This window comes from Amycolatopsis sp. NPDC101161 (genome assembly GCF_044768185.1).
In the GTDB taxonomy this organism is placed as follows: Bacteria; Actinomycetota; Actinomycetes; order Mycobacteriales; family Pseudonocardiaceae; genus Amycolatopsis.
This window is the reverse complement of the sequence record NZ_JBIWPI010000004.1, coordinates 410222-523052: the sequence shown is the minus strand read 5'-3', so window position 1 is coordinate 523052 and position 112831 is coordinate 410222. Positions and strand designations below refer to the sequence as shown.

At 72.2% G+C, this 112831-nt stretch carries 112 protein-coding genes and 1 pseudogene (1 of these 113 only partly in view); 66 read left to right on the top strand and 47 right to left on the bottom strand.

What is annotated here, in order from left to right:
• The 5 genes from ACIRSS_RS30005 to ACIRSS_RS29985 all read left to right on the top strand — a co-directional run.
• On the top strand, positions 1-1086 hold the 3' portion of the coding sequence (locus ACIRSS_RS30005) for a fatty acyl-AMP ligase (RefSeq protein ID WP_400900686.1). Its footprint begins 564 nt before the window's first position; only the last 1086 of its 1650 coding nucleotides appear in the window; its start codon lies off the left edge, out of view; its stop codon occupies positions 1084-1086.
• A 26-nt stretch (positions 1087-1112) separates the two neighbouring features.
• Positions 1113-1391, top strand: a complete 279-nt coding sequence (locus ACIRSS_RS30000; protein ID WP_400900684.1) for an acyl carrier protein — start codon at positions 1113-1115, stop codon at positions 1389-1391.
• 91 nt (positions 1392-1482) lie between these two features.
• Positions 1483-1839, top strand: a complete 357-nt coding sequence (locus tag ACIRSS_RS29995) for a hypothetical protein (RefSeq protein ID WP_400900682.1) — start codon at positions 1483-1485, stop codon at positions 1837-1839.
• Positions 1839-4271, top strand: coding sequence for a hypothetical protein (locus ACIRSS_RS29990; protein ID WP_400900680.1), 2433 nt, complete (start codon positions 1839-1841; stop codon positions 4269-4271). Before ACIRSS_RS29995 ends, ACIRSS_RS29990 begins: the two co-directional genes overlap by 1 nt.
• 13 nt (positions 4272-4284) lie before the next feature.
• Positions 4285-4800, top strand: coding sequence for a hypothetical protein (locus tag ACIRSS_RS29985; RefSeq protein ID WP_400900679.1), 516 nt, complete (start codon positions 4285-4287; stop codon positions 4798-4800).
• Positions 4801-4809: 9 nt separating this feature from the next.
• On the opposite strand, the gene ACIRSS_RS29980 is transcribed toward ACIRSS_RS29985, so the two are convergent.
• Complete coding sequence (locus ACIRSS_RS29980) at positions 4810-5634, bottom strand: dienelactone hydrolase family protein (protein WP_400900677.1); 825 nt, start codon at positions 5632-5634, stop codon at positions 4810-4812.
• A 633-nt stretch (positions 5635-6267) separates the two neighbouring features.
• On the opposite strand from ACIRSS_RS29980, the gene glmS reads away from it, so the two are divergent.
• From glmS to tsaE, 8 genes are read left to right on the top strand one after another with little or no spacing between them, the layout of a single operon-like run.
• Complete coding sequence (gene glmS / locus ACIRSS_RS29975; RefSeq protein ID WP_400900675.1) at positions 6268-8127, top strand: glutamine--fructose-6-phosphate transaminase (isomerizing); 1860 nt, start codon at positions 6268-6270, stop codon at positions 8125-8127.
• Positions 8128-8142: 15 nt separating this feature from the next.
• Positions 8143-9582 (top strand): NAD(P)H-hydrate dehydratase, encoded by a 1440-nt coding sequence (locus ACIRSS_RS29970; RefSeq protein WP_400900673.1) that lies wholly within the window; start codon positions 8143-8145, stop codon positions 9580-9582.
• 56 nt (positions 9583-9638) lie between these two features.
• Positions 9639-10475 (top strand): DeoR/GlpR family DNA-binding transcription regulator, encoded by an 837-nt coding sequence (locus tag ACIRSS_RS29965; RefSeq protein WP_400900671.1) that lies wholly within the window; start codon positions 9639-9641, stop codon positions 10473-10475.
• Positions 10465-11895 carry a xylulokinase gene (gene xylB / locus ACIRSS_RS29960; protein ID WP_400900669.1) on the top strand — a complete coding sequence of 477 codons (1431 nt, stop codon included), beginning with the start codon at positions 10465-10467 and terminating at the stop codon, positions 11893-11895. Before ACIRSS_RS29965 ends, xylB begins: the two co-directional genes overlap by 11 nt.
• 3 nt (positions 11896-11898) lie before the next feature.
• Positions 11899-12987 carry an ABC transporter ATP-binding protein gene (locus tag ACIRSS_RS29955; protein ID WP_400900667.1) on the top strand — a complete coding sequence of 363 codons (1089 nt, stop codon included), beginning with the start codon at positions 11899-11901 and terminating at the stop codon, positions 12985-12987.
• Between the two features lie 29 nt (positions 12988-13016).
• Positions 13017-14132, top strand: coding sequence for an alanine racemase (gene alr / locus ACIRSS_RS29950; RefSeq protein WP_400900665.1), 1116 nt, complete (start codon positions 13017-13019; stop codon positions 14130-14132).
• Positions 14129-15226, top strand: coding sequence for an alpha/beta fold hydrolase (locus ACIRSS_RS29945; protein ID WP_400900663.1), 1098 nt, complete (start codon positions 14129-14131; stop codon positions 15224-15226). Before alr ends, ACIRSS_RS29945 begins: the two co-directional genes overlap by 4 nt.
• The gene (tsaE, locus tag ACIRSS_RS29940; protein ID WP_400900661.1) at positions 15223-15687 is read left to right on the top strand and encodes a tRNA (adenosine(37)-N6)-threonylcarbamoyltransferase complex ATPase subunit type 1 TsaE; all 465 of its coding nucleotides are present in this window, start codon (positions 15223-15225) and stop codon (positions 15685-15687) included. Before ACIRSS_RS29945 ends, tsaE begins: the two co-directional genes overlap by 4 nt.
• A 49-nt stretch (positions 15688-15736) precedes the next feature.
• Here the strand turns inward: tsaE and ACIRSS_RS29935 are convergent, their stop codons facing one another.
• The 3 genes from ACIRSS_RS29935 to ACIRSS_RS29925 form a co-directional block, all read right to left on the bottom strand.
• A complete protein-coding gene (locus tag ACIRSS_RS29935; RefSeq protein ID WP_400901919.1) occupies positions 15737-16699 on the bottom strand; it encodes a serine hydrolase in 963 nt (320 codons plus the stop codon).
• Between the two features lie 87 nt (positions 16700-16786).
• Complete coding sequence (locus ACIRSS_RS29930; protein WP_400900659.1) at positions 16787-18118, bottom strand: carboxyl transferase domain-containing protein; 1332 nt, start codon at positions 18116-18118, stop codon at positions 16787-16789.
• Positions 18111-19535 carry an acyl-CoA synthetase gene (locus ACIRSS_RS29925; protein ID WP_400900657.1) on the bottom strand — a complete coding sequence of 475 codons (1425 nt, stop codon included), beginning with the start codon at positions 19533-19535 and terminating at the stop codon, positions 18111-18113. Before ACIRSS_RS29925 ends, ACIRSS_RS29930 begins: the two co-directional genes overlap by 8 nt.
• A gap of 99 nt (positions 19536-19634) precedes the next feature.
• Here ACIRSS_RS29925 and tsaB point away from each other — a divergent pair, with 99 nt between their 5' ends.
• Genes tsaB through tsaD form a run of 3 tightly spaced genes read left to right on the top strand, consistent with a single transcriptional unit; the run spans position 19635 to position 21822 of the window.
• Positions 19635-20300, top strand: coding sequence for a tRNA (adenosine(37)-N6)-threonylcarbamoyltransferase complex dimerization subunit type 1 TsaB (tsaB, locus tag ACIRSS_RS29920; RefSeq protein ID WP_400900655.1), 666 nt, complete (start codon positions 19635-19637; stop codon positions 20298-20300).
• Positions 20297-20776: a ribosomal protein S18-alanine N-acetyltransferase gene (gene rimI, locus ACIRSS_RS29915; RefSeq protein WP_400900653.1), complete on the top strand. Its 480-nt coding sequence runs from the start codon at positions 20297-20299 to the stop codon at positions 20774-20776. The genes tsaB and rimI overlap by 4 nt, the downstream gene beginning before the upstream one ends.
• Complete coding sequence (tsaD, locus tag ACIRSS_RS29910) at positions 20776-21822, top strand: tRNA (adenosine(37)-N6)-threonylcarbamoyltransferase complex transferase subunit TsaD (protein ID WP_400900651.1); 1047 nt, start codon at positions 20776-20778, stop codon at positions 21820-21822. Before rimI ends, tsaD begins: the two co-directional genes overlap by 1 nt.
• 10 nt (positions 21823-21832) lie before the next feature.
• On the opposite strand, the gene wecB is transcribed toward tsaD, so the two are convergent.
• The 3 genes from wecB to ACIRSS_RS29895 all read right to left on the bottom strand — a co-directional run bounded on the left by wecB (position 21833) and on the right by ACIRSS_RS29895 (position 24039).
• Entirely contained in the window at positions 21833-22984 is a 1152-nt protein-coding gene (gene wecB / locus ACIRSS_RS29905) for a non-hydrolyzing UDP-N-acetylglucosamine 2-epimerase (protein ID WP_400900649.1), read from the bottom strand.
• A 96-nt stretch (positions 22985-23080) separates the two neighbouring features.
• On the bottom strand, positions 23081-23260 hold the full coding sequence (locus ACIRSS_RS29900) for an LPXTG cell wall anchor domain-containing protein (RefSeq protein ID WP_400900647.1): 180 nt from the start codon (positions 23258-23260) through the stop codon (positions 23081-23083).
• Positions 23261-23271: 11 nt separating this feature from the next.
• Positions 23272-24039, bottom strand: a complete 768-nt coding sequence (locus ACIRSS_RS29895; protein WP_400900645.1) for a choice-of-anchor P family protein — start codon at positions 24037-24039, stop codon at positions 23272-23274.
• Positions 24040-24401: 362 nt separating this feature from the next.
• Between ACIRSS_RS29895 and xrtP the strand changes: the two genes are divergently transcribed.
• The 3 genes from xrtP to ACIRSS_RS29880 all read left to right on the top strand — a co-directional run bounded on the left by xrtP (position 24402) and on the right by ACIRSS_RS29880 (position 28216).
• Entirely contained in the window at positions 24402-24902 is a 501-nt protein-coding gene (xrtP, locus tag ACIRSS_RS29890) for an exosortase P (RefSeq protein ID WP_400901917.1), read from the top strand.
• A complete protein-coding gene (locus ACIRSS_RS29885; RefSeq protein ID WP_400900643.1) occupies positions 24899-26275 on the top strand; it encodes a glycosyltransferase in 1377 nt (458 codons plus the stop codon). Before xrtP ends, ACIRSS_RS29885 begins: the two co-directional genes overlap by 4 nt.
• A 66-nt stretch (positions 26276-26341) precedes the next feature.
• Entirely contained in the window at positions 26342-28216 is a 1875-nt protein-coding gene (locus tag ACIRSS_RS29880) for an N-acetylmuramoyl-L-alanine amidase (protein WP_400900641.1), read from the top strand.
• Positions 28217-28238: 22 nt separating this feature from the next.
• On the opposite strand, the gene ACIRSS_RS29875 is transcribed toward ACIRSS_RS29880, so the two are convergent.
• From ACIRSS_RS29875 to ACIRSS_RS29855, 5 genes are read right to left on the bottom strand one after another with little or no spacing between them, the layout of a single operon-like run.
• Complete coding sequence (locus tag ACIRSS_RS29875) at positions 28239-29432, bottom strand: GNAT family N-acetyltransferase (RefSeq protein ID WP_400900639.1); 1194 nt, start codon at positions 29430-29432, stop codon at positions 28239-28241.
• Positions 29429-29749: an ArsR/SmtB family transcription factor gene (locus tag ACIRSS_RS29870; protein ID WP_400900637.1), complete on the bottom strand. Its 321-nt coding sequence runs from the start codon at positions 29747-29749 to the stop codon at positions 29429-29431. Before ACIRSS_RS29870 ends, ACIRSS_RS29875 begins: the two co-directional genes overlap by 4 nt.
• Before the next feature lie 42 nt (positions 29750-29791).
• The gene (locus ACIRSS_RS29865) at positions 29792-30193 is read right to left on the bottom strand and encodes an arsenate reductase ArsC (protein WP_400900635.1); all 402 of its coding nucleotides are present in this window, start codon (positions 30191-30193) and stop codon (positions 29792-29794) included.
• Positions 30190-31245: an ACR3 family arsenite efflux transporter gene (gene arsB / locus ACIRSS_RS29860; protein ID WP_400900633.1), complete on the bottom strand. Its 1056-nt coding sequence runs from the start codon at positions 31243-31245 to the stop codon at positions 30190-30192. The genes ACIRSS_RS29865 and arsB overlap by 4 nt, the downstream gene beginning before the upstream one ends.
• Complete coding sequence (locus tag ACIRSS_RS29855; protein ID WP_400900631.1) at positions 31242-31604, bottom strand: metalloregulator ArsR/SmtB family transcription factor; 363 nt, start codon at positions 31602-31604, stop codon at positions 31242-31244. The genes arsB and ACIRSS_RS29855 overlap by 4 nt, the downstream gene beginning before the upstream one ends.
• Positions 31605-31682: 78 nt before the next feature.
• Here ACIRSS_RS29855 and ACIRSS_RS29850 point away from each other — a divergent pair, with 78 nt between their 5' ends.
• Positions 31683-32132: an ArsI/CadI family heavy metal resistance metalloenzyme gene (locus tag ACIRSS_RS29850; RefSeq protein ID WP_400900629.1), complete on the top strand. Its 450-nt coding sequence runs from the start codon at positions 31683-31685 to the stop codon at positions 32130-32132.
• Here ACIRSS_RS29850 and ACIRSS_RS29845 read toward each other — a convergent pair.
• Complete coding sequence (locus ACIRSS_RS29845) at positions 32129-32641, bottom strand: DinB family protein (protein WP_400900627.1); 513 nt, start codon at positions 32639-32641, stop codon at positions 32129-32131. The two genes, ACIRSS_RS29850 and ACIRSS_RS29845, sit on opposite strands and share 4 nt — an antisense overlap.
• A gap of 355 nt (positions 32642-32996) precedes the next feature.
• Between ACIRSS_RS29845 and groES the strand changes: the two genes are divergently transcribed.
• Positions 32997-33290 (top strand): co-chaperone GroES, encoded by a 294-nt coding sequence (groES, locus tag ACIRSS_RS29840; RefSeq protein WP_004559922.1) that lies wholly within the window; start codon positions 32997-32999, stop codon positions 33288-33290.
• 99 nt (positions 33291-33389) lie between these two features.
• A complete protein-coding gene (gene groL, locus ACIRSS_RS29835; protein WP_400900625.1) occupies positions 33390-35003 on the top strand; it encodes a chaperonin GroEL in 1614 nt (537 codons plus the stop codon).
• Positions 35004-35115: 112 nt separating this feature from the next.
• Here the strand turns inward: groL and ACIRSS_RS29830 are convergent, their stop codons facing one another.
• Complete coding sequence (locus ACIRSS_RS29830; protein ID WP_043792619.1) at positions 35116-35418, bottom strand: WhiB family transcriptional regulator; 303 nt, start codon at positions 35416-35418, stop codon at positions 35116-35118.
• Between the two features lie 248 nt (positions 35419-35666).
• Here ACIRSS_RS29830 and ACIRSS_RS29825 point away from each other — a divergent pair, with 248 nt between their 5' ends.
• The 5 genes from ACIRSS_RS29825 to ACIRSS_RS29805 all read left to right on the top strand — a co-directional run bounded on the left by ACIRSS_RS29825 (position 35667) and on the right by ACIRSS_RS29805 (position 40103).
• Positions 35667-36572 carry a MerR family transcriptional regulator gene (locus ACIRSS_RS29825; RefSeq protein WP_400901915.1) on the top strand — a complete coding sequence of 302 codons (906 nt, stop codon included), beginning with the start codon at positions 35667-35669 and terminating at the stop codon, positions 36570-36572.
• 50 nt (positions 36573-36622) lie between these two features.
• On the top strand, positions 36623-37477 hold the full coding sequence (locus ACIRSS_RS29820) for a hypothetical protein (protein WP_400900623.1): 855 nt from the start codon (positions 36623-36625) through the stop codon (positions 37475-37477).
• Positions 37478-37608: 131 nt separating this feature from the next.
• A complete protein-coding gene (locus ACIRSS_RS29815; RefSeq protein WP_003073605.1) occupies positions 37609-38205 on the top strand; it encodes a response regulator transcription factor in 597 nt (198 codons plus the stop codon).
• 386 nt (positions 38206-38591) lie between these two features.
• A complete protein-coding gene (locus ACIRSS_RS29810) occupies positions 38592-39164 on the top strand; it encodes a sigma-70 family RNA polymerase sigma factor (protein ID WP_026468912.1) in 573 nt (190 codons plus the stop codon).
• Entirely contained in the window at positions 39165-40103 is a 939-nt protein-coding gene (locus tag ACIRSS_RS29805; RefSeq protein WP_400900621.1) for an anti-sigma-D factor RsdA, read from the top strand.
• 58 nt (positions 40104-40161) lie between these two features.
• On the opposite strand, the gene ACIRSS_RS29800 is transcribed toward ACIRSS_RS29805, so the two are convergent.
• Entirely contained in the window at positions 40162-40557 is a 396-nt protein-coding gene (locus ACIRSS_RS29800) for a DUF5319 domain-containing protein (protein ID WP_003073549.1), read from the bottom strand.
• Positions 40558-40686: 129 nt separating this feature from the next.
• Here ACIRSS_RS29800 and guaB point away from each other — a divergent pair, with 129 nt between their 5' ends.
• The 4 genes from guaB to ACIRSS_RS29780 all read left to right on the top strand — a co-directional run bounded on the left by guaB (position 40687) and on the right by ACIRSS_RS29780 (position 44523).
• A complete protein-coding gene (guaB, locus tag ACIRSS_RS29795) occupies positions 40687-42198 on the top strand; it encodes an IMP dehydrogenase (protein ID WP_400900619.1) in 1512 nt (503 codons plus the stop codon).
• Between the two features lie 51 nt (positions 42199-42249).
• Positions 42250-42696 (top strand): DUF3574 domain-containing protein, encoded by a 447-nt coding sequence (locus ACIRSS_RS29790; protein ID WP_400900617.1) that lies wholly within the window; start codon positions 42250-42252, stop codon positions 42694-42696.
• Positions 42697-42770: 74 nt separating this feature from the next.
• On the top strand, positions 42771-43298 hold the full coding sequence (locus ACIRSS_RS29785) for a hypothetical protein (protein WP_400900615.1): 528 nt from the start codon (positions 42771-42773) through the stop codon (positions 43296-43298).
• A 91-nt stretch (positions 43299-43389) separates the two neighbouring features.
• On the top strand, positions 43390-44523 hold the full coding sequence (locus ACIRSS_RS29780; RefSeq protein ID WP_013222686.1) for a GuaB3 family IMP dehydrogenase-related protein: 1134 nt from the start codon (positions 43390-43392) through the stop codon (positions 44521-44523).
• Here ACIRSS_RS29780 and ACIRSS_RS29775 read toward each other — a convergent pair.
• Positions 44507-44701 carry a DUF397 domain-containing protein gene (locus tag ACIRSS_RS29775; RefSeq protein ID WP_400900613.1) on the bottom strand — a complete coding sequence of 65 codons (195 nt, stop codon included), beginning with the start codon at positions 44699-44701 and terminating at the stop codon, positions 44507-44509. The two genes, ACIRSS_RS29780 and ACIRSS_RS29775, sit on opposite strands and share 17 nt — an antisense overlap.
• Before the next feature lie 164 nt (positions 44702-44865).
• Between ACIRSS_RS29775 and ACIRSS_RS29770 the strand changes: the two genes are divergently transcribed.
• The 3 genes from ACIRSS_RS29770 to ACIRSS_RS29760 all read left to right on the top strand — a co-directional run bounded on the left by ACIRSS_RS29770 (position 44866) and on the right by ACIRSS_RS29760 (position 48915).
• The gene (locus tag ACIRSS_RS29770; protein ID WP_400900611.1) at positions 44866-46575 is read left to right on the top strand and encodes an FAD-dependent oxidoreductase; all 1710 of its coding nucleotides are present in this window, start codon (positions 44866-44868) and stop codon (positions 46573-46575) included.
• 10 nt (positions 46576-46585) lie between these two features.
• On the top strand, positions 46586-47293 hold the full coding sequence (locus ACIRSS_RS29765) for a maleylpyruvate isomerase N-terminal domain-containing protein (protein ID WP_400900609.1): 708 nt from the start codon (positions 46586-46588) through the stop codon (positions 47291-47293).
• A 119-nt stretch (positions 47294-47412) separates the two neighbouring features.
• Positions 47413-48915 carry an FAD-binding oxidoreductase gene (locus ACIRSS_RS29760; protein WP_400900607.1) on the top strand — a complete coding sequence of 501 codons (1503 nt, stop codon included), beginning with the start codon at positions 47413-47415 and terminating at the stop codon, positions 48913-48915.
• Here ACIRSS_RS29760 and ACIRSS_RS29755 read toward each other — a convergent pair.
• Entirely contained in the window at positions 48912-50357 is a 1446-nt protein-coding gene (locus ACIRSS_RS29755; protein ID WP_400900605.1) for an aldehyde dehydrogenase family protein, read from the bottom strand. The genes ACIRSS_RS29760 and ACIRSS_RS29755 overlap by 4 nt on opposite strands.
• A 55-nt stretch (positions 50358-50412) precedes the next feature.
• A complete protein-coding gene (locus ACIRSS_RS29750; protein ID WP_400900603.1) occupies positions 50413-51447 on the bottom strand; it encodes a zinc-dependent alcohol dehydrogenase family protein in 1035 nt (344 codons plus the stop codon).
• A 73-nt stretch (positions 51448-51520) separates the two neighbouring features.
• On the opposite strand from ACIRSS_RS29750, the gene ACIRSS_RS29745 reads away from it, so the two are divergent.
• Positions 51521-52120, top strand: coding sequence for a rhomboid family intramembrane serine protease (locus ACIRSS_RS29745; RefSeq protein ID WP_400900601.1), 600 nt, complete (start codon positions 51521-51523; stop codon positions 52118-52120).
• Here ACIRSS_RS29745 and ACIRSS_RS29740 read toward each other — a convergent pair.
• Together ACIRSS_RS29740 and ACIRSS_RS29735 are read right to left on the bottom strand one after the other, a co-directional pair.
• Positions 52108-52524: a hypothetical protein gene (locus ACIRSS_RS29740; protein ID WP_400900599.1), complete on the bottom strand. Its 417-nt coding sequence runs from the start codon at positions 52522-52524 to the stop codon at positions 52108-52110. The two genes, ACIRSS_RS29745 and ACIRSS_RS29740, sit on opposite strands and share 13 nt — an antisense overlap.
• Before the next feature lie 69 nt (positions 52525-52593).
• Positions 52594-53139, bottom strand: coding sequence for a DinB family protein (locus ACIRSS_RS29735; protein WP_400900597.1), 546 nt, complete (start codon positions 53137-53139; stop codon positions 52594-52596).
• A gap of 109 nt (positions 53140-53248) precedes the next feature.
• Between ACIRSS_RS29735 and guaA the strand changes: the two genes are divergently transcribed.
• Positions 53249-54805: a glutamine-hydrolyzing GMP synthase gene (gene guaA, locus ACIRSS_RS29730; RefSeq protein WP_400900595.1), complete on the top strand. Its 1557-nt coding sequence runs from the start codon at positions 53249-53251 to the stop codon at positions 54803-54805.
• 63 nt (positions 54806-54868) lie between these two features.
• Here the strand turns inward: guaA and ACIRSS_RS29725 are convergent, their stop codons facing one another.
• Positions 54869-55108, bottom strand: a complete 240-nt coding sequence (locus ACIRSS_RS29725) for a hypothetical protein (protein WP_400900593.1) — start codon at positions 55106-55108, stop codon at positions 54869-54871.
• Positions 55101-56390, bottom strand: a complete 1290-nt coding sequence (locus ACIRSS_RS29720; protein WP_400900592.1) for a PspC domain-containing protein — start codon at positions 56388-56390, stop codon at positions 55101-55103. Before ACIRSS_RS29720 ends, ACIRSS_RS29725 begins: the two co-directional genes overlap by 8 nt.
• A gap of 336 nt (positions 56391-56726) precedes the next feature.
• Here ACIRSS_RS29720 and ACIRSS_RS29715 point away from each other — a divergent pair, with 336 nt between their 5' ends.
• Genes ACIRSS_RS29715 through ACIRSS_RS29705 form a run of 3 tightly spaced genes read left to right on the top strand, consistent with a single transcriptional unit; the run spans position 56727 to position 59368 of the window.
• The gene (locus ACIRSS_RS29715; RefSeq protein WP_400900591.1) at positions 56727-57341 is read left to right on the top strand and encodes a glycoside hydrolase family 6 protein; all 615 of its coding nucleotides are present in this window, start codon (positions 56727-56729) and stop codon (positions 57339-57341) included.
• Between the two features lie 43 nt (positions 57342-57384).
• Positions 57385-58680, top strand: a complete 1296-nt coding sequence (locus tag ACIRSS_RS29710) for a PspC domain-containing protein (protein ID WP_400900589.1) — start codon at positions 57385-57387, stop codon at positions 58678-58680.
• Between the two features lie 7 nt (positions 58681-58687).
• Positions 58688-59368: a response regulator transcription factor gene (locus ACIRSS_RS29705; protein WP_176173206.1), complete on the top strand. Its 681-nt coding sequence runs from the start codon at positions 58688-58690 to the stop codon at positions 59366-59368.
• A 1-nt stretch (position 59369) separates the two neighbouring features.
• On the opposite strand, the gene ACIRSS_RS29700 is transcribed toward ACIRSS_RS29705, so the two are convergent.
• The gene (locus ACIRSS_RS29700; protein WP_400900587.1) at positions 59370-60338 is read right to left on the bottom strand and encodes a DMT family transporter; all 969 of its coding nucleotides are present in this window, start codon (positions 60336-60338) and stop codon (positions 59370-59372) included.
• 104 nt (positions 60339-60442) lie between these two features.
• Between ACIRSS_RS29700 and ACIRSS_RS29695 the strand changes: the two genes are divergently transcribed.
• Positions 60443-61345: a LysR family transcriptional regulator gene (locus ACIRSS_RS29695; RefSeq protein ID WP_400900585.1), complete on the top strand. Its 903-nt coding sequence runs from the start codon at positions 60443-60445 to the stop codon at positions 61343-61345.
• Here ACIRSS_RS29695 and ACIRSS_RS29690 read toward each other — a convergent pair.
• The 7 genes from ACIRSS_RS29690 to ACIRSS_RS29660 form a co-directional block, all read right to left on the bottom strand.
• Complete coding sequence (locus ACIRSS_RS29690; protein WP_400900583.1) at positions 61342-62436, bottom strand: serine/threonine-protein kinase; 1095 nt, start codon at positions 62434-62436, stop codon at positions 61342-61344. The two genes, ACIRSS_RS29695 and ACIRSS_RS29690, sit on opposite strands and share 4 nt — an antisense overlap.
• A 13-nt stretch (positions 62437-62449) precedes the next feature.
• Positions 62450-64078 carry a serine/threonine-protein kinase gene (locus ACIRSS_RS29685; RefSeq protein ID WP_400900581.1) on the bottom strand — a complete coding sequence of 543 codons (1629 nt, stop codon included), beginning with the start codon at positions 64076-64078 and terminating at the stop codon, positions 62450-62452.
• A 215-nt stretch (positions 64079-64293) separates the two neighbouring features.
• Positions 64294-65154 (bottom strand): hypothetical protein, encoded by an 861-nt coding sequence (locus ACIRSS_RS29680; protein ID WP_400900579.1) that lies wholly within the window; start codon positions 65152-65154, stop codon positions 64294-64296.
• 260 nt (positions 65155-65414) lie between these two features.
• Positions 65415-67076, bottom strand: coding sequence for a hypothetical protein (locus ACIRSS_RS29675; protein ID WP_400900577.1), 1662 nt, complete (start codon positions 67074-67076; stop codon positions 65415-65417).
• 334 nt (positions 67077-67410) lie between these two features.
• The gene (locus tag ACIRSS_RS29670) at positions 67411-67728 is read right to left on the bottom strand and encodes a hypothetical protein (protein WP_400900575.1); all 318 of its coding nucleotides are present in this window, start codon (positions 67726-67728) and stop codon (positions 67411-67413) included.
• Between the two features lie 64 nt (positions 67729-67792).
• Positions 67793-68089 carry a chorismate mutase gene (locus ACIRSS_RS29665; protein WP_086862755.1) on the bottom strand — a complete coding sequence of 99 codons (297 nt, stop codon included), beginning with the start codon at positions 68087-68089 and terminating at the stop codon, positions 67793-67795.
• Between the two features lie 165 nt (positions 68090-68254).
• Entirely contained in the window at positions 68255-68680 is a 426-nt protein-coding gene (locus ACIRSS_RS29660) for a DUF1707 domain-containing protein (protein WP_400900573.1), read from the bottom strand.
• Positions 68681-68846: 166 nt separating this feature from the next.
• Here ACIRSS_RS29660 and pcrA point away from each other — a divergent pair, with 166 nt between their 5' ends.
• Entirely contained in the window at positions 68847-71267 is a 2421-nt protein-coding gene (gene pcrA / locus ACIRSS_RS29655) for a DNA helicase PcrA (protein WP_400900571.1), read from the top strand.
• 806 nt (positions 71268-72073) lie between these two features.
• On the opposite strand, the gene ACIRSS_RS29650 is transcribed toward pcrA, so the two are convergent.
• Both ACIRSS_RS29650 and ACIRSS_RS29645 read right to left on the bottom strand, forming a co-directional pair.
• Positions 72074-72754 (bottom strand): M23 family metallopeptidase, encoded by a 681-nt coding sequence (locus tag ACIRSS_RS29650; RefSeq protein ID WP_400900570.1) that lies wholly within the window; start codon positions 72752-72754, stop codon positions 72074-72076.
• A 2018-nt stretch (positions 72755-74772) separates the two neighbouring features.
• Positions 74773-75273 (bottom strand): hypothetical protein, encoded by a 501-nt coding sequence (locus tag ACIRSS_RS29645; protein WP_400900568.1) that lies wholly within the window; start codon positions 75271-75273, stop codon positions 74773-74775.
• Here ACIRSS_RS29645 and ACIRSS_RS29640 point away from each other — a divergent pair.
• The 9 genes from ACIRSS_RS29640 (at position 75256) to ACIRSS_RS29600 (ending at position 84412) form a co-directional block, all read left to right on the top strand.
• Complete coding sequence (locus ACIRSS_RS29640; protein ID WP_400900566.1) at positions 75256-76254, top strand: hypothetical protein; 999 nt, start codon at positions 75256-75258, stop codon at positions 76252-76254. The two genes, ACIRSS_RS29645 and ACIRSS_RS29640, sit on opposite strands and share 18 nt — an antisense overlap.
• Complete coding sequence (locus ACIRSS_RS29635; protein ID WP_400900564.1) at positions 76244-76567, top strand: hypothetical protein; 324 nt, start codon at positions 76244-76246, stop codon at positions 76565-76567. The genes ACIRSS_RS29640 and ACIRSS_RS29635 overlap by 11 nt, the downstream gene beginning before the upstream one ends.
• A gap of 119 nt (positions 76568-76686) precedes the next feature.
• Positions 76687-77856, top strand: coding sequence for an ADP-forming succinate--CoA ligase subunit beta (gene sucC, locus ACIRSS_RS29630; protein ID WP_400900562.1), 1170 nt, complete (start codon positions 76687-76689; stop codon positions 77854-77856).
• A gap of 1 nt (position 77857) precedes the next feature.
• Positions 77858-78748 (top strand): succinate--CoA ligase subunit alpha, encoded by an 891-nt coding sequence (gene sucD, locus ACIRSS_RS29625; protein ID WP_364462415.1) that lies wholly within the window; start codon positions 77858-77860, stop codon positions 78746-78748.
• Between the two features lie 207 nt (positions 78749-78955).
• On the top strand, positions 78956-79753 hold the full coding sequence (locus tag ACIRSS_RS29620; protein WP_400900560.1) for a DUF5336 domain-containing protein: 798 nt from the start codon (positions 78956-78958) through the stop codon (positions 79751-79753).
• A gap of 145 nt (positions 79754-79898) precedes the next feature.
• The gene (locus ACIRSS_RS29615) at positions 79899-81374 is read left to right on the top strand and encodes a DUF6350 family protein (protein WP_400900558.1); all 1476 of its coding nucleotides are present in this window, start codon (positions 79899-79901) and stop codon (positions 81372-81374) included.
• A 78-nt stretch (positions 81375-81452) separates the two neighbouring features.
• Positions 81453-82070 (top strand): phosphoribosylglycinamide formyltransferase, encoded by a 618-nt coding sequence (purN, locus tag ACIRSS_RS29610; protein WP_400901913.1) that lies wholly within the window; start codon positions 81453-81455, stop codon positions 82068-82070.
• Positions 82060-83622, top strand: a complete 1563-nt coding sequence (purH, locus tag ACIRSS_RS29605) for a bifunctional phosphoribosylaminoimidazolecarboxamide formyltransferase/IMP cyclohydrolase (RefSeq protein ID WP_400900556.1) — start codon at positions 82060-82062, stop codon at positions 83620-83622. The genes purN and purH overlap by 11 nt, the downstream gene beginning before the upstream one ends.
• 28 nt (positions 83623-83650) lie before the next feature.
• The gene (locus ACIRSS_RS29600; protein WP_400900554.1) at positions 83651-84412 is read left to right on the top strand and encodes a hypothetical protein; all 762 of its coding nucleotides are present in this window, start codon (positions 83651-83653) and stop codon (positions 84410-84412) included.
• A gap of 244 nt (positions 84413-84656) precedes the next feature.
• Here the strand turns inward: ACIRSS_RS29600 and ACIRSS_RS29595 are convergent, their stop codons facing one another.
• Positions 84657-85406, bottom strand: a complete 750-nt coding sequence (locus tag ACIRSS_RS29595) for a hypothetical protein (RefSeq protein ID WP_400900552.1) — start codon at positions 85404-85406, stop codon at positions 84657-84659.
• 68 nt (positions 85407-85474) lie between these two features.
• A complete protein-coding gene (locus ACIRSS_RS29590) occupies positions 85475-85942 on the bottom strand; it encodes a GNAT family N-acetyltransferase (RefSeq protein ID WP_400900550.1) in 468 nt (155 codons plus the stop codon).
• 623 nt (positions 85943-86565) lie between these two features.
• Here ACIRSS_RS29590 and ACIRSS_RS29585 point away from each other — a divergent pair.
• The 4 genes and pseudogenes from ACIRSS_RS29585 to ACIRSS_RS29570 all read left to right on the top strand — a co-directional run.
• Positions 86566-87225, top strand: a pseudogene (locus tag ACIRSS_RS29585) (hypothetical protein); the annotation flags it as partial.
• A 469-nt stretch (positions 87226-87694) separates the two neighbouring features.
• A complete protein-coding gene (locus ACIRSS_RS29580) occupies positions 87695-89257 on the top strand; it encodes a DNA polymerase Y family protein (RefSeq protein WP_400901912.1) in 1563 nt (520 codons plus the stop codon).
• Between the two features lie 2 nt (positions 89258-89259).
• Positions 89260-89844 carry a hypothetical protein gene (locus ACIRSS_RS29575; RefSeq protein WP_400900548.1) on the top strand — a complete coding sequence of 195 codons (585 nt, stop codon included), beginning with the start codon at positions 89260-89262 and terminating at the stop codon, positions 89842-89844.
• Positions 89845-93150 (top strand): error-prone DNA polymerase, encoded by a 3306-nt coding sequence (locus ACIRSS_RS29570; RefSeq protein ID WP_400900546.1) that lies wholly within the window; start codon positions 89845-89847, stop codon positions 93148-93150.
• On the opposite strand, the gene ACIRSS_RS29565 is transcribed toward ACIRSS_RS29570, so the two are convergent.
• Together ACIRSS_RS29565 and ACIRSS_RS29560 are read right to left on the bottom strand one after the other, a co-directional pair.
• Positions 93143-93871 carry a class I SAM-dependent methyltransferase gene (locus ACIRSS_RS29565; protein WP_400900544.1) on the bottom strand — a complete coding sequence of 243 codons (729 nt, stop codon included), beginning with the start codon at positions 93869-93871 and terminating at the stop codon, positions 93143-93145. The two genes, ACIRSS_RS29570 and ACIRSS_RS29565, sit on opposite strands and share 8 nt — an antisense overlap.
• A 31-nt stretch (positions 93872-93902) precedes the next feature.
• A complete protein-coding gene (locus tag ACIRSS_RS29560) occupies positions 93903-94301 on the bottom strand; it encodes a hypothetical protein (protein ID WP_400900542.1) in 399 nt (132 codons plus the stop codon).
• Positions 94302-94377: 76 nt separating this feature from the next.
• Here ACIRSS_RS29560 and ACIRSS_RS29555 point away from each other — a divergent pair, with 76 nt between their 5' ends.
• Both ACIRSS_RS29555 and ACIRSS_RS29550 read left to right on the top strand, forming a co-directional pair.
• On the top strand, positions 94378-94836 hold the full coding sequence (locus tag ACIRSS_RS29555; protein ID WP_400900540.1) for a VOC family protein: 459 nt from the start codon (positions 94378-94380) through the stop codon (positions 94834-94836).
• A gap of 24 nt (positions 94837-94860) precedes the next feature.
• Positions 94861-95448 carry a pentapeptide repeat-containing protein gene (locus ACIRSS_RS29550; protein WP_400900538.1) on the top strand — a complete coding sequence of 196 codons (588 nt, stop codon included), beginning with the start codon at positions 94861-94863 and terminating at the stop codon, positions 95446-95448.
• Between the two features lie 43 nt (positions 95449-95491).
• Here the strand turns inward: ACIRSS_RS29550 and ACIRSS_RS29545 are convergent, their stop codons facing one another.
• On the bottom strand, positions 95492-98215 hold the full coding sequence (locus tag ACIRSS_RS29545; protein ID WP_400900536.1) for a glycohydrolase toxin TNT-related protein: 2724 nt from the start codon (positions 98213-98215) through the stop codon (positions 95492-95494).
• A 223-nt stretch (positions 98216-98438) separates the two neighbouring features.
• On the opposite strand from ACIRSS_RS29545, the gene ACIRSS_RS29540 reads away from it, so the two are divergent.
• Together ACIRSS_RS29540 and ACIRSS_RS29535 are read left to right on the top strand one after the other, a co-directional pair.
• Positions 98439-99293, top strand: a complete 855-nt coding sequence (locus ACIRSS_RS29540; RefSeq protein WP_400900534.1) for a bifunctional methylenetetrahydrofolate dehydrogenase/methenyltetrahydrofolate cyclohydrolase — start codon at positions 98439-98441, stop codon at positions 99291-99293.
• Positions 99293-99613 (top strand): DUF3017 domain-containing protein, encoded by a 321-nt coding sequence (locus tag ACIRSS_RS29535; RefSeq protein WP_400900532.1) that lies wholly within the window; start codon positions 99293-99295, stop codon positions 99611-99613. The genes ACIRSS_RS29540 and ACIRSS_RS29535 overlap by 1 nt, the downstream gene beginning before the upstream one ends.
• Before the next feature lie 183 nt (positions 99614-99796).
• Here the strand turns inward: ACIRSS_RS29535 and ACIRSS_RS29530 are convergent, their stop codons facing one another.
• Together ACIRSS_RS29530 and ACIRSS_RS29525 are read right to left on the bottom strand one after the other, a co-directional pair.
• Positions 99797-100978: an MFS transporter gene (locus tag ACIRSS_RS29530; RefSeq protein WP_400900530.1), complete on the bottom strand. Its 1182-nt coding sequence runs from the start codon at positions 100976-100978 to the stop codon at positions 99797-99799.
• Positions 100979-101176: 198 nt separating this feature from the next.
• The gene (locus tag ACIRSS_RS29525; RefSeq protein ID WP_400900528.1) at positions 101177-101500 is read right to left on the bottom strand and encodes an ArsR/SmtB family transcription factor; all 324 of its coding nucleotides are present in this window, start codon (positions 101498-101500) and stop codon (positions 101177-101179) included.
• A 109-nt stretch (positions 101501-101609) separates the two neighbouring features.
• Between ACIRSS_RS29525 and ACIRSS_RS29520 the strand changes: the two genes are divergently transcribed.
• Positions 101610-102776, top strand: a complete 1167-nt coding sequence (locus ACIRSS_RS29520) for an MFS transporter (RefSeq protein WP_400900526.1) — start codon at positions 101610-101612, stop codon at positions 102774-102776.
• Here ACIRSS_RS29520 and ACIRSS_RS29515 read toward each other — a convergent pair.
• The gene (locus ACIRSS_RS29515) at positions 102773-102961 is read right to left on the bottom strand and encodes a DUF1918 domain-containing protein (protein ID WP_284745509.1); all 189 of its coding nucleotides are present in this window, start codon (positions 102959-102961) and stop codon (positions 102773-102775) included. The genes ACIRSS_RS29520 and ACIRSS_RS29515 overlap by 4 nt on opposite strands.
• A 111-nt stretch (positions 102962-103072) precedes the next feature.
• On the opposite strand from ACIRSS_RS29515, the gene ACIRSS_RS29510 reads away from it, so the two are divergent.
• The 3 genes from ACIRSS_RS29510 (at position 103073) to ACIRSS_RS29500 (ending at position 104769) form a co-directional block, all read left to right on the top strand.
• A complete protein-coding gene (locus ACIRSS_RS29510; protein ID WP_400900524.1) occupies positions 103073-103591 on the top strand; it encodes a TrmH family RNA methyltransferase in 519 nt (172 codons plus the stop codon).
• A gap of 12 nt (positions 103592-103603) precedes the next feature.
• On the top strand, positions 103604-104236 hold the full coding sequence (locus ACIRSS_RS29505; protein ID WP_400900522.1) for a spermidine synthase: 633 nt from the start codon (positions 103604-103606) through the stop codon (positions 104234-104236).
• A gap of 104 nt (positions 104237-104340) precedes the next feature.
• Complete coding sequence (locus tag ACIRSS_RS29500; RefSeq protein WP_400900520.1) at positions 104341-104769, top strand: hypothetical protein; 429 nt, start codon at positions 104341-104343, stop codon at positions 104767-104769.
• Here the strand turns inward: ACIRSS_RS29500 and ACIRSS_RS29495 are convergent.
• Together ACIRSS_RS29495 and ACIRSS_RS29490 are read right to left on the bottom strand one after the other, a co-directional pair.
• Positions 104766-105347 (bottom strand): HhH-GPD-type base excision DNA repair protein, encoded by a 582-nt coding sequence (locus tag ACIRSS_RS29495; protein ID WP_400900518.1) that lies wholly within the window; start codon positions 105345-105347, stop codon positions 104766-104768. The genes ACIRSS_RS29500 and ACIRSS_RS29495 overlap by 4 nt on opposite strands.
• Positions 105348-105371: 24 nt before the next feature.
• Positions 105372-106148 (bottom strand): helix-turn-helix domain-containing protein, encoded by a 777-nt coding sequence (locus ACIRSS_RS29490; RefSeq protein WP_400900516.1) that lies wholly within the window; start codon positions 106146-106148, stop codon positions 105372-105374.
• A 50-nt stretch (positions 106149-106198) separates the two neighbouring features.
• On the opposite strand from ACIRSS_RS29490, the gene ACIRSS_RS29485 reads away from it, so the two are divergent.
• Positions 106199-106612, top strand: coding sequence for a DUF2000 family protein (locus tag ACIRSS_RS29485; RefSeq protein ID WP_400900514.1), 414 nt, complete (start codon positions 106199-106201; stop codon positions 106610-106612).
• Positions 106613-106696: 84 nt separating this feature from the next.
• Positions 106697-107203 (top strand): hypothetical protein, encoded by a 507-nt coding sequence (locus tag ACIRSS_RS29480; protein ID WP_400900512.1) that lies wholly within the window; start codon positions 106697-106699, stop codon positions 107201-107203.
• A 391-nt stretch (positions 107204-107594) separates the two neighbouring features.
• On the opposite strand, the gene ACIRSS_RS29475 is transcribed toward ACIRSS_RS29480, so the two are convergent.
• Genes ACIRSS_RS29475 through ACIRSS_RS29465 form a run of 3 tightly spaced genes read right to left on the bottom strand, consistent with a single transcriptional unit; the run spans position 107595 to position 109137 of the window.
• Positions 107595-108212: a class I SAM-dependent methyltransferase gene (locus tag ACIRSS_RS29475; RefSeq protein ID WP_400900510.1), complete on the bottom strand. Its 618-nt coding sequence runs from the start codon at positions 108210-108212 to the stop codon at positions 107595-107597.
• Between the two features lie 9 nt (positions 108213-108221).
• On the bottom strand, positions 108222-108602 hold the full coding sequence (locus tag ACIRSS_RS29470; RefSeq protein WP_400900508.1) for a DUF2203 domain-containing protein: 381 nt from the start codon (positions 108600-108602) through the stop codon (positions 108222-108224).
• Between the two features lie 25 nt (positions 108603-108627).
• Positions 108628-109137: a hypothetical protein gene (locus ACIRSS_RS29465; protein WP_400900506.1), complete on the bottom strand. Its 510-nt coding sequence runs from the start codon at positions 109135-109137 to the stop codon at positions 108628-108630.
• 257 nt (positions 109138-109394) lie between these two features.
• On the opposite strand from ACIRSS_RS29465, the gene ACIRSS_RS29460 reads away from it, so the two are divergent.
• Together ACIRSS_RS29460 and ACIRSS_RS29455 are read left to right on the top strand one after the other, a co-directional pair.
• Entirely contained in the window at positions 109395-110618 is a 1224-nt protein-coding gene (locus ACIRSS_RS29460) for an NADP-dependent isocitrate dehydrogenase (RefSeq protein ID WP_400900504.1), read from the top strand.
• 181 nt (positions 110619-110799) lie between these two features.
• Positions 110800-111096, top strand: coding sequence for a hypothetical protein (locus ACIRSS_RS29455; RefSeq protein WP_086682383.1), 297 nt, complete (start codon positions 110800-110802; stop codon positions 111094-111096).
• Here the strand turns inward: ACIRSS_RS29455 and ACIRSS_RS29450 are convergent, their stop codons facing one another.
• A complete protein-coding gene (locus ACIRSS_RS29450) occupies positions 111097-111645 on the bottom strand; it encodes a permease (protein ID WP_400900502.1) in 549 nt (182 codons plus the stop codon).
• A 79-nt stretch (positions 111646-111724) separates the two neighbouring features.
• Positions 111725-112306, bottom strand: coding sequence for a TetR/AcrR family transcriptional regulator (locus ACIRSS_RS29445; RefSeq protein WP_400900500.1), 582 nt, complete (start codon positions 112304-112306; stop codon positions 111725-111727).
• Positions 112307-112831 lie beyond the last annotated feature (525 nt).

Below are 112831 nucleotides of genomic sequence, written 5' to 3'. Positions count from 1 at the left end.
GCGCTGGCCGCCGCCTGCTGGCAGGTGTGCGCCGCCTACGCCGTCGATTCCGCGGTCACCTGCGTCGGCTGGATCCCCTTCTTCCACGACATGGGACTGATCCAGCTGCTCTGCGGGCCGGTGCACAGCGGCGGGCGGTCGGTGTTCCTGGCGCCGCTGGAGTTCGTCCGCCGCCCGGCCCGCTGGCTGACGATGATGTCGGCGTACCCGAAGACGCTCACCGCCGCCCCGAACTTCGCCTACGACCTGCTGGTGGAAGCCGTCCCCGAGGCCCGCCGCCGTGAGTTCGACCTCTCCGGTGTGCACGTCGCGCTGAACGGCAGCGAACCCGTGCGCGCGGCGACCGTGGAAGCTTTCCTCGCCGCGTACGAGCCCCACGGGTTTCCCCGCGGGGCGTACCGGCCCTCGTACGGCTTGGCCGAAGGGACCGTCTTCGTCGCCGGCGGCGACGGGCACGGGCCGGTCACGACGGAGGTGGCCGGCCGCGAGCTGGTCTCCGCGGGCCGGCCGTGCGGTCAGCGGGTGCGCGTCGTCGACCCCGGACGCGGCGTCGCCGTGCCGGACGGCGAGACCGGCGAGATCTGGGTGCACGGGCCCAACGTCGCCGACGGCTACTGGCGGCGTCCCGAACTGACCGCCGAGGTGTTCGGCGGACGGCTCGACGGCGAGGACGGCTGGCTGCGCACCGGCGACCTGGGGCGCTGGGACGGCGAGCGGCTCTACGTCACCGGGCGGATCCGCGACCTGATCATCGTGGACGGACGCAACCACACCCCGCAGGACATCGAAGAGACGGTCGCCGCGGCCCACCCCACGCTGGGACCGGACCGGATCGCCGCGTTCGGCGTCGACGACCCGGCGGGGGAGAAGCTGGTGGTCGTCGCCGAACGCGCCCGGGGTGCCGTGGGCGCCGGGGTGGCCGAGGACGACGTGGCGCGGGCGGCGAGGCGGGCCGTCGCCACCGGTCACGACCTCCGCCTGCACGAGTTCCTGCTGGTCAAGCCGGGTGCGTTGCCGCGGACCTCCAGCGGGAAGGTGTCCCGGTCGGCGGCCCGGACCCGCTTTTGGGCCAAACGGCCCCGCTGAGTGCGCGCATGCGTCACAATCGGTGGATGCCCGCCGCGGAGTACTTCGACCGGATCACCGCCCTCGTGTGCCGGGTGTTCGACGTCGACCCCGCGACCATCGACCCGGACACGCCGTTCGCCGAGTTGGGCGTCGATTCGCGGCAGCGGGTCCGGCTGCTGGTGGAGGTCGAGGTCGAATTCGGGCTGGAAATCGACCTCGACGAGCTGGACCGGCTGCTCGACGTCCGCAACGCCGCCGAGGTGCTCGCGGACACCGTCGAGGGTGACCGGCCCGTGGTGCGGCTGGGGCAGCGGACCGGGTGAAAGGCCCGGGCGGCCCGGATGGCCGCTCGGTACATTTTGTGTGCATGTGCGACGGCACCGCGGGGCGCCGGCGTGCGTCGTACTGGGGACAGTGCGGGCGAAGGGTTTCACCTACGAGGAGGGGGCGCTGGTCATGCCGGACGGCGGCTACCAGGCGAGTTCAGACGCGATGCTCACGGCGCAGACCGCGCTCGAACGCGCCGCGGAGAAGACCACCGGCCAGGCGGGCAAGGTGGCGCCCACCCCGTTGACCCAGCAGTCCTTCGGCCGCGTCCACGGCCAGTACTTCAACGACTACAAGGCCGGGATCGACAGCATCGGCGCGGCGATGAAGGGGTACGCGGGCCAGCTGACCCAGCTCGGCGGCGGCGTCGGCACGGCCGCGACGTCGTACACCTCGAACGAAGAGCAGCAGGCGGCGGCCGCGAAGAAGGCGGGGGCGAACTGATGGCCAAGCCCACCCAGGCCGAGATCCAGGCCATGCTCGACGACCCGTACGTCACCGCGGGCACCAAGAACGCCCTCCTGAGCTCGTTCATGTTCGGGAACACCGAGCAGGCCTACGCCAAGGCCAAGGCCGAACACGACTCGAACGCGCAGGCCGACAAGACGCAGAGCGATGCCACCGCGAAGGCGGAGAAGGACCTGCAGGCCCAGACGCCTCCCGCGGCCGGCGGTGTCGGCGTCACGAAGTCCGACGAGGTGCTCGACCTCGGCAACCCGGCGCTCGACTTCTTCGCGCAGTGGGCCGACCAGATCTGGAACAAGATGCCCGACTGCCCGGGCCCCATCGACGTCCAGAAGGACATCCGGGACAAGTTCCACGAGAACCGGGAAATCGACTTCCAGAAGTTCCTCGACGAGGTCGACGACATGACCAAGGCGCACGGGGTCGTCGACCAGACCCGCACCGACGCCACGAACTCGCTGAGCACGCTGTTCCACGACTGGAAGGGCCAGGGCGCCACGGCGGCCAAGGTCAAGTACGAGCAGCGCATCCAGCCCGACGCCCAGGAACTGCTGACGCAGATGGAGGGCATCGGGAAGCTCGTGCCCGAAACCATGACGCACATCTACACCGCGGTGAAGACCAAGGTCGACGAGGTGCTGAAGCTGCGTTCGGACACGGTTGCCACCGCACCCCTGTACATCGCGCGGCAGGTCGTCGAGGTCGCGAACGGCAAGGTCGACTCGAAGGACAAGCTGAAGGACATCGCGGGCTGGCTGGACTCGGTGTGCCCGGGCAACAACCTCCAGCAGCGGCTGGAGGACGACGACAAGGGCCTCAACGACGAAAACAAGGAATACGCGATCGGCGCGGCGAAGCAGTGGCTCAAAGGCAGCTTCGCGGCCGATTTCGGGGGGCGTCACGACGCTTTCAACGCGCTGTGCAAGAACGCCACCGACACGATCAACCAGCACTTCCACACCCTGACGCGGTTCATGGCCGACTACACGAACCCGTTCCCCGACCCGGCGGCCGCGCCGAAACCCAGCACCGGAACCGGGACGGGCACCGGAACCGGCACGGGTACCGGGACGGGCACGGGGACCGGGACCGGGACGGGCACCGGTGGCGGCAGCGGCACCGGTGGGGGCGGCACCGGCGGCGGCGGTACGACGACGCCGTCGGCTTCCGTGCCACCGGCCACCCAGCCGGAGCACAAGCCCGGTGACGGCACCAACCCCATCACCGGCAAGCCGCTGGAAGTCAACCCGGACACCGGGCAGCCCTACCCGATCGACCCCAAGACCGGGGCGACGATCAAGGACGTCGACCACGACAGCGTCACGGTCCAGAAGGGCGACAACAAGATCTCGATGACCGAGCCCGACCAGGACGGCAAGATGGACGTCAAGGTCGACGACGGCAAGGGGCATCCGAAGGACTACAAGCTCGACTTCGACGACCCGAAGGGCGGCGAGGCCAAGGACGGCGCCGCCGGGGCCGACGGCAAGGACGGCAAGCACGGCGACTTCGGCCCGCAGGGCGCGAAGGACGGCAAGCCGGGGCCGGACGGCGCGTACCACCCGGGCCCGGACGGCAAGATCCACATCCAGGACGGCAACCTCAAGATCACCGCCGAGCAGCCGGACGGCCCCAACGGGCCCACTGTGGTGACGGTCGACGACGGCAAGGGTGAGCCCACCAAGTACACCCTCGACGACGAGAAGAGCGGCGACCCCAAGGCCGGCGGCCACGACCCGGCCGGCGGTCACGACAAGACCGATGGCCACGACCCGGCCGGCAGCCACGACCCGGCCGGCGGTCACGACAAGACCGACGGTCACGACAAGGGCGGCGACAAGGCCGGTCCGGTCGGCCCGGACGGCAAGCCGGAGAAGGTCACCACGATGCCGGCGACCGCCGACGGTCAGCCGGCTCCGGCGACCGCCGCCGCGACCGGCGGGTTCACCGCGCCTGGCGGCGTGGACACCGGCGCCGTGACCGCCGAGGCGACCGCGGGCGACGGCGGCGGTACTGCGGCGGCCGGCGGTGGCGGCAGCGCCGCGGACGCGACCACGACGGCGGGGTTCGGGAACGCCATCACGGGCGAGAGCACCGCACTCGAACCGGGTGCCGCCACGGGGGCCACCGCGCCGGTGGCTTCGGCGGACGTCGGGCTCGGCGTCGCGCCCACCGGGATGGACCACGCGATGGCGTCGGCGGGCGGCGCCTCGGCGGGCGGCTCGATGCCCGGCATGGGCATGATGGGCGGCATGATGGGCGGGACACCCGGCGGCGGTGGGGGCGACCAGCAGCGCGGCCCGAGCCAGTACCGCGTCGAAGGCGCGGTCTTCGAGACCCGCGGGTCCGGCGGGCGGATCAGCGGATCGCTGGACGACGACGGCGACCGTTCGATCAGCTACGAGCGATGAGGGGTAGGCGCCGATGAGTGCTGCGGACAGGTTGGCGGCCGCGATGAACGCGCTGGCCATGGCCACCCGGGAACAGCAGGAACAGCGGGGGCTGCGCGAACGGCACGTCGAAGAGGGCAAGGCCGCGGCGATGGAGACGCTGAAGCGCGACGCGGCGGTGCACGCGCGCTACATCGAACGCATGCAGGAGCTGAACAAGCGGCAGCAGAAGTCCGGCGGCTGGCTGACCGAGAAGGCACTCGCCGACCGCGACCACCGGATGTCGTTCGGCCCCGAAGACGACGAAACGGCCCCGGCCGACGAGTTCGCGAGCTACGCGCGGCCGGAGCCGCGGCACGAGGCGGCCCCGCCGCCTCCGCCGATCGCGCCGTCGGTGCCCGGGCCGCCCGAGCCGGCGCACGGCGCGGTGCCGGAGCCGCCGCCGTCGGCGGAACCCGCGCCGCCGGCACCCCGCCGCACGGGCCGCCACGCCCGCGTCGAGTCCTTCGACGACGACGACTTCTCGAACAACTCCTGGCTGGTCGACTGACCGTCCGCGTCAGTGCGCGGGTTCTTCCTCGCGCTCGATGGGGGCGCGCTTGACGTCCGCTTCGAGGAGGGCCCGGTACTTGTCGGTGCCGGTCAGGTGGGTGAGGAAGAACGCGGTGAACAGGGCCCGCGTGAGCTGCTGGGTCTTGCGGTGCGGCTTGCCGTGCATGATCAGCTGCGACCAGTGCTTGCCCTCGGTGACGCCCAGGTGGGTCGCCTTGCCGAGGGTGCGCAGCTGGACGTCTTCGCCGCCCCAGGCGTCGGTGATGGCCTCGGCGTGCCCGACCTTGGGGGCGACGAGGTCTTCTTCGGCGGCGAGGTGCAGCCCGGGGACGGTGATGGCCTTGGCCGCCTCGGTGGCGGGCGGCATCGTCTGGGCGGCGGTGATGGTCGCGACGGCCTTGATCCGGGGGTTTTCGGACTGGGCGTCCTGAGCCGCGGCGAGGACGGCGGAGCCGCCCCCGGTGGAGTGCCCGGCGAGGCCGAGCTTGCCGGGATCGACGCTGATGCCGTCCGGCCCGAGCCGCACGGTGGTGACGACGTCGAGGGTGGTCAGCAGATCGGCGGCGAGCAACCGGTGCGAGGGAAGTGGCCCCCGCTGGGTGGCGGGCGCGGCGGCGACGATGCCCCAGCTGGCGAGGTGGTGCAGCAGCTGCCGGTACCGATCGGGCGGCTGCAGCCACCCGTGCCCGAAGGCCAGGGCGGGCAACCCGAGCCCGGCGCGTGGTGTGTAGACGACGCCGGGCAGCCCGACCAGGGCAAGGTTGCCCCGCAGGACCTCGTGCGGACCCGGGTGCGTCAACTCCGCGAGCAGCTGCTTGGGCTTGCTGGCCATGCCCGGAACCCTAGCGCCCGGCCGCAGGTGAGGCGCGCCCGCCGCCCGGCGCGCCGCCGCGGTGAGGACCTTTTCGCGGGCCGGTGGGCTCGACCGCCCGGAGCGCCGCCGACGCGAGCCGCCCGCTGCAGCGCTTGCCGCCCGGCGCGACGCGAGCCGCCCGCTGCGGCGCTTGCCGCGGCGCTTGCCGCCCGCTGCGGCGCCCGCTGCGGCGCTTGCCGCCCGCTGCGGCGCTTGCCGTCCGGCGCGACGCGAGCCGCCCGCGATGCTCGCCGGCTGCGGCCCTCGCCGCCCGCGGTGCTCACCGGCTGGGCGGCCGTCGCCAGCCCGGCCGGGCACGGAGTCAGAAGACCGGCAGCCGGAGAGCAGAACCGGCACTCCACCCAGCCCCCTCCCCCCACCCCGATCCGAAGCCAGAACACGGACGGCAACACCGGGTCAAGGCATCTTTCCCGCCTTGACGCGGTGCTGCCGTCCGTAGTCACAATCAGGCTTCGGGGTGGCGGGAGCAACGAGAGCCACGTGTGGGTGACCCAGCATTGGTCCGGACCACCACCTCCGATGAAAGCCCAGGTCATCCCCGGTACCCGGACCCCGTCAACCCGCCAACCATCCCTCGTTAGGCTGGAGTGCGTGTGTGGAATCGTGGGATATGTCGGGCACCGCCCGGCTCTGGACGTCGTCCTCGGTGGGCTCCGGCGCATGGAGTACCGCGGGTACGACTCGGCCGGGATCGCCGTGCTGGACGGCGGCGAACTGACCGTCGAGCGGAAGGCCGGCCGGCTGGCCAACCTGGAAGCCGAGCTCGACAAGGTCGGCCGGGAAAGCTTCACCGGCACCGCCGGCATGGGCCACACCCGCTGGGCCACCCACGGCGCGCCGATCGACCGCAACTCGCACCCGCACCGGGACGCCTCGCAGCGCGTCGCCGTCGTGCACAACGGCATCATCGAAAACTTCGCCACCCTCCGCGCCGAGCTGGAAGCCGACGGCGTCGAGATGGCCAGTGACACCGACAGCGAGACCGCCGCGCACCTCGTCGCCCGCGCCTACACCGAAGGCGACACCAAGGGTGACCTCCCCGCGAGCGTCGCCGCCGTCTGCCGCCGCCTCGAAGGCGCCTTCACCCTGGTCGTGACGCACGCCGACCAGCCGGACACCATCGTCGCCGCGCGGCGGTCGTCGCCGCTGGTCGTGGGGGTCGGGGAAGGCGAGCACTTCGTCGCCTCCGACGTCGCCGCCTTCATCGAGCACACCCGCGAGGCCGTCGAACTGGGCCAGGACCAGCTCGTCGTCATCACCCGCGAGGGCTACGAGGTCACCGACTTCCACGGCGACGCCGCCCAGGCCAAGCCGTTCACCGTCGACTGGGACCTGTCCGCCGCCGAAAAGGGCGGCCACGAGTACTTCATGCTCAAGGAGATCGAGGAGCAGCCCGAAGCGCTGGCCAACACGCTGCGCGGCCACTTCGAGTCCGGCCGGATCATCCTCGACGAGCAGCGCATCTCCGACCAGGACCTGCGCGACGTCGACAAGGTCTTCGTCGTCGCCTGCGGCTCGGCCTACCACTCCGGCCTGGTCGCGAAGTACGCCATCGAGCACTGGACGCGGCTGCCGGTCGAGGTCGAGCTGGCCTCGGAGTTCCGCTACCGCGACCCGGTCCTCGACCGCGACACGCTGGTCGTCGCCGTCTCCCAGTCCGGCGAGACGGCGGACACGCTCGAAGCCGTCCGGCACGCGCGCGAGCAGAAGGCGCGCGTCCTGGCGGTCTGCAACACCAACGGCGCGCAGATCCCGCGGGAGTCCGACGCCGTCCTCTACACCCACGCCGGCCCCGAGATCGGCGTCGCCTCGACCAAGGCGTTCCTCGCCCAGATCGCGGCGAACTACCTGGTCGGCCTGGCGCTGGCGCAGGCCCGCGGCACGAAGTACCCGGACGAGGTCGCCCGCGAGTTCGCCGAGCTGGAGGCCATGCCCGCGGCCGTCCAGAAGGTACTGTCCACTGTGGACCAGGTGCGGGACCTCGGCCGTCGGATCGCGGACTCGAAGGCGGTGCTGTTCCTCGGCCGCCACGTCGGCTTCCCGGTCGCCCTCGAAGGCGCGCTGAAGCTCAAGGAACTCGCGTACATGCACGCCGAGGGCTTCGCGGCCGGCGAGCTCAAGCACGGCCCGATCGCGCTGATCGAGGACGGCCTGCCGGTCGTCGTCGTGATGCCGTCGCCCAAGGGCCGCGCGGTGCTGCACTCCAAGCTCGTGTCGAACATCAGCGAGATCCAGGCGCGCGGCGCCCGCACGATCGTGATCGCCGAAGAGGGCGACGAGACCGTCCGGCCGTTCGCCGACGAGCTCATCGAGGTCCCCGCGGTGCCGACGCTGCTGCAGCCGCTGGTGTCCACGGTGCCGCTGCAGGTGCTGGCCGCGGAGATCGCCCGCGCCCGCGGGTACGACGTCGACAAGCCGCGTAACCTGGCGAAGTCCGTCACCGTCGAGTAGCGGGAGGCCTTCGCCGTGCAGGGAATCTGGACCACGGAACGGATTCGCGAGGCGGAGGCCAGGGCGTTCGCCGTCACGCCGGAAGGCGAGCTGATGCGCCGGGCGTCGTTCGGGCTCGCCGTGCAGATCGCCGACCTGCTCGAAGACCACACCGGCGGCGTGTCCGGCCGCCGGGTCGTGCTCCTGGTCGGCTCCGGGGACAACGGCGGCGACGCCCTGTGGGCGGGAGCCTTCCTCCGGAAGCGCGGGGTCGCCGTCGCGGCGGTCCTGCTCAAGCCCGAGAAGGCGCACGCCAAGGGGCTGGCAGCGCTGAAGCGGGCGGGTGGCCGCGTGGTGTCCGCCGAGGACAGTCCACAGTGGATCAAACGGGCCGACGTCGTGGTCGACGGGATCGTCGGGATCTCCGGCAAGGGTGGCCTGCGGCCGGACGCGGCGAGGCTCGTCGAACTGGTCGAGGCGCCGATCGTCGCGGTCGACCTGCCCAGCGGCGTCGACCCGGACACGGGCGCGGTCGACGGCCCCGCGGTGAAGGCGACCAAAACGGTCACGTTCGGCGCGCTCAAGCCGGTGCACGCGCTCGCGCCCGCCCACTGCGGTGAAGTCGTGCTGGTCGACATCGGCCTCGAGCTGGCCGAGCCGGACCTGCGCAGGCTCGACATCGTCGACGTCGCGGCGGCCTGGCCGATCCCAGGACCCGAGGACGACAAGTACAGCCAGGGTGTCGTGGGCATCGCGGCGGGCTCGGCGACGTACCCGGGCGCGGCGGTGCTGGCGGCGGGCTCGGCGGTCCGCGCGACGGCGGGCATGGTCCGCTACGCCGGCCACGCGGCCGACGTCGTCCGGGCGCAGTGGCCGGAGATCATCGCGACGGGCACGGTCGCGGACGCCGGGCGCGTCCAGGCGTGGGCGGTCGGCCCGGGCATCGGCACGGGCTCGGAGGGCCGCGACGTCTTGCGGCACGTGCTGGGCCAGGGCGTCCCGGTGTGCGCGGACGCCGACGCGACGACGATCATCGCGAAGTCCCCGGACGTCCTGGACGCGCGCGACCCGGACACGCCGCTGGTCCTGACCCCGCACGCGGGCGAGTACGAGCGGCTGATGGGCCGGAAGCCGGGCGCGGACCGCGTGACGGCGGCGCGCGAAGCGGCGAAGAAGTACGACGCGGTGGTGCTGCTGAAGGGGCACGTCACGGTGATCGCGGCCCCGGACGGCCGGGTCGCGGTGAACACGCCCCGGGGCGCCTGGCTGGCGACGGCGGGCTCGGGCGACGTGCTGTCGGGCCTGGTGGGCTCGCTGCTGGCAGCGGGCTTGGACCCGTGGCTGGCGGCGGCGATGGCGGCCCACGTGCACTCGCTGGCCGGGGCGATCGCCGCCCAGAACGCCCCGACGTCGGCATCGGGCCTGGTCCACGCGATCCCGGAGGCCATCCGGTCGATCCGCTCGCTAACGTCCTGAGAAGAGTTATCGAGTTCTCTGTTAACTCCGGGCGATAAATCTGGTAAGAATGCCGTGTGAGCGGCGGCACAGCATCATCGGGAGACCGGAAGACCCGGCCGTCCGATGCCGTCGTCGAACAGCGGCGGCAGGACATCCTCGACCACGTCATCGAGCACGGCGAAGCCCGCATCGACGACCTGACCTCGCGGTTCAAGGTCAGCCTCATGACCATGCACCGCGACCTCGACGACCTGGCCGAACGCCGTCTCCTGCGCAAGCTGCGCGGCAAGGTCGAGGCCTACCCGGCCCTCACCATCGAGACCGCCGCCCGCTTCCGCGACACCCTCCACCACGGCGAGAAAGACGCCCTGGGCGAAGCCGCCGCGAACCACGTCCAGCCGGGGCAGACCGTCTTCGTCGACGACTCCACGACGCTGCTGCCGCTGGTCAAGCGCCTCGCCGAGATCGACGCTCTCACCGTCGTCACCAACTCGCTGCACGCCGCGCGCCTGCTGGGCCCGAAGAACGACGTCGTGCTCGCCGGCGGCCGGTACTCGCCCGAGTACGACTCCTGCGCCGGCCCCGAGGTCCTCAACCTGCTCGACTCCATCCGCGCCGACGTCTCGTTCGTCTCGGTCACCGCCGTCGCCGTCGGGCGGCTCTTCCACCCCGACCGCGACTACGCCGAGCTCAAGAAGGCCGCCCTGCGCGTCGCGAACCAGAGCGTCCTCGTCGTCGACCACTCGAAGTTCGGCCGGACCGCCACCTACGCGCACGGCGACGTCGGCGACTACGACCTGCTGATCACGGGCCAAGCCACACCCACCGAGGAGATCGAGGCCGCGCTCAACGCGGGCACCACGATCGAGATCGTCGAACACGTCGCAGAGGGGCAGCCCTATGACAGCTGAGCTGGTCGCCGGCATCGACTCGTCCACGCAGTCGACCAAGGTCGTCGTGTGCGACGCCGAAACCGGCGAGATCGTCCGCACCGGCCGCGCGCCGCACCCGGAGGGCACCGAAGTCGATCCCGCCGCTTGGTGGGACGCCTTCGGCCAGGCCACGAAGGGCCTGCTCGACGACGTCAAGGCCATCGGCGTCGGCGGTCAGCAGCACGGCATGGTCACCCTCGACGAAGACGGCGAGGTCGTCCGGCCCGCGCTGCTGTGGAACGACACCCGCTCCGCGCGCTCGGCCCTCGACCTCATCGACGAGCTGGGCGGCCCGTCGGTCTGGGCCAAGTCCGTCGGCTCGGTGCCGGTCGCGAGCTTCACCGTCACGAAGCTGCGCTGGCTGGCCGACAACGAGCCCGAGCTCGCCGACCGCGTCGCCCGCGTGCTGCTCCCGCACGACTGGCTGACCTGGAAGCTCACCGGCGGCGACCCGGTCACCGACCGCGGCGACGCGTCCGGCACCGGCTACTTCTCGCCGTCCGACAACGCCTACCGGCTCGACGTCCTGAGCCACGCCTTCGGCGGCCGCACGCCGGAGCTGCCGACCGTGCTCGGCCCGGCCGACGCCGCCGGCCACACCCCGGACGGGGTGCTCGTCTCGGCGGGCACCGGCGACAACATGGCCGCCGCGCTCGGGCTGGAGCTCAAGCCCGGGGACGCCGTCGTCTCGCTCGGCACCAGCGGCACCGTGTTCGGCGTCGCCGAGACCGGCGCGGCCGACGTCAGCGGCGAGGTCGCCGGCTTCGCCGACGCCACCGGCCGCTTCCTCCCGCTGGCCTGCACGCTCAACGCCGCCCGCGTCCTCACCGCGACGGCGTCGATGCTCGGCGCGACGCTCAGCGAGTTCGACCGGCTCGCCCTGTCCGCCGAACCGGGTGCCGGGGGCCTGACCTTCCTGCCCTACCTGGACGGCGAGCGCACCCCGAACCTCCCCGGCGCGACCGGCTCGCTGAGCGGGTTGACCAGGGACAACATGACCCCGCAGAACCTCGCGCGCAGCGCCGTCGAAGGCATGCTCTGCGGCCTCGCCGCCGGCCTCGACGCCGTGCGCGCGCACGGGCTCGACGTCCAGCGCGTGCTGCTGATCGGCGGGGGCGCGCAGTCGGCCGCCGTCCGCGCGGTCGCGCCGCTGGTGTTCGGCGTGCCCGTGCAGCTGCCCGAAGTCGCCGAGTACGTCGCCATCGGGGCGGCGCGCCAGGCGGCCTGGGCCCTGGCTTCCAGCGCGGAACCCCCGTCCTGGCAGAAGAACCAGAAGCTCCGGCTCGAGCTGGACGAGCCGACCGAGGCGCAGCGCGCCGAGGGCCACCGGATCCAGCAGCGCCACCTCGAAGCCCGCGAAGCGGCGTACGGGGTCCGGCGGAATCTCGGAGAGGACTGACCGATGGCTTCCATCACCTACGACAAGGCGACCCGGCGCTACGCCGGTTCGGAGCGCCCCGCGGTCGACGCGCTGGACCTGGAGATCGCCGACGGCGAGTTCCTGGTGCTGGTCGGCCCGTCCGGCTGCGGCAAGTCGACCAGCCTGCGCATGCTCGCCGGCCTCGAGGACATCGACGACGGCGCCGTCTGGATCGGCGACCGCGACGTCACGCAGCTGCCGCCGCGCTCGCGCGACATCGCGATGGTGTTCCAGAACTACGCGCTGTACCCGCACATGACGGTCGCCCAGAACATGGGCTTCGCGCTGAAGATCGCCGGGCGGCCCGCGTCCGAGATCAAGCAGAAGGTCCTCGAGGCCGCGAAGCTGCTGGACATCGTGGACTACCTCGACCGCAAGCCGAAGGCGCTCTCCGGCGGTCAGCGCCAGCGCGTCGCGATGGGCCGCGCGATCGTCCGCGAGCCGCAGGTCTTCCTCATGGACGAGCCGCTGTCGAACCTCGACGCCAAGCTGCGCGTCTCGACGCGTACGCAGATCGCCGCGCTGCAGCGCCGCCTCGGCGTCACGACCGTGTACGTCACGCACGACCAGGTCGAGGCCATGACGATGGGCGACCGCGTCGCCGTGCTGTCCGACGGCCTGCTGCAGCAGTGCGACACCCCGCGCGCCCTGTACGACCGGCCCGCAAACGCTTTCGTCGCCGGGTTCATCGGCTCGCCGGCGATGAACCTCGTCACCGCGAAGCTGACGGCGGACGGCGCCGAGGTCGGTGGGGCGCGGGTGCCGCTGACCCGCGAGACCATCGCCGCGGCCGACGGCGACACCGTGACCCTCGGCTTCCGGCCGGAGGCCCTCGAGGTCGCCACCGGTGAAGGCACCCTGCCGATCAAGGTGGACCTGGTCGAGGAGCTCGGCTCGGACGCCTACGTCTACGGCAAGCTCGCCGAGACCGACGCGGCCGACAACAAGTCCAACGTCGTCGCCCGGGTCGACCCGCGCACGCCGCCCGCCATGGGCGACACGCTCAACCTGCGGATCCGCCCCGACGAGCTGCACGTGTTCTCCGCCACGTCCGGGCTGCGCCTGCCCTGACCTCGGGTCATGGGAAACTGGAGGGCGTTATGACCTCCAGTTTCCCGCGGGCGCAGGTCGACATCGACCTCGACGCGATCCGCCACAACCTCACCCTGCTGGGCGCCCGCGCGCCCGGCGCCGAGGTGATGGCCGTGGTGAAGGCCGACGCCTACGGCCACGGCGCGCTGCCGGTGGCGCGCGCCGCGGTCGAGGCCGGGGCCGCCTGGCTGGGCACCTGCTCGCTCGGCGAGGCCCTCGCCCTGCGCGAGGCCGGGATCACCACCCGGCTGTTCAGCTGGCTGGACACCCCGGACGTCGACTTCGCGCCGGGCATCGAAGCCGGCGTCGACCTGGCCGCCAGCTCGCTGGGTGAGCTACGCCGCATCGCCGGCGCCGCTCCCGCGGGTACCCGGGCGCGTGTGCACCTCAAGATCGACACCGGGCTCTCGCGCAACGGCTGCCCGCCGGCCGCCTGGGCCGAGCTGGTCGAAGCGGCGGCCGCCGAACCGCGGGTCGAAGTCGTCGCCATCTGGTCCCACCTCGCGTGCGCGGACGAGCCGGACCACCCGGCGACCGATCTGCAGGCCAAGCGCTTCGCCGAGGCCTACGACGCCGCCCGCGCGGCGGGGCTGGACCCGAAGCGGCACTTGGCGAACTCCGCGGCCCTGCTCACCCGGCCGGACCTGCACTTCGACGTCGTCCGGCCCGGGATCGCGATGTACGGGCTCAACCCGGTGCCGCAGGCCGAAGACCTGCGCCCGGCCATGACGTTCCGGTCGGCGGTCGTGCTCGTCAAGCGCGTCGAAGCCGGGGAGTCGGTGTCCTACGGGCACACCTGGACGGCTCCGCGCGACACGAACCTGGCGCTGGTGCCGGCCGGGTACGCCGACGGCGTGCCGCGGTCGCTGTCCGGCCGGATGGACGTCTGGCTCGGCGGGCGGCGGCGGCCGGTCGCCGGGCGGGTCTGCATGGACCAGCTGGTCGTCGACTGCGGGGATTTCGAGCCGTCGGTGGGCGACGAGGTCGTCCTGTTCGGGGCGGGGGCGCACGGCGAGCCGACGGCCCGCGAATGGGCCGACAAGCTGGGCACGATCGACTACGAGATCGTCACTTCGATGTACCGCCCGCGGGTGCGGCGCCGGTATCTGGGGGACCGATCGTGACACCTTCACGACGACTGCTGGCCATCGCCGGCGGGGTCGGGGCCCTCGCCACGGGGACCGCCGCCGCCGCAATCGTCGCCGCGCAGCAGCGGCGGCACAGTGAGGATCCGTACGTGGACGAGCCGCTGGGGGAGCTGAAGCCCGACCGTGCGTCCACGGTCGCGGCCGAGGACGGCACGCCGCTTTCGGTCGAGGAGATCGACCCGGGGGACGGCGGAAAGCCCGAACTGACCGTCGTGGGGGTGCACGGCTTCGCGCTTTCGAAGCGTTGCTGGCACTTCCAGCGCCGTGACCTCGAGTCGCTTCGGCTGCCTCGCGTGCGTCAGGTGTACTACGACCACCGCGGCCACGGCCTGTCCGGCGCGGCGTCCGCGGAGAACTCGACGATCGAGCAGCTGGCCCGCGACCTCGACGTCGTGCTGCGGTCGGTGGTGCCGGAGGGGCCCATCGTGCTGATGGGGCACTCGATGGGCGGCATGGTGATCATGGAGCTGGCCGCCGAGTTCCCCGAACTGTTCGAAGAGCGGGTCGAGGGCGTCGCCTTCATCGCGACCGCGGCGGGCGAAGTGGGCGCACGCGGGTTGCCGCGTTCGCTGCTGTCGAAGTACAACCCGCTGACGCGCGCCGCCGGCGGTCTCGCCGGGTGGCAGCCGGGGCTGGTCGAGTTCGTCCGCGCGGCGGGCGGGCAGCTGACGCGCCAGGCGGTGCGGCGGCTGGCGTTCGGCAGCCGCGAGGTCGCGCCGCGGCTCGTCGACTTCATGCTCGAAATGCTGGAAGTGACGCCGGTGCGCGGGCTCGTCAACTTCGTCGACACCCTCGGCAGCCACAACCGCTACGCCGCGCTGGCCGGGCTGAAGCACGCGGAAGTGCTGGTCATCGGCGGCGATTCGGACCGGTTCACGCCGTTCTCGCACGCCGAGCGGATCGCGGCCGAGCTGCCCGACGCGGAGCTGGTCCGCGTCCGCGGCGCCGGCCACATGGTCCAGCTCGAGCAGCCCGAGCTGGTGAACAGCCATCTGATCGATCTCCTGCAACGCTGTTCCGGTGCGGACGGCGAATCCTCGTCCCGGCGAACCTGGTGGTGGCAGCGTTGAGCTTCGTGTTCCCGACCCCCGACGAAACGATGGACTTCGGCCGGGTCCTCGGGCGTTCCCTGCGCGCGGGTGACCTGGTGCTGCTCGCGGGTCCCCTCGGCGCGGGCAAGACGACGCTGACCCGCGGCATCGCGGACGGCCTCGGCGTCGGCGGCCGCGTCAGCTCCCCGACGTTCGTGCTGGCCCGCGTCCACCCGGCGGGCGATCTTGGCGTGCCCCTGGTGCACGTGGACGCGTACCGGCTGGGCGGGGACCTGTCCCAGCTGGACGACCTGGACCTGGACACGGACCTGGAGCGCTCGGCGATCGTGGTCGAGTGGGGCGAGGGCTCGGCGGAGCGGCTGTCGGAGGACTACCTGGTGGTCCGCCTGGACCGCCGCGAGGACGACGTCCGCGAAGTGACGCTGGAACCGCACGGCACCTGGGCCGAACGCACTCCGGAGCTCGCCAAGACCTCGTGAGTGAGAAACAGTGTTCTAGCCCTGTTTCTCACTCACGAGGTAGCTGCGCTCAGCCGCCGTTGTACTGCTGGTAGGCCGGTGCCCGGAAGGTCCTGGTGCCGGCGCCCGCGATCTTGTCGACCGCGCGCAGGAACTTCGGCCCCATCTTCGCGCTGGCCTGCCGGACCGGGTGCGTAGCCCCGAAGTCCTCCGGGTTCGCCTGGCCGTGCGCGAACATCGAGTAGATCACCACCGGCTTGCCGGCGGCGTCGAACATGATCCCCGCCTCGTTGCGGCCGTCGTTCAGCCAACCCGCCTTCGTAGCGATCCTCGCCCGGTCGGCGGACGACATCTCACGGCGGATTCCGTCGGTGAACGCCACCTGCGACCGCAGGATGGACAGCAGGTAGTCCGTCGACGCCGGGCTCAGCAAGGTGCCCGCGACCAGCGCCTTCAGCAGGTCGTGGGTCTCGCGCGGAGTGGTCTGGCCGAGGAAGTAGCGGTTCGGGTTGGCCACCGGCGTGACCTGGGTCTTGGGGAACCCCTTGGCCACCAGGATCTGGTTGATCTCGGCCGCCGGAACCACGAGCCCCACCAGCCGGACGCACGTGTCGTCCGAAACCGTGAGGAACAGCGACAGGACGTGGCCCAGCGTGAACGCGCTCGGGTACGCCTTGTCCAGGATGATGATGCCGTCGCCACCCGGCACGACGATGCTCGCCGGCACCTGGACCTGCTGGTCCAGGGTGAGCAGGCCACGGTCGATCTTGTCCATCAAGGTGACCGCGACGGCCACCTTGTTGACGCTGTACGCCTCGACGATCTCGTCGGACGCCACGTCGACGGCCACCTGGTCGGCCACGCTGATGTAGGAGTTCCAGATGCCGCCCGCCTCAGCGGCCGCGTCGTCGTAGACGCGCTTCACCTTCTGCCTGGCCCGGTCCGGTGTGGCCGGGCTGGCCTCGATGTCTGCTTCCTGCGCGAACGCGGGAGAGCCGGTCAGAACGCTTCCGGCGACGACAGCGGTCCCCAAGCCGAACGCCGCTCGCCTGTTGAGTCGATACCCCATCGCAAGATCCAACCACGAATGGATGAACCCTCGTGAGTGGGAAACAGTGTTCTAACCCTGTTTCTCACTCACGACCGCGCGGGCCACCCCCAGGTCCACCAGGTCCTGGGGCCGCAGGTGCAGCTGGTTGGCGATGTCCGGCACCTCCGAAGCCGGGCGCTTGAGGATCGCCGCCGCGGCTTCCGGGGACGTCACCGAGAAGTACGCGTCCGGCGCGACCCACGTCGACCCCGCCGCCGCGAACGCCAGCGCCCCACCCGAGCCGCCTTCGCCGATCACCAGCGTCGTCACCGGGACCGAGGCCGTCGCCACCGCCTCGAACATCTCCGCGATGGCGCCGCCCGCGCCCGCCTGCTCCGCCGCGGCGTCGTTGGCCGCGCCCGGGGTGTCGACCAGGGTCAGCACCGGGATGCCCAGGCGCGACGCCAGCCGCACCAGCCGGGCCGCCGTCCGGAAGCCCGACGGCAGCGTCGGCGTCCCGCACTGGGCCGCGTACGCGATCGTCCGTCCGTCGCGCCAGCCGAAGCCGCACGCGACACCGGGGTCCGCGCCGCCGACGCGGTCGCCGCTGATGTCCTCCCGCCAGTCGAAGTAGGCATCGAGGTACTCCGTCGCCCGGGCCCGCTCCGGCGAACGCGCTGCCTGAACCGCTTCCCAGCCCGTCGCCGGCAACGCGGCGGCCCGCAGCGCGGAAGGCGGCGGTGCCGCGGCCGACGAATGCGCGGTCAGCAGCCCCAGCCACCGTTCCAGCACCGCCCCGAGCTCGTCCGGCGCGACCACGGCATCGACCTGGCCCCAGCGGAAGTGCGCCTCCGCGGTGTAGGCCTCCGGCGACCCCGGCGGACGTACTCGCGAGCCCGCGAACCCGACCTGTGCTTCCGGCAGCGCGAGCACGACATCGGCGCCCGCGCCGAGCGTCGCCCAGCCGCCGCCGGTGGTCGGGTCGCGCAGCACCGAGATCTGGGGGATGCCCACCGAACGCGTCAACGCCGCCGCCCGCGCCACCCGCTGCAGCTGCATCAACGCGCGCATGCCCTGCTGCATGCGGCTGCCGCCGGTCGCGATCAGCGACACCACCGGCAGCCGCGCGTCGCGGGCGTGCGCGAACGCCGCCTCGATCCGGTCGCCGGTGCGCTGGCCGAGCGACCCGCCGAGGAACCCGAACTCGAAGGCGATCAGGACGGCTTCGACGTCGCCGATCTTCGCCGTCCCGCAGACGACGGACTCCTTCTCGCCGGTGCGTTCTTCCGCGGCGGAACGCGCTTCCCGGTAACCCGGCCAGCCGATCGGGCCGTCGGCGTGCTCTTCGCGCAGCGGGGTCGCGAACTCCGTGAAACCGTTGGCGATCGCGCCGACGACCTCGCGCGCCGGCAGCCTAGACACCGAGCGCTCGCTTCATGACCTTGCCCATGTCGTTGCGCGGCAACGCGTCCAGGTACCGGACGACCCGCGGGCGCTTGTGCGGCGCGAGCAGCTTGGCGACGTGGTCGGCGAGCTCCTCGGCCGCCGGTGGCTCGCCGGAAGGCACGATCCACGCGACGATCCGCTCGCCGAGGTCGTCGTCGGGCTCGCCGGTGACGGCGGCTTCGGCGACGCCGGGGTGTTCGAGCAGCGCGTTCTCGATCTCGCCCGCGCCGATCTTGTAGCCGCCGCTCTTGATCAGGTCGGTCGCCTTGCGCCCGACGATCTTCACGTACCCGTCGGCGTCGCGCGTGGCCATGTCGCCGGTGCGGAACCAGCCGCCGTCGAACGCGGCTTCGGTCGCGTCCGGGCGGTTGAGGTACTCGGTGAACAGGTTCGGCCCGCGCACCTGGATTTCGCCGACGGTCTCGACGTCTTCGATCACTTCGCCGGCCTCGCCGACCAGCCGCAGTTCGACACCCCGCAGCGGGACGCCGACCGTGCCGGGCTTGCGTTCGCCGTCCGCGCGGACGCTCGTGTTCATCAGCGTCTCGGTCATGCCGTAGCGCTCGACGACCTGCTGGCCGGTCGCCGCGGTGATCCGCTGGTGGTCGTGCACCGGCAGGGCGGCGGACCCGGAAACCAGCAGCCGCGCGCCGCGAAGGGCGTCCGCCAGCGCGGGGTCCGTCCCGACTTCGCCGGCGATGCGGTGGTACATGGTCGGGACGCCGAACACCATCGTCGCGCCGGACGCCAGCTCGCGCGCGACGCCTTCGGTGGAGAACCGGCCGAGGTGGCGCACCGAGCCGCCGCGGCGCAGCGGGCCGAGGATGCCGAGGATGAGGCCGTGCACGTGGAACAGGGGAAGCGCGTGCACCAGGACGTCGTCCGCAGTCCAGCCCCAGGCGTCCTCGAGGGCGTCGAGCGTGGCCGCGAGCGCGCGGCGGGGGAGGACGACGCCCTTCGGCGGCCCGGTGGTCCCCGACGTGTAGACGACCAGCGCGGGCGTCTCGGGGTCCGGCTCGTCCGGGAGCGGCGTGGCTTCGCCGGTCAGCGGGATGTCCCGCCGCGGCAGGCCGGCCAGGCCCGCGGGCAGCTCGACGCCGGGTTCGGCGAGCACAAGCTGGGGTTCGCTGTCGGCGAGGATGTGCGCGAGCTCGCGTTCGCCGATCTTCGGGTTGAGCGGCACGGCCGGGACGCCCGCCAGCAGCGCGGCGACGACGGCGACGCTGGTGTGGACGGTCGGGGTCGCCCACACGGCGACGCGGCCGCGAGGCAGCTCCGCGGCGAGGTTGCCGGCGACGTCGGCGAGGTCGGCGTGGGACAGGACGTGGTCGCCGAAGCGCAGGGCCTCTTTGGCGGATCCGTCGGCGAGGGTGGGGAACAACGGGGCGGGCACCGCGGGGACCTCCCAGAGTCGGACTCCAACCGCACGTTACCGTGCGGATCCGTCCCCTGCAGCGAGGTGTCGAAGGCCCTGGTCGTAGGCTGGGACACCGTGTTGGTACTGGCGATCGATACCTCGACCCCGGCGGTGACCGCGGGCGTCGTCGCGGTGGACGACAGCGGGGTCGAGACGCGCGGAGACCGCGTCACGGTCGACCCCCGCGCCCACGGCGAACTGATCACGCCGCACGCGCTCGCGGCCGCCGAAGAAGCCGGCGTGACCTTCAAGGACCTCGACGCGATCGTCGTCGGCGTCGGCCCCGGGCCGTTCACCGGCCTGCGCGCCGGGATGGCCACCGCCGCCGCCCTCGGGCACGCGCTCGGCCTGCCGGTGTACCCGGTCTGCAGCCTCGACGCGCTCGCCGCCGACGTCCCCCCGGGCGAAAGCGCCTTCCTCGTCCTCACCGACGCGCGCCGCCGCGAGGTCTACTGGGCGGCTTACGACGCCGCCGGGACCCGCACCGACGGCCCGCACGTCCAGCGCCCGGCCGACCTCGGGACCGACGTCAAGGTGGCGGCGGGCGACGGCGCCCTGCTGTACGCCGACGCGCTCGACGTCCGGCCGATCGAGCCGCGGTTCCCCTCGCCCGCCGGGCTGGTGAAGGCCGCGCGCACCGCGTTGCTCGCGAAGGAAACGCCCGCGCCGCTGACGCCCCTGTACCTGCGCCGGCCCGACGCCGCCGAGCCCACCGCCCCGAAACGGGTGACCGTGCAGTGAGACTCGAGCCGCTGCGCCGCCGGGACATCGCCCGGTGCGTCGAGATCGAGCAGATCCTCTTCCCCGGCGACGACCCGTGGAGCTCCCGCGCGTTCCACTCCGAGCTGGACGCGGGCAACTTCTACCTGGCCGCGCGCCCGGACGAGACAGACGAGCTGCTCGGGTACGCCGGGCTGGCCGTCGTCGGGCGGCGCCGCGGCGAGTACGAGGCGACCGTGCACACCATCGGCGTCGCCCCCGAGTACCAGGGCCAGGGCATCGGCAAGGCGCTGCTGCGGGCGCTGCTGGAGCGGGCCGACGAGTTCGAGGCGCCGGTGTTCCTCGAGGTCCGCACGGACAACGAAACGGCTCTCGCGCTGTACGAGAGCCACGGCTTCGAACGGCTCGGCATCCGGAAGCGCTACTACCAGCCCTCCGGCGCCGACGCGTACACGATGGTCCGCCCCGCGCGGACGCGAGACGAGGTGGCGGGCTGATGTCACGCATCATCATGGGCATCGAGAGCTCGTGCGACGAGACCGGCGTCGGCCTGGTCCGCCTGCACGACGACGGCACGGTGGAGCTGCTCGCCGACGAGGTCGCCTCCAGCGTCGAGCAGCACGCCCGCTTCGGCGGCGTGGTGCCCGAGGTCGCGAGCCGCGCGCACCTGGAGGCGATGGTCCCGACGACCATGCGTGCCTTCGAGAAAGCCGGGCTCGGACTGACCGATGTGGACGCGATCGCGGTGACGGCCGGGCCGGGCTTGGCGGGCGCGCTGCTCGTCGGCGTCTCGGCGGCGAAGGCGTACGCGACGGCGCTGAACGTGCCGCTCTACGGCGTCAACCACCTGGCCGGGCACATCGCGGTGGACACGCTGCAGCACGGGCCGCTGCCCACGCCGTGCCTCGCGCTGCTGGTGTCCGGCGGCCACACGCAGCTGCTGCGCGTCGACGACATCGCGTCGGGGATCACCGAGCTGGGGTCCACTGTGGACGACGCCGCCGGTGAGGCCTACGACAAGGTCGCGCGCGTGCTCGGCCTGCCCTACCCGGGCGGCCCGCCGATCGACAAGGCGGCGAAGAACGGCAACCCGGCGGCGATCGCGTTCCCGCGCGGCATGACGGGCCCGCGCGACGCCAAGAACGACTTTTCCTTCTCCGGCTTGAAGACCGCGGTCGCGCGCTGGGTCGAAGGCGCCGCCCGCCGCGGCGAGGAGATCCCGGTGGACGACGTCGCGGCGTCGTTCCAGGAGGCGGTCGCGGACGTGCTGACGATGAAGGCGGTCCGCGCGGCGAAGGAGCAGGGGATCGGCACGATCGTCATCTCGGGTGGCGTGGCGGCGAACTCGCGCTTGTCGTCACTGGCCGCGGAACGCTGCGAGGCGGCGGGTATCGAGCTGCGGGTCCCGCGCCCCCGGCTGTGCACGGACAACGGCGCGATGATCGCAGCCCTGGGCGCGCACGTGGTGGCAGCCAAGCGGCCGACAGCACCGCTGGACTTCAGCGCGAACCCGGCTCTCCCGGTGAACGTGGTCTCGCTCTGACCGCTGCGCCTCAGGACGCCGCGGCGTGCTTGTGCGCCGGGGCGCCGACGCCCAGCAGCTCCTCGATCGCCGCGACCGCCAGCACCGCCGCATTGCCTTCGCCGTAAGGATTCCCGACCTGCGCCGGCCGCAGCTCGCCGTTCAGCAAACGCGCCGCCGTGTCCGCGATCCGGGACGTGTCCGTTCCCACCAGCCACGCGCAGCCGGCCTCGACGACCTCGACCCGCTCGGTCACGTCCCGCAGGACCAGCACCGGCGTCCCGAACGTCGGGGCCTCCTCCTGGATCCCGCCCGAGTCCGTCAGCACCAGCGACGCCAGCCGCAACGCGCGGACCAGGTCCGGGTACTCCAGCGGGTCCGTGACCGTCACCCGCGGCAGGCCACCCAGGGCCGCCTCCACCTGGGTGCGGACCTGCGGGTTCGGGTGGGCCGGGAACAGCACCTGCACGTCCGGGTGCTCGGCCACGATCAGCTGCACCGCCGCCAGCGTCCGCTCCAGCGGCTCGCCCCACGACTCGCGCCGGTGGGACGTCACGAGCACCAGCCGCTCGTCCGCCTCCGCGATCTCCATCTCCAGCAGCGCCAGCGCCGTGTCGCGCGCCGGGAGGTCGCGCGCCGCGATCTCCAGCACGGCGTCGACGACCGTGTTGCCCGTGACCGCGATCCGTTGCCGCGCAACGCCTTCCGCGCGCAGCTCGGCCGCCGCGCCGAGGGTCGGCGCCAGGTGCAGCGCCGCCAGCCGCGACACCATCTGCCGCGCGCCCTCCTCCGGGAAGGGCGCGGTGAGGTCGTGCGTGCGCAGCCCGGCTTCCAGGTGCACCACCGGGATGCCCAGCCAGAACGCGGCCAGCGCGCCGGCGAGCGTGGTCGTGGTGTCGCCCTGGACGACGAGCGCGGCCGGCGCGTGCCGGCGCAGGACGTCGTCGAGCGCGGGCAGCAGGCCCGCGACGAGCTCCGCCTGACCGCCGGTCACGCGCGGCGGCACGGCCAGCCACTCGTCCACGACCAGGCCGAACGGCGTCAGCGCCTGCTCGACCATGCCCGCGTGCTGCCCGCTGTGGACCAGGATCGGCCGCAACGCGGGGTGCGCTTCCATCGCCAGCGCCAGTGGCGCGAGCTTGAGCGCTTCCGGCCGCGTCCCGGCCAGCAACATCACATCCACGCGGCGGTGCCCCTTCTCCACATAGTCCAGTGTCCAGCAAATTTCTTCCGAGGGGGCCGCCGGCGTGCGAGGGGCACACGCCGACGGCCCGTCACCTCAGTCCCGCGCCTGGGAGAGACGGCGGTTGCGGCGGTGGACGGCGATCAGTGCGATGGTCCCGAGCAGGACCAGGAGCACGCCGACGGCCAGCCACCACCCGACGTCGGCACCGGTGGCGGCGAGGGTGCCCACCCCGCCACCGGCCACGCCGACGCCCGCGCCCGGCATCTTGTACATGCGGGCCTCGCTCAGGCCCGCGCGGAGCGGCGGCGGTAGATGCGCGTTCCGACCGGCAGCGCGACGGCGCCGAGCAGCCCGAGCCCGATCCACAGGCCCGCCCCGGACGCCAGCGGCATCGGCGGCGCGGCCGGGCCGCAGGTCGCCGACGACACGATCACGTCACCCGCACCCAGCGAGCCGACGACCCCGCCGAGCAGCTTCACGTGGATGGCGTTGACCGTGAGGCTGCCGTCGTTGTTCTTGATCTGCTCGTTGAGGATGATCGTCGCGATGTTGATGCCGGCGATCCCGACCTTGACCTGGGTGTTCGGCGCGGGGTTGGCGTCGACGGTGCCGATGCTCCCGAGCTTCGCGTCGACCAGCGTGCTGCTGCCCTTGACGCCGGCTTGGGTCGCGGTGCACACCGCCTCGACGGTCTTGACGCCGACGGTGCCGAGCGCGGCCTTGAGCAGCGGCAGGCCGACGTCGGCGGTGGTCGCCTTCGCCGTGACCGCGCCGGAGTTGTCGTCGCGCTTGGCCTCGGTCGCGATCACGCCCGCGGTCAGGACGCCGGGCACGGCGGCGCTCGCCAGCGTGTTCGTCGTCGGGCCCGCGGTGTTCGCGGCCGCGAGCGGCCCGACGTGCACGGCGGGCTGGCCGAGCAGCGTCACGTCGACCTTCACGCCGTAGGCCGACCCGTCACCGGGCGCGGCCGACGCGGGCGCCGCGCCGGCGAGCACGAAGCTCGCCACGACCGCGGCGAGCAGGCCGCCGCGGCGCGCGAGGGAGCTGTTCATCAACTGGTCCTCCGAATTCGCTGAGTTTCCCTGGAGTTCGCGTGACGGCGGCGCGGATCGAACCGGTCTGCCTCGACTCGGCACGCGAATCGACTATCGCGAAGAGCGGCCCGAATAGCACAGGATATTTCCCGAATCACCGGATCGGGTATTCTGTGTCGCGGTTTCCGCTGGTCGCCACGACGTCACCCGTTCGGCCGAGCAAGTCGGCCGCGGAAACTGCCGAATGGCGGTTCCAAACCACACATCCGAGTGGAGCGGCCCGGCACTTGTGTTCTACGCTCGCCCCGGGGTCCGCAGCTGGAACGAAAACCGACACCGAGAGGACCGTCGTGGCCGTAGCGAGCGCTCCGAACTCTGGCATGGCAAGGTTTCCGCTGGTCATCGCGCTCGGCGCGCTGGCGGCCGCGGTCGTGCTGGCCGAGCGGTTCTACCGCGAACTGGAAGTGCGCCTGGCCGGCGCGATCCTCGACGTCATCACTACATCGGGTGTTTATGTGGCTCCCGATCGGGAGTCTGTTTACTTTGGGTTGAGCAGCACTGCTCCGTTCGGGTTGAGAATGACTCCGGAATGCTCTTCGGCGTTCCTTCTGCTCCCGCTGCTCGTTGTGACCATGGCCATGCTGTATTTCCGGCCGTCGAATGCGAAGCGCCTGTTCTTTTCGCTCGGCATTTCCGCGCTCGTCGTCGTGCTGGTGAACCAGCTGCGCATTCTCACGATCGTCGGGCTGGTGCACTGGTTCGGCACCGACGAGGGCTACTACTGGGGCCACACGCTGCTCGGCTCGATGGTGAGCGTGTTCGGCGGCGCCGTCTCGATCGTCCTGTTCGTCTGGCTCGCCACCCGGAAGAAGAAGGCATGAGCGTCAAGGTCCTGCTGGCGATCACCCAGGCGTTCGCGCTCACGATGAGCGTGGCGTTCCTGGTGTACGTCGTCGTCATCGTCGTGCCGTACCTGCGCCGCAAGCCCGGCCCGGTCGGCGACCCGGCGGACTTCACGTGGCACTTCTTCGTGCCGTGCCGCGACGAGCAGACGGTCATCCGCGAGACGATCCGCTACCTGCGCACGACGTTCCGCAAGGCGCACGTCTGGGTCGTCGACGACGACTCGGAGGACCGCACCGCCCGCGTCGTCCGGATGCTGTGGCGGCGCCACGGCGGCTACGACCCGTACCTGCACCTGGTGCCGCGCGTGCGGCCCGAAGCCCGGACGGGCAAGGGTGACGCGCTCAACGCCGCCTACCGGGCCCTCAACGACTGGATGGGCCCGGACGCCTCGCGGGACGACGTCGTCGTGGTGGTCGTCGACGCCGACGGCCGCCCGGCCCCGAACTGCCTGGAGGTCTGCGCGGCCGACCACCTCTTCGGCGACCCGGGGATCGGCGCGGTCCAGCTGGACGTCTGGATGAGCAACGTCGGCACGCCGCCGCCGTCGCGCAACCCGGTCGGCCGCTGGTTCGGCCTCAAGCTCGCGCAGCTGCAGGACCTCGAGTTCCGGACGGCGATCGCGGCGATCCAGACGTCCCGCGGCTTCACCGGCACGATCTCCATGGGCGGCAACGGCCAGTTCACCCGGCTCACCGCGCTCGACTCCATCGCGGGCGAGCACGAAGAGCCGTGGCGCGGCTCCCTGCTAGAGGACTTCGAGCTCGGCGTCCACCTGCTGACGGCGGGCTGGCGCACCGGGTTCACCCCGGATTCCCATGTGGCGCAGGAGGGTCTGTACAGCCTGCGCCGGTTCCTGGTGCAGCGCACGCGGTGGGGCCAGGGCACCATGCAGTGCGCCCGCTACCTGCGCCGGATCTGGGACTCGCCGCACGTCAGCACGCTCGGCGCCGCGGAGATGATGTACTACCTCGCCCAGCCGTGGCTGCAGCTGCTCGGCTCGCTGCTGTACCCGATCCCGTTCATCCTGCTGGTGGCGAGCACCGCGGGCGACCCGGCCCAGATGTGGGCGTGGTTCACCGGCGGCGCGTGGATCCTGTTCGCCATCTACGGCTCGTTCGGGCTGCTGCCGTTCCTCGTCTGGGGCCCGATCTACCAGCTGAAGTGCTTGCGCAGCGGGAACGTCCTGCGCGGCATCGGGCTCGGCTTCGCGTACGCGGCCTACATCTACACGTTCTACGTGACGTCGTGGCGCGCGCTGTTCCGGCTGGTCCGCGGCCGCAACGGCTGGGCGAAGACGCGTCGCAACACCGAGCAGGCGGCGGGGGCGAAGGTCGCGCTCGACGCGTGAGCTCTTACCTCCGGGGTGAGTTTCTGGTTAGGTTCTGACCATCCGGCACCTGAACCCTGGGGGTTTATGCCCATGTCCGCCCGTTCCCTCCCGAGATCGGCGGCGCTGATCGCCGCCGTCACGCTCTTGACCGGCCTGGCCGCCGCGCCGGCCCAAGCCACCAGCCGCGACCAGCGGCAGCGGGACTTCGCCGCCGCCGCGAGCGAGTTCGGCGTCCCGGAGAACGTCCTGCTCGGCGTCTCCTACCTGGAGTCCCGCTGGGACTTCAACGCCGGCACGCCCAGCACGTCGGCCGGCTACGGCCCGATGCACCTCACCGACGTGCGCGAGGCCGGGGTGGCGACCAGCCACCACGACGAAGGCACCGAAGACCCGCGTGGCGACGACGCGCGCCCCGCCCTGCACCCGCAGGCCGGGCCCGCCGCGCCGCCGGCCGGGCTGCAGACCGTCGACGAAGCGGCGAAGCTCGTCGGCACCGACGCCGCGACCCTGCGCACCGACGCGACCCAGAACATCCGCGGCGGCGCGGCCCTGCTCGCGAAGTACCACGCCGGCCAGAGCGACTGGTACGACGCCGTCGCGCGCTACAGCGGCTCCACCGGCGACGCCGCGCAGACGTTCGCCGACGAGGTCTACGAGACCATCAAGAGCGGCGTGTCCCGGACCACCGACGACGGCCAGCAGGTCACCCTCGCCGCGACCCCGGACGTGCAGGTTCCGGCGCACAACGGGAACCCGCCGGACGTCGAGTGCCCGCGGACCGTCGCCTGCGAGTCCGTCCCGGCGCCCTACCAGGAGCTGCCGAACGACGACTACGGCAACCACGACCTCGCGAACCGGCCCGAGAGCCAGAAGATCGACCACATCGTCATCCACGACACCGAGGGCTACTGGGACAGCGTCCTCAAGCTCGCCCAGGACCCGACGTACGTCAGCTGGCACTACACGGTCCGCTCCAGCGACGGCCTGATCGCGCAGCACGTGCCGACCAAGGACGTCGCCTGGCACGCGGGCAACTGGTACGTCAACGCGAAGTCCATCGGCATCGAGCACGAGGGCTTCGCCGCGAAGGGCACCTGGTACACCGAAGCGATGTACCGGTCGAGCGCGAAGCTCGTCGGCTACCTCGCGCGCAAGTACGGCATCCCGCTCGACCGCGCGCACATCATCGGCCACGACAACGTGCCGGGCACGGTCCCGTCGACGATCAAGGGCATGCACTGGGACCCGGGCCCCTACTGGGACTGGTCGCACTACTTCGACCTGCTGGGCGCGCCGCTCGGCGGGTTCGGCCTGCCCGGCTCGTCGCTGGTCACCATCGACCCGGACTTCGCGAAGAACCAGCTCGTGTTCACCGGCTGCGACAGCCCCGGAACGCCTTGCGCGCCAAGGAGTTCGGAGGCCGTGGTGCTGCACTCGGAGCCCAGTGAGTCTTCGCCGCTGCTCAAGGACGCCGGCCTGCACACCGACGGCTCACCGTCCACAATGGACGTGTCGGACGTCGGCAGCCGCGTCGCGACCGGGCAGCAGTACGCCGTCGCCGGCGTCAGCGGCGACTGGACGGCGATCTGGTACCTCGGGCAGAAGGGCTGGTTCCACAACCCGCACGGCGCGCGCGTGGCCAAGCCGGCGATCGGCTGGGTCGTGACGCCGAAGCCGGGTCTCGCGACGGTGCCGGTGTACGGGCGCGCGTACCCCGAACCGGAGGCCTACCCCGCGAACGTGCCGGTGCAGACCATCACGCCGCTGCCGTACACGTTGTCGGCGGGCCAGAAGTACTCGTCGGCCGGCACGGTCGGGTCCGAGTACTACTACGCGGTGACGTTCGACCTGGCCGACCACGTCGTGGTCAAGGGCAAGCTCAAGTACGTCCAGATCCAGTTCGGGCACCGGATCGCGTTCGTCAAGGCGGACGACGTCCGGATCCTCCCGGCGTTCTAGCCCGGAGCGGCGCCGGCGGGGTTCAGCCCTCGCCGGCGCCGGCCCGGGTGCTCCGGCGTTCCACCAGGACGACGTCACGCCACCGCCCGTGGTGCCGGCCGAGGCGCTGCCGGGTGCCGACCTCGCGGAACCCGGCGCGCTCGTGCAGCTTCCGGCTCGCGGTGTTCTCCGGGAAGATCCCGCTCTGGATCGTCCAGATCCCGGCGTCTTCCGTCGACGCGATCAACGCGGTCAGCAGCGCCTGGCCGATCCCGCGGCCGCGGGCGTCCGGGTGGACGTAGACGCTGTGCTCGACGACCCCGGCGTAGACGCACCGGGAGGACACCGCAGTGACCGCGGTCCAGCCGAGGACGTCTCCGGCGGAGCCGATGGCGGTGAACCGGTGCGCCGGCAGGTGGGCGGCGTCCCAGGCGGGCCACTCGGGTGCGGTGGTTTCGAAACTCGCGTCCCCGGTGTCGAGTCCGGCCTGGAGGATCGCCAGGACCTGCCCGGCGTGGGCGGCCGTCATCGGGACGACGCGGACCGGCGCCGGCCGGACGGCGCGGATGATCGCGGAGTGCAGCTTGGCGCCGACCTCGTGGGTGAACCGGACGTCGACGCCCGCCAGCCCGGCGTCGCGGAGCAGCGCCCGGTAGCGCTCGGCGGTGAGCGCGCTGCGGAGGCATTCGTCCGTGCCGGCCGCGCGTTCGGCGTCGGTCAGCGTGTCGTCGGCCAGGATGTCGGTGATCCCGAGGCGCCCGCCGGGCCGCAGGACGCGGGCGATCTCGGTGAACACGGCCGGCTTGTCGGGGGAGAGCGCGATGACGCAGTTGGAGATGACGACGTCGACCGACGCGTCCGGCAGCGGGATCCGTTCGATGGTGCCGTGGACGAACTCCGCGTTGGTGACGCCGGCGCGTTCGGCGTGGCGGCGGGCGAGGGTGAGCATGTCGTCGGTGACGTCGAGGCCGATGGCCCGGCCGGCCGGGCCGACCCGGCGGGCGGAGAGCAGGACGTCGAGCCCGCCGCCGGAACCGAGGTCGAGCACGGTTTCCCCGGGGCGCAGGTCGGCGACGGCCACCGGGTTGCCGCAGCCGAGGCTGGTCGCGGCCACTTCGGCGGGGGCGTCTTCGCCGGCGTAGTGGACGGCGCCGAGCCGCTCGGTGTCGGCGATGAGCCCGGCGGTTTCCCCGGCCAGCGCCCGGCGAGCGGCGTCGGCGTAGCGGTCGAGGCTCACGGGGACACCTCCGCGAAGGTGACGGCGGCGCGCCCCATGACGACGTCGGCGGCGGTCGGGAAGCACGACACGCAACGCTGGTTGACCCGGTAGAGCCGGGCGGTCCCGCGCGGTTCGGCGAGCACGAACCGGGCCTCGGTGAGGATCTTCAGGTGGGCGGACACGGTGGACTGGCCGACGTCGACCTGGTCGACGATCTGCCCGACGGTCATCGGGGAGCTGGTCGAGGCCAGCAGGTTGAGGATCTGCACCCGGGTCGGGTCGGCCAGGGCGCGGAACCACCCGGCGTACGTCTCCGCGGTAGCTCGGTCCAGCACGGCGGCCCCTTTCATCGTTTATCGACGATAAACGATGAAGGGTCAGGCGGCAACCAGCTCGGCGAGCAGGGCGCGGACCCGGCGGTCGATCTCGTCGCGGATCGGGCGCACGTCCTCGACGGATCGGCCGGCGGGGTCGTCGAGCTGCCAGTCGAGGTAGCGCTTGCCGGGGAAGACCGGGCACGCGTCGCCGCAGCCCATGGTGATCACGACGTCGGCGGCTCCGACCGCGTCGGTGGTCAGGCGCTTGGGGAACTCGCGGGAGACGTCGATCCCGAGCTCGGCCATGGCCGCGACCACGGCCGGGTTGACCGCGTCCGCCGGCGCCGACCCGGCGGAGCGGACGGTGACGCGCCCGGCGGCGTGGTGGTCGAGCAGTGCGGCGGCCATCTGGGAGCGGCCCGCGTTGTGGACGCAGACGAACAGGACTTCGGGGGTGTTCACGGGGTGACCTCCACCGGGGAACGGCGGCGCAGCGCCAGGGACACGTACACGAGCGCGACGAGCACGGGGACTTCGATGAGCGGCCCGACCACCCCGGCCAGCGCCTGTCCGCTCGTCGCGCCGAACGTCGCGATGGCCACGGCGATGGCGAGCTCGAAGTTGTTGCCCGCCGCGGTGAACGCCAGCGTCGTCGTGCGCTCGTAGGACAGGCCGACGGCTTTGCCGAACGCGTACGACCCGGCCCACATCAGTCCGAAGTAGACCAGCAGCGGCACGGCGATCCGGACGACGTCCAGCGGCCGGGCGGTGATCTGGTCGCCTTGCAGGGCGAAGAGGACCACGATCGTGAACAGCAGCCCGTAGAGCGCGGCCGGGCCGATCTTCGGCAGGAACTCCGACTCGTACCAGGCACGGCCCTTCGCGCGTTCGCCGAGCCGGCGCGTCAGGTACCCGGCCAGGAGCGGGATGCCGAGGAAGATGAGCACGCTCTTGGCGATCTGCCACCCGGAGACGGCGAGGCCGGCTTGCGGGAGGCCGAGCCAGCCGGGCAGGACGGCGAGGTAGAACCAGCCCAGGAGCCCGAACGCGAGGACCTGGAACACCGAGTTCAGCGCGACCAGCACGGCGGCTGCTTCGCGGTCGCCGCACGCGAGGTCGTTCCAGATGACGACCATCGCGATGCAGCGGGCGAGGCCGACGATGATCAGCCCGGTCCGGTACTCGGGCAGGTCGGGCAGCAGCAGCCAGGCCAGGGTGAACATCAGCGCCGGGCCGACCAGCCAGTTCAGCACCAGCGACGGCCACAGCAGCCGCCGGTCGCGGGTGACGGTGCCGAGCCGGTCGTAGCGGACCTTCGCCAGCACCGGGTACATCATGACCAGCAGCCCGAGCGCGATCGGCAGCGAAATGCCGTCGACCTGCACCGCGGACAACGCCGTGTCCAGCCCGGGGACCAAGCGGCCGCCCAGGAGCCCGGCGACCATCGCGGCCGCGATCCAGACGGGCAGGAACCGGTCCAAAGTGGACAGCCGGCCGACGACGGTGCCGCTCACGCCGGGACGATCTCGGCGCCGGGGACGAGCACGGCCGAGAGCCGGGCCAGCACCTCGGGGTGGACGCGGTAGTAGACCCACGTGCCGCGCCGTTCGCCGGTGATCAGCCCGGACTCGCGCAGGACCTTCAGGTGGTGGGAGATGGTCGGGCCGGTCAGGTCGAAGGCGTCGGTCAGGTCGCACACGCACGCCTCGCCGCCGGCGTGGGAGGCGATCAGCGACAGCAGCCGCAGCCGGACGGGGTCCGCCATGGCCTTGAACAACTTCGACAGCTCCGCGGCCTGCTCTTCGCTCAAGGGCTCGCGGGCCAGCGGGGAGCAGCACGCGTCCATCGCGACGATCGGCAGCTGTTTCGGCATGTGTCTATCTTGACAGTCTTCTAAGTAGAGAGCAATCTAAGTGTCTGTTTCGATGAGCGTCTATTCAAGGAGGACGGGATGTCACGGGTACAGCTCGCGCTGCGGGTCGGGGACCTCGAAGGGTCGATCGACTTCTACTCGAAGCTGTTCGGCGCCGAGCCGGCCAAGCTCCGGCCGGGGTACGCCAACTTCGGAATCGCCGAGCCGGCGCTCAAGCTCGTGCTCCTGGAGGGCGAGCCGGGCCAGGCGACGGTCATGGACCACCTCGGCGTCGAGGTCGAGTCGACCGACCAGGTCGGCGAGGCGAGCAAGCGCCTGACGGGCGAGGGCCTGGAGACGCTGACCGAGGACGACACGACGTGCTGCTACGCCGTCCAGGACAAGGTGTGGGTGCACGGGCCCGGCCAGGAGCCGTGGGAGGTGTACACCGTCAAGGCGGACTCGCAGGCATTCGGGACCGACAGCGCGGCCCTCGCGGCCAACTGCTGCACGCCCGAGGCGGGGACGCCGGAGGGCTGCTGCTCCTAGCCGAGGGTCAGCTGGCGGCGGTGGAAGTCGAAGTGCCGGGTCGGGAACCGGTACACGTCGGCCAGGGTCATGTAGTCCTGGAAGAACGGGTCCCACCGGGTCGGGTAGTGCATGCCGCGGGCGAGGTCGTCGTCGGTTTCCCGGTCCAGGCGGCGGTGGAGCGCGGCGATGGTCCGGTCGAACAGTGCTCGCATCCACCGCTTCGGCAGCAGCGTGCCGCCGAGCCAGGAGCCGGCGAAGTTGACCGCGTCGAAGGGGGTCGTCGCCGCGTTCAGCAGCCGGGCGTAGGTGCGGCTGGCGCCGTCGGGGAGGCGGCCGAACAGCCGCACCAGCGTCGACAGGGCGCGGATGATCAGGTAGCCGAGCAGCATGTGGAAGAGGAGCTGGCGGTTGGTCCAGCGGGTGCCCGCGGTGGGTCGCCGCAGGTCGCTGTCGGTCGCGGTGTCCAGTAGCTGGTGGAAGGTTCTGCGGGCCTGCTCCAGCTCCGCGTGAACGGCCGCCTTGTCCACGGTCGCAGTGTCCGCCGGTTGTGGCGGGAAGGCCAGGGGTGCCTGTGGGTGGTGGCCGTCCCTCGCTGCCCGAGCGTTCAACACCGGACGGCGCTGAGAGCGGCAGGGGCGGGGAGGTGTAGGGCCTTGCGGTCCCTTCGTCTCGGCCCCGGCTGGTGTGCTGGTGCGTCGGCGCCGGTCAGCGCGTTTTCCGGTGCGATTCACACGCCCGGGGCCACCCTCCTTGCACGACTGGCACTCACGTGGCTAGAGTGCTAATCGCACGGCCCGACAGCCCCGGCACCCGCGACGGCGGGGGTGGTAGAGCCGTAACCACATCCTGCCAACGCTTTCGACGACCGTGGAGGTCAACCCGGTGAGCGTGAACATCAAGCCGCTCGAGGACAAGATCGTTGTCCAGACGAGCGAGGCCGAGGAGACGACCGCTTCCGGCCTCGTCATCCCCGACACCGCCAAGGAGAAGCCCCAGGAGGGCAAGGTTCTGGCCGTGGGCCCGGGCCGGATCGACGACAAGGGCAACCGCGTCCCGCTGGACGTGAACGTCGGCGACGTCGTCATCTACTCGAAGTACGGCGGCACCGAGGTCAAGTACAACGGTGAGGACTACCTCATCCTGTCCGCCCGCGACGTGCTGGCCGTCATCAACTGACGTCCGCTCGCAGCGCATGACGCCCCGGGCCCCGCACAACGCCGGGGAGCGGGGCGTTCTTGCGTTCTAGACCCCACCGAAAGGTAAGCGGAACACGCTATGCCCAAGCAGATCAGTTTCGACGAGGACGCTCGTCGCGCGCTGGAGCGCGGGGTGAACAAGCTCGCCGACGCCGTCAAGGTCACCCTCGGCCCGCGCGGTCGCCACGTCGTGCTCGACAAGAAGTTCGGCGGCCCGACCATCACCCTCGACGGCGTGACCGTCGCCCGGGAGATCGAGCTCGACGACCCGTTCGAGAACCTCGGCGCGCAGCTCGCCAAGAGCGTCGCCACCAAGACCAACGACGTCGCCGGTGACGGCACCACGACCGCGACCGTGCTCGCGCAGTCGCTGGTCAAGGTCGGCCTGCGCAACGTCGCGGCCGGCGCCAACCCGACCTCGATCGGCCGCGGCATCGAGGCCGCCGCGGAGAAGGTCATCGAGGTCCTCAAGGCCAAGGCCACCCCGGTCAAGGGCCGCGAGAACATCGCCCAGGTCGGCACCGTGACCTCCCGCGACGCCAACATCGGTGCCCTGCTCGGCGAAGCCGTCGAGAAGGTCGGCGAGGACGGCGTCATCACCATCGAGGAGTCGTCGACCCTGGCGACCGAGCTGGTGATCACCGAGGGCGTCCAGTTCGACAAGGGCTTCCTCTCGGCGCACTTCGCGACCAACCCGGAGGAGCAGAAGGCGATCCTCGAGGACGCCTACATCCTGCTCGTCCGCGAGAAGGTCTCGTCGCTGGCCGAGCTGCTGCCGGTGCTCGAGAAGGTCGTCGAGGCCAAGAAGCCGCTGCTCATCATCGCCGAGGACGTCGACGGCGAGGCGCTGTCCACCCTCGTGGTGAACTCGCTGCGCAAGACGATCACCGCCGTCGCGGTCAAGGCGCCGTTCTTCGGCGACCGCCGCAAGGCGTTCCTGGACGACCTCGCGGTCGTCACGGGCGGCGAGGTCATCTCCGCGGAGATCGGCCGCAAGCTGTCCGACGTCGACCTCGGCGCGCTGGGCAAGGCTCGCCGGATCGTCGTCACGAAGGACGACACCACGATCGTCGACGGCGCCGGCTCCAAGGACGCCATCGCCGGGCGGGTCGCGCAGATCCGCAAGGAGATCGAGACGACCGACTCCGACTGGGACCGCGAGAAGCTGCAGGAGCGGCTCGCGAAGCTCGGCGGCGGCGTCGCGGTCATCAAGGTCGGCGCGGCCACCGAGACCGAGCTGAACGAGCGCAAGCACCGCATCGAGGACGCCGTGGCTTCGACCAAGGCGGCCGTCGAGGAGGGCATCCTGCCCGGTGGCGGTTCGGCGCTGGTGCACGCGGTCAAGGAGCTCGAGGGCGGCCTGGGCCTGGAAGGCGACGAGGCCACCGGCGTGCGCATCGTCAAGGACGCGCTGTCGGCCCCGCTGTTCTGGATCGCGACCAACGCGGGCCACGAGGGCGCCGTCATCGTCAACAAGGTGCGCGAGCAGAGCTGGGGGCAGGGCTTCAACGCCGCCACCGGCGAGCTCACCGACCTGCTGGCCGCCGGCATCGTCGACCCGGTCAAGGTGACCCGGTCCGCGGTGGCGAACGCCGCCTCCATCGCCCGGCTGGTGCTGACCACGGAGTCGTCCGTGGTCGAGAAGCCGGCCGAGGAGGAGCCCGCCGCGGCGGGCCACGGCCACTCGCACTGATTTCGACGGAAGCGGGGCGGTACTCCTCCGGGAGTGCCGCCCCGCTTCCGCGTCCGGAAAGCACGAAGGGCGGCACCCCACCCGGTGCCGCCCTCCGAGGTCTGTGGGGCGCTCAGCCGCCGGACATGCTGAGCGCGCGTTTGTCGGACTTGATGAGGTGCTCGCGTTCCGACTCCGAGAGCCCGCCCCAGATGCCGTAGGGCTCGTGCACCGCCAGCGCGTGGCTGCGGCACATCTCGAGGACGGGGCAGCTCAGGCAGACCGCCTTCGCCCTGGCCTCCCGCCGTGCCCGCGCCGGGCCGCGCTCGCCGTCCGGGTGAAAGAAGGACGCGCTGTCCATCCCCCGGCACGACCCTTCGAGCTGCCAGTCCCACATGTCGGCGTTGGGTCCTGGGAGCCTGCGCGTGTCTGCCATCCTGACCGCCTCCGTCAATCGGTCGATGCCGCTAGCTGCTCTGCTGTGGTGCCGATACTCCATTCGGTGCAACGGCGGTAACGTTAGAAGCGCGCCAATAGTTGTTCAAGCGATTCGGTTCGATTCAGCCGTTAGGCATCCCCCGGATGTGTGAGCAGGGGTTTCGCCTCCGGTTGCCGACACCGCGGTCTGCCTGGATATTGAGGCTCGTGGGAGCTGGGTCGGGCACCGAAGAACCCACCCTGCCGGTGGCCTCGGTCGCCCGCCGGCTCGGGGTCGCCCCGTCCACCCTCCGAACCTGGGACCGCCGCTACGGGCTCGGCCCGAGCAGGCACACCGACGGCCGTCACCGCCGCTACGGCACCTCCGACATCGGCCGGCTCGAACTGATGCAGCGCGCGCTGCTGAGCGGCGCGTCGACGGCCGAGGCGGCGCGCTACGCCCTCGAGCAGATGCCGCGCTGGGGACCGCCGCAGCCGGAGGAGCCTTCGGAGCCCGCCGACGCGTCGGCGGCCGACGACGGCCTCGAAGTCCGCTCCCGGCTCGCCCGCCGCCTGAGCACGGCGGCGCTGGCGATGGACGTCGGCGCGGTCCAGCGCATGCTCGCGGACACGATCGCCGAGCTGGGCGTCCTCCCGGCGTGGACGGGCGTGATCGAGCCGGTGCTGTCGGCCCTGGGGGCCCGCTGGCGCGGCGCGAGCGCGGGAGCGGAGGTCGAGTACCTGCTGGCGGAGTGCGTGTTCGCGGCGCTGGTCCGCGCGACCCCGGTGCTCGACGAGCCGCGCAACACGCGCCCGGTGCTGCTGGGCTGCGTCCCGGAGGAGCGCGACACGATGCCGATGTACGCGCTGGCGGCGTCCCTGGCCGGCCGCCGCATCGGGGCGCAGCTGTTCGGGGTGCCGCTGCCGGCGGAGGTCCTGGCGGTGGCGGTGCGCCGGAGCGCCCCGGCGGCGGTGGTGCTGTGGGCCCACCGGCGCGGGGTCGCGGACACGCGGCTGTTCGCGCGGGTGTCCCGGGGGAGGCAGCGGAGCCGGCTGTTCGCGTGCGGCCCCGGGTGGGACCCGGCGGGGCTGCCGGACAAGGTGGAGCTGCTGACGGACCTCCCGGGCGCGGCGGACCGCATCGAGCACGTCCTGGTCGGCGGGCGCGGGTGATCCGTCACTTCGATCATGTTTCTGTCGGTGGGACCCGCTAGAAAGGACGGGTGCACGAACCCGCCCTGAGGGCCGCCGCGTTCGGGGGCGATCCGCGGCTCGACCCCGCCGTCACGCGCAGGCCCGGCACCCCTCGGGAACGGCTGCTCGCCGCCGTCGTGCTCGGCGCCCAGGGCCGGTACGCGGCCGCCGCGGCCCTCCTCGACCCCCTCCGGCGCGAGAAAGACCCCCTCCACGCCTCCCTGGCCGCCAGCGCCCTCGGGGCCCACCGGCGGCAGCTGGGCGGCCACCGCCAAGCCCGGGCCCTCGACGGCGAGGCCTTCGCCAAAGCCGCCGGCCTCCACGGGAGCCCCGACCCCGATGGCCTCGACGCCGCCGGCGCGCGGGCCGATGCCCTGCTCGGGCTGGCCGCCGACAACCTCGCCCTGGGCCGGATCGCGGCCGCCCGGAGGCTCGCCCGGCGGGCCGAGGATCAGCACGCCGGGTGGCGGGCCTGCGTCCGCGGGGGCTGGGTCGGCGCCGAGATCGAGCTCGCCGCTGGTCAGGGCGCCGCCGCCGTCGCGCCCGCCGAGCGGGCTTTCGAAACCGCCGTCGCGCGGGGTGCGCGGCGGCACGCCGTGAAATCCGGGATTGTGCTGGCCGTCGCACTGGGGGCCGCCGGGCGTCCCGATCACCGGAAGATTTCGGACGGGCTTGTCGGAAACGCAATGGCGACCGCCGAGGAATGCGAACTGCTTTCACTTTTGTGGCCGGCGGCGCTCGTCATGGCCGATCTGCGCCCAGGACACGCCGAGGAGTATCGATTCAGAATGGCAGAGGTGTTGCACGCAGTGTTACGAAGCGCAGATCCTTGCGGGAGGAGGATCGCGGGGGAATCACCATGGGTCCCCGCCCCGGGTGGTTGAGCCGTCGGAATGGGGTGTTCCGGCATCCGGGCTAAGAAACTTCAAAAAAAGCCACCGGATCGTGTCAAGGTTCGGGCTAAAGCGTCCGATAGGGGAAGTGGAATGTCACCCGGCTGCAGGAAGGAAACCCCGTGACGACGGTCTTGATCTGCGACGACCGACGCAGTGTCCGTGAAGGGCTCACCCGAGTGATGTCCGCGGTCCCTGGGGTCAGTCGCATCGACTGCGTAGCGCACGGTGACGAGCTGCTGGCCCGGTACTCCCGTCAGCCCGTCGACGTCGTGCTGGTCGGGACGCAACGCGCGGTCCCGACAGGTGTCGAAGCCACCCGGCGGCTCGTCTCGGCCAACCCCCAGGCGAACGTCATCGTCTTCGGCGCCCCGGACGACGCGGGCAGCATCGCCGCCGCGATCGCCGGCGGTGCCCGCGGCTACCTCCGCTGGGACGCGTCCCGGCCGGAGCTGGTCGCCGCGCTGGCCCACACCCTGGCGAGCACCTCGGTGCCCGCGCCCCGTCAGCCGTCCGACCCGGGCGTCCAGCTGACCGAGCGCGAGCTTCAGGTGCTCCGCGGGATGAGCCAGGGCAAGAGCAACGGCCAGATCGGCCGCGAGCTCTACCTGTCCGAGGACACGGTGAAGACCCACGCCCGGCGGCTGTTCCGCAAGCTCGGCGTGCGCGACCGCGCGCAGGCCGTGGCCCACGGCTTCCGCCGCGGCCTGGTCAGCTGACCCGTCTCTCTCCCCGTTCCTGACACGGCCGGTTTACAGGTGACGACGGGCCAGGGCGCACCGCCCTGGCCCGTACCTGTGTGGTCCCCATCACACTCCGGCGCCCACTCGGGCAGCCCCCGGGCGGAACCCCGTCCCGGCACCCGTCCCTCCGACGGATCTCGTACCCGTGACGCCGCTCGCTCGTTGAATCGGCGAAGTCGACCGCGGGTCTGCACGATAAACCGTATTTCCGCGCCTCACGGGGCCGCGGCACGCCCGGGAGCACCGCGCGCGCCGCCCCGCCGGGGGCCGCAGGTACGGTAGCGGTCTCCGGTGCGCGGTGGAGGCGACCACGGGCCGGGTTCTTTGCCCACCTACACGTAACACTGGGACTGTTGTCTGCGATGGCCAATGTGGGGGATGGACTGGATGAACCGGTCGCCGCTGCTGTCGAGGGAGATCCCCAGGCAGTGGAGCGGCTGCTGGCTGCTATCCGTCCACTGGTAGTGCGGTATTGCCGCGCTCGGGTTGGCAGGCAGGAGCGATCGTTCGCTTCGGCGGACGACGTTGCGCAGGAGGTGTGTCTCGCGGTGCTAACGGCATTGCCCTCGTACCGCGACCAAGGCCGCCCGTTCCTGGCGTTCGTCTACGGGATCGCCCAGCACAAGGTGGCCGACGCGCACCGCGCGGCGGCGCGCAACCGGGCCGAACCGGTGGCCGAGATCCCCGACGAGGTCGAAGGCGGGGTGGGCCCCGAGCAGCGGGCGCTGCAAGGTGAGCTGAACGAGCGGATGTCCCAGTTGTTGCAGGTGCTGCCGGACAAGCAGCGGGAGATCGTGGTGTTGCGCGTGGTCGTCGGTCTGTCGGCGGAGGAGACCGCGGACGCGGTCGGCTCCACGCCCGGCGCCGTCCGCGTCGCCCAGCACCGTGCCCTCGCGCGGCTGAGAAAGGTCCTGGCCGCGGAGGAGGTGATCTGAGTGACCGGTCACGAAAAGGGTTACGAGCCGGACGACATCTTCGGCAGTGGGTTGTCGGGGTCGGAGGCGGAGTTCGCCGCCGACCTGTCGGCCGTCCAAGCCGATGACGCGCTGCTCGACGCCCTCGGTGGGTCCGACCCGGCGCTGGCCGACGGTCTCGGCGACCAGGAGCTCAACGCGTTGCTGGTGGCTTGGCGAAGAGACATCGACAGCGAGCCACTGGCCGAGCTGGTCGACGTCGACACCGCCGTGCGGACCGTCACCACCGCGAGTCTCGCGAAACAGCACGCCTCGAGCGGACGCCGCCGCAGGCTGCTCGTCCCGGTCGCCGTCGCCGCCGCCGTGCTGGCGATCGCGTTCACCGGTACCGGGCTGGCCGCGCGCTCCGCGCAACCGGGCGACACCCTCTGGGGCCTCGCGAAGGTCCTGTACTCCGATCACACCCGCTCGGTCGAGGCCGCCGCGAACGCGAAGCTCGACCTCGAGAAGGCGAACCTGGCCATCGCGGGCGGCAACCTCGACGCCGCGCGCCAGGCCCTCGACGCCGCCCAGGCCGCGCTGTCGCAGGTCAGCGACGAGGACAACCGCGACCAGCTCATGGAGCAGCACCGGCAGCTCGCCGCGCAGCTGACCAACCCGGAAGCGCCGGTCCAGGGCCCGACCAAGACGACGCCGACCGTGGTGCCGCCCGGCATCTCGTCGACGCCGGTTCCGCCGGCCGGCTCGGCGACGTCGATCCCGGGCAGCGGCAGCGGCACCACCAGCCTGCCGGGCACCGGGACGCCGACCCCGACGCCCCCGCCGCCGACCACCACCCCGGCGCCGCCGACCACCGACGCGCCGCCGCCGACCAGCACGGCCGCGAGCGGCAACGATCCCGGCACGAACACCGGGCGCAGCGAGTCCTCCGTCGGCGGGCAGAGCGCCCCCGGCAGCTAGTCCCCGCGAACGAAAAGGCCCTGGTGAGGAAACTCACCAGGGCCTTTTTCCGTGGAGATCAGTAGGCGCTTTCGTTGGCCGTCACGCCGTCGGCGAAGCCCCGGCAGTAGTCCCAGCTCACGTAGTCGCCGGGGTTGGGGTCGTAGGCCGGCTCGTGCGGGCGCATCCGCCCGTCGGCCAGCAGCTGCTCCAGGCTGGCCCGCAGCAGGTGCCAGTCGTGGTAGTGCGGTTCGTCGCACTCACCGCAGTCCACGACGATCCCGCGGACCCCGCGGGGCTCGAGGAGAGCCTGGTAGACGGCCAGATCGGAAAGGTCGGCCAGCAGCTCGGTGCGTTCGGAATCGCTGATCGGCTCGTCCAGCCGGTCCTCGGGGTCTCCGAATGCGCGGGCCGGGTCGTCCGGGTCGTCCGCGAACGGGTCTGGAGGCAGGACATCGTGCGCCACGGCCTGCACGGTACCGGGCGGCCCCGGCGGCTCGCCCACCACCCGGGGCGGGGGCGCGAGCCGGATATCATGAGGGGAAGGCTCCGAGTCGCCACAGCGACCCCGCTCATCCCGCGCCAGGAAGGCCCTTCACCCGCTATGACCAGCGACGGCATCACCGCCCCCGTTCCGGCCAAGTTCGCCATGCTCGGCCTGACTTTCGACGACGTGCTGCTGCTGCCGGCGGAATCGGACGTCGTGCCCAGCGCGGTCGACACCCGCGCCCGGCTGACCCGGAACATCACCCTCGGCATCCCGCTCGTGTCCGCCGCGATGGACACCGTCACCGAGGCGCGGATGGCGATCGCCATGGCCCGCCAGGGCGGCATCGGCGTGCTGCAGCGCAACCTGCCGATCGACGAGCAGGCCGCCGCGGTCGAGGTGGTCAAGCGGTCCGAGGCCGGCATGGTCACCGACCCGGTCACCTGCGCGCCCGACGCCACGCTGGCCGAGGTCGACGCGCTGTGCGCGAAGTTCCGCATCTCCGGTGTGCCGGTCACCGACGCGTCCGGCGCGCTGGTGGGCATCATCACCAACCGCGACATGCGGTTCGAGGTCGACCACAGCCGCCCGGTGTCCGAGGTCATGACGAAGGCGCCGCTGATCACCGCCCAGGTCGGCGTCTCGGCGGACGCCGCGCTGGGCCTGCTGCGCCGCCACAAGATCGAGAAGCTCCCGATCGTCGACGGCGCGGGCAAGCTGCGCGGCCTGATCACGGTCAAGGACTTCGTGAAGACCGAGCAGTACCCGAAGGCGACGAAGGACCCGGACGGCCGCCTGATCGTCGGTGCCGCGGTCGGCGTGGGTGCCGACGGTCACAAGCGCGCGATGGCACTGGCCGACGCGGGGGTGGACGTCCTGATGGTCGACACCGCGCACGGCCACTCCCGCGCGGTCGTCGACACGGTCTCGCTGCTGAAGAAGGAGCTCGGCGACTCGGTCGACATCGTCGGCGGCAACGTCGCGACCCGCGCAGGCGCGCAGGCGCTGGTCGACGCGGGCGCGGACGGCGTCAAGGTCGGCGTGGGCCCGGGCTCGATCTGCACCACCCGCGTGGTGGCCGGGGTGGGCGTCCCGCAGATTTCGGCGATCTACGAGGCCGACCAGGCGTGCCGCCCGGCGGGCATCCCGGTCATCGGCGACGGCGGCATCCAGTACTCAGGCGACATCGCCAAGGCCATCGCGGCCGGCGCGTCGACGGTGATGCTGGGCAGTCTGCTGGCCGGCACCGCTGAAGCGCCCGGTGACCTGATCCTGGTCAACGGGAAGCAGTTCAAGACCTACCGCGGCATGGGCTCGCTGGGCGCCATGCAGTCGCGCGGGGAGGCGAAGTCTTACTCCAAGGACCGCTACGCCCAGGACGACGTGCTGTCGGATGACAAGCTGGTGCCGGAGGGCATCGAGGGCCGGATCCCGTTCCGCGGGCCGCTGGCCAACGTCGTGCACCAGCTCATCGGCGGACTCCGCTCGGGCATGGGCTTCACGGGCTCGCAGACGATCGCGGAGCTGCAGGAGGCCCAGCTGGTCCGGATCACCGCGGCCGGCCTCAAGGAGAGCCACCCGCACGACATCACGATGACCGTCGAGGCGCCCAACTACACGACCCGGTAGTCCGCCCTTTCGCACGTTCCGCTGTCGGTCATGGGCCGGGAAACTCGGCCCATGACCGGGACTCCTCGACGGATGATCGTGGCCGTGGCGACGGCTGCCCTGCTCGGCGCCGGTGGTGGCGTGGCCGCGTCGGCGGGTTCAGCCACTCCGCAGGCCCAAACGCAGTCGCCGGGTGAGCTGTGGAAGCGCACCGAGCTGTACTTCGGCACCGGCAAGCCGGACGGGACCGAGGTCACCGACAAGGAGTTCGCCGCCTTCTCCGACCGGGAGATCACCCCGGCCTTCCCGGACGGCTTCACCCGCCTCGACGGCAGCGGCCAGTGGCGTGGCGCGTCCGGTGTGATCGTGCGGGAGCACACCCATGTGATCGTCCTGCTCTACCCGTTCGCCGACCGGGACGCCGAGCGGGAGATCGAAGGCCTGCGCGCCGACTACGAAAAGCAGTTCCAGCAGGAGTCGGTACTGCGTTCGGACTCCGTGGAGAAGGTCTCTTTCTGAGTTCTCGTGACCTAGCGTGCTTACGGTAATCGGTCTATCGCCTTGCGTGCCCGTCGTAGTGTGCACTGGAGGGCATGACGGTCGGCGGCTTCACCCGCGTGCTGCGCAAGGTGTTCTTCACGGCCGTCGCGCTCGTCTCGCTGTTCCTCGGCGGCGTCGTCTGCCTCATGTGCCAGGTGCTGGCCGGCCGCGACGCGCCGACCTACCGCGCCGAAGGGCACGTCGTGTCCCACGAGCGGGGCGCGCTCCCGGTCGGCGGGGACGAGGACGCCGTCAGCCACACCATCGCGGTCGACGCCGGGCACCGGCTCTACCGGATCACCGCCGTCGGCCCCGGCCTCGACCTGCCCGCCGGGCAGCCGGTCGCGCTCGACGTCTCGACGGCGGACGGCAGCATCGCCTACCTGCTCGCCGGCGGCGCCGTGATCGACCTGCGGCCCGGCGTGGTGCGGCCGGTGCTGCTGATCTGCGCGGCGCTGCTCGCGCTGGGCGCGGTGTACTTCGGCGCGGTCCGGCTCAACGTCTACCCGCCGGTGGCGACGTGGCTGGCCCTGGCCCTGGGTGCCCTGCTCGCACCGGTCGTCGTCTTCGTGCGGGTCTGACCGCCGCTGGTCCGACCCCCGTGCGCAGGTCACCCACGCGGACTAGCGACAATGGGGCACGGCAGATTGTCGTCGTCGGAGGAGGCTTCACGTGCGGGACCTGGTCGAGATCGGGATGGGCCGCACCGCGCGGCGGGCGTATGACCTCGACGACGTCGAGATCGTGCCGTCGCGGCGGACCCGGTCGTCTTCGGTGGTGTCCACCTCCTGGCAGATCGACGCCTACCGCTTCGACCTGCCGCTCGTCACGCACCCGACCGACGCGATCGTCTCGCCCGGCACCGCGGTCGCCGTCGGCGAGCTCGGCGGCCTGGGCGTGCTCAACGCCGAAGGCCTCTGGGCGCGGCACGCGAACGTCGAGGACGCCATCTTCCAGCTGGTCCGCGCGGCCGAGGACCTCGAGGACCCGACCGCGGTCGGCCGCGTGCTGCAGGAGCTGCACGCCGCGCCGATCCGGCTCGACTTGCTGACCGAGGCCATCAAGACGGTCCGCGAGTCCGGCGTCACGGTGGCCGCGCGCGTCAGCCCGCAGCACGCCGCCGAGCTGACGCCGGACCTGATCGCGGCCGGCGTCGAGATCCTCGTCGTGCAGGGCACGATCATCTCCGCCGAGCACGTCCAGCGCGACGCCGAGCCGCTGAACCTCAAGGAGTTCATCGGCCGCCTCGACGTCCCGGTGATCGCCGGCGGCGTCAGCGACTACCGCACGGCGATGCACCTCATGCGCACCGGCGCCGCCGGCGTCATCGTCGGCCACGGCTACACGCCCGGCGTCACCAGCACCGACCGCGTGCTCGGCATCGGTGTCCCGATGGCGACGGCGATCATCGACGCCGCGGCCGCGCGCCGCGACTACCTCGACGAGACCGGCGGCCGGTACGTGCACGTGCTCGCCGACGGCGGCATGACGGTGTCGGGCGACATCGCGAAGGCCATCGCGTGCGGCGCGGACGCCGTGATGCTCGGCTCCCCGCTGGCCGCCGCGTCGGACGCGCCCGGGCAGGGCCTGTACTGGACGGCGGCGGCCGCGCACCCGTCGCTGCCGCGCTCGCGCGTGGCGGCCGGGCCGGACTACGCCGTCGACCTCAAGACCCTGCTGTTCGGGCCGTCGTCCGACGCGGAAGGCGTCGTGAACCTCTTCGGGGCGCTTCGCCGGGCGATGGCGAAGACGGGCTACTCGGACCTCAAGGAGTTCCAGCGAGTGGGCCTCACCGTCCGGCGGTGAGGTGGTCGAGGAACGCGGTGAACGCGGTCGCGGAGTAGACGAGGACCGGGCGGGGCACCGGCTGTTTGGTGTCCCGCACCCCGACAACGCCGGGACCGGCGCCGATTTCGACGCAGGCGTTCTCCTCGAAGTGGCTGTGGCTCGACTTGCGCCAACCGGTGAGCGTTCGTGGGCTCATCGTGGTGCCTCCAGGGATCGTGTCCCGCTCAGCGGTGATTCGCCGACGTGGACATCGAGCACCCAGATAAATACCCACAGTTGTCCTCGGACAAGCGTCCAGAAGGGTGACTGGCCAGTAACTTACCTCTGGTCAGAACCTGGACCCCGGGTTACGCTCCAGGTGTGACTGCCAGTAACACCACCACCAGTGCGGGTGGCCCGGACTACGACGTCGTCGTGGTGGGGTCGGGGTTCGGCGGCAGCGTCGCGGCGCTGCGGCTCACCGAGAAGGGCTACCGCGTAGCCGTCGTCGAGGCCGGACGCAGGTTCGCCGACGACGAGTTCGCGAAGACGTCGTGGGACCTCAAGCGCTACCTGTGGGCACCGCAGGTCGGCTGCTACGGGATCCAGCGCATCCACATGCTCAACGACGTCATGGTGCTGGCCGGGGCGGGTGTCGGCGGCGGTTCGCTCGTCTACGCGAACACGCTGTACCGGCCGCTCAAGCCGTTCTACCGCGACCGGCAGTGGTCCCACATCACCGACTGGGAGGCCGAGCTCGCGCCGCACTACGACCAGGCGAGCCGCATGCTCGGCGTGGTGACGAACCCGTCGATCACGCCTTCGGACGTCGTGATGCGCGACGTCGCCAAGGACATGGGTGTCGCCGATTCGTTCCACCCGACGCCCGTCGGCGTCTACTTCGGCAAGCCCGGGGCGAAGGCGGCCGACCCGTACTTCGGCGGGGCCGGCCCCGAGCGCGTCGGCTGCACCGAGTGCGGCGCGTGCATGACCGGCTGCCGCGTCGGGGCGAAGAACACGCTGGTCAAGAACTACCTGTACCTGGCCGAGCAGGACGGCGCGAAGGTCATCCCGCTGACGACGGTGACGTCCGTGCGGCCGATCGACGGCGGCTACGAGGTCAGCCTCAAGAAGACCGGGACGACCTCGAAGAAGTTCCGGACGACGATCACGGCCGAGAAGGTCGTCTTCGCCGCGGGCACCTGGGGCACGCAGAACCTGCTGCACAAGATGAAGGACACCGGCACGCTGCCCAAGCTGTCGCGCCGGCTGGGCGAACTGACCCGGACGAACTCCGAAGCGATCATCGGCGCGGCCCGGACCGACGTCGACGAGAGCCGGAACTTCAGCCGCGGCGTCGCGATCACGTCGTCGATCCACCCCGACGAGAACACCCACATCGAGCCGGTCCGCTACGGCAAGGGCAGCAACGCGATGAGCCTGCTGCAGACGATCGCGACCGACGGCGCTTCGCCGGTCCCGCGGTGGCGGCAGGCCGTGAGTTTCATGGTCAAGCACCCGATCCAGACGGCGAAGCTGCTCAACGGCTACCGCTGGAGCGAGCGCACGGTGATCCTGCTGGTGATGCAGAGCCTGGACAACTCGATCACGACGTACACGCGGCCCGGGCTGTTCGGCCGCCGCAAGTACACGTCGAAGCAGGGCCACGGCGAGCCGAACCCGAGCTTCATCCCGGCCGGCCACGAGGCGAACGAGCGCACGGCGGACCGCATCGGCGGCATCGCGGGCGGCACGTGGGGCGAGATCTTCGACATCCCGCTGACGGCCCACTTCATCGGTGGCGTCCCGATCGGCGCTTCGGCCGAGGAGGGCGTCATCGACCCGTACCACCGGGTGTTCGGCTACCCGGGCCTGTCGGTGGTGGACGGCGCGGCGATCACGGCGAACCTGGGCGTGAACCCGTCCCTGACGATCACGGCCCAGGCGGAGCGGGCGTTCTCGTTCTGGCCGAACAAGGGCGAGGCGGACCAGCGGCCTTCGCAGGACTCGTCGTACGTGCGGCTGGAGCCGGTGGCGCCGAAGAACCCGGCGGTGCCCGCCGACGCCCCGGCGGCCCTCCGGCGGTCCTAAGATCGGGGCCGTGACGGCATCCGAGAAGGCACACGCGCTGCTCGACGGGGTACGGAAGCTCGACGACGAATGGGCCAAGGTCATCGGCGGCCTCGGTGAGCCGGAGCTGCGCGCCCCCAGCGCGTTGCCCGGGTGGTCGCGCGCCCACGTCCTCGCGCACGTCGCCCGCAACGCCGATGGGCTGCAGAACCTCCTGACCTGGGCGAACACCGGGGTCGAGACGCCGATGTACGCGAGCGCCGAAGCACGCGACGCCGACATCGAGGCCGGGTCGCAGCGTCCGGCCGCCGAACTGCTCGCCGACTTCGTCGCCTCCGCCGGGCGGTTCGAGCAGTACGCCGCCGCCATGCCGGACGACGCCTGGGCGCGCGAAGCCCGCAACCGGCAGGGCGCGCCCGTCACCGGGACCGTCGTCGCGCGGATGCGGCTGTCCGAGCTCGCCATCCACCTCGCCGACCTCGACCGGGGCTACGACCTCGACCGCGTGCTCGGCCTGCTCGGGCCGCTCGCCGACGACGTCGTCCAGCACGCGATCACGTCCCGGGCCGCGCACCTCCCGGCGTTGCGCCTGGTCGCGGAGGGCTCCGAGTGGACCATGGGCGCCGCTCCCGGCGCCACGGTCCGCGGCAGCAACGGGCAGCTGCTGGCCTGGCTGAGCGGCCGCTCCGACGGCGCGGCCCTCGACGGGGACGTCCCGCGCATCCCCGCGTGGGGCTGAACTGACTTCGACCGTCCTCCGTGTAGTGATCAGGGGGCGCGGAGGCTGGTGTCCAGCCCTAAACTGAGCCTCCCCCGCAGCGAGGAGTCCGATGTGGACAGCGTGAGCAGGCCGGCCCGGTGACCGGGCACCCCGCCGGACCGGCGCGCCTGGACCGTCGGGCGTTCCTCCGGATCACGGGCGTCTCGGCGGCCGGTGCCGTCGCGGCCGCGTGCGGTCCGGGGTCGCCCACGACGCCGGCGGCGTCGAGCACCCCCGCCGCCCCGGCGACGACCGGGCCGCCCACCACCCGGCTGCCCACCGGGCCGCCGAACTGGGACGACCTGCGCGGCAAGCTGACCGGCAGCCTCCTGCGCCCGGGCACCGACGGCTACGACTCCGCCAAGCGCGCCTTCAACCCGCTCTTCGACGGCAACAACCCGGTCGCGGTCGCGAAGGTGACGAGCGCCCAGGACGTGCAGACCTGCGTCCAGGCCGCCGCCGGGCGCCTCACGCTCGCCGCGCGCAGCGGCGGCCACAGCTACGCCGGCTACTCCGTCCCCGAGAGCGGCCTGGTCGTCGACGTCTCCGGGATGAACAAAGTGGAGATCCGGGACACCCAGGCCGTGATCGGCGCGGGCGCGAAGCTGAAGGACGTCTACGCCGGGCTGGCGGCGGCCGGGCGCGCGCTGCCCGCCGGCTCCTGCCCGACGGTCGGGATCGCCGGGCTGACCCTCGGCGGCGGCATCGGCGTGCTGGCCCGCAAGTACGGCCTGACGTGCGACCACCTGAGCTCCGCGCAGGTCGTCACCGCCGACGGCAAGCTGGTGACGGCGTCGGCGACCTCCGAGCCCGACCTGTTCTGGGCGCTGCGCGGCGGGGGCGGCGGCAACTTCGGCATCGTCACCGAGTTCACCTTCGACACCGATCCGGCGCCGAACCTGACGGTGTTCTCGCTGCACTTCCCGGCCGGCTCGGCGACCGGCGTGCTCGGCGCGTGGCAGCAGTGGATCGCCGCGATGCCGCCGGAGCTGTGGGCGAACATCGTCGTCTCCGGCGGCTCACCGGTGCAGTGCCGGGTCGGCGGTTGCTACGTCGGAGCCCCCGCCGGGCTCAACACCCTGCTCAACAACCTCACCGCCAACGCCGGCGCGCGGCCGACCCAGCGCACGGTGAAGGCCCTCGACTACCTCGGCGCGATGAACTACTTCTCCGGCAGCTCGGCCCGGCAGTCGTTCGTGGCCTCGTCGCGGATCATCACCAGCCCGGTCGACCCGGCGAAGGTCGTCGCGCTCGCCGACGGCCGCGCGGGCATGGACTTGCTCATCGACGGCCTCGGCGGCAAGGTCGCCGAGCCGGCGAAGGACGCGACGGCGTTCTGGCACCGCGACGCGCTGGCCAGCGTCCAGATCTACGCGCCGGCGACGGCGAAGACCCGGGCGAAGGTGGCGGCGTCGGTGGAGGAGGTCGTCGCGGGCCTCGCGGCGGCCGGCGCGGGCGGCGGGTACGTCAACTACATCGACCCGACCCTGCCCGACTGGAAGGCCGCCTACTACGGCGACAACGCCAAGCGGCTGGGAGACGTCGCGAAGAAGTACGACCCCTTCAACGTCTTCCGGTTCGGGCAGGGCGTGGTCGCTTAGAGGTCGATGCCGGTGAAGACCGTGACGCGCTCCTCGGTCAGGTCGTGCATCGCCGCGAGGACGCCCTCGCGGCCGACGCCGGAGCTCTTGACGCCGCCGTAGGGCATCTGGTCGGCGCGGTAGGACGGGACGTCGCCGATGATCACCCCGCCGACCTCCAGCTCGGCCGACGCGTGGAACGCCAGCTGGACGTCGGTGGTGAAGACGCCGGCCTGCAGGCCGTACGCGGAGTCGTTGACCGCGCGGAAGGCGTCGTCCACACCGTCCACAACGGACACCGCGAGCACCGGTCCGAAGATCTCCTCGGCCCACGCCTTGGTGTCCGCCGGGACGTCGGTGAGCAGCGTCGGGGCGACGGTCGCGCCGTCGCGCGTGCCGCCGGTGAGCACCTTCGCGCCCGCCGCGACGGCCTCGTCGACCCAGGCGAGGATCCGCTCGGCCGCGGCTTCGTCGACGACCGGGCCGACGTCGGTGGCGCGGTCGTACGGGTCGCCCGTCCGCTGCGCCTCGACGGCTTCCACGAGCGCGGGCACGAACTCGTCCGCGACAGCGGCGTCGACGATCACCCGCTGCACGGCGATGCAGGACTGCCCGGCCTGGTAGTTGCCGAAGGTGGCGATGCGGTGCGCGGCGCCTTCGGGGTCGGGCCAGTCGCGCAGGACGACGGCCGCCGCGTTGCCGCCGAGCTCCAGTACGACGTGCTTGCGCGGCGCGGCGTCCTTGAGCGACCAGCCGACCGGCCCCGAGCCGGTGAACGACACGACGGGCAGCCGCGGGTCGGCGACGAGCTTCCGCGTCTCCTCGTTTCCCAGCGGCAGCACGGAAAACGACCCTTCCGGCAGGTCCGTCTCGGCCAGGATCTCGCCGAGGATCAGCGACGACAACGGCGTCCGCGGCGCGGGCTTGACGATGATCGGCGCGCCGATCGCCAGCGCCGGCGCGACCTTGTGCGCCACCAGGTTGAGCGGGAAGTTGAACGGCGCGATGCCGAGCACCGGCCCGCGCGGGACGCGGCGGGTGAGTGCCAGCCGGGCCTCGCCAGCCGGGTCGGTGTCGAGGCGCTGGACGTCGCCGCTGAAGCGGCGGGCCTCCTCGGCGGCGATGCGGAACACCGACACCGCGCGCTTGACCTCGGCTTCGGCCCACTTGAGCGGCTTGCCGTTCTCGGCGGTGATGACCTCGGCGATCTCCTCGGCGCGCCCGGCGAGCACGCGGGACACGTGCTCGAGCGCGCCGGCGCGGACGTGCGCGGGGGTGCCGCGCAGTTCCTTCGCGACCGAGACGGCGGCGGTGACCGCGCGCTCGACCTGCTCCGGCCCCGGCACGGCGACCGTGGCGACCTCGCTGCCGTCGTACGGGTGGTGCACGACGAGGGTGGTGGCGCCCGGCTCCGGGCGGCCGGCGATCCAGGCGGGGCGCGGCTCGGGGGTGATCATGTCCATGCGTACCAACGTAATCCGGCTGGGCATCCTGCCGGTGGAGGCCCACCCGGACGGGTCACGGCTTGATGAGCACCTTCAGCGCTTCGCGGTCGGCCATGGCGCGGTAGCCGTCCGGCACGCCCTCGATGTCGATCGTGCGGTCGAAAACCCTGCCAGGCTGGTACTTGCCGTCGAGGACGTCCGGCAGCAGCTCCGGGATGTAGTGCCGCGCGGGCGCGACCCCGCCGGTGACCGTGACGTTGCGGCGGAACACCCCGACGCCGATCGGACCGGTTTCGTACTGCGGCAGGCCGACCCGGCTGACCGCGCCACCCGCGCGCACGGCTCCGACGCCCATCTCGAAGGCGCCCAGCGTGCCGACGCACTCGAGGACGGCGTGCGTGCCGTGCCCGTCCGTCAGCTCGCGCACCTTCTCGACGCCTTCTTCGCCGCGCTCGGCGACGACGTCGGTCGCGCCGAACTCGCGGCCGAGGTCGGTGCGGGCCCGGTGCCGTCCCATCAGGATGATCCGGTCGGCGCCGAGCCGCTTCGCCGCGAGGACGGCCGAGAGCCCGACCGCGCCGTCGCCGATCACGGTGACGTTCTGGCCCTCGCTCACCCGCGCCTTGACGGCGGCATGGTGGCCGGTCGAGAAGACGTCGGAGAGCGTCAGCAGGGACGCGAGCAGGTCGTCGTCCTCGGTGGGCGGGAGCTTGACGAGCGTGCCGTCGGCCTGCGGGACGCGCACGGCCTCGCCCTGACCGCCGTCGACGCCCTTCGCGCCCCAGCCGCCGCCGTGCAGGCACGACGTCTGCAGGCCCTCCCGGCAGAACTCGCAGGTGTTGTCCGACCAGACGAACGGGGCGACGGCGAGGTCGCCCTTCTTGACGCCTGCGACGTCGGCGCCGGTCTCCTCGACGATCCCGAGGAACTCGTGCCCGATCCGGCGCCCGTGCTCACGCGGCGGCATGTCGGCGTACGGCCAGAGGTCGCTGCCGCAGATGCAGGACCGCACGACCCGCAGGACGACGTCGGTCGGCTCCACCAGCTTGGGGTCCGGGACGGTCTCGACCCGCACGTCGCCGGCGCCGTAGATGACTGTCGCTCGCATGCTGGGGCCTTCCCGTGGGGTTCGTGACAAACGTCGGGGGTGCGACGCCGGTGGCGCGCCTAGATTTTCGTCCATGACCCCGCGCACCGCATCCCGCAACCCGTTCGCGGCGCTCGCCCCGGTGACCCGCCGCCCGTACCTGACCGCGGCGGTCTTCGCGGTGACGCTGGCGTGCGGGATCGCGCAGCTGGTGCACCCGCCGCTGTACGACGCGATGCACCGCGACGCAGCGCGCATCGACGCCGGCGAGTGGTACCGCCTGGTGACGGGCATGTTCTTCCAGGACGGCTGGGCGTTCGGCCTGACGTCGAACCTGGCCTGGCTGGCGGTGTTCGGCACGCTCGCCGAGCGCGTGTTCGGCCGCGCCCGCTGGCTCGTCCTGTACTTCGGCTGCGGCCTGTTCGGCCAGGTCATGAGCTACTTATGGCTCAACCCGGTCGGGGCGGGCAACTCGATGTGCGTGGTCGGCCTGATCGGTGGTCTGGCGGCGGTGGTGATGGTGGCTTCGCGCCGCTACGGCGTGGTGCTGCCGGTCCAGTTCCGGGTCATCGCCTTCGCGCTGCCGGTGCTGGCCGTGGTCGACACGCTGGTGCACGACAACCACGGCCTGCCGCTGCTGCTGGGCCTGGCGCTGGGCTTCCCGCTCCTCCCGCGGGCCGGTCAGTCCGGGTAGCGGCCGCCGAGCCGGCACCAGTGCGCGACCAGGTGCGGCTGCGGCGGCACCGCGAGGAGGCCGGCGAGATCCGCCTCGGCCTGGCGGGCCGCTTCTTCGGTGCGTTCCCACTCCAGGTCTTCGTCGGCGTCGCGCTGCTCCGCCCGGGCGATCCGGTCGCACCGCAGCTCGTCGGCCTTGCCCAGGTCCTCGGTGTGCCGGGCGTCGAGGATGATCCCGCTGCCCGACTGGGCGCCGTAGCGGACGGCGATCCGCAGCAGGTCGTTGCTGAACGCGCGCGTCTCGGCGGGCACCCACGACAGCCGCTCCCAATCGGGCGGCGGCTGGTCGTCGGCGCGGCAGACCACGTACCCCGGCATGTCACACCAGGTCAGGGCGCCTTGCGGGCGGAGTCGGTAGAGCATGCGCGGGTCCCCCTCGGAGCTGGCCTCGACACCCGGTGAATCGGGCCGGCGGTGACTCCGCGTTACAGATCACCGGTTGCGGTACAGGTCCCGCAGCAGCAGGACCTCCGCGCAGTGGTGGATCATCTCGCGGTGGATGTGGAGCACCAGCGTCGCCATCGGGTACTCCGCGTACGGGCCTTCCGCCGGGCCGCACGGCCGGGCCAGCGCCTCTTCGTCGAGGGACTTCACGCCTTCCACCCAGCGGGCGTAGTACTCGTCGAGCAGGGACAGCACCTCCGCGGCCGTCCCCGGGTACGGGTAGTCGTCGTACGTCATCGGCGGCCCGCCGAAGTGCGACGCCGACCGCATGCCCAGCACCCCGACCAGGACGTGGTTGAGGCGCCACGCGATCGTCGTGACCGGCGGCGGCGTCGGCTCGGGGAACGCGAAGTCGATGGTGAACGGGCCCGTGCCGGGCTCGTCGTCCGACTTGCGCGGCCGCACGGTCCAGCAGTCCGCGACGGGCTCCCAGAAGTACTCGTCGTCGGTGAGGCCCTCGAGCTTCGGGCGCGTGTGGACGTTCCAGTGGAAGTCGAGCTGGTCGGTCAGTTCCTTGGTCCAGTTCACAGCCATACCGGGGACCGTAGGGCCGATCGCGGACAGGGGCGGCCCTGAATCGGGAGTGACCGGGCCCACCTGGGACGATGGAGGGGATTCCCGCTTCTCGCCAGGAGGTCCTCAGGTGCCCAACCCCACCGGTCCGGTTCTCGTCGTGGACTTCGGGGCGCAGTACGCGCAGCTGATCGCCCGGCGCGTGCGCGAGGCGCAGATCTACTCCGAGGTCGTCCCGCACAGCGCGTCGACCGAAGAGATCCTCGCGAAGAACCCCTCGGCCATCATCCTTTCCGGCGGCCCGTCGAGCGTGTACGCCGAAGGCGCGCCGGGCATGGACCCGAAGCTCACCGAAGCGGGCGTGCCGATGTTCGGCATCTGCTACGGCCACCAGCTGCTGGCCAGCGCGCTCGGCGGCGTCGTCGAGCCGACCGGCGTGCGCGAGTTCGGCCGCACCGAGATCCGCGTCGCCGGCGACGGCGGCGTCCTGCACGCCGGCCTGCCCGCGCACCAGCCCGCGTGGATGAGCCACAACGACAGCGTCACCAAGGCGCCGGAAGGCTCGGTCGTCACGGCGTCTTCGGACGGCGCCGAGGTCGCCGGCTTCGAGGACGTCGAGCGCCGCTTCGCCGGCGTCCAGTACCACCCGGAGGTCGCGCACTCGCCGCACGGCCAGGAGGTGCTGCGCCGGTTCCTGCGCGACATCGCCGGGATCGAACCGCAGTGGACGACGTCGTCGATCGTCGAGGAGCAGGTCCAGCGGATCAGCGACCAGGTCGGCGACGGCCGCGCGATCTGCGGCCTGTCCGGCGGGGTCGACTCGGCCGTCGCGGCGGCGCTGGTGCAGCGCGCCATCGGCGACCGGCTGACCTGTGTGTTCGTCGACCACGGCCTGCTGCGGGCCGGCGAGCGCACCCAGGTCGAGCAGGACTTCGTCTCCGCGACCGGGGTCAACCTCGTCACCATCGACGCGCGCGAACGCTTCCTCGACGCGCTGGCCGGCGTCACCGACCCGGAGCAGAAGCGCAAGATCATCGGCCGCGAGTTCATCCGCGTCTTCGAGCAGGCCGAGCGCGACCTCAAGGAGCAGGGCGACTACAAGTTCCTGGTCCAGGGCACGCTGTACCCGGACGTCGTCGAGTCCGGCGGCGGCGAGGGCACGGCCAACATCAAGAGCCACCACAACGTCGGCGGCCTGCCGGACGACCTGCAGTTCGAGCTGGTCGAGCCGCTGCGGCTGCTGTTCAAGGACGAGGTCCGCCGCGTCGGCCTGGAGCTGGGCCTGCCCGAGACGATCGTGCAGCGCCAGCCGTTCCCCGGCCCCGGCCTGGGCATCCGGATCATCGGCGCGGTCGACGCCGAGCGCCTCGAGACGCTGCGCGTGGCCGACCTGATCGCCCGCGAGGAGCTGACGGCCGCCGGGCTGGACCGCAGCATCTGGCAGTGCCCGGTGGTGCTGCTGGCGGACGTCCGCAGCGTCGGTGTCCAGGGCGACGGCCGGACCTACGGGCACCCGGTGGTGCTGCGCCCGGTGTCGTCCGAGGACGCGATGACCGCGGACTGGACGCGCCTGCCCTACGACGTCCTCGAGCGGATCTCCACCCGCATCACCAACGAGGTGGCGGAGGTCAACCGGGTGGTCCTGGACGTGACGTCCAAGCCGCCGGGCACCATCGAGTGGGAATGAGTCCACTCCTGGACAGGACTCGAGGCCCCGGCGTGGGATCCGGGGCCTCGAGAGTTTTCGGTGCTAGCGGCGGCGTTTGCTGCCGAACGACGCGCCGAGGAGCAGCAGCCCCACGAGCACCGCGCCGCCGGCGATGACCCACCGGAAGTCGAACTGTGGCAGCCAGCTCGCGCCGTCCGAGAGGACGTAGGCGGAGATCAGCAGCGTCGCGATCCCGACGATCAGGGTGAAGACGTCCACGCCGCGCTTCGCGGGCTGGGTCTCCGTCGGGTTGTCGTAGGCGTAGGGGTTCTGGTCAGCCACGGCGCACCTCCACGTTGCCCACGCTGTTCTTGACGTGCAGGGTGATCTGCTGGCCGCCGGGGCCGTCGGTGCCGTAGTCGACGCCGGTCAGCGCGTCCTGGCTGATGCCGTCGGTCTGGTGGCCGAAGCAGTCCGTGTTGCCGGCGCCGGTGTGGCAGTCGTAGGTGACGTCCGCGGTGTCCGGCACGGTGACCGTGGTGTCGCCCGCGCCGTTGATCACGGTGGTGGTGATCGGCGAGCCGGCGGGCAGCGCGGTCAGGTCGAGGTCGATGTTGCCCGCGGCGTGCTGGTACAGCGGCTTCAGGGCGGTCACCGAGAGCGGAGTCTCGTGCAGGTCGCCCGCGCCGCCGCGGAAGTCGAAGTTCTCGAACGGCACGGTCGTCAGCACCATCCCGGCGATCGCCAGCGGCACGGCGAGCCCGATCAGGCCGCGCCCGCCGCGGGCGAACGCGCCGGTGACCAGGCCGATCCCGACGACGCCGAGCACCAGGCCGATGATGTGCTGCGCGGAGAACCAGGTCGCGCCGTTGAGGTTGGCCAGCACGCCACCGCCGGCGGTCAGCACGGCGAGCGCGAAGGTCGCGGAGCCCACCTTGGAGTTGCGGCGCCGCTCGGGCCGCCGGTCGCGGTGGTGCATCGGCGGCGCGGGCGGAGGCGGCGGCTGCGTCGACGGCGGGTCGGGCAGGTCCCACCCGGCCGGGTCGGCGGCGAGCGGGTCCCACCCCGGCTTCGCCTCCGCGTCGGCGGTCGCGGTGTCGGTCATGGTGAAGGCTCCGTTCCCGGTGAAGGCTCGAGTCCGCGGGACGACCGGCGCGGGCCGGTTCTCCTGGCCGCGGTTGCGGTGCAGCAGGTAGAGCGCGGTGGCGATGAGCGCGAAGCTGATGAGGGCCCCGCCGTCGAACCACGAGCCGCTGAAGGAGCCCCCGACGCTGACCACGGTGAGCACGCACAGCACGACGGCGAAGGCCGGCGACACCGACGACCGGCCGCGCCCGATCAGCGACTCGAAGCCGGAGACCTCGTCGCTCTCGCCCGGCAGGAAGAGCCACCCCAGCAGGTAGAAGGGAACGCCGAAACCGCCGAAGATCGTCGCGACCACCAGGGCGACCCGCACGACAACGGGGTCGATCCCGTACCGGTACCCGATGGCCGCGGCGACGCCGGCGACCTTCCGCCCGGCGTGCGGCCGCCGAGGCCGGCTGACCCAGAAGTCCTTCACGGTCTCCTCGAAGCCGTTCAACGGACTCGGCTTCGGTGCCCGCGTCTCACTCGCACCACTCATACCGAAGAGCATGCGCGATCCGTGGTCGGCGGACATCCGGGATGGTCCCTGAGGTTTCCCGGAGAATGGCGGGGTGATCCGCAGGCTCGCCTTGCTCCCGGTGTTCGCGCTGCTGGCCGCGTGCGGTCCGGAGGCGGGAGACCCCGTGCCGCCGTCGACGGCGGTCCTCTTCCCGTTGCTGGACGGTTTCGCGGGCTTCTACGCCGATCCCGCCGGTCCCGCCGCGACCTGGGTCCGCTCGGCGCCGCCGGGACGCGGCGCGACGCGATCGACACCGCGATCGCGCGGATCCCCGCGGCTCGCCGGGTCACCGATCCCGGTGACGCGGGCCCGTTCGTGCGTGCGGCAGCCGCCGCGAAGCGGAAGCCCGTCCTGCTCGCCGACGCCTCGGGCGTCTGCACCTCCGAGGCTTACCACCGGTGGTTCGCGGCGCTGGCCGCAGGAATCGGCGGGCTGCCCGCGGTCGTCGTCGTGCGGACGTGCCCCGACGGCCGGGCCGCGGCGCTCGCCGACGCCGTCCACACGCTTCGCGCCCCCGCGACGAACCTCCTGCTGGACGTCTCCGACGTCGCGGCGCCGGACGACGCGGTCCGGCTGCTCGCCGACGCCGACGTGCGCGAGGCGGGCGGGTTCGCGCTCAACGTCGGCGGCTACGCCCCGGACGCCCGGCTGACCGCGACGGCGACCACGATCCTCACCCGCCTGGCCGCCTCGACCGGCCGCACCGACTACCTGCCCCTCTTCGACACCAGCCGCAACGGCGCCGAGGTCACCGGCGACTGCAACCCGGCGGGCGCGAAGACCGGCGCGTGGGAGCGGATCGACGGGGCCGGGAAGCCGCAGGGACTCTGGCTCACGACACCCGGGATCTCCGACGGCCCGTGCGGGACGGCGCCGCGCAGCCACCGCGGCGAGTTCGACCCGGAGCTCGCCGCCGCGCTCGCGCGGTAGGTGGATCAGGGATTTCCCCCGATGGAAGCCCGCGCCCCCGCGTGTGACGATGGACGGCGTGCAGGAAGCCCTCGACCACGTCGCCAGTGACCAGGTGACCGTTCCGGAGAAGCCCAAGATGTTCCGGCGCCGGTCCGGGCGGGCGATCGCCGGGGTTGCCGGGGGGCTCGCCGACCACCTCGGGGTGCCCGTCGTCTGGGTCCGGACCGCCTTCGCGCTGCTCGCCGCCCTCAACGGGGCCGGCCTGCTCGCCTACGGGCTCCTCTGGGTCTTCGTCCAGCAGCAGACCGACGAAACCGCGAAGGCGCCGACGTCGAAGGAGCGCCAGCAGGCGTTCGGCCTGATCGCGCTGGGCGTCGGCCTCGCCGTCGCCAGCGGGACGCTCACCGGGTTCATCAGCGGCTGGGTCGCCGTGCCGCTCGCCGTCGCCATGCTCGGCCTCGCGGTCGTCTGGCGGGAGGCCGACGAGTCGCAGCGCCGCCGGTGGCGGGTCGGGGCCAAGGACGGCTTCGCGGGGGCGTTCCTCGGCGGGGGCGGCTGGTCGGCCGCGATCCGGATCGTCGCCGGCGTCGCGCTGGTGATCACCGGCATCACCGTCGTCGTCCTGCGCAGCGGCACGCTCGACCAGGTCCAGTTCGCCCTGATCGCGGTCCTCGCGACGCTGATCGGCGTCGCCGTCCTGACCATCCCGTTCTGGCTGCGGCTGGTCCGCGACCTGTCCGACGAGCGCAAGGCCCGCATCCGCACCGACGAACGCGCCGAGATCGCCGCCCACCTGCACGACTCCGTCCTGCAGACCCTGGCCCTGATCCAGAAGCAGAGCGAGCAGCCGCGCGAGGTGGCGCGGCTGGCGCGCAGCCAGGAACGCGAGCTGCGCGGCTGGCTCTACGGCCCGAACGGCTACGGCAAGCCCGTCGAGACCGCCGAAGAAGCGACGGGCCAGCTGTCCGAAGCGCTCGCGACGGCGTGCGGCGAGGTCGAGGACACCTTCGCGATCTCCGTCGGCCAGGTGGTCGTCGGCGACGCCGAGCTGGACGACTCGCTGGTCGCGCTGGTCCAGGCCGCGCGCGAGGCGATCGTCAACGCCGCGAAGCACGCCGGCGTCGAGGAGGTCAGCGTCTTCGCCGAGGTCGAGCCGACGGCGGTCACGGTGTTCGTCCGCGACCGCGGCAAGGGCTTCGACCCGGACCTCGTCCCGGACGACCGCCACGGCCTCGCCGACTCGATCCGCGGCCGGATGACCCGCCACGGCGGCACGTGCAAGGTTCGCACCGCGCCGGGGGAGGGCACCGAAGTGCAGCTCGCCATGCCGGTGAAAGCGGGCAAGGGGGCAGCGTGAGGCGGCTATGCTCGACGACGTGACTGACACCCAGCGCGAACCGGTGAAGGTGTTCCTCGTCGACGACCACGCGCTGTTCCGCGCGGGGGTCCGCACCGAGCTCGACTCGATCACCGACGAGGTCCGCGTGGTCGGGGAGGCCGGTTCGGTCGCCGAAGCGGTCGCCGGGATCGCCCGGACCAAGCCCCAGGTGGTCCTGCTGGACGTCCACATGCCCGACGGCGGCGGCGCCGAGGTCCTGCGCCGGGTGCGCCCGGAGCTGCCAGACGTGGTGTTCCTGGCGCTGTCGGTCTCGGACGCGGCGGAGGACGTCATCGCGGTCATCCGAGCGGGCGCGCGCGGGTACGTCACGAAGACGATCTCGTCGAAGGAGCTGGTCCGCGCGGTGGTCCGCGTGGCCGACGGCGACGCGGTGTTCTCGCCGCGGCTGGCCGGGTTCGTGCTGGACGCGTTCGCGGACCGGCCCGGCTCCGCGCCGATCAACGACCCGGAGCTGGACCTGCTGACCCCGCGGGAGCGGGACGTCCTGCGGCTGCTCGCGCGGGGGTACGCCTACAAGGAGATCGCGTCCGAGCTGTTCATCTCGGTGAAGACCGTCGAGACGCACGTGTCGAGCGTCCTGCGGAAGACCCAGCTGTCGAACCGGTACGAGCTCTCCCGCTGGGCTTCCGACCGACGCCTCGTCTGACTCAGTCCGCCAGAGGAGCGAGAGGCCGGGGCGCGCGCCCGGTGGTGTCGTCACCAAGCCCATCCGCCTGGTCACCGGCCACGTCCAGGGCCCCTCGCTCCGGCTTCTGGAGGCGGGTCAGCGCGACCCCGCCGAGGACGACCACCATCCCCGCGATCACCCGCAGGTTCAGCTGCTCGCCCAGGAACACCGCGCCCAGCAGCACCGAAACCACCGGCAGCAGGTACCCGACGACCGAAGCCGCCACCGCACCCTCGCTCGCCAGCAGCTGGTAGTTCAGCGCGAACGCGATCCCCGTCGACCCGATGCCCAGCACCAGCACCGCCAGCAGCGGCCCGGTCGAGACGTGCACCGGCGTCAGCCCGCCGACCGGCAGCGCCAGGACCAGCATCCCGCTGGCCAGCAGCATCTGCCCGGCCGAGATCGCGTACGGCGAGGACGTCGAAGAGGACAGGTACTTGCCTTCGTAGACGAACGCGAACCCGTAGCTCGCCGCCGCCGCGAGGCACGCCAGCGCGCCCCAGCTGAGCAGCCCCGACGCCTGCCACGGCGCGAAGATCAGCAGGATCCCGCCGAGTCCGACCAGGAGCCCGGCCAACCGCGTCCCGGTCATCCGCGACGACGTCCCCATCATCGGCGCCGCCAGCAGCACCCACAGCGGCGTCGTCGAGTTCAGCACCCCGGTGATCCCCGAGTCGACCGTCGTCTCGCCGATCGCGAACAGCAGGAAGGGCAGCGCGTTGTGGAAGAACGCCGCGACGGCCAGGTGCCCCCACACCCGCCGGTCGCGCGGCAGCCGCGCACGCTGCAGCCGGCACAGCACCAGCAGCATCGCCGCGCCGAGCACGAGCCGCGCCAGCACCAGCTGCACCGGCGAGAACATCCCCAGCCCCAGCTTGATCCAGAAGAAGCTCGAACCCCACATCAACGCCAGCGCGCCGATCCTCAGCAGGGTCTTCGTCTCGCCCACCCAGTCCTCCTTCGCCGATCAAGCGCCAGCTTCGCGCCGCCGAGACGTAAGGACAAGCGAAAATAACTGCAGGGACGCTTAAGCCCAGCTGTACGATCGGAGCCATGCTCGACGTCCGCCGCATGCAGGTTCTCCGCGCCGTCATCACCAGCGGGTCGATCACCGCCGCGGCCCGCAACCTCGGCTACACGCCGTCCGCGATCAGCCAGCAGTTGTCGGCCCTGGAACGCGAAGCGGGCACTGAGCTGCTCGAACGCGTCGGCCGCGGCGTCCGCCCGACCCCCGCCGGCTCGCTGCTGTCCGAGCACGCCGAGAAGCTCAGCACCGAGCTCGCGAAGGCCGAAGCGGCGCTGACCGAGCTCAAGGAGGGCCGCACCGGCCGTGTCGCCATCCGCTACTTCGCGACGGCCGGCGCGTCCCTCGTCCCGCCGGCCATCGCCGCGGTCCGCCGCGAGCACCCCGGCGTCCGCCTCGACCTCAAGCTGGTCGAGCCGGACGACCCGATGGCCGACGTCGAAGCGGGCGACGCCGACGTCGCGATCACCGTCTTCCCGCGCAAGAAGCCGCCAGGCAAGGGCGTCGAGCTGGTGCACCTGCTCGACGACCCGTACCGCGCGGTGCTGCCGAAGACCCACCCGCTGGCCCGCAAGCGCGTGCTCGACCTGACGGAGTTCGCCGAGGAGCCGTGGGTCGGCGTCGACGGGCTGCCGGGCATCTGCCGCGACATCCTCGACAGTGCCTGTGCGTCCGCCGGGTTCGCTCCGAACGTCGTGGTCGAGTCCGAGGACTACCAGACGGCGCAGGGGTTCGTCGCCGCCGGCATCGGCGTCGGGCTCATCCCGGAACTGGGGCTCGGCGCCCAGCACCCGGGCGTGGTCGTCCGCCGGATCCGGAACCCGGAACCGGTCCGCGCGATCCACGCCGCGGTCGCGTCCCGAGCGTGGGGGCAGCCCGCCGTCCGGACGTTCCTGGAAGCCATGCGCGCGGCGACCGTGAAAGTCGCTTAGACGAAGAACAGCTCCGAGACGAGGATGCCGACCAGCACCGCCGCGAGGATCGCGGCCACGGTGATCAGCGTCTTCTTGGACACCGGCAGGTTCCACGCCTGCGCCGACGGCTGCGGCCCCGGTGCGGGCGGCGGCGCGTACTGCGTCGGCGGCGGGACCGGCTGCATCCGCTGGGTCTCCTCCGCCGGGGAGTAGCCGGGCGCGGCGACCGGGACCTGCTGCTGGAACTGCGGTCCCGACGGCGGCATCGGCGGCGCCGCGGGCGCCAGCCCCGGGTTGAACGGCGGAGCCGGCGGCGGCGGGAGCCCGGGCGCGGTCGGCGGGATGAACGCCGTCTCGCGGCCCTCGGTGATCGCGCTCAGCGAACGGACGGTGTCGGCCATCGTCGGCCGGGTCGTCGGGTCCGAGCGGAGCATCTTGCGCAGCGCCGCGGTCAGCACACCCGCGTTCTGCGCCGGCCGCTCGGACGACTGCCCGTCATCCCCGAACGGCGGCACGCCTTCGACGGACGTGTACAGCGTCGCCCCGAGCGAGAAGACGTCGGCGGCCGGCGTCGGGGGCAGCCCGCGCGCGACCTCAGGCGCCACGTACGCCGCGTGCGGGCCGCCGCCGCTGATGCCGATGTCGGTGAGCTTGACGCCGCCGTCGTCGGCCAGCAGGACCGTGCCCGGCTCGAGCGTGCGGTGCACGAACCCGGCCGCGTGGATCGCGGCGAGCGCGTTGCCGAGCTGGATGCCCAGGTGCGCGGCCTGGTCGGGGGTGAGCCGGCCGTGCTCGGCGAGGAACGTCGCCATGCTGCGCGACGGGATGTACTCCATCACCAGCCAGACGTCCTGGCCGTCGGGCAGGACGTCGAACACCTTGATCGCGCTGGGGTGCTCGATCCGGGCCGCGTCCTTGCCCTCCTGCATGGCCCCCGCGCGCGCCTGCTCGGCGCGGTCGCCGGCGCCGACCGGGAGGTACATCCGCTTCATCGCGACGGTGCGGAACAGCCGCGTGTCGAACGCCAGCCACACGATGCCCGCGCGGCCACGGCCGATCGGCTGGTCCAGCCGGAACCGGCCGCCGACGATGGTGCCTTCAGAACTCAAGTTGGGTCCTCGATCATCCGCCGGTGCCCGTGGCGGGCGTGGTGGGCGTGACGGGCGTGGTCGGTGTCGTTTCGACCGGTGTCGTTTCCGGCGTGGTCGTCTTCGGGGTCGTCTTCGGAGTCGTGGTCTTCTCCGGCTCGGTCGTCCGCGGCGTGGTCGTGCGCTTCGCCGAGGTCGTCTCCGACGGCGACGTCAGATCCACCGTGGTGGTCGGCTCGTCCGTCGTCGACGGCAGCGACTCCGACGTCGCGACCGGCGCCGGCTTGCTGCTGGACACCGGCGCCGCGGGGGCCTCCGGGTTGTTCGGGCTCAGCAGCCACACGGCGAGCGCGACCAGGCCCACGACCACGATGCCGCCGATGATGGCCGGGCGCTTCCAGGCGCCTGGCTTCTCGTCGTCGTCATCGACCGGGCTGGCCTGCGGACGCCGCGGCGGGGGCGGCGGGGCCGGCTCGTCTTCGTAGTCGTCGTACTGGTCGTCCGCGTACGAGCCCTGGCCGGGCGGGGGCACCGGCACCGCGCGGGTCGCGGCGAGGCCGGGCGGGACGCCGCCGACGTACTGCTGGCGCTCGTCGGGGTAGCGGTCGTACCCGTCGTAGTCGTCCTCCGGGTAGCCGGTGCCCTCCGGGTAGTCGTCCTCGTCGTAGTACGGCACGGCCTGGGTCGGGGCCTGGCCGCCGTCGAGCAGGCTGCCGGAGTGGCCCGCCGGGACCTCGTCGAACATCTGGGTGGCGTTCGGGTCGGCGATGGCCGCCGCGCCGAGCACGCCCGCGGCCGGCGCCATCATGGTCTCGTCCGCAGGGGCGCCGAGCGGCGTCTCGCCGCGGGCGACGGCCGCGAGCAGCTCCTCGCACTCCTCGGCGGTCGGCCGGTGCCGGACGTCCGGGTGCAGCAGCACGGCCAGCACGCTCGCCAGCGGCCCGGACTGGCGCGGCGGGATGATCTGCCCGGCCGCGACCGCGTGCAGCAGGCTCAGCGTGTTCTCCGACAGCCCGAACGGCGGCTGGCCCTCGCAGGCCGCGTACAGCGTCGAGCCGAGCGAGAAGACATCGGACTCCGGTCCGGGGTCGCCGCCGATGGCGACCTCGGGAGCCAGGTAGGCGGGGGTGCCGGCGATCATCCCGGTCTTGGTGACCGTGACGTCGTCCTTGGCGCGCGAGATGCCGAAGTCGGTGATCTTCACGGTGCCGTTGCCGGCGAGCAGGATGTTGCCCGGCTTGATGTCGCGGTGCACGATGCCGACCGCGTGCGCCTCGCGCAGCGCCGCGGCGACCTGGGCGCCGATGCGCGCCACCTCGGTCGGCGGCAGCGTGCGGCGTTCCTGCAGCACGGCGGCCAGGCTGGTGGAGTTGAGGTACTCCATGATCAGGCACGGCTGGCCGTTGTCGTCGGTGACGACGTCGAAGACGGAGATCGCGTTCGGGTGGTGCAGGCGGGCGGCGATCCGGCCCTCGCGCATCGTCCGCTGGCGCGCGTCCTCGGCGTCGTGCTCGTCCAGGTGCGGCTGGAGGAGCAGCTGCTTGATGGCGACCGTGCGGCCCAGGACCTCGTCGTGCGCCTGCCAGACGGCCCCCATCGCGCCCGTGCCGATCCGGCCGACGATGCGGTACCGACCGGCGACCAGGCGACCCTCGTCGCTCACGCGACCTCCCTTTGGGCTCCGACTTCACCAGGGCGTGAGGATCGGTGCCTGGTGACGCGGCCACGCGCACGCCGCTTCGCTGGAGCGTATGCACATGTCGTGGGCTGTGTGCCGGCTTCACTGAGACCGGCCCGTGACAAGGCTAGGCGCTCACTCTGCGCACACGAATCCGGTACGGGCACTTGAACCACGGGTGAAGGGGTGATCGCCGAGGGCTACATGTACTGGGCCGAGACGAGCTCGGCTTCGGTGATCAGCCCGCCGCTGTCGGCGACCCGGAACAGCTGGGTCACGCGGACCAGGGCGCCGTCCGGCCGGTGCAGCGTCGCGACCGCCAGGATCGAGCCGTCCGGCTTGATCTGGGTGTCGGCCTCCTGGACGTCGATGGCGTCCATCGAGCTCCAGGTGCGGACCAGCTCGCCGGCCGCGCCGTCGGCCAGCGTCGGGCTCAGCAGCGCCAGCGCGCCCGACGAGTCCTTCGCGATGGCGGCGTAGAAGTCCTTGACAGCCTGGATCTTCCGGGCCGCGCTGCGCGCGTCGGCGGCCGTGTCCGGCACCGCCTGCACGGTGGCCGGCGCCGCTTCGGTCCGCGGGCTCCCGCCGGTCGACTCCGACGCCGACGGCGCGCCACCGGAGTGCGTGCCGGGCGCGGGGGTGCTGGGCTGCTCGGGCGCGCCGCCGCCGGCCTGGTGCTGCGGGACGGCGAGGCCGCCGAGCTCCGCGGCACCGGTGAAACCGGCGGGCGTGGACTGGCCGCCTTCGGACACCGCGCGGTGCGCGCTGGTCAGCATCGGCGCGGCGACCACCGCGCCGGCGACGAGCGCACCGGCGGCCACGAGCCCGGCCAGCTTGGCGCGGCGGACGAACCGGCTCTCGGGCTCGCCGTCGTCCTCGTCCCGCTCCGGCTCGCGGACGGGTTCCAGCCGCGGCGGCAGGAACTTCTGCGGATCGCGGAAGACCTGCTCGAGGTAGTCGCGGTCGGCGTCGCCGACGCCGTCGAGCATCTCGGCCGGGATGACGTCCTCGACGCGGACGGCGTTGGGTACCTCACGCCGTGTTCGCTGCCGATCAAGCACGAAAGTCCTCGCTCTGGGGTTCCGGGGACGGTCACTCGGCCGTTCGGCCGGGTTCCCGTTGGTCCGGGTGGCCGACTCGTGGCCGGTTCCGGACCCGCTGTCGTCAGGTAACCCTGTGCGGACGAGCACCACCAGGCTCTGTCGCCGGAATGCCGTCGCGATACGACGAGCGGCAGCATATGTCACCCACCCGGACCAGGGGTAACCGTTCGGCGCACCGCACGTGCATCGGAACGGGCGAACCGCACGTGCAGGGTTCGTTACTGGCCGTCAGCCGCGATCTTGTCGCCGTCCCCGAACGTCAGCGTGCGCTCCTCGATCGTCTTGGAACCGTCGGTGTGGGTGATCTCGACGGTGTTGACCGTGATGCCGCGCTGCTGGTCGACGCTGATCTTGCGGACCTCGAAGTAGGCGATGCCGGCGTAGCGCTCGGCGAGGGCCTGCGGGCCCTTGTCGTGCAGGTCGCCGGTGGTGACCGCGGACGCCGCGGCGGGGTCGGTGGTGACGGTGTTGAAGAACTTCTCCGAGTTGTCGCCCATGGTCTGCGCGTCCGGCGGGAAGGAGTACCACCACGGCGGCTTGACCGGGGTTTCGCGCTGGGCGGGCGTGATCGGGGGCTTCTGCGGCCGCGCGCTCGTGCCCGGGGTGGCCGTGCCGGTCGTCCCCGGCGTGGTGCTGCTGTCGTCGGCGGGTGGCGGGACGGTGCCGTCCACGGGGCCGGCGCCACCGCCGCTGGTCCGCCCGGCCGGCTGGTCCGGCCGCGACGAGGAGTCCGGGGCCGCGGCGGAGCCGCCCTCCCGGGACGTCTGCGCGGGTTCGCCGGTGGGGTCGATGACGGTGGGCGCGCCCTGGTAACCCGGCCACGCGCCCTGCACGGCCTGGTCCTCCGCCGGCTTCCCGACCAGGTAGGACCCGGCGAACAGCAGCCCGACGACCACGGCGCCGGACGCGCCGGTGGCGAACCAGGCCGCCTTCTTCCACGTCTTGGGCGGGGTGACGGACGCGGGCACCGAGCCGATGGTGAAGCCGCCGAGCCCGTCGATCGGAGGAGCGGCGTAGATGCGGACGTCGTCGTCTTCCTGGTCCGCGTCGCGCGGCTGCGGGGAGACCAGCGAGACGCGGGTGCGCCGCGCGGCCAGCTCGGCGCGGGACTCGGCGACGGGCTCGGCTTCGGCGTCGTCATCGTCGAGCGGCAGGTCGCCGTGCGAAGCGGGGAAGAGCGGGGGCGCGGGCCGCCGGTCGCGCGGCTGGGGCAGCGACGGCTGGGGCAGCGTGCCGGACACCGGCGGCTCGGGGAGCGCCCCGGACCCCGGCTCCGCGAGGGGCAGGCACCCGGACACCTGCTGGGGGAGCGCCCCGGACATCGACTGCCCGGCTTCCGGCTGCTGGAACGGGAAAGAATCGCTCGTCGGCTGGGGGAACGCTCCGGATCCCGGCTGCCGGTACGGGAACGAGTCCTCTATCGGCTGGGGGAGCGCTCCGGACCCTGGCTGCCGGTAAGGGAACGAGTCCGGCATCGGCTGGGAGAGCGCGCCGGATCCCGGCTGCTGGAACGGGAACGACCCGGTCGTCGGCTGGGGGAGCGCTCCGGATCCCGGCCGCAGGTAGGGGAACGACTGCGGCATCGGCTCGGCAAGCGCTCCGGACCCCGGCCGCGCGAAGGACCCGGGAGCGCCGCCCGACCTGGGGCGCGCCAGGGAGCCGGACGTCGGCTGGGGCAGGGGGATCCCACCCGGCCTCGGCTGCGCGAGGGGCAGCGACCCGGACACGGGCGGGTCGACCGGTGCCTGGCCGGCCGCGTGGCGCCGCCCCGCGCGGGTCGGGGGAAGCGGGGGCGTCCAGCTTTCCGTACCGCCGAGCCGGTGCCGCCCGGGATGGGCGGGCGCGCCGCCGCGTCCGTGGAACTCCGTGCCGTGGGTCATGTCGACTCGACCACCCGGCCGTACGACTCTGATGCCGTTGGGGGGCAACAGAACCCGATCGGAGCATCCTCACGAGCGGAATCGCGTTCGGAATCCTGCGCAGATGCACGCGCATGCGAGACTGGGCGCGCGGGGCCAGTGCCCCCGCGCGTCCTGCGGGCTCCGCCCGACCCGAACGCAAGGGTCCTCACGGCGTCAACCCTAGGAGCATCCGGCGTAGAAAGTCCCGTCCAAACCTGCAAGTTGCACAGGTTTCACTCGGTCGGGCGCGACCGAACGGGGGAGGGTGACGCTGCGGAGTTTCACGCAGCGCCATCGGCCCAGTTCGAAGCGGTCAGCCTCCCGTGCGGTAACGGTCGCGCGTGGACTGCAGCGCCTTAGTCGCCACCACACCGCTACCCGCCGCGACGAGGATCGCCACGATGTCGAGCGTCGGTCCCCCGGCCGTGAGCAGCCAGGCGAACAGCGACGCGGCGGTGGTACCGCCGGCGACGGCCCAGCGGCTGCGGACGTACTGCCCGACCGGCGCGCCACTGGCACCGCGTTTACCCGCCGCGTTGTTCAGCAGCGCCAGATACCCCACATGGCCCAGCGCGGCCAGCACGCTCGCGAGCGCGACGATGACGGCGATGAGGTTAACGAGCCAGTCCATGGCTCCAGTCTGCCCGCAGCGGACCCGCCGGTGCCTCCGGGAAGACCCGGAATTCGGGCAACCGTTACCGGCCGAGCCTGCCGCGGCCGAGGTTCAGCAGCGCCATGGCCAGCTGACGGCCGTCCGGGCCCAGCTCGCGGTACCGCGCGAGCACGTCCATCTCGCGGTTGTAGACGATCCGCGTCCCGCCGGCGGCCATCCGCGCGGCCCCGATGGTCTTGGACACCTCGACCCGGCGCTTCACCAGCCGCAGGATCTCCTTGTCCAGCCAGTCGATCTCCTCGCGGAGCGCCGCGATGTCGTCTCCGGCGGGGGTGTGCTCGGCGGGCTGGCCGTCGGCGTTCGTGGCTTGTGCGTTCATCGGGACCTCTCCCTCGAATCCCGGACCCGCCCGGCCCCAGGTACGGCGACAGCCCCGGGTCCGTGGACTCCGGGGCTGGCGTGATGGCGGTTCGGGCACTACGCGATCACGGGAGCCGGAGTCCGGTTCCCGTAAAAAAATCGCTCTGCGTGGTGCCGCATGCGCTCAGTATGGCACAGCCGTGCCGGGGCGCTCCCGGAACGAGCGCACGCGGGCATGAACGAAGAGGCTCACCGCCAGCCAGAAGATCGGGAACGCGGGCCAGAAGAAGCCGGCGCCCAGCACGGCCCACCGGACCACGATCACGACGGCGATCGCCACCACGACGGCGAGGTGCAGGCGCAGCGCGGGGTGCCGCCGCAGCGCGGCGCGGGTGAGCGGGAAGCCGGGCCGGGGCGGCGCGGGCCGCGGCAGGTCGGCGGTGAGCTCGGCCAGCTCGTCGGTGAACTTGGCGGCGTAGACGTGGGTGAGGCGCTCTTCGACCTCTTCGAGGGTGAGCCGGCCTTCGGAGCCGGCGGTCTGGACGGCGGAGGCGACGCGTTCACGTTCGGCGTCGGCGGCCCGGATGCGGGCGGTGCGGTTCTCTTCCATGTCAACCGATGCTCCGCGCGCCCGGCCCGGCGCGCGTCGGGCGCCAGGCGACATCTCCCGCTACGCCCGGCGCGGTAGACCGGGACCGGGGAAGCATGGCCGGCGGACCCGCCGCGTCGGCACGCTCTGCCGCCCTCCTACCCGCCCGGGGTAGCGTGGACAGACGATGGACACCCTCTTCGATCTCCCCGCCGAGACCCCCGCGCGCAAGCCCGCTTCCGGCGGGCAGGCCGATCTGCTCGACGACCTGAACCCGTCCCAGCGCGAAGCCGTCACCCACGCCGGTGGCCCGCTGCTGGTGGTGGCGGGCGCGGGATCGGGCAAGACCCGGGTGCTGACCCGCCGGATCGCCTACCTGCTCGGGCAACGCCGCGTGCACCCCGGCGAGATCATGGCGATCACGTTCACCAACAAGGCGGCCGCGGAGATGCGCGAGCGCGTCGCGGCGCTCGTCGGCCGCCGCGCGAACGCGATGTGGGTGTCGACGTTCCACTCGATGTGCGTGCGGATCCTGCGCCGCGAGGCCAAGACGCTCGAGATGTCGTCGAACTTCTCCATCTACGACTCCGACGACACCAAGCGGCTCATCACGCTCGTGGCGCGGGACCTCGACATCGACCCGAAGCGCTACGCGGCCCGCACGCTCGCGGTGCACATCTCGAACCTGAAGAACGAGCTGACCGACCCGGAGACCGCGTCGGCGAACGCGGCCAACGACCTGGAGCGGCGCGTCGCCGAGGTCTACGTCGAGTACCAGCGCCGGCTTTCGCTGGCCAACGCGTTCGACTTCGACGACCTCATCATGCGCACGGTGTCGCTGCTGCAGGCGTTCCCGGACGTCGCCGAGTACTACCGGCGGCGGTTCCGCCACGTGCTGGTCGACGAGTACCAGGACACGAACCACGCGCAGTACACGCTGGTCCGCGAACTCGCCGGGACCGCGCCGAACGAGGCGGGCGTCGACCCGGCCGAGCTGGTCGTCGTCGGTGACGCGGACCAGTCGATCTACGCCTTCCGCGGCGCGACGATCCGCAACATCGAAGAGTTCGAGCGGGACTTCCCCAACGCGCACACCATCCTGCTGGAGCAGAACTACCGCTCCACGCAGACGATCCTGTCCGCGGCCAACGCCGTCATCGAGCGGAACCCGAACCGCCGCGCGAAGCGGCTGTGGACGGACTCGGGCGACGGCGAGAAGATCGTCGGCTACGTCGCGGACAACGACCACGACGAAGCCGCGTTCGTCGCGAACGAGATCGACGCGCTGGCGGAGAAGGGCGAAGCCGACTACTCCGACGTCGCCGTCTTCTACCGCACCAACAACCAATCGCGTGTCTTCGAAGAGATCTTCATCCGGCTCGGCCTGCCGTACAAGGTCGTCGGCGGCGTGCGGTTCTACGAGCGGCGCGAAGTCCGCGACATGATCGCGTACCTGCGCGTGCTGGCGAACCCGGACGACACGGTCAGCCTGCGGCGCGTGCTGAACGTGCCCAAGCGCGGCATCGGCGACCGCGCCGAAGCCGTCGTGGCGACGCACGCCGAGCGCGAGCGGATCTCGTTCGCCGCGGCGCTCCGGGACGTCACCGAAGACAAGGTGCCGCTGCTGAACCCGCGCTCGGTCAAGGCGATCAAGGGGTTCGTCGCGATGCTCGACGAGCTGGGCACGCTGGTGTCCGAGGGCGCCGAGGTGCACGACGTCCTCGAAGCCGTGCTGGAAAAGACCGGCTACCGCATCGAGCTCGAAGAGTCCGACGACCCGCAGGACCACACGCGCGTGGAGAACCTGGACGAGCTCGTCACGGTCGCGCGCGAGTTCACCGAGATCACCGCCGAGGTGGCCGCGGACGAAAACGCCGAGCTGGTCGTGGAACCCGGGGTGCCGGCACCGGGTTCGCTGCCCGCGTTCCTCGAGCGCGTGTCGCTGGTGGCGGACGCCGACTCGGTGCCTTCGCCCGACGGTGGCGAAGAAGGCGACGGCGGCGCGGGCGTGGTCACGCTGATGACCGTGCACACCGCGAAGGGCCTGGAGTACCCGGTGGTGTTCTGCACCGGTTGGGAGGACGGCGTTTTCCCGCACATGCGCGCGCTGGGCGACCCGGCCGAGCTGGCCGAGGAACGGCGGCTGGCGTACGTCGCGATCACGCGGGCGCGGCAGCGGCTGTACGTCTCGCGCGCGATCACGCGCTCGGCGTGGGGCCAGCCGTCGATGAACCCGGCTTCGCGGTTCCTGGACGAGCTGCCGGGCGACCTCGTCGACTGGCGGCGGCTGGAGCCCTCCAGCGCCGGGTTCGGGTTCGGTTCCGGGTCGCGTGGCGGCGGGACGCCGCGGGCGGCGACCACGTGGGGCGGCCGGCGGACCACGTCGCCGTCTTCGTCCTCCGGCACGCCGTCGTTCGGCAAGGGCTGGAAGGACACGGTGGCGCTGAAGCTGGACGTCGGCGACCGCGTCAGCCACGACAAGTACGGCCTGGGCACGGTGATCTCGTGCGACGGCGTCGGGCCGCGCGCCACGGCGACGATCGACTTCGGCGCGGCCGGCAAGGTCCGCCTGATGCTGATCGGCAGCGTCCCGATGGTGAAGCTGTAACACCCGTCCGAGTGAACCCGGCCCCGATCCCGGCGATCGCCCCCGGAATCGTCGTACCCCGTCGGTAGAACTGACCCCGTCATCGAACACGAGTTCGACGGAGGGGGAGACCGGTGTGGACCCGGTGCTGTTTCACCTGCTGGCCGAAGGGGTACAGAAATACCTGCGAGGAGTCCTGGGGTCGAGGGTTCCGGATCGGGGTCCGGGCCTTTCGGGGGCTTCAGGAAATCCTTCGCGTGCGGGAGCGGAGGCGTGCCGGCTGGCCGCCGCCTGGCGAGCGCTGCTCAGGCAGCACGAGCTGGGAGCTGACGGCCGATGTGTCACCTGCGGCCGGGGACGCCGCTGGACGACGCGTCGTGCCGCGCGTGTCCGCTCCGCGGGGGGCGCTGGGGGGAAGGTCGCCTGGGGCTGGCTGCCGGCGCGCAGGTCCGCGGAGCTGTGCACGGTGTGGCAGGTCGCGGTCGCGTACTTCATCCGGCGGTTGCCGGGCGGGCAGCGGTAGCCGTTTCCGGGCGCTCAGTGCGTTTCTGACGGCTTCGGCGAGGCTTAGGGTGATCTCGGGTGCCTTCTGGGTGTCGAAGCGGCGTGGTGCATCTCCGAGCGTGCTCGGTTCCCGTGCCGCGGTGGCCTGGACCATTCAGGCTCTAATCTACCGGCAGGCTTCAGCTCGCGGCTTCGCGGCGCGTATGCGCGCTCGGCTGGGTGTGCTCGTTCGCCCGGCTGAGGGGCGTCGGCGGCCCTCAGGGGCGGATCACGGCTCTACGACGTGCTTTCCGCGTCTCGGCGCGGGATGTGGGGTGAACGGATCAGATCACGATGCCGCGCGCGGCGAGCCACGGGCGGGGGTCGATCTTCTTGGTGCCGTTCTGCCAGACCTCGAAGTGCAGGTGCGGGCCGGTGCTCTGGCCGCGGTTGCCGATCTCGGCGATCTGCTGGCCGCACTTGACCTTCTGGCCCTCCTTGACGGAGAAGCTGTTCATGTGGCCGTAGACCTGGATCGTGCCGTCGTCGAGCTGCACGCGGACCCAGAGGCCGAAGCCGCTGGCCGGGCCGGCCTCGATCACGGTGCCGTCGGAGGCGGCGTAGATCGGCGTGCCGATCGCGTTGGCGATGTCGATGCCGAGGTGGCTCGTGCCCCACCGGGCACCGAAGCCCGAGGTGAAGGTGCCGTGGGCCGGCAGGCAGGTCTTGGGGCGAGAGGCTTCTTCGGCGGCCTTCTTGGCGGCGTCGGCTTCGCGCTGCTCACGGGCCTGGGTGACGGAGGCGCTGTCGGAGAGCTTCGCGGCCTCGGCGGAGGCGTCGACGGCGTGGCCGGTCGGCAGGAGCTCGGGGGCGCCCCCGGAGCCCGCGCCTCCTGACGTGAACGAGGCGCTGGCGTCCTGGCTGTTGGCCAGGGGCGTCACGCCGGCGTCGGAGTCGGTGACCGTCTTGAGGGTCGAGCCCGCAGCGGCGGCGGCGAACGCACCAGCCGCGACGGCGGCGACCACGACACGGCCGCGAAGGGCCGAGGAGGGCGGGGCGATGCGGTGCGCACCCCGGACACGGACGACCGCACCTTCGAGTGCGTCCTTCAGTGCCGGGGAAGGAGCTTGGCCGCCGGGGGAGCGGTGTGAAGCCAAGACAGGGCCTTCCATCGTCGGGGAGCCGGGTCGAGGACTGTGGGCGGGGGAACCCGGTGAGCCAACCTCGGGGGTGGTTCGCTCGTCGTCCTACTTCGTGACCTGACTGTAATGGGGACCGGGGGACAGTAACGAAGGGGCACCGCTGTAGGCAAGATCTGCCCCCGGCGGCGGCCGAACGGGTGGACAAGATCTCGCGCCCACCTGTGGAAATTACCCAAAGTTAGAGAGGGTTTACTGCTTTGGTTGTGACTTGCCTTACAGCCCTTGCGGCCGGTTATGGACCTACCGAGCCCCGGGTGGCGCCCGGGGGCCGGAATAAGCGTTTGCCAGGGGATGTTCAAGCATTTTCGACGCGCGAACCCCCCTTGGCGGGGCTGAAGGGCGCAGTCATCGGGGGTCGGGGCTGCAAGGAGAGTCGACCGTTCATCGACGCACGCGAACCGTTCACCGACTCGCATGTGTAAGCGGCTCGGCAACGCCAGATTTGTCCGATTGACAAGCGCGCCGGGGTAGGCGGGTAGTCCGCCAGCCGATCCCGGCACCCCTCGCGCCGCCGACCCTGGCACCGCACACCCGCAGCCGACGCGGGCTTCTCAAGTCTTCCGGCCTCGCGACCTGCCGTCGGCCCTGCTCACTCGCGAGGACTCGGCTCTTCATGGCCTGCCCGGAAACCCGGTGCAGGGTCTGGCGACTCACGTTGGCGGCCTTAGCGTCCCGCCGCGGACCCCGACCACTCGCGCCCCGCTGCGGACCTTGGCCACTCGCGCCCCGCCGTGGACCACGACCACTCGCGCCCTGCTGCGGACGTTGGCCACTCGCGCCCTGCAACGCTCGGCGGACTGGCAGCTTGCGCCCCTCGCAACGCGCGGCGGACTTGCCCACTTGCGCTCAGCAATCCTCGGCCGGCCCTGGCTCCTCAAGCTCCCGGCCAGCCCTACCCGCACCGTGCCGCCAGAGCGGGCAACTCGGCGAGTTGAGCCGTCGGCCTCCGCGACCCACGCTCTGCCGCCCGCGGGGCCACTCGGCGACTCGCGCCCCGCTGGGGCCTCCCGCACCGCCCGGGCTTGCTAGCGTCGCGGGCAATGCCCCCACGCTCAGAGCCCCCGGCCGGGGACACCCCCGGCTCCCCGGCTTCCCCGCAGGACCCCGCGGCCACCCGTCCCACCGGCAAGCGGAAGCCTCCTCGCGCACAGACTTCCCGGCAGGCCCCCACCGAAACCTCCGGTTCGCCAGAGGCAAAGGCCGCCCCCGACCCGGCACCCGCAAGCCGCCCCCCGGGCGCCGATCCGGCAACCCCCCAGGCCGGCGCGGACTCGGCCTCCGCCGGAGGCCGCCCTGCGGGTGCTGACTCGGCAACCACCCAGGTCGGCGCGGACTCGGCCTCCGCAGACGACCGCCCTGCGGGTGCTGACTCGGCAATCACCCCGACCGGCAGGGATTCAACCTCCACCGGGGGCCGCTCCGCGGGCGCCGACTCGGCGACCACCTCGACCGGCGGGGACTCAGGTTCCACCGGAGGCCGTCCGACAAGCGCCGACTCGGCGAGCGGCGCGGGCCGCCCCTCGGGCTCCGGAAGCCGTTCCTCGGGCGCCAGCCCAACGGCCACCCGAAGCCGCCCCCAGCGCACCCCGGGTGACCACCCCGAACCCACCCCCACCTGGGCCGAGGACACCCCCAAACCGACCATCCCCCTCACCCTCACCGCCCTAGGTGCCCTCGCCCTCGCCGCCGCGGCCATCGCCCACGTCTCCCCGGCCGCCGCCCCCGGGTTCACCAGCTGGCCCTGGCTCGCCGTCCTCGCACTTGCCCCCGTCGCAGCCGCCGCGGCCCTCGCCTCCAAGAGACCCGGCCTCGCCAACGGCCTCATCCTCGGCCTGGCCGCCCTAGCCCCCGGACGGCTCGTCCTCGACCTCCAATTCGCCGTCAACGGCCCCCTCGCCATCCGCCCGGAGCTCTACTTCCCCGACCACTTCATCGGGGGCTCCGCCGTCGGCGCCGGGTTCTGGCTCCTCGTCGCCGGGCACCTGCTCACCCTTGCCGGCGGGATCGCCGCCTGGCGGGCGAGCCGGAACGACGAAGAACCCGAACGACGACGTTGGCGCCTGCTCGTCCCGCTTCTCGCCGTCACCGCGTCCGTCGGGCTGCTCACCGCTCCCGTCGGGTCCGACAACGGCTTCCTCCTCGCCCGCGCCGCCTTCGAAGGGCCCTGGCCCGCCCTCGGCGGCTACCTCCTCCTCGCCGCCGCGTTGCCGCTCGCTGCCGCCCTCGCGCTCGCCGCTCCCTCCGAAAGCACCGCGCGGGGCATGCTGCTCGGCCTCGGTGCCGGGGCCTTCGGGGTTGCCGTGCCGCCGGTTCTCAGTGGCCTGATGAGGACTGACCTGCACGTCACCTGGGGACCCGTCCTCGCGCTCGTCGCGACCGCCCTCGTCGCCGGTCTCGCCTTCACCCGGCTCAGCGAAAAGCCGAAGGACGCCGAACGCGACGTCACCATCCCCGGTGTCTTCTGGTGGCGCCTGACGACCGGCCTGCTCGGCCTCGCCACCGCCGCGGCCGCCCTGGTCGGGACCTTCGCGCCGCAGGTCGCCGTCAGTGCGCTCAACCCCGGGGCCACCGCTCCCAGCACCGCCGCCGCCGAAAGTCCCGCGCGGTGGTTCCTGCTCACCGCCGCCCTGCTCGTCGCCGTGGCCGCCGCGCTCACGCTCGTCCCGGTGACCGCGGCGAAGGCCCGGCCCGTGCTCGGCGTGACCTGGGCCGGGATCGTCCTCGCCGGCACCGCCGTCCTCAACACCGCGCTGACCGCCACCCAGGCCGGCAACCTCGCCGGCTTCGGCGGGGCGGACGTGGGCGCCACCCCCGTCTTCACCTACGACCTCGGAGCCGGCGCGGCCTGGACGTTCGCCGCGCTCGTGCTCGCCGCCCTGACCGCGCTCGCCGCCGTCGGGACCGGGGTCGTCGAACGCGAAGACGCCGGCGACGGCACCGCGAACGCGAGCGTGCTCACCCCGGTCGTGGCCGGGGCGGTGCTGGCCGTCGCCGGGTTCGGGCTGCCCGTCTTCAGCGTGCCCGGCTACGTCGCGCCCGGGCTGTGGTCGAACTTCGACACCCCTTCGTGGGGCTTGTGGACCACCGTCGTGGTCGTCGTCGGCGCGGCCGCGCTCGCCGTGCGGTCGCGACCGAAGCAAGCTGCCGCGCTGCTGACCGGCGCCGCGCTGCTCGACGCGCTGCACGCCGCGGAGCTGCCCCTCGTCGGGGGCGCCCTCGGCGGCGCGAGCCCATCGACCGGCTTCTGGGTCACCCTCGCCGCCGTGGCCGCGCTGCTCGTCGCCGCCGGCATGTCCGCGGCCGGGGGCCGTCGTGGGGCGTGAGCGCCTGCGGGTGCTGCTGGTCGAGTTCGGGAGGCCCGACCCCGCCGCCGTCGCGCTGGGCCGCGTCCTGCGCGACGAAGGCATGGAAGTCGTCCACGCCGGACCCCTGGACACCCTCGAGCAGCTCCGCAGCACCGCCGAGCAGGAGGACCCGGACGCCGTCGGCGTGCTCGGCGACGGGCCGCCGCCCGGACTCGCCGAAGCCTTGAACGGTGTTCGCGTCTTCGCCGGCGAGGACCCCGGAAAAGCCGTGGAATGGTTGCGCGGTGGGCGGTCTCACACCGTGGACGTACCGTCTGACCGCGCACGGTGACCGACTTCACCAGGTGCGGAGTCCCCTGCGTCTGCGCAGGTCGCTAACCTCGACTGGTCCGACAGCGCGGTCCGGTAACACGGACCACCACAGTGGCGTGTCGTCAGGAGACTGGAGTAGTGGACCTCTACGAGTACCAGGCGAGGGATCTCTTCGCCGCCCACGGAGTACCGGTTCTGCCGGGCTCGGTGGCTAGCACCCCCGAAGAAGCCAAGACCGCCGCGGAGCAGATCGGCAACCAGGTCGTCGTCAAGGCGCAGGTGAAGGTCGGCGGCCGCGGGAAGGCGGGCGGCGTCAAGCTGGCCCAGACGCCCGACGAGGCGAAGGAGAAGGCGGAAGCCATCCTCGGCCTCGACATCAAGGGCCACATCACGCGTCGCGTGCTCGTGGCCGAAGCTTCGGACATCGCGTCCGAGTACTACTTCTCCTTCCTGCTGGACCGCGCGAACCGCACGTTCCTGGCGATGGCGTCCTCCGAGGGCGGCATGGAGATCGAGCAGCTCGCGGTCGAGCGCCCCGACGCGCTCGCCAAGATCCCGGTCGACGCGATCGCCGGGGTCGACAAGGCGAAGGCGCTCGAGATCCTGAAGGCCGGCAACTTCCCGGCCGAGATCATCGACGAAGCCGCCGACGTCGTCGTGAAGCTCTGGGAGACCTTCGTCTCCGAGGACGCCACCCTCGTCGAGGTCAACCCGCTGGTCCGCGACCCGCAGGACAAGATCATCGCCCTCGACGGCAAGGTCACCCTCGACGAGAACGCGGACTTCCGCCAGCCGGGCCACGAGGCCCTGGTGGACAAGGACGCGGAGAACCCGCTCGAGGCGAAGGCCAAGGCCAAGAACCTCAACTACGTCAAGCTCGACGGCCAGGTCGGCATCATCGGCAACGGCGCGGGCCTGGTCATGTCCACTTTGGACGTCGTGGCGTACGCGGGCGAGAAGCACGGCGGCGTGAAGCCGGCGAACTTCCTCGACATCGGCGGCGGCGCGTCGGCCGAGGTCATGGCGGCCGGGCTGGACGTCATCCTCAACGACGCCGACGTGAAGAGCGTCTTCGTCAACGTCTTCGGCGGCATCACCGCCTGCGACGCGGTCGCGAACGGCATCGTCGAGGCCCTGAAGATCCTGGGCGACGAGGCCAGCAAGCCGCTGGTCGTCCGCCTGGACGGCAACAACGTCGTGGAGGGTCGCAAGATCCTGGCGGACGCGAACCACCCGCTGGTCACCGTGGTGGACACAATGGACAACGCGGCCGACAAGGCTGCCGAGCTCGCCGCGGCAGGTGCGTGAGATGTCGATCTTCATCAACGAGAACAGCAAGGTCATCGTCCAGGGGCTCACCGGCTCCGAGGGCATGAAGCACGCGACCAAGATGCTGAAGTCCGGCACGAACATCGTGGGTGGCGTCAACGCCCGCAAGGCCGGCCAGACGGTCACCATCGAGGGCAAGGACCTCACCGTGTTCGGCACGGTCGAGGAGGCCATCAAGGAGACCGGCGCCGACGTCTCGGTCATCTTCGTGCCGCCGAAGTTCGCGAAGGACGCGGTCCTCGAGGCGATCGACGCCGAGATCCCGCTGGCCGTCGTCATCACCGAGGGCATCCCGGTGCACGACTCGGCCTACTTCTGGGCGCACGCCGTCGCGAAGGGCAACAAGACCCGGATCATCGGCCCGAACTGCCCCGGTGTGATCAGCCCGGGCAAGTCGAACGCCGGCATCATCCCGGCCGACATCACCGAGGCCGGCGCCATCGGCCTCGTGTCGAAGTCGGGCACGCTGACCTACCAGATGATGTACGAGCTGCGCGACATCGGCTTCTCCACCGCCGTCGGCATCGGCGGTGACCCCATCATCGGGACCACCCACATCGACGCCCTCGCGGCGTTCGAGCAGGACCCCGAGACCAAGGTCATCGTGATGATCGGCGAGATCGGTGGCGACGCCGAAGAGCGCGCCGCGGCATACATCAAGGAGAACGTGACGAAGCCGGTCGTCGGTTACGTCGCGGGCTTCACCGCGCCCGAGGGCAAGACCATGGGCCACGCGGGCGCCATCGTGTCGGGCTCGTCCGGCACGGCCGCCGCGAAGAAGGAGGCCCTCGAGGCCGCCGGCGTCAAGGTCGGCAAGACCCCGAGCGAGACCGCCGTCCTCGCGCGTGAGCTGTACAACAACCTCGGCTGAGTCCGAGGCGTAACTCCTGGTGAGGCCGGGCACCCACACGGGTGCCCGGCCTTCCCTCGTTCAGGGACGAAACCTCCCGGGGTATTCACGCGTCTGATGGGTCGGCGGCGCCGGAGTGCGCTAGCGTTCTGCGCACACAAGCCGCCTTGTCTTCCCCGGGTGTCCTGGTACCCCGGAGTGCCGGTCGAACCGACAGGAGTGCATCCGATGACCTTCCCCAGCGGTGGGCCTGGCTACCCCCAGCAGGGTGGCGGCCAGCAGCAGCCCCCCGGACCGCCGTCCAGTGGCTTCCCGGCGCAGCAGCCGCCGCCCCACTCGCACCAGGCGCCGTCGGGAGGTGCCGCGAACCTGACGCACAACCTGCCGCTGATGCTCGCGCTCGGCGTCGCGGTCTTCGGCCTCGTCCAGTACTTCCTCGGCTTCTCCGAAACCGGTGACGTCGGCCTCGGCGGCGTGTTCCTGCTGGGCGGTGGCCTGCTCGCCGCGATGACGGCGCTGCCGAAGGGCCCGAAGACGCTGCCGTTCGCGGCGCTGTTCAGCGTCCTCGGCGCGCTCGAGGTCCTGGACCAGCTGATCGGGATGCAGACCTCGCCCGGCATCGTCACCGTCATCCTGATCCTGGGCATCCTGCAGATGGCCGCCGCGGTCGCCGCGCTGCTGATCGACCAGGGCGTGCTCAAGCCGCCGGCGGCGAAGCCCGCCGCCGCGCCCTACAGCGGCCAGTACGGCCAGCCCGGCCAGCAGCAGTACGGCCAGCCGGGGCAGCCGGGCCCGCAGGGCCAGCAGGGTCAGCAGTTCGGCCAGCCGGGGCACGGGCCGGTCGCCCCGGGCGGAGAAGCGCCGTTCGGGCAGGGCCAGTACGGCTCGCCGAACCCGCCGTCGACCACGCCGCCGCCGGGGCAGCAGGCCACGACGTACGCCCCGCAGCAGGGCTCGTTCTTCCAGCAGCCGCCGCCGTCGGACAACCCGGGCACGCCGCCCGGCGGGTTCGGCAAGTCGAACTGACGCGGTCCTTCGCAACACCCGCTGTGACGCAGAGTGTCACAGCGGGTGTTTTGCACTCGGGGGGTTACTCGACCGGGTGGGTTAGCTTCCCCACTCCCGCCGCCGGCGGCGTGGCTCACCCGGTCGGACCAGCGCGGATGTCAGGGTGCGGATCATGGACCTGCTCACCGACTCCCCTGAGGAGCCGGTGAGCGACCTCGGACCCGACGTCGAACTCTCCCGGGCGGCGCGGGTGCGGGTGTTGCTCGCCGCCGCCCTCGGCCCGCTGGTCACCGGCTACGCCGCCGTCGCGACCGTACTGACGCTGGTCACCCTCACCGCCGAACGCACCGTCTTCTCCGGCACCGGCGTGCTGCTGGCCGCCGGTCCCGGCTGGCTCGCCGCGCACCAGGTGCGCCTCGACCTCGGCGGCCACCCGATCGGCGTACTGCCGCTCCTGCCGACGCTGGGCGCGCTCGCCCTGGCCGCGCGGACGGCGTCCGGCGCCGCCACGCGCCTCGGCTGCCGGTCGCCCCGCGAAGCGCTGCCGGTGTTCGCCACGATCACCCTCGCGCACGCGCTGTTCGGGCTGGTCGTCGCGCTCTGCGCGCAGGGCTCGCCGGTGACGGCCGACCCCCTGGTCGCGTTCGCCGTGCCCGGGCTGCTGGCCGCGCTGGCCGCGGGTGCGGGCGTCGTCTGGAGCTGCGGGCTGCCGGACGTCGTCGCCGAACGCCTCGACCCCCTCGCCCTGCGCGGCGTCCGGGCCGGCGCGCTCGGGCTCGCGGTGCTGGTGGCCTGCGGCTGCGTCGTCTTCACCGTCGCGACCGCGCTGTCCTGGCGGACGGTCGCCGACATGTACGAGCCCGCGTTCGGCAGCAGCTTCGGGATGTTCCTGCTCTCCGTCCTGTACCTGCCCAACGCGGTCGCGGCCACGCTGTCGTTCGTCGCCGGACCGGGGTTCTCGATCGGTGACCTGACCGTCGGGATGTTCGGCTACCGCGCCGGCGCCGTGCCCGGCGTCCCGCTGCTCGGCGGCCTGCCCGAGCACCACGCGGCGTGGTGGCCGGCGCTGCTGGTGCTGCCCGCGGCGGCCGGCGCCCTGGTCGGCTGGTCGCTGCGCAAGGTGAACGCCGACCCGGCGCAGCGCATCCGCACGGTCGCGGTGGCCGGAGCGGTGGTCGCGCTCGGCTGCGTCCTGCTGGGCACCCTGTCCGGCGGACGGCTCGGCGACGGCCCGTTCGACCCGGTGAGCGTGCCGGTCGGCGTCGCGTCGGTCGTCGCGTTCTGCTGGATCGTCATCCCGGGCTCGTTCGTCGCGTTCTTCACCGGCGAGCACGAGCCGCCGGCGCCGCCGCCGGAGGCCCTCGAGGACAACGAAGCCTTCGAGGACGCCGACGAGGTCGACGCCGAAGAAGCGGCCGAAGCCGTCGAGGAACTCGAAGCGTCCGAAGCGTCCGAAGAGGACCAAGAAGCCGAAGAAGGCGAAGAGCCCGAAGAGGCCCAGGAACCCGCCGAGGACACGGAGTTCGACGCCAAAGCCGACGCCGAACTCGGCCTCGAAGACGTCCCGGCCGAGGACGAAGCTGTGACCGGAGGCACCGAGACCTGCGGCGACGTCGAGGCGGACGGGACCGACCGTTAGGGTTGTCGTGACCTGGTGAAGCGCCGTGCGCACCGGCTGCGCACCGCCCGCGGCAAGGAGCCCGCTCTGTCTCAACGGTTGGAGCTGCCCACCCCGGTGAAGCTCGTCGTCCTCGCGTCGGGCTCCGGCACCCTTCTGCAGGCGGTGCTGGACGCCACCGCGCGGTCCGGCTTCCCGGCCAAGGTCGTCGCCGTCGGCGCCGACCGCACCGGCATCGAGGCGCTGACCCGCGCCGAACGCGTGAGCATCCCGTCGTTCACGGTCCGCGTCGCCGACCACCCCGACCGCGCCGCCTGGGACAAGGCGCTGACCGAAGCCGTCGCGGCCTACCAGCCCGACCTGGTCGTCTCCGCCGGGTTCATGAAGATCCTCGGCGAGCAGTTCCTCGGCCGCTTCACGGTGATCAACACGCACCCGGCGCTGCTGCCGTCGTTCCCGGGCATGCACGCGGTCCGCGACGCGCTCGAAGCCGGCGTCAAGGTCACCGGCTCGACCGTGCACTTCGCGGACGCCGGGGTCGACACCGGGCCGATCATCGCCCAGGAAGCCGTCGTCGTGGAGCACGACGACACCGAAGACGTCCTGCACGAACGGATCAAGGCCGTCGAGCGCAGGCTGCTGGTGGAAACGATCGAGCGACTCGGCCGCGGCGGCTGCGCCGTGGACGGACGAAAGGTGACATTTCGTGAGCACTGACCTGGGACGGCGCCCGGTCCGCCGGGCGCTGATCGGCGTCTCGGACAAGGCGGGCCTGCTGGACCTCGCGACCGGCCTGCACGCGGCCGGCGTCGAGATCGTCTCCACGGGCGGCACGGCGAAGGTCATCGCCGACGCCGGTGTCCCGGTCACGCCGGTCGAAGACGTCACCGGCTTCCCCGAGTCGCTCGACGGCCGCGTCAAGACGCTGCACCCGCGCGTGCACGCCGGCCTGCTCGCCGACCAGGGCAACCCCGACCACGTCGAGCAGCTGCGCAAGCTGGACATCGCGGCGTTCGACCTGCTGGTGGTCAACCTGTACCCGTTCGAGCAGACCGTCGCGTCCGGCGCGAGCCCCGAGGATTGCGTCGAGAACATCGACATCGGCGGCCCGGCCATGGTCCGCGGCGCGGCGAAGAACCACGGCAGCGTCGCGGTCGTCGTCGACCCGGCTCGCTACGGCTGGGTGCTCGAGCGCGTCGCCGACGGCGGCTTCGACCTGAACGACCGCAAGCGCCTCGCGGCCCAGGCGTACGCGCACACGGCGTCGTACGACATCGCGGTCGCCTCGTGGTTCTCCAACGTCTACGCGCCGGCGGACGACTCCGGCTTCCCCGAGTTCTCCGGCATCAGCTGGGAACGCGGCGAAGTGCTGCGCTACGGCGAGAACCCGCACCAGAAGGCCGCGCTGTACAAGGGACACCGGGCCGGCCTGGCGCACGCCGAGCAGCTGCACGGCAAGGCCATGTCCTACAACAACTACGTCGACACCGACGCCGCCCGCCGCGCCGCGTTCGACTTCGCCGAGCCCGCCGTCGCGATCATCAAGCACGCCAACCCGTGCGGCATCGCGGTCGGCACCGACATCGCCGAGGCGCACCGCAAGGCCCACGCGTGCGACCCCGTTTCGGCCTACGGCGGCGTCATCGCGACGAACCGGCCGGTCAGCCGCGAGGCCGCCGAGCAGATCGCCGAGGTCTTCACCGAGGTCGTCCTGGCGCCGGACTTCGACGCCGAAGCGCTGGAGATCCTGCAGCGCAAGAAGAACATCCGGCTGCTCAAGCTGCCGGAGATCGCGCACCCGGCCCCGATCGAGTTCCGCCAGATCTCCGGCGGCGTCCTCGTGCAGACCGTCGACGCGATCGACGCGCCGGGCGACGACCCGGCGTCGTGGACGCTGGCCACCGGCACCCCGGCCGACGAGCAGACCCTGCGCGACCTCGAGTTCGCGTGGCGCTCGCTGCGCGCGGTCAAGTCGAACGCGATCCTGCTCGCCGCGGACGGCGCGACCGTCGGCGTCGGCATGGGCCAGGTCAACCGCGTCGACTCGTCGCGGCTGGCGGTCTCGCGGGCGGGCGACCGGGCGAAGGGCTCGGTCGGCGCGTCGGACGCGTTCTTCCCGTTCCCGGACGGCCTGGAGGTGCTGATCGAGGCGGGCGTCCGCGCGGTCGTGCAGCCCGGCGGCTCGGTCCGCGACCCCGAGGTGATCGCGGCGGCGGAGAAGGCGGGCGTCACGATGTACCTGACGGGAACGCGCCACTTCGCGCACTGATCCCGCGCGCTTCGAGAGGGAGGGCTCGATGCAGCAACCACCGCCTTACGGCCAGGGTCAGCCGGGCTACGGGCAGCAGGGGCCGCCGGGGTATCCCCAGCAGCCCGGCTACCCGCCGCCCGGGTACCCGCCGCAGCAGGGCTATCCCGGTTACGGCCCCGGTTACGGCGCGCCGATGCCGCCGCCGAAGAAGAAGCGGACCGGGTTGATCCTCGGGATCGTCGGCGCGGTGGTCGTGCTGCTCGGCGTGGGCATCCCGGGGGCGATCTTCGCGAGCGACTACTTCGCGAGCACCGGCGCGGCACCGTCGTCGTCGCCGGTGCCCGCCGAGTGCCAGGTCCCGGCCCAGACGCTGGAGAAGGCGGGCTTCCCGAGCTTCGCGGCGGGCGGCCCGGGCGCCGCGAACCTGCCCGGTCTCAAGCAGGTCAACTGCGGCTGGAAGCCCGGCCCCGACGAAAACGTCCGCGACGCGACGTTGAGCGTCCGGGTCACGGCGTATTCCGGCGAGAACCCGCGCGAGGGGGCGAACCGCCTGTACCAGCCGATCAACCCGGCGGTCCCGCCGACGGAGGTGAAAGGCATCGGCGACAAGGCGACGCTGGTCCACCTGGTGACGCAGAGCGCGTTCAGCGGGTCGGAACTGCACGTCCTGAAGGGCACGACGGTGGTCGTCGTCGAGGTGTCCGGCTGGGACAAGGGGTTCTTCTCGAACTCACCGATGCCGCAGCAGGAGACCGACGACGTGGTGAAGGCGGTCGGCGCGGAGGTCGTCAAGAAGCTGGGGCGCTAGGGCCGGAAGGGCGCTTAGACCACTTCGTCGTGCCAGGTGACTTCGCGCCGCCGGTGAACGCCAGCCGGTGCGCCGTCAGGCCGATCTCGGAGCAGCCGCCCGCGGGCCCGCCGCCTCCCAGCTGGCCATGTCCGCGACGACCCCGTCCGTCGTCACGGCCAGCGCCGTGTCGTGCGGGCCGAGGTAGCCGTCTTCGGCCCAGCGGCGCCGGCGGATCGGCGGAACGGCCGCAGCGCCACGTCGGTCACGCGGGGGCGGGCAGCGTCTTGCAGAGCGCGACCGGGAACTTCGGGTCCGCCGCCCGGATGTCCGCGCAGCCGGCCGTCTTGACCTGCGCGAACGACGTCCAGCCCGCGGCGCTCCAGCGGAAGGCCGCGCGGGCCGGCGGGTCGGTCTGGCGCAGCAGGAGGTCGAGGACCAGCCAGTCCGGGTCGCAGGCGCGGGTGGTGCCCGCGCTGTCGGCGCCCGCCGCGGACACCGCGGCGCCGATCCACGCCGGGTCGCAGTGGTCGGCGGGCGGGGCGCAGGTGCCCTGGGGAGCGCAGTGGCCCCAGCCGGCGCCGAGCTTGTGCCAGGCGTTGCCGTTGTCGCCGTTGAGGATCACCGTGCGGTCCGCGACCGGCGACGACGTGGTGAGCTGCAGCTCGGTGGGCACCTTGTCCTGGCAGCCGCCCGCCGCGGGCCGCGTCGAGTAGACGACGTCGGCGCGGACGTCGGTCTTGGTCTCCACGACCTGCTCGATCCGCGGCTCCCGGACGCAGCCGGGGTCCTTGCCGGGCAGCGCGACCTGCACGAACAGGCTGACGTCGTCCTGGCCGGGCCGGATCCCGGTGACGTCGGCGCGGAACGAGCGCCACTCCGCGCCCATCGTCGTCGGCCCGGGGGCCGCGGCTTTCGCGCCGGGCACCCCACCGCCCGCGGTGAGCACGACGGCCGCCACCGCACCCGCCGCGACCAGCGCTCCGGCGACCCACAGAACCGGCCGTTTGGTCATCGCCCACCCCCAGAAGTCCACCGGGGAATCTAGCCGACGCCGCAGCGTCAGGCGGGCAGACCGGGTTATTAGCGCTGTGTGACGTCTTTCTCGGGGTACACCGCGCCGCTGATGTGCCCGGCGGCGTCGGGCGCGTCGGTGAGCCGGTAGCCGGCGCGCTGGTAGAGCGTGATGTTCCGGGTGCTGCGGGCACCGGTGAAGAGGGCGAACCGGCGCGCCTCGGCGGGCGCGTGCGCTTCGGCGTGCTCGAGCAGGCGCCGGCCGAGCCCGCGCCCGGCGAGGTCCGGCGCGACCATCAGCCGGCCCAGCTCCCAGCGGTCGCCTTCGAGCCGGGCCCGCACCGCGCCGACCAGCCGGTGCTCCTCCCGCAGGACCCACACCGACCAGGTCTTCGTCCAGTCGCGGACGTCTTCGAGGGTTTCGTGCAGCGCGGGGATGTCGAGGGTGTCGTTGAGGACGGCCTCCTGGACCCAGCAGCAGCGTTGCAGGACGAGCAGTTCCGGGCAGTCTTCGGGCCGGGCTTCGGTGAGCTCCACGGCGTCTGTCTAGCGAGCGGGGTTCGGCGCGGGCAACTTCATTACCGTGGCGGGGTGACCGATCTTCTGCGCGCCGCGCTGGACGGCGCGGGTTTCGCGCCGCTGCCTTCGCGAGCGCGGGAGCTGCTGGAGACGCTGGGCGCGCCGCCGCGGCTGGCCGCGCACCTGCGCGCTGGGCCGCGGACCGGGTTCAGTTCGCCGCCGAGGCGGTGCTGTTCGGCGCGGCCACGCACGACGTCGGGAAGGTGCTGCAACCCGCGGAGCTGTCCGGGCCGGGTTCGGCGCACGAGCCGGCCGGGCACGCGTTGCTGCTGTCGCACGGGGTTCCCGAGCGCCTGGCGCGGTTCGCCGGGTTCCTGGCGGCGAGCCATGGGAGGCGTTCATGGTGCTGGACGACGAGCTCGCGCGGATCGCTTCGGAGGCCGACGCGCGCCTCGCGTTCCAGGGTTCGTACCCCACCAGTGGGTGACTTGACACCTCGGGACGTTCGCGGTTGACTTGTCCACGTCGAACAAGTGTTCGACGTGGAACCGCCGCCTTCCCCGCGGCGAACGTGTGCCGTCGGTCGTGTTTTTGGGAGAGGCCCGACCGCCGGCCTGGTCCGTTGTGGGGAGGTGCGTGCGGTGACCGCTGTGGTGGAGCCGCCGGTGGCCCGGCTGGCGGCCCTGCCCGGGGTCAGCACGGCGAGCCGGGTCGCGGCCCAGGCCGAGCGCGCGCGGGTGACGGGAAGGGTGCTCCCGGTCGCCCCGGCGCTGGCCGGGCTGCTGCCCGCCGCCGGGCTCCGGCGCGGGAGCACGGTGGCGGTCCACGGGGGAACGTCGCTGCTGCTCGCGTTGCTGGCGGAAGCCACCGCGGCCGGATCGTGGGCGGCCGTGGTCGGCATGCCGTCGCTGGGGCTGGCGGCGGCGGCCGAGTACGGCGTGGACCTGAGCCGGGTGGCGCTGGTCCCACGGCCGGGGGTGGAGCTCCCGGCGGTGGTAGCGGCCCTGCTCGACGGGGTCGACCTGGTGGCGGTCCATTCGGAGACGGTCCAGCCGGCGGTGGCGCGCCGGTTGTCCGCCCGGGCCCGGCATCGCGGGGCGGTGCTGCTGGCGTTCGGCGCGTGGCCGGCGGCGGACGTCGAGTTGTCGTGCCGGTTTTCGGCGTGGACGGGGCTTGAGGGTGGCTACGGGCACCTGCGCGAGCGGGAGGTGACGGTGCGAGCCCGCGGCCGGGGGGCTGCGGCTCGTCCGGTGACGGCTTCGCTGGCGCTGCCCGGTCCCGCGGGTTCGGCAGCCGCCGCTTCCACTGGTTCGGTCGGGGCTTCTGGCCTCACCGCCGGCGCTGCTGGTTCGCTCGCGACTGCTGGCCTGGTCGCCGCCGCCGGCTCGCTTGGTGCCTCCGCTTCCCCTGGTTCACTCGCTACCGCTGGCCTCACCTCCGCCCCCGCTGGCTCGCTTGGTGCCTCCGCTGCCGCATCGCCGCTTTCCGGCCGCACCGCCTCGGCCGCCGCTTCCGGCTCGGCCGCGGGTTCGCTTTCCGGCCCCCTCCGCGGGGAGGCGACGGCATGACCGACAGTCCACTGTGGACACCATCGCTCGCCCTCGCACAGCTGTCACCGTGTCGCCCGCTCGGCCCCGTGCTTTCGGCACCGCGTCGCTCGCTCAGCACCGCGCGCCTTCCACTCGCGCACCCGAGCCACACCCGCACTCCTCGCGGGGAGGCCCCATGACCGTCCCCAAGCAACGGCGGTCCGGTGAGCTCGCCACCCGGATGCTCGTGCTCTGGTGCCCGGACTGGCCCGTCGTCGCCGCTGCGGCCGCCGGGGGCGTGCCCGTCACCACCCCCGCCGCCGTCTTCAGTGCCAACCGGGTCGTCGCGAGCAATGCCGCCGCCCGGCGCAACGGTGTCCGGCGGGGGCTGCGGCGGCGGGAAGCGCAGTCGAACTGCCCGGACCTGGCCGTCTTCGCCGCCGATGACGGCCGGGATGCCCGGCTCTTCGAAGCCGTCGCGCGGGCCGTCGAAGGGCTCGTCGTCGGGGTCGAGGTCGTGCGGCCCGGGCTCGTCGCCGTCCCCGTCGACGGTGCCGCCGGGTACTTCGGCGGCGAGCAGGCCCTCGTCGAACGGCTCGTCGACGAGGTGTCTGCCGCGGCCGGCGTCGAATGCCAGGTCGGCGTCGCCGAAGGGCTCTTCGCCGCGACGCTCGCCGCGCGGTGCGGGGAATTCGTCGAACCCGGGCGCGTCGCCGAGTTCCTCGCCCCGCTGCCCGTCACCGAGCTCGACCAGCCCGGTGTCGACCGCGCGGAGCTCGTCGACCTGTTGCGGCGCCTCGGGTTGCGCACCCTCGGCGCCTTCGCGGAACTGCCGGAACGCGACGTCGTCAACCGGTTCGGCGCCGCCGGCGTGCTGGCCCACCGGCTGGCGCGGGGGCGGTCCGAACGGCCGCCGCTGCGCCGGAGCCCGTCGCCCGAGCTGACGCTGACCGAGGAGTTCGACCCGGTCGTCGAGCGGGTCGACGTCGCCGCGTTCCTCGCCAAGGGCCTCGCGGCGCGGTTCTGCGCCGGGCTCGCCGGCCACGGCCTGGCCTGCACCCGGCTCGGCATCTACGCGGTCACCGAAGAAGGCGAACACCTCGGCCGCGCGTGGCGGTGCGCCGAACCGCTGACGCCCACCGGGGTCGCCGACCGCGTGCGCTGGCAGTTCGAGGGCTGGCTGCGCGCGGCACCGGGGCAACGCCCGACGTCCGGCGTGGTGCGGCTGCGGCTGGAGCCCGAGGAGGTCGTCGAGGGGCGGTCGCTGCAGCTCGACCTGTGGCGGAACGGCGGTTCCGAAGAGGAAGACGAGCGCGCGGCGCGGGCGTTCGTGCGCGTCCAGGGCCTGCTCGGGCCGGAGGGCGTGGTGACGCCGCTGCTCGACGGCGGCCGCGACCCGGCGGGCCGCGTCCGGCTGGTGCCGTGGGGCGACCCGCGCGAGCCGTCGACGCCGTCGGACGCGACGTGGCCCGGACGGCTGCCGGCCCCGTCCCCGGCGACGGTCCTCGACCGCCCGGTGCCGGCCCAGGTCTTCGACGCCGAGGGCGGCCCGGTCGGCATTTCGGCGCGCGACCAGCTGACGGCGGTCCCGCACGGCCTGAGCATCACCGGCGGCCCGCGGCGGCAGGTCGTGGGGTGGGCGGGCCCGTGGCCCCTGGCGGGCGACCGCCGAAGACCGGGCCCGCGGCGCGCGCGGGTGCAGTTGCTGCTCGCGAGCGGACCGGACGACCCGCCCGAGGCGGTGCTCCTGCACTGCGCGGGCACGGAAAATCCACTGTGGACGGTCGAGGGAGTGTACGACTGAGCATGGACGAGGACTACGCACGCAAGCTCCGGGCCTGGCTGAGCGCCGAACCGGAGGCAACCCCGCGCCGAGCGGAGGAGGAGCGCGAATGGCTGCGCGAAGTGCCGGCGCCCCAGGCGGACCCGGACCGCTGGACAGTCCGCGGCAGGCTCCCGCAGGAGGAGGAACTCGAGGAGGAGTGGGTGTGCCCGGTGATCGCGCTCCCGGTTCCGCGAGCATCGGAGGAGAACGGCTGCCGCATGAGCAGCCCCGACGACCGGCGCTCACGAAATCGCACGCCCCGCGGCAAAGCGGCCGGTGAGCTGCGGTTCCGGAACGGGCGCGTGCCTGGCGAAGCAGCCCCCGGACAGGCCGGTGTGAGTGAGGCTGGCGCGCGGCTGCCCGGCGAGGCGGCCGCCGATCAGCCCGGCGCGAGCGAGATCGGAGAGTGGCGCTCGCGAAACCAGCGCCTGCCCGGCGAAGCAGCCCCCGGCCAGCCCGGCATGAGCGAAGCCGAAGCCCGCAGCCGCTGGAACCACCCCAGCAACTGGCACCGTCGCCGCCGGGCCGAGGGACAACACGGCCCCGACCAGCCCGGGAGCCACTAGATGGGCTGGAACAACCCACCCGTCCCCTGGAAGGACCTCGCCCGCACCCTCGCCGGCGGGGTTCCTCCCGGGGACCACGGCGACAGCCCCGCCTGGGGCCGGCGCCGGGAGGCCTACCGGCGCCCCGGTGACCTCCCTACCCGCCGCAACGACGACGGCGGCGAGACCGTCCGCGTCCCCTACGCCGAACTGCACTGCCACTCCAACTTCAGTTTCCTCGACGGCGCCAGCCACCCCGAAGAGCTCGTCGAAGAAGCCGCTCGCCTCCAGCTCGACGCCATCGCCCTCACCGACCACGACGGCATGTACGGCGTCGTGCGCTTCGCCGAAGCCGCGCGGGAACTCGGCGTCAACACCGTCTTCGGCACCGAGCTCAGCTTCGGCCTCACCAACCCCCAGAACGGCGTCGCGGACCCCGAAGGCGAACACCTCCTGCTGCTCGCCCGCGGCGACCAGGGTTACCGGGCCCTCTGCCGGGCCATCACCGCCGGCCAGATCCACGAAAAGGCCGAAAAGGGGCGGCCGATCTACGACCTCGGCGCCGTCGCCGAAGAGGTCGCCGGGCAGTGCGTTGTCCTCACCGGCTGCCGCAAGGGCTCCGTGCGCTCCGCCCTCCTCACCCACGGCCCAAAGGCCGCCGCGGAGAAACTGAACGACCTGATCGACCGCTTCGGCCACGACAACGTCTACGTCGAGCTCACCGACCACCGCCAGCCGCTCGACAGCACCCACAACGACGTCCTGACGAAGCTCGCCGAAGAACTGCACCTCCCCACCGTCGCCACCACCGCCGCGCACTACGCCCGTCCGGAGCGCGCCCCGCTCGCCGACGCCCTCGCCGCGATCCGCGCCCGCCGCGGCATCGACGAGCTGGAGGGCTGGCTCCCCGCGGCCGGGACCGCTTTCCTGCGCAGCGGCGCCGAAATGGACGTCCTCTTCCGGCGTTACCCCGGGGCCGTCCGCCGCTCGGCCCTGCTGGGCATGGAATGCGCGTTCCCGCTCAAGCTGATCGCCCCGAAGCTGCCGCCCTTCGACGTTCCCGAGGGCCACACCGAGACGACCTACCTCCGACATCTGACGCGAGAAGGCGCGAAAGAGCGTTTCGGAGGCAAAGAACACGAGGAAAAAGCGCAAGAACAGATCGAGCACGAACTCGCGATCATCGAGCAGCTCGGCTTCCCCGGGTACTTCCTGATCGTGTGGGACATCGTCCGGTTCTGCAACGACCACAAAATCCTCTGCCAGGGCCGTGGTTCGGCCGCGAACTCGGCCGTCTGCTACGCGCTCGGCATCACGAAGGTCGACTCGGTGGCCAACAAGCTGCTCTTCGAGCGCTTCCTCGCCCCGGACCGCGACGGCTACCCGGACATCGACCTCGACATCGAGTCCGACCGCCGCGAAGAGGCCATCCAGTACGTCTTCGAGAAACACGGCCGGCTCAGAACCGCGCAGGTCGCCAACGTCATCACCTACCGAGCCCGGTCCGCGGTCCGCGACGCCGCCCGCGCGCTGGGCTATTCACCGGGCCAGCAGGACGCCTGGAGCAAGCAGATCGACCGCTGGGGTTCGTTGCGCAGCACCGAAAAGGACCACGACCACGACATCCCGGACGAGGTCGTGCAGCTCGCCTTCGCGCTCGAAGACTTCCCGCGCCACCTGGGCATCCACTCCGGCGGGATGGTCATGTGCCACGAGCCGGTGAGCCAGGTCGTTCCGGTCGAGTGGGCGCGGATGGAGAACCGCAGCGTCATCCAATGGGAGAAGGAGGACTGCGCGGCCGCCGGGCTCGTCAAGTTCGACCTGCTCGGCCTCGGCATGCTTTCGGCGCTGCACTACATGCTCGACCTCGTCGAGGAGTACAAGGACGAGAAGATCGACCTCGCCGAGCTGGACCTCACCGACCAGAACATCTACGACATGCTGTGCCGCGCCGACGCGATCGGCGTGTTCCAGGTCGAAAGCCGCGCGCAGCTGGCCACCTTGCCCCGCCTCAAGCCCAAGAAGTTCTACGACCTCGCCGTCGAAGTCGCGCTGATCCGGCCCGGCCCGATCCAGGGTGGCTCGGTGCACCCGTACATCCGGCGCAAGCAGGGCGTCGAGGAATGGGACTACGACCACCCGCTGCTGGCGACGGCCCTGGAGAAGACCCTCGGCGTGCCGCTGTTCCAGGAGCAGATGATGCAGATCGCCTTGGACGTCGCGAACTTCACCGCGGCGGAGGCCGACCAGCTGCGGCACGCGATGGGGTCGAAGCGGTCGGACCGGAAGATGGAACGGCTGCGGCAGCGCTTCCTCGAAGGTGCCGCCGCGAACGGTGTCGAAGACGAGCTCGCGCAGAAGATCTTCTTGAAGCTCAAGGCGTTCGCGAACTTCGGCTTCCCGGAGAGCCACGCGCTGAGCTTCGCGCACCTCGTGTTCTCCAGTGCCTACTTCAAGCTCTACCACCCGGACGCGTTCCTGGCGGGCCTGCTGCGCGCCCAGCCGATGGGCTTCTACTCACCGCAGTCGCTGGTCGCCGACGCGCGGCGCCACGGCGTCACCGTGCACGGCCCCGACATCAACCGCAGCCTCCCGCACGCCACCCTCGAAGCCGGCACCGGGAAGTTCCACGACGTGCGCACCGGGCTGAGCACTGTCCGGATGATCGGCGAGGACGTCGCGAAGCGGATCGTGGCCGAGCGGCTCACGAACGGCGACTACTCCGACATGGCCGACGTCGCCCGCCGCGTGCGGCTGACGACCCCGCAGATCGAGGCCCTTGCCACGGCCGGTGCGTTCGCCGGGTTCGGCGGCGACCGGCGGCAGGCGCTGTGGACCGCGGGCGCCGTCGCCGGGGAACGTCCGGAGAAGCTGCCGGGCCTGGTCGGCACGCAGGCCCCGACGCTGCCCGGCATGGACGGCCTCGACCTCGCGGCGGCGGACGTCTGGGCGACCGGCGTCTCGCCGGACAGCTACCCGACCGAGTTCATCCGCGACCGCCTCGACGCGCTCGGCGTCGTCCCGGCGAACGGCCTGGCCGACCTCGACGACGGCGCGCGCGTGCTGATCGGCGGCGCCGTCACGCATCGCCAGCGCCCGGCGACCGCGGGCGGGGTCACCTTCCTCAACATCGAGGACGAGACGGGGATGGTCAACGTGATCTGCACGCTCGGCCTGTGGCAGCGCTACCATCGCGTCGCGCGCGCCAGCCCGGCGTTGCTGATCCGCGGGGTGGTGGAGAAGGCCGACGGCGTCGTGAGCGTGCTGGCCGACCGCGTCGAGGCGCTGCCGATGCGGATCAAGGCGAAGTCGCGGGACTTCAGGTGAGGGGGCGCCGGACGATCGTGATGATCTCCGGGCTCGTGCCGGTCACCGGCGTGCGGTCCCAGTCACCGTACTGCTCGTCGACGACCAGCCCGGCTTCCTCGATGAACGTCGAAAGCGCCGGAACGTCGAGGAAGCGCAACGTGCTTTCGCTGTACTGCGGCGCGTCCCAATGAGGACTTTCGTAGGTCGTCGTGAAGGTGACGTACCCGTTCTCGAACGGTCCGGCGTCGTTCCACGACCGCACTTCGCCGGTTTCCCAGACGTGCGACGGCGTCCAGCGCTCCCAAGCACGTCGTGCCGGGTTGCGCGTCTCGAAACCGAACCGGCCGCCCGGCTTCAGCGCGCGGTTGATCGCTGAGAACGCCGTGCGCAGCTCGTCGTCGGTCAGCAGCACCTGGAACGCGTGCCCGGTCATCACGGCGAAGTCGAACTCGCCGTCCCAGGACGCGGTCGACAAATCGCCGTGCACCCACTCGATGTCGTCGCGGCGGCGAGCCTGGATGAGCATGCCTTCGGCGGGGTCGAGGCCGACGAGCCGGCCATCGTGGCCGGACTCGCGCGCCCAGTGCAGGAGGGACCCGGTGCCGCACCCGACGTCGAGGACGGACCCGGCGGCCATGATCATCGGCAGGTAGAACGCGAAGTCGCCGCTGCTCTCGCGCGGGTTCAGCGCGTCGTAGAGCGAGGCGAGGTACGGGTCGACGTAGTCGTGATCGGGCACGGCGCCACGGTAGTGAGCGGGCCGGGAAAGATCACGCGGTTTTCGGGGCCAGGCCGAGCAGTTCGGGCCGCGCGGCCAGCTCGGCCGGGTCGATCCCGGCGGCCTGGACGCACCGGGGGTTGGCGCCCAAGAGGTCGCTCAGCCTCGTGACGGCGGACAGTTCCGGCATCGACGTGCCGAGCACGGCGGTCGCGGCACCGCAGCGGAGCCGGACGCCGACTCGCGACGCGGAGGCCGGGACCCACACCCGCAGAGGGGCGCCGACGGTGAGCGCGGTGCCGTCCCAGACGGGGTCCGCGCAGCCGTCGGGGAGGACGCGCAGGGGTTGCGCCCAGCCGGTGCGTCCGTGCCAGCCGCAGGCCAGCGCGGCAGGTGGCGCGACTTCGCGGTACACCGACCGCGCCGCCGCCGGCCGCAGCGGGACTCCCATCGACCCAGTACGCAGCGGTCAGGAGCTGACCTATTTCGCTCCTACCGTCGGGACCACACCGACCCAGGAGGAAAACATGGTTCCCGACGGCTACACCACGGTCACCCCGTGGATCATCGGCCACGACACCGCCGGCCTGCTCGGCTTCCTGAAGGAGGCTTTCGACGCGGAAGAGCTGGGCCGGGTCGTCGGCGACGACGGCAAGATCGGCCACGCCGAAGTGCGCATCGGTGACGCGGTCGTGATGGCGTTCGACGCGCCCGGCGACTGGGCCGAGACCCCGGCGTTCCTGCGGCTTTACGTGCAGGACAGCGAAGAAACGCAGCGTCGCGCGATCGAAGCGGGTGCCATCGAGGTCACCCGGCAGACGGTGCTGTTCTTCGGCGACCGCGTCGGCCGCGTGCGCGATCCCTTCGGCAACCTGTGGTGGATCCAGACCCGTCTCGAGAACCTCGACGAGGCCGAGATGGCGCGGCGCGCGCAGCTGCCCGAGTACATCGAGGCGATGAACTACGTCCAGGGTGCGAAGCTCTGATCGCCGGTGTGGCACCCTGGGGCCGTGCTGGAGACGGGGGCGGACTACCGCGAAGCGGTGTTGTCCGGGCAGTGGTGGGAAAAGCGGCGGTTCACCGGCTGCGACTTCACCGGGGCGGACCTGAGCGGGCTGCGGACGCGCGGCTGCACGTTCGACGACTGCGTGTTCGGCCGGGCCGACCTGTCCCGCTCGCGGCACGACGCCTCCGCGTTCCGCTCGTGCACCTTCGACCGCACGGTGCTCGTCGAAAGCCGCTGGACGTCGTGCTCGCTGCTCGGCTCGTCGTTCTCCGACAGCGGGTTCGGCGGCATTGCCCTCACCGAGTGCGACCTCTCGCTGGCCTCGCTCGCGAAGGCGCGGCTGCGCCGGCTGGGCCTGTCCGGGCTGCGGCTGCGCGAAGCCAACCTGACCGAGGCCGACCTCACCGGCGCCGACCTGCGCGGCAGCGACCTGACCGGTGCGCGCCTGCAGGGCGCCAAGTTCGACGGCGCGGACCTGCGCGGCGCGCGACTCGACGCGAACGCCCTGGTCCAGGCCGATCTGCGGGGTGCCCAGGTCGACGTCGAGACCGCCATCGCCTTCGCCGCCGCGCACGGGCTCGTCATCCGCTGACACGACGAAGGCCCCGGCAGCGCCGGGGCCTTCGAAGCGGGACTCAGTCGATCGGGGGTTCGCCCGGGTCGAGCTCGATCAGGTCGCCCTCGGCGAGCAGCTCCTCGATCGACGCCGGCAGCAGGTACGCCGACCCGCCGCCCGGCTGGTTGAACCACGGGATCGCGACGCCGGCCAGCGTCTCCAGCGGCCGCTGCACGCGGTAGACGTGGTACGGCCGGTTCACCCACTCGGGCACCAGCGACCGCTCGGCGAACGGCGTGCCCGCCGCGTACGTCAGGTTGCCGTTCGGGCCGCCGAAGCGGTCCAGCTCGCTGCCCGCGGGCAGCTCGCGCAGCTCCTTGCCGCGGAACAACGTCAGCGGCGGCTCGCCCGCCAGCGGCCCGATCGGCCACTGCTGCTGGCCACCGCCACCCCCGCCGTTGACGGCCGGGCGGGCCGGCTCCTCACGACGCGGCGGCGCCGGCGGGACGGCCGGTGCGGGCGGCGGGACCAGCGGAGCGCCCGGCGGCACCGGAGCGGCCAGGACGGTCGGCGCCGACGGCGGCTCGCGCCGCGGCGGCGCGGGAGCCGCGGGCGGCGGCCCGGCCTGCTGCTGCGCCAGCGGCGGCGGCCCGGCCGGGACCGGCGCGGGCGGGGCGGGCTGACGCGGCGGGGCCGGCGGCTCGTCGTCCTCGAGGTCGCCGAAGAGCTCCTCGGCGCTCGTGAACGCCGTCTGCTCCTGCGGCGGCACCGGCTCCGGCTTGCGGACCGGGTACGACCCGGTCGCGACCTCCGGCGACAGCGTCGCGACGACCCGCTGCGGCGCCGGTTCCGGCTCGGGCTCGGGCTCCGGTTCGGGCTCCGGCTCCGGCTCGGGTACGTGGCCCTCCGGGTTGAGCAGCAGCTTGCCGAGCATGAACGCGGCCGCGTCCTCGGCGTCGCCGAAGACCGCGGGGTTGCTGAGCTTGCCGTCGTACCAGCCGACGCGCCAGCCCTCGTCGACCTCCTCGACGCTCCAGCCGTGCTCGGCGGGCTCACCCAGCTTGTAGCCGCTTTCGGGCACCTCGAGCTCGTCCAGCTTGGCCTGCAGGCCGGCGAGCACGGGGTGGTCCGGGGTCTCGCGGCGCAGCGCGCGGCGGCCCGAGCGGGGCGCGGCGGGCTCGGGCTGGGCCTGGGGCGCGGGGGCCGGCGGCTCCGGCACCGGCATGACGCCGGGTACCTCGGGCTGGGTGATCATGGTCGGCGGGCCAGGGTCGAACGGCGGCTGCTCCTCGTGCCGCGGGGGCTGGAACCCGGCGTGCGCCGGCTCCTCCTGCCGGGGCCGGCCGGGCTCGAAGGCCGCGTGCGCGGGCTCGTCCGGCCGCGGCTGGAAGCCGGGCGGCTCCTCGTCGGCGTGGGCCTGGAAACCGGCGGGCTCCTGCGCGTCTTCCTCGCGGTGCGCGGCGTGCTCGTCTTCGCGGTGCTGGCCGGCGTCGAACGCGGGGTGCTCCTCGTCCTCGCCGTGCGCCGGCTCGGCCTCGTGCGGGGCGTCGAACGCGGCGCCGTCGTGCGGCTCCTCCTCGTGCCCGATCGGCTGGTCGGGGACGTACTCCGCGGTCTCCTCGAGGTCGGGCACCCGGCCCGGCTCCGGCGACGTGCCGTTCGAGCCCGCGGCGTGCTCGGGGTGCTCGTACTGCTCCTCGCCGTAGGAGTCCTCCTCGGCGAAGCGGTCTTCGAACTCCCGGTCGTCGTAGGCCTCCTCGGCGAACTCGGCCTCTTGCGGGTAGCCGTGCTCCTCGGCCGGCGCCTCGGGGGCGTGGGCGGCCTCCACCGGCGCGGGCGGCTCCTGGTGCTGGGGCGGCGGCGCGGCGATGCCCGGGGCCGGTGCGACCATGGTCGGCGGCGGGCCCTGGGGTGCCTGCTGCTGCGGCGGCGGGCCCTGCGGCGGCGGCCCGCCCGGACGCTGCGGCGGCGGCTGGTTGCCCCGGGTCAGGTACGCGCCGGCGGCCTGCAGCGTCGGCTCGTCGACCGGCGGCAGCGTGAAGCCGACCGCCCGGACGTGCTCGACCAGGTCCAGCTCCGGCGAGACGCCGTACTTGCGCAGGTAGAAGTTGACGGCGGCGGGCCAGATCCACTGGCCGTCGCTGTGGAAGGCGACCGGCACGGTGGCCTCGGGCGTCGCGGCGAGCCGGTCGATGTCGTAGCCGCGCTCGGTGACGACCAGCGGCGCGTGGTCCAGGTACTCCAGTAGCCGGTCCTGCTCCTCGACCTCGAGGTCGGGGCGGTTGATCACCGGGCGGCCGGCCGGGCCGATCGTGTCGAAGATCCGGGCGATCCGGAAGTGCGGCCCCGGCTGCTCCGGGCCGAGCCCGGACATCCGCCGGATCAGCCACTCGGGCACGTTCTCCTCGGTGCGCGGGAACATCCGCAGCTCGTCGGAGTAGGCCTGCGGCGGCGGCGCGAGGTTCCACACCGGCTCGTCGCGGTTGTACTCGAGGTTGTAGCTGGACGGGTGGTCCAGCTGGTAGCGCGCGTTGAACCACGTTCCGCGGCCGTCGCGGTACATGCCCCCGCGCAGCCTGCCGAACAGGGTCGCGATGTCGTGGGTGGCGAGCCACTCGTGGGCGGTGCCGTCCTCGGTGACGATCTCGCCGGTCAGCTCGTGGTACCTCCCGACGGCTCGGTACTCCGCGGTGACCTTGCGCCAGTCGCGCGGGGCGGCACGGAGCAGAGCAAGTCCGATCTGCTTGACCAGGGTGTCCTGCTCGGTCGCGTTCAGCTGCGTCGTCGGTTGTGCCACCCGCACATTTTGACTGTTCGCGCGCGCGTGTGCACCCCGCATGTGGGTTTTGCCGCTCGGCGACCCGGCGGCACCCGGTCTGACCTCGCGTGATGCGAAGTGCGGTAGATCACAGCTTGATCGCGGCGAGCGTCGCGAGTGGACCGTGTGGGGTAGCGGCCAGTCTACGGGCAGCGACCACCCACGCCTGGAAGCGACGCGCGGGGGTCGCTTTGCCAGAATGGGCCCCGTGACGGCGAAGATTCTCGACGGCAAGGCCACCAAGAACGCCATATTCGCGGAGCTCGAGCCGCGCGTCGCGGCGCTGGCCGCGAAGGGGGTGACGCCGGGCCTGGGCACCGTCCTGGTCGGCGACGACCCCGGGTCGCATTCATACGTCCGGATGAAGCACGCGGACAGCGGCAAGATCGGGGTCAACTCGATCCGCCGCGACCTGCCGGCCGACATCACCCAGGAGAAGCTCGAAGCCGTCATCGACGAGCTGAACGCCGACCCGGCGTGCCACGGCTACATCGTCCAGCTGCCGCTGCCGAAGCACCTCGACGCGAACCGCGTCCTCGAGCGCATCGACCCGGAGAAGGACGCCGACGGCCTCGCGCCGGTCAGCCTCGGCCGGCTGGTCCTCGGCCAGCGGGGCGCGCTGCCGTGCACGCCGTACGGGATCATCGAGCTGCTCAAGCGCCACGGCGTCGAGCTGAACGGCGCGCGCGTCACGGTGGTCGGCCGCGGCATCACCGTGGGCCGGACGCTCGGCCTGCTGCTGACCCGCCGCAGCGAGAACGCCACCGTGACCCTCTGCCACACCGGCACCCGCGACCTCGCCGCAGAGGTCCGCCGGGCCGACATCGTGGTGGCCGCGGCGGGCGTGCCGGGGATCATCACACCGGACATGGTGGCGCCGGGCGCGGCGGTGCTCGACGTCGGCGTGTCCCACGTGGACGGCAAGCTCACCGGCGATGTTCACCCGGACGTGGCCGAGGTGGCCGGCTGGATCTCGCCGAACCCGGGCGGCGTCGGCCCGATGACGCGGGCGATGCTGGTGAGCAACGTCGTCGAAGCGGCCGAGCGCGCGGTCCAAGGCTGATGACGATGACGGAGGACCGGCGGGACACGTCCGACCGCCGGAGGCAGGCCCGGTTCACCCAGCTCCCGTTCGCGGTGGTGCTGCTGGTGGTGGCCGTGGCCGCGCTGCGGATCTTCCAGTACCACTGGCGGGAGGGCGCGGCGCTGATCGGCGCCGCGCTCCTCCTCGCCGCGGTGCTGCGGGCGGTGCTGCCGACCGCCAGGGCCGGGCTGCTCGCGATCCGCGGCAAGGTCGTGGACATCGTGACCTACACCGGGCTGGCGGCAGCGGTGCTGTACGTGGCCCTGACGATCACCGGCGGCCCGTTCGCGTCTTCTTAGGACGCCATGGCGAGCTCGCGCCGTTCGGCTTCGCGTCGCGGCGGTCCAGAGTGCCGGAGACGATCGCCAGGCTGAGTCCGAAGACCGCCAGCAGGGCGCCGACCCAGTTCGGGGCGACCAGGCCGAGCCCGAACGCCGAAAAGGCGCCACTTTCCCAGGGAAAGTGGCGCCTTTCGAGACCTCTTAGGACGCCATCGCCAGCTCACGCCGTTCGGCTTTCGCGTCGCGGCGGTCCAAGGTGCCGGAGACGATCGCCAGGCTGAGTCCGAAGACCGCGAGCAGCGCGCCGACCCAGTTCGGGGCGACCAGGCCGAGCCCGCCCGCGATCACCAGCCCGCCGAGGTACGCCCCGATCGAGTTGGCGATGTTGAACGCGGACTGGACGGCGGCCGACACCAGGGACGGAGTGCCGCCCGCCTTCTCCATGATCCGCGCCTGCATCATCGGGCCGATCATGAACCCGGCGACGCCGACGAAGAAGATCGTGATCGCCGCGCCGACCTTGCCCTGTGCCGTGATCGTGAAGATCCCGAGCACGCAGGCCAGCGACAGCAGCGCCGCGTACAGGCCCGGCATCAGCGCGCGGTCGGCCAGGCGGCCGCCGAGCAGGTTGCCGATCGTCATGCCGACGCCGGCCAGGGACAGCAGCAGCGTGACGTTCGACGGGGAGTAGCCGGCGACGTCCGTCAGCATCGGCGTGATGTAGGACAGGCAGGCGAACACGCCGCCGAGCCCGAACGTGACGATCGCCAGCGCCAGGTGCACCTGCGGCCGCTTGAACGCGCCGAGCTCACCCCGCAGCGACGCGTCGGCGGGCTTGCCCTGGTGGGGCACCAGCTTCGCGATGGCCGCGGCGGCGACCAGGCCGATCACGGCGACGACGCCGAAGGTGGCGCGCCAGCCGACCTGCTGGCCCAGCAGCGTCCCCAGCGGGACGCCGATGACGTTGGCCAGGGTCAGCCCCAGGAACATCATCGACACAGCCTTCGCGCGCTGACCGGGTCCGACCAGACTGGACGCGACGACCGCGCCGGCGCCGAAGAACGCGCCGTGCGGCAGGCCGGCCAGGAACCGGAACGCGACGCCGAACTCCTGGTTGGGCGACAGCGCGAAGAGGGCGTTGCCCAGCGTGAACAGGCCCATCATGGCCAGCAGCATGGTCTTGCGCGGCAGCCGGACGGCGACCGCGGTGAGCAGCGGGGCGCCGACGACGACGCCGAGGGCGTAGGCGGAGATGAGGTAGCCGGCGGTCGGGATGTCGACGCCGAAGTCGGCGGCCGCCTGGGGCAGCACGCCCATCATGACGAACTCGGTGGTCCCGATGCCGAAAGCTCCGATGGCGAGCGCGAGCAGCGCGACGGGCACGGCACTCCTTCCAGGGTCTGAGAAATCGATTACTTGGCCGATCTCGTGGCCGAGGTCACTGGATCGGTTCAGTGGAGGTTCAAAAGGAAAGGCAGCCGCATGGCCCCAGCGCCGTGAGCTGCCTACCCACAGTCCAACAAGCGAGCGGGGTCGTTGTCATCCCGATATCGGGTGACGATCCACACCGTAACGCCGTGATCAGCGCTGAGCGGCCAGGACGCCGTTCAGCAGGCCCGGGAACAGCGCGTCGAGATCGTTGCGGCGCAACGAGTTGAACCGGGTCGTCCCCTCCTGGCGGCCGGCCACGACCCCGGCCTGGCGCAGGATGCTCAGGTGGTGGGTGAGTGTGGACTTGGTCACCGGCACGGTCAGCCCGCCGCACGCGATCTCGTGGTCGACGGCCGCGAGCTGGCGCACGATCGCCAGCCGCACCGGGTCGGCGAGGGCGCGGAGCACGCCTTCGACGGTGATCTCGTCCGGTGTCGGGTGGACGATCGGCGGCAGCGTGACGGTCTTGGCCATGGACCCATTGTACGACGCCGATCGAAATTGTCGGAGGCGCGTAGTACGGTAGTCGTCGAACTACGACGTTCATCGAACCAATCGCCCGCTCCGCTTGGGGGACCCACCCATGTCCAACCCCTCGTCCTCGAGGATCTCGGTGCTGGCCTTCGGCGCGTTCGGCGTCGGGACCAGCGGCTACATCGTCGCCGGGCTGCTGCCCGCGCTGACCGGCGAGCTGCACGTGTCGGCGACCGCCGCGGCGCAGCTCGTCACGGCCTTCGCCATCGCGTACGCGGTCGGCTCGCCGATCTTCGCGGCCGTCACCGGCACGTGGGAGCGCCGGACGCTGCTGGTCGCCGCGCTCGTCGTCACCGCCGCCGGCAACCTGTTCGCCGCGCTCGCTCCGGGCTACGGCTCGCTCCTGCTGGCCCGGGTCGTGACCGCGATCGGCGCCGCGGTGTTCACGCCCGCGGCGAGCGCCGTCGCGGCCCAGCTGACCGCCCCGGAACGCCGGGGCCGCGCGATCGCGCTCGTGTTCGGCGGCCTGACCGTTGCGCTCATCTTCGGCGTGCCGCTGGGCAGCCTCATTTCGCAGCACCTCGGCTACCGGACGGCGTTCGCGCTGGTCGCCGCGTTCTCGCTGGCGAGCGCGCTGGCCGTGCGGGTGGCGCTGCCGTCGGTCGCCGCGCCGCCGCGGGTCACGCTGGCCGAACGGTTCGCCGCCGGCCGCGACCCGCGCGTGCTCGTCATGCTGGCCGTGACGGTCCTGGGGTGCCTCGCCGCGTTCATGGTCTACACGTTCGTGTCGCCGCTGCTGGCCGCCACCGCGGGCCTGCACGGCACGGCGGTCACGGTCCTGCTCTTCTGCTACGGCGTCGGCGGCGCGGTCGGCAACTTCGCCGGCGGCCGGGCGGCCGACCGCTGGGGTTCGCGCGCGCCACTGCTCGTCGTGACGGCAGCGATCACCGTCGTCATGGCGCTGCTGCCGATCGCGACGGCGACCCCGATCACGGCCGGCGTCGCGCTGTTCGTGTGGGGCATGGCGACGTGGTCGTTCAGCCCGCCGGTGCAGCACCGGCTGATCGAGCTGGCCCCGGGCCACGCCGGCCTGGTGCTCTCGCTCAACGCGTCGGCGATCTACCTCGGCGTCGGCCTGTCCGGCGTGGTCGGGGGTGCGGTGCTGACGTCCGGCGGACCGCTGGTCCTGCCCGAGGTCGCGGCCGCCCTGACGCTGCTCGCGCTGCTGCTCGTCAGCGCGGCGTGGGGGCGGGTCCGCGAGCCGGTCGCCGCTTAGTCGGCGTGGGCCTGGACTTCGCAGTCGGGCCCGGGGTAGACGAGTGCCTCGTGCCCGTCGGCGAACCGCACCAGGTAGGGCGGGGCGCCGTCGGGCCCGCGGACTTCGAGGATCTCGCCGCGCTGCTCGGCCGATCCGACGGTACGGCCGTGTACCTGGATTTCGTCTCCCACTCCTGCGTGCATGGCCTTCACCTCCGTGTCCAGGGTAGGAGCGCGAAACGCCCGGTGGTCCCGGCGAACGGGTTAGAATGCCCGCATGATCGATGAAATCGGAGGCGCCGCGCCTCGGCGCCGGTGAGCCCCGCGGTCCGGGTCCGCACGCCGAGCGAGCTGCGGAAGTCCCGGCGTCACAAGGCACATCCCTGCTGGGGCCACCTGGTGGCCGCCCCGCTCTGGCCGTTGCACGGCGCGAACCTCGGCACGCTGCTGCGCACGTGCGACGCGGTCGGCGCGTGCCTCGCGGTACCGCGGTTCCCGTGGGTCCCGGAGGCGTTGCGGCGCGGGAACACGTTGCGGCGCCCGGCATGCGTGCACTGGGTGCACGACCCGCCGGGCTGGCTGGCCCGCGAACGGGCGGCGGGCACCCGGGTGGTCGGCGTCGAGCTGGCGGAGGAAGCGGTGCGGCTGGGAGACCTCCCGGCCGCCCGCGGCCGCACGATCGCCGTGCTCGGCCACGAGCAGACCGGGATTCCCCCGGAGGTGCTCGACCTTCTCGACACCGTCGTCGAAATCCCGATGGTGGGCACGGGCGCGAGCCTCAACGTCGCGGTGGCGGGGAGTCTGGTTCTCTACAAACTCGCTGGCCTGCTGTGAGAAGGTCGGAACGTGGTCGAACTGGTGGAGACGGTCGCGGGCCGCGGCGGCGAGCTGGTCCTGCGGCGCGACGGCGAAGCGTTCGAAGTGATCGAGAACGGCGTGTTCCTGATGGACACGCGCAACGGCGAGTCCGAGCGCCTCCTGGTGACCGGCGCGGTGACGACGGGAGCGGCGGTCCTGATCGGCGGCCTCGGCGTCGGCTTTTCGCTGCGCGCGGCCCTCGACGCGGGCGCGGGTTCGGTCGTGGTCGTCGAACGCGAGCGGGCGGTGATCGAGTGGAACCGCTCGGGTCCACTTCGGACGGTCCACGGCGACGCGCTCGCCGATCCGCGGGTGAGGGTGGTGGAGGCGGACCTGGTCACGTGGCTGGCCTCGACGTCCGACCGGTTCGACGCGCTGTGCCTCGACATCGACAACGGTCCCGAGTGGACGGTCACGGACGGCAACGCCGCGCTGTATTCCGGTGCCGGGCTGTCCCGGCTGAAGGAGTTGCTGAACCCGGGTGGGGTGCTGGCGGTGTGGAGCGCGGGCGCGGCCCCGACGTTCGCCGCGCGGCTACGGGAGCACTTCGCTTCGGTGCGCGAGGTGGCGGTGGAAGTCCCGCGCGGTGAGCCGGACGTGCTGTGGTTCGCGCGGAACTAGCGGTCGCGGAGAACGCGGCCTGGTGCGATCTGGTCTGCGGGGGCCGGTTCGGCCGGCGGGCTTGGACGAGCCGCACGCGAACGCCGCAGTACTACCCGGATGCCGTGACGCTCACCCGGGACGCCACGGCCGCCGACGTCCTCCCGTTCGTCGACGGCTCGGCAGGCTGTTCGGTGAAGGACAGTTTCGCGACGCTGGAGCTGCCGGGCTTCTCCCTGCTGTTCGAGGCGATGTGGCTCGCGTGCGGCCCCGGCGTCCCCGAGCCGGGCTGGCGGCGCGCCGGTTCGCCGCTGGGGGCGTCGGTGGCGGTGCTGTCCCGCGGCGAGAACGCAGTCGTGGCCCATCGCGGCGACGGCGTCGTCGGGCTGTCGAACTTCGCGGGCCCGGACGACGGCTGGCCGGGCGCGGTCGCGGCGGTGGCGGCAGCGTTCCCCGGCCACCCAGTGGTCGGCTACGAACACGGCGACGCCCTGCGCGTCGCTTTGGACCACGGTGCCGAGCCGCTGGGTCCGCTGCGCGTCTGGGTGCGTTAGCCCGCGTTGGCCGCGGCCTTCGCCGCCTTCTTGAACGCCCGCACCTCGGCGAGCGTCTCGGCGCTGGTGACGTCGGCGATCGACCGGCGTGACCCGCGGTCGCCGTACGCGCCCGCCGCCTCGCGCCAGCCCTTCGGCTGGATGCCGCGCTGCTTGCCCAGCAGCGCCAAGAAGATCTTCGCCTTCTGCTCGCCGAAGCCCGGCAGGGCCCGCAGGCGCTTGAGGACCTCCGGGCCGTCCGGCTTCGGGCGCCCGTCGAGCCAGAGCCCCTCGGTGCGGCCGTCGTAGTTCTCGATGATGTGCTGCGCGAGCGCGTGCACGCGGCGGGCCATCGAGCCGCCGTAGCGGTGGATGGCCGGCGGCACCACGCACATCTCGACGAACTTCTCGACGTCGGTCGCGGCGATCTTCGCGAGCGAGAAGCCGTCCATCCGATCGGCGATCTTCCGCGGCCCGGCGAAGGCGTGCTCCATCGGGAACTGCTGGTCGAGGAGCATGCCGACGAGCAGGGCGAACGGGTCGTCGTTGAGCAGCTTGTCGGCGGCCGGGTCGCCGGTCAGGTGCAGTTCGCGCAGCATGCGGTCATCTTGACACAACCGGGCTCAATGAGTTCTCGCGTACCGCGACGGCGTCGTCCCGAGGTACCGCTTGAAATGCCGGGTCAGGTGGGCCTGGTCGGTGAACCCGGCCACCGCGGCGACCTCGGCGGCCGGGGCGCCGGCGAGCAGCAGCCGGCGCGCGCGGTCGACGCGGCGGCCGGTCAGGTAGCGGTGCGGCGGCAGCCCGAACCGCGTCCCGAAGCAGCGGACCAGGTGCGCCGGATGTGCCCCCAGCGTCGACGCGGCTTCGGCCAGCGTCAGCGCTTCGGGCAGCTTCGCGTCGAGGAGGTCCCGCAGGTCGTCGGCCAGTCCGCGCTTCGGCTCGGGCGTCGCCGGGTGCCCCAGGTGGGTGCGCAGCCGGTCGGCGACCAGCGCGAGCCGGCTCTCGGCCTCCAGCGCGTCGCCCGGGTGGACGAGCGCCTCGTGCAGCTGGTGGATCCGGGTGCGCAGCACGCCGTCGGCGACGCTCGGCTGGTCGACCGCCGCCCCGATCAGGTCCTCGCCCAGCACCGAGGTGTCCAGGTAGAGCACGCGCTTGCGGAAGCCGTGGCTGGTGGCGGCGCGCCCGTCGTGCGCGACGTTCGGCGGCAGCAGCGTCACGGCCGGGCCGAGCGCGCCGTGGTGGTGGCGGTCGAGGTCGTAGCGGATGACGCCGTCGTCGACGATCAGCAGCGTCCAGGTGTCGTGCGTGTGCAGCGGGTAGGCGTGGGTGGTGAAGCGCGCGTGGAAGACCTCGGCGATCCCCGGGACCGCCGGCCGCCACGCTTCGACCTGCGCCATGTTTAGAACGTACAAGACGCGCGGGTGGCCGGCGGGCGAGTCTGTCCGGCATGAGTTCCTTCGACACGAAGATCGCCGTCCTGCTCCGCGACGACCTGGCGTCCTGGCAGCGGCTCAACGTCACCGCGTTCTTGGTGAGCGGTATCGCCCACGTGACGCCGGAGCTGATGGGCGAGCCCTACGAAGACGCCGACGGCACGGAGTACCTGCCGATGTTCGGCCAGCCGGTGATGGTGTTCAGCGGAACCGGGGACGTCCTGACGGCGGCGCACGCCCGGGCCCTGGGCCGCGGGCTGCGGATCTCGATCTTCACCGACGAGCTGTTCCACACGGGCAACGACGACGACAACCGCGCGGCGGTCCGCGCGGTGCCGGGGGAGAAGCTGGTGCTGGCCGGGCTCGCGGTGCACGGCCCGAAGAACGCGGTGGACAAGATCCTCAAGGGCGCGTCGCTGCACCGCTGAGTAGAAACCCCCTGTCCGGACCGCGCCGGCGCTGGCAGCATGATCGGCAGCGCCGCGGAGAGCGGCTCGGACTGGGGAGGTTCCGTGAAGTCACTTCGTCGTGCGTGCGTGGTCCTGACGGCGGCGGCCGGGCTGGGCGTGGCGCTCGTGCCGGTCGCGTCGGCGGACCCGGTGCAGACGGTCGATTACGTCGCGGATGAAGGCTCGCACCCGTTGCACGGCACCGCGCACTACGCCGGGCCGGGCGACGAGGTCCGGGTGTGGGTCAACGCGGGAATCCTGAAGGTCGACGTCCAGTCCGGGTTCAGCGACCTGCGGGTCGAGATGAGCCCGCCGGCCGGCGAAACGCTCCACACGGGCACGTACACCGGCGCGCGCTACCGCTGGACCGAAGACCCGGCGACGGACACGCCGGGCTTCCTGGTGGTCAGCGGCGGCCTGGGCTGCGGCGACGTCTACGCGGACTTCACGGTGGACCGCCTGGACCGCGCGGCGGACGGCACGGTAACCGGCCTCGACGCGACGTTCGTCCAGCGCTGCGACAGCCCGGACGGCCCGGCCACCCGCGGCGAGGTCCACTTCACGGCCTGAGCCGCGCGACGGGCGGCTCCGGCCAGCCGCACGGCCTGCCACGGCTCGTCGTCGGCGTCGCGGCGTTCGAAGGTGACGCGGTTCGCCGCCGTCCGGCAGAAGACGCCGCTGGGTGAGGTCGCCAGCCGGTCTCGGCGCTGGAGGAACCAGCCGTCGGGATCGGCGGGCGCACCGGCGCCGCCGCCGAGGATCCGCCAGACCACGTCGGGTCCGAACTCCGGCAGTTCGGCGAAATCGAAGGTGCAAACGTTTGCGGACGGCGCGGGCGCAACTAGCCGCCGTTCGGCACCGGGCACCCGCCGATACTCCGCGTACGCCTCCAGCCGCGCGGCGACCGCGCTCCCGCGCACGGCGACCTCCGTCAAGTGGCCGTCCGCGAACCGGTCCAGCCTCACGGCGCCGTGGCGTGCACCAGGAAGACGCTCCGGACCCGGTCGCCGCCGTCGACGGTGAACGTGCGGGCCGACACCTCCACGAACCCCGCCGACGCGGCCAGCGCCCCCGCGCCGGCCTCGTCCAGTGGGAACGACAGGTCCGCCGGCACGAACTCCGCGAACGGGCCGGACGGCTTGAACCGCGATCCCGACACGACCGAAAACGCCAGGCGCCCACCCGGCCGGAGCACCCGCAGCCAGTCGGCGAACGCGACCGCCCCCAGGAAGTGCAGCGAAGACGCGCACAGCACGACGTCGGCCGACCCGTCCGGTGAAGGCATCGGCACCGCGGGCCCGACCCGCCACTCGATGACCCCCGCCGGGTCCTGCGAAGCCGCCTTCGCCGTGGCCCGCTCGACCATCGCCGGCGACAAGTCGACAGCCAGCACGCGCGAAGGCTTCAGCCGCAAGGCCGCGTACGCCGCGAAGCCCGTCCCGGTGGCGACGTCGAGAACGAGCCCCGGTGAGGTGGGCAGTGGCTCGACCAGCGCGTCGGCCACCAAAGCGTGAAAATCGTCTTGGTCGTAGTGCTCGGCGGTCTCGTCGAAGAAAGCGGCGCGGCTGTTGTCGGTCACCGACCCAACCTAGCGAGCGCCACCAGCGATTTTCAGCGGCCGGCGGCCCGCGAAGCCCAGGTCGGTGCGGTGGTACCAGCCCAGCTCGCGATCACCTTCGAGCCAGCACAGCAGCACGTCGGTGCCGTCGAGCTCGGCCGGGAAGTCGATCAGCAGCGGCGCGAACCCCTTGAGCTCGGCGCCGGTGTGCTGGACCGTCGTCATCAGGTCGTCGAGCCGCGCCTGCGCGGCCTTCCACTCGGGCAACCCGCCCAGCTCGGTGGCCCGCCCGCCGGGGCGCAGCGACGCCGCGAGCTCGGCCGCGTCGGCCCGGACGCGCACCAGTTCGTCGAGGACCGGCCGCAGCCGCGCCAGTTCGTCGCGTGCCTCCGCGACGGTGAACAAACCCATCGCCCGATGATCCCACCGGGCCGGTTCAGGCCTCGCGGCGCCGCCGGACCAGCGCGTTGGCCAGTCCGCTGCCGACCAGCAGGAACCCCACGCCGAGCAGGCCGCCGATGAACAGGAAGTCCATGACGCCGTACGCGATGTCGCTCTTCGGCATCATGTTGACCAGCTTGAAGCCCCACTCCGGCACGGCCATCGCGGCCACCCCGGGCAGCACGCCGTAGATCAGGCCGCCGAGGATCGGGCCCGCCGCCGACAGCGCGCCGAGCGCGGCGACGACCAGCAGCAGGATCGCCCCTCCGGCCAGCAGCGCGATGCCCAGCGGGTCGCGGTTGGTGCTCAGCGTCGCCTGGATCAGCTGCTGCTGGCGCAGCCCGCCCCAGCTCAGCAGCCCCAGCGCGACCGGGGTGAGCAGCAGCCCGCCCAGCGCGCTGACCAGGTGGGCGACGCCGCGGCGCGGCCGTTCGTCGAGCGCTTCCGTCGTGTCGTCGTAGTCCTCGTAGTCGTCTTCGTACTCGGCGTACCGATGGGTCGACATGGCCGTCACCTCCCGCATGATGAGTTCACGGGTGGCATCGTGCCTTGGTTCACCCCGCAGCGCGACGGTCGCTCGGCGAGCGGTCGGATCGGCCCAACGGCAGGTCGTGCCCGGTGACCCCGGCCACAATCGGCGGGGGGAGACTTGATACCGGCCACTACTGGAACCATCCAGGACGGTCAAGCAGTACGCTTGTACCGCTACCGGCGAGACTTAGAAGAAGAACGCGAAGATCCGCGGAAGGAGCACCGCTGCTCATGGCCAAGATCAAGGTCCAGGGCACCGTCGTCGAACTCGACGGCGATGAGATGACCCGCATCATCTGGCAGTTCATCAAGGACAAGCTGATCCACCCGTACCTGGACGTGAACCTGGACTACTACGACCTCGGCATCGAGGAGCGGGACCGCACCGACGACCAGGTCACGATCGACGCCGCGAACGCCATCAAGAGGCACGGCGTCGGCGTCAAGTGCGCCACGATCACCCCGGACGAGGCGCGCGTCGAAGAGTTCGGCCTCAAGAAGATGTGGCTGTCCCCGAACGGGACCATCCGCAACATCCTCGGCGGCGTGATCTTCCGCGAGCCCATCGTCATCCAGAACATCCCGCGGCTGGTGCCGACGTGGACGAAGCCGATCATCATCGGCCGCCACGCCCACGGCGACCAGTACAAGGCGACCAACTTCAAGGTCCCCGGCCCGGGCACGCTGACCATCAGCTACACCCCGGACGACGGCTCCGAGCCGATGGAGTTCGAGGTCGCGAAGTTCCCCGAGGGCGGCGGCGTCGCCATGGGGATGTACAACTTCAAGAAGTCGATCGAGGACTTCGCGCGCGCCTCGCTGCAGTACGGCCTCGACCGCGGCCTGCCGGTCTACCTCTCCACCAAGAACACCATCCTCAAGGCCTACGACGGCCAGTTCAAGGACGTGTTCGAGGAGATCTTCCAGAACGAGTTCAAGGCCGACTTCGACGCCAAGGGCATCTCCTACGAGCACCGCCTGATCGACGACATGGTCGCCGCGGCGATGAAGTGGGAGGGCGGCTACGTCTGGGCGTGCAAGAACTACGACGGTGACGTCCAGTCCGACACGGTCGCGCAGGGCTTCGGCTCGCTCGGCCTGATGACGTCGGTGCTGCGCACGCCGGACGGCAAGACCGTCGAGGCCGAGGCCGCGCACGGCACGGTCACCCGGCACTACCGCCAGCACCAGCAGGGCAAGCCGACGTCGACGAACCCGATCGCGTCGATCTACGCCTGGACCCGCGGCCTCGAGCACCGCGGCAAGCTGGACGGCAACCAGGAGCTGATCGGCTTCGCCAACAAGCTGGAGCAGGTCGTCGTCGAGACGGTCGAGGCCGGCCAGATGACGAAGGACCTCGCGCTGCTCATCAGCAAGGACCAGCCGTTCCAGACGACCGAGGAGTTCCTCGCGACGCTGGACGACAACCTGGCGAAGAAGATCGCCCAGGGCTGAGTGCTTTTCGGAGGGGCCCTCTTCCCGGTTCGCCGGGAAGAGGGCCTTTTTCGTACACCGTGCGTCACCGGCGGGTGATGCGGACTGGCGCCTCCGGGTGGTTGCTGCGTCCGGCGCTGTCCGTGTGGGTAAAGGATTGCCTACCCTTGGCGGGGGACGGGGCTCGCGGTTGGAGGAAGGCATGTCGAAGAAGACTCTGATCATCTTGGGCGCCATCGTCCTGGTCGTCATCGTCTACGTGACGAACACGAACAAGCAGGCTTCGGGAGCGTCGGCCACCGGCTGCAAGGTGACGGTGACCGCGGACGTCCTCAACGCCCGCGAGACGGCCGACGGCAACGCGAAGGTCGTCGGCAAGTACTTGCGCGACGCCCAGTTCGACGCGCTGCCGGGCGTGCAGAACGGCTTCCGGAAGGTGGCCGACGACAAGTGGGTGGCCGCCGCGTTCACCGAGCCGGTCGCCGGGTCCGCCTGCTGATCAGACTCCCAGCAGATCGGTGCCGAGGGTGATGACGCCACACACCGCGGCGGTCAGCCCCAGCACCCGCGCGCGTTTCGGGTCGCGTTTCGCGGCGGCCCGCCAGTAGAGGCCGATGCCGATCGCCAGCATCAGCAGTTCGACGACGGCCGATACGGCGGGCAGCCGCCACAACCCGAAGCCGAACGTCGGCAGGTCGCCGGCGTTGCCGGGCAGGATCGGCAGGTCGGCGCGGTGCACGACGAGGTCGAGCAGCCAGTGCGAGAAGACGACCGCGCCCAGGATCAGTCCGGTTTCGCGGCCCAGCCACCTGCTCGCCACCGCGCCGAAGAGCGCGGCGAGGACGAGCGCGCCGACGAGGGAGTGCGTGTAGTCGGCGTGGATGACGCCGCCGCCGTAGCCCGTGCCGTCGACCGTCTCGATGCCGCTGAGGTAGAGCGGCACGAAGACGACGTCGAGCCAGGCGGTGGCGAGCATGAGCGTCCACACGGGAATGGCGGGCCGGCCGGCCTTGACGGCGGCGGCGAGCCCGAAGTGCCCGGCGATCATCGGCGGGCCTCCGTCCAGGGGAACCGGGCGTCGAGCACGCCGAGCCCGACGGTGAAGAGGAGGACGGCGAGGATGAAGCTCATTTCTGCTCCTGCTCCGAGTAGGTGGTCAAGCCTTGGACGACGATGGTTTTGAGGACTTCGAAGCTCTGGTCGACGTCCTCGGGGCGGCCGAAGCCGCCGGAGGCTTCGAGCCCGGCGAACCCGTGCACGGCGGCGCGGAGGCAGCGGGTGGCGTGCACGACCTGGGCGTGGCCGAAGCCGTAGGGGCGAAGGACGGCGAAGACGACCTCGGCGACGGCGTGGGTGGCCTTGCTGAGTTCGGTGTCGGTCTCGTCGGGGGCGGTGGCGAGGGCGTGGGTGCGGTGCGGGTGGCGTCGCAGGTAGTCGCGGTAAGCGTCGGCGACGGCCCGGACGGCGTCCGCGCTTTCGCGCCCGGTGGCGGCTTTTTGCAAGGCCTCGGACATTTCCCGCACGACCCGGAGGTCGATCAGGCGGCGCAGGTCGGCGAGGTTCTTGACGTGCTTGTAGAGGGAGGGCGCGGCGACGTTGGCGCGCTCGGCGACCTTGGCGAGGGTGAGGGCTTCGGGCCCGGACGCGTCGATGATCTCGAGGGCCAGCTCGACCACGGCGTCGGGGGTCAGGCCGGCTCTAGGAGACATGATGGCTACTTGGCATAGCTTTAAAGCTAATGTTCGTAGCTTGTGGGGTCAAGCGCCGGTTTTTGTCGGTGGTGGGTGTTAGAACTTCGGTAGGTCGGAAGTGGGGAGGTGGCCGACGCCCGGGGCCGGGCGACAACTGAATGCGGCATGGGTTCGAGGTGGTGTCCGCGGGGTCTCCAGGGGGAGTTCCGCGGGCAGGGGCCACGGGGGCTGTGCGGCGGGGCCGGAGGGATGGAGCCTGGGGAACGCGGCCGGACGGGGGTCCGGGCGTGGGGCGAGGATCCCTTCGGACCCGCCGGACTTCCGGGTGGCGCGGCTGTCGGCTGTTCGCTGTTTCGCTGCGGGCCGAGGGGATGGTTCGCGTTGGGGTGTGCAGTTTTGCGCGCGAGGGTGGGCAACTTCGCACGCACTGGGCAAGCTCTTCCGAGCCGAGCCGAGCCGAGCCGAGCCGAGCCGAGCCGAGCCGAGCCGAGCCGAGCCGAGCCGAGCCGAGCCGAGCCGAGCCGAGCCGAGCCGAGCCGAGCG

Coding starts and splice junctions, on each gene's coding strand:
- ACIRSS_RS30000 (WP_400900684.1), top strand. CDS start 1,113: ATGCCCGCCGCGGAGTACTTCGACCGGATCACCGCCCTCGTGTGCCGG.
- ACIRSS_RS29990 (WP_400900680.1), top strand. CDS start 1,839: ATGGCCAAGCCCACCCAGGCCGAGATCCAGGCCATGCTCGACGACCCG.
- ACIRSS_RS29985 (WP_400900679.1), top strand. CDS start 4,285: ATGAGTGCTGCGGACAGGTTGGCGGCCGCGATGAACGCGCTGGCCATG.
- ACIRSS_RS29980 (WP_400900677.1), bottom strand. CDS start 5,634: ATGGCCAGCAAGCCCAAGCAGCTGCTCGCGGAGTTGACGCACCCGGGT.
- xylB (WP_400900669.1), top strand. CDS start 10,465: ATGACAGCTGAGCTGGTCGCCGGCATCGACTCGTCCACGCAGTCGACC.
- ACIRSS_RS29955 (WP_400900667.1), top strand. CDS start 11,899: ATGGCTTCCATCACCTACGACAAGGCGACCCGGCGCTACGCCGGTTCG.
- alr (WP_400900665.1), top strand. CDS start 13,017: ATGACCTCCAGTTTCCCGCGGGCGCAGGTCGACATCGACCTCGACGCG.
- tsaD (WP_400900651.1), top strand. CDS start 20,776: ATGTCACGCATCATCATGGGCATCGAGAGCTCGTGCGACGAGACCGGC.
- ACIRSS_RS29900 (WP_400900647.1), bottom strand. CDS start 23,260: ATGTACAAGATGCCGGGCGCGGGCGTCGGCGTGGCCGGTGGCGGGGTG.
- ACIRSS_RS29895 (WP_400900645.1), bottom strand. CDS start 24,039: ATGAACAGCTCCCTCGCGCGCCGCGGCGGCCTGCTCGCCGCGGTCGTG.
- xrtP (WP_400901917.1), top strand. CDS start 24,402: ATGGCAAGGTTTCCGCTGGTCATCGCGCTCGGCGCGCTGGCGGCCGCG.
- ACIRSS_RS29885 (WP_400900643.1), top strand. CDS start 24,899: ATGAGCGTCAAGGTCCTGCTGGCGATCACCCAGGCGTTCGCGCTCACG.
- ACIRSS_RS29880 (WP_400900641.1), top strand. CDS start 26,342: ATGCCCATGTCCGCCCGTTCCCTCCCGAGATCGGCGGCGCTGATCGCC.
- ACIRSS_RS29855 (WP_400900631.1), bottom strand. CDS start 31,604: ATGCCGAAACAGCTGCCGATCGTCGCGATGGACGCGTGCTGCTCCCCG.
- ACIRSS_RS29850 (WP_400900629.1), top strand. CDS start 31,683: ATGTCACGGGTACAGCTCGCGCTGCGGGTCGGGGACCTCGAAGGGTCG.
- groL (WP_400900625.1), top strand. CDS start 33,390: ATGCCCAAGCAGATCAGTTTCGACGAGGACGCTCGTCGCGCGCTGGAG.
- ACIRSS_RS29830 (WP_043792619.1), bottom strand. CDS start 35,418: ATGGCAGACACGCGCAGGCTCCCAGGACCCAACGCCGACATGTGGGAC.
- ACIRSS_RS29810 (WP_026468912.1), top strand. CDS start 38,592: ATGGCCAATGTGGGGGATGGACTGGATGAACCGGTCGCCGCTGCTGTC.
- guaB (WP_400900619.1), top strand. CDS start 40,687: ATGACCAGCGACGGCATCACCGCCCCCGTTCCGGCCAAGTTCGCCATG.
- ACIRSS_RS29790 (WP_400900617.1), top strand. CDS start 42,250: ATGACCGGGACTCCTCGACGGATGATCGTGGCCGTGGCGACGGCTGCC.
- ACIRSS_RS29785 (WP_400900615.1), top strand. CDS start 42,771: ATGACGGTCGGCGGCTTCACCCGCGTGCTGCGCAAGGTGTTCTTCACG.
- ACIRSS_RS29775 (WP_400900613.1), bottom strand. CDS start 44,701: ATGAGCCCACGAACGCTCACCGGTTGGCGCAAGTCGAGCCACAGCCAC.
- ACIRSS_RS29755 (WP_400900605.1), bottom strand. CDS start 50,357: ATGGACATGATCACCCCCGAGCCGCGCCCCGCCTGGATCGCCGGCCGC.
- ACIRSS_RS29750 (WP_400900603.1), bottom strand. CDS start 51,447: ATGCGAGCGACAGTCATCTACGGCGCCGGCGACGTGCGGGTCGAGACC.
- ACIRSS_RS29745 (WP_400900601.1), top strand. CDS start 51,521: ATGACCCCGCGCACCGCATCCCGCAACCCGTTCGCGGCGCTCGCCCCG.
- ACIRSS_RS29740 (WP_400900599.1), bottom strand. CDS start 52,524: ATGCTCTACCGACTCCGCCCGCAAGGCGCCCTGACCTGGTGTGACATG.
- ACIRSS_RS29735 (WP_400900597.1), bottom strand. CDS start 53,139: ATGGCTGTGAACTGGACCAAGGAACTGACCGACCAGCTCGACTTCCAC.
- ACIRSS_RS29720 (WP_400900592.1), bottom strand. CDS start 56,390: ATGAGTGGTGCGAGTGAGACGCGGGCACCGAAGCCGAGTCCGTTGAAC.
- ACIRSS_RS29705 (WP_176173206.1), top strand. CDS start 58,688: ATGCTCGACGACGTGACTGACACCCAGCGCGAACCGGTGAAGGTGTTC.
- ACIRSS_RS29695 (WP_400900585.1), top strand. CDS start 60,443: ATGCTCGACGTCCGCCGCATGCAGGTTCTCCGCGCCGTCATCACCAGC.
- ACIRSS_RS29675 (WP_400900577.1), bottom strand. CDS start 67,076: ATGACCCACGGCACGGAGTTCCACGGACGCGGCGGCGCGCCCGCCCAT.
- ACIRSS_RS29670 (WP_400900575.1), bottom strand. CDS start 67,728: ATGGACTGGCTCGTTAACCTCATCGCCGTCATCGTCGCGCTCGCGAGC.
- ACIRSS_RS29665 (WP_086862755.1), bottom strand. CDS start 68,089: ATGAACGCACAAGCCACGAACGCCGACGGCCAGCCCGCCGAGCACACC.
- ACIRSS_RS29660 (WP_400900573.1), bottom strand. CDS start 68,680: ATGGAAGAGAACCGCACCGCCCGCATCCGGGCCGCCGACGCCGAACGT.
- pcrA (WP_400900571.1), top strand. CDS start 68,847: ATGGACACCCTCTTCGATCTCCCCGCCGAGACCCCCGCGCGCAAGCCC.
- ACIRSS_RS29640 (WP_400900566.1), top strand. CDS start 75,256: ATGAGGACTGACCTGCACGTCACCTGGGGACCCGTCCTCGCGCTCGTC.
- sucD (WP_364462415.1), top strand. CDS start 77,858: ATGTCGATCTTCATCAACGAGAACAGCAAGGTCATCGTCCAGGGGCTC.
- ACIRSS_RS29620 (WP_400900560.1), top strand. CDS start 78,956: ATGACCTTCCCCAGCGGTGGGCCTGGCTACCCCCAGCAGGGTGGCGGC.
- ACIRSS_RS29600 (WP_400900554.1), top strand. CDS start 83,651: ATGCAGCAACCACCGCCTTACGGCCAGGGTCAGCCGGGCTACGGGCAG.
- ACIRSS_RS29595 (WP_400900552.1), bottom strand. CDS start 85,406: ATGACCAAACGGCCGGTTCTGTGGGTCGCCGGAGCGCTGGTCGCGGCG.
- ACIRSS_RS29580 (WP_400901912.1), top strand. CDS start 87,695: ATGCTCGTGCTCTGGTGCCCGGACTGGCCCGTCGTCGCCGCTGCGGCC.
- ACIRSS_RS29575 (WP_400900548.1), top strand. CDS start 89,260: ATGGACGAGGACTACGCACGCAAGCTCCGGGCCTGGCTGAGCGCCGAA.
- ACIRSS_RS29570 (WP_400900546.1), top strand. CDS start 89,845: ATGGGCTGGAACAACCCACCCGTCCCCTGGAAGGACCTCGCCCGCACC.
- ACIRSS_RS29560 (WP_400900542.1), bottom strand. CDS start 94,301: ATGGGAGTCCCGCTGCGGCCGGCGGCGGCGCGGTCGGTGTACCGCGAA.
- ACIRSS_RS29555 (WP_400900540.1), top strand. CDS start 94,378: ATGGTTCCCGACGGCTACACCACGGTCACCCCGTGGATCATCGGCCAC.
- ACIRSS_RS29535 (WP_400900532.1), top strand. CDS start 99,293: ATGACGATGACGGAGGACCGGCGGGACACGTCCGACCGCCGGAGGCAG.
- ACIRSS_RS29525 (WP_400900528.1), bottom strand. CDS start 101,500: ATGGCCAAGACCGTCACGCTGCCGCCGATCGTCCACCCGACACCGGAC.
- ACIRSS_RS29520 (WP_400900526.1), top strand. CDS start 101,610: ATGTCCAACCCCTCGTCCTCGAGGATCTCGGTGCTGGCCTTCGGCGCG.
- ACIRSS_RS29515 (WP_284745509.1), bottom strand. CDS start 102,961: ATGCACGCAGGAGTGGGAGACGAAATCCAGGTACACGGCCGTACCGTC.
- ACIRSS_RS29495 (WP_400900518.1), bottom strand. CDS start 105,347: ATGCTGCGCGAACTGCACCTGACCGGCGACCCGGCCGCCGACAAGCTG.
- ACIRSS_RS29490 (WP_400900516.1), bottom strand. CDS start 106,148: ATGGCGCAGGTCGAAGCGTGGCGGCCGGCGGTCCCGGGGATCGCCGAG.
- ACIRSS_RS29485 (WP_400900514.1), top strand. CDS start 106,199: ATGAGTTCCTTCGACACGAAGATCGCCGTCCTGCTCCGCGACGACCTG.
- ACIRSS_RS29470 (WP_400900508.1), bottom strand. CDS start 108,602: ATGGGTTTGTTCACCGTCGCGGAGGCACGCGACGAACTGGCGCGGCTG.
- ACIRSS_RS29465 (WP_400900506.1), bottom strand. CDS start 109,137: ATGTCGACCCATCGGTACGCCGAGTACGAAGACGACTACGAGGACTAC.
- ACIRSS_RS29460 (WP_400900504.1), top strand. CDS start 109,395: ATGGCCAAGATCAAGGTCCAGGGCACCGTCGTCGAACTCGACGGCGAT.
- ACIRSS_RS29455 (WP_086682383.1), top strand. CDS start 110,800: ATGTCGAAGAAGACTCTGATCATCTTGGGCGCCATCGTCCTGGTCGTC.
- ACIRSS_RS29450 (WP_400900502.1), bottom strand. CDS start 111,645: ATGATCGCCGGGCACTTCGGGCTCGCCGCCGCCGTCAAGGCCGGCCGG.
- ACIRSS_RS29445 (WP_400900500.1), bottom strand. CDS start 112,306: ATGTCTCCTAGAGCCGGCCTGACCCCCGACGCCGTGGTCGAGCTGGCC.